This window comes from Stenotrophomonas sp. PD6 (genome assembly GCF_049199305.1).
Taxonomy (GTDB): Bacteria; Pseudomonadota; Gammaproteobacteria; order Xanthomonadales; family Xanthomonadaceae; genus Stenotrophomonas.
In genome coordinates, this window is sequence record NZ_JBLZQD010000001.1 from 581,459 (window position 1) to 695,181 (window position 113,723).

General features: G+C 66.6%; 102 protein-coding genes and 1 tRNA gene (2 of these 103 running past the window's edge). 24 read left to right on the forward strand and 79 right to left on the reverse strand.

From position 1 onward, the window contains the following. The 14 genes from ACOZHM_RS02415 to ppsR all read right to left on the reverse strand — a co-directional run. Positions 1-853 carry the 5' portion of a DUF1214 domain-containing protein gene (locus ACOZHM_RS02415; RefSeq protein ID WP_421567343.1) on the reverse strand. The gene continues 527 nt to the left of window position 1, outside the view, so only the first 853 of its 1,380 coding nucleotides appear in the window; the start codon lies at positions 851-853; its stop codon lies beyond the left edge, outside the window. Positions 854-1,070: 217 nt separating this feature from the next. Beyond that, positions 1,071-2,912 (reverse strand): methyl-accepting chemotaxis protein, encoded by a 1,842-nt coding sequence (locus ACOZHM_RS02420; RefSeq protein ID WP_421567344.1) that lies wholly within the window; start codon positions 2,910-2,912, stop codon positions 1,071-1,073. Between the two features lie 317 nt (positions 2,913-3,229). Further along, complete coding sequence (locus tag ACOZHM_RS02425) at positions 3,230-5,386, reverse strand: PAS domain S-box protein (protein WP_421567478.1); 2,157 nt, start codon at positions 5,384-5,386, stop codon at positions 3,230-3,232. A 276-nt stretch (positions 5,387-5,662) separates the two neighbouring features. Next, entirely contained in the window at positions 5,663-8,035 is a 2,373-nt protein-coding gene (locus ACOZHM_RS02430) for a Tex family protein (protein WP_421567345.1), read from the reverse strand. A 150-nt stretch (positions 8,036-8,185) separates the two neighbouring features. Then, positions 8,186-8,401 carry a hypothetical protein gene (locus tag ACOZHM_RS02435; RefSeq protein ID WP_421567346.1) on the reverse strand — a complete coding sequence of 72 codons (216 nt, stop codon included), beginning with the start codon at positions 8,399-8,401 and terminating at the stop codon, positions 8,186-8,188. A gap of 118 nt (positions 8,402-8,519) precedes the next feature. Next, complete coding sequence (locus ACOZHM_RS02440; RefSeq protein ID WP_421567347.1) at positions 8,520-8,960, reverse strand: hypothetical protein; 441 nt, start codon at positions 8,958-8,960, stop codon at positions 8,520-8,522. Then, positions 8,957-9,163, reverse strand: coding sequence for a PspC domain-containing protein (locus ACOZHM_RS02445; protein WP_421567348.1), 207 nt, complete (start codon positions 9,161-9,163; stop codon positions 8,957-8,959). Before ACOZHM_RS02445 ends, ACOZHM_RS02440 begins: the two co-directional genes overlap by 4 nt. Before the next feature lie 31 nt (positions 9,164-9,194). Next, positions 9,195-9,584 (reverse strand): YfeK family protein, encoded by a 390-nt coding sequence (locus ACOZHM_RS02450; protein WP_421567349.1) that lies wholly within the window; start codon positions 9,582-9,584, stop codon positions 9,195-9,197. Beyond that, positions 9,584-10,651: a class III poly(R)-hydroxyalkanoic acid synthase subunit PhaC gene (gene phaC, locus ACOZHM_RS02455; RefSeq protein ID WP_421567350.1), complete on the reverse strand. Its 1,068-nt coding sequence runs from the start codon at positions 10,649-10,651 to the stop codon at positions 9,584-9,586. The genes ACOZHM_RS02450 and phaC overlap by 1 nt, the downstream gene beginning before the upstream one ends. Continuing rightward, positions 10,648-11,709: a class III poly(R)-hydroxyalkanoic acid synthase subunit PhaE gene (gene phaE / locus ACOZHM_RS02460; RefSeq protein WP_421567351.1), complete on the reverse strand. Its 1,062-nt coding sequence runs from the start codon at positions 11,707-11,709 to the stop codon at positions 10,648-10,650. Before phaE ends, phaC begins: the two co-directional genes overlap by 4 nt. 52 nt (positions 11,710-11,761) lie before the next feature. Further along, positions 11,762-12,376, reverse strand: a complete 615-nt coding sequence (locus ACOZHM_RS02465; RefSeq protein ID WP_313340851.1) for a CDP-alcohol phosphatidyltransferase family protein — start codon at positions 12,374-12,376, stop codon at positions 11,762-11,764. Between the two features lie 245 nt (positions 12,377-12,621). Then, entirely contained in the window at positions 12,622-13,110 is a 489-nt protein-coding gene (locus ACOZHM_RS02470; protein WP_421567352.1) for an NUDIX hydrolase, read from the reverse strand. 60 nt (positions 13,111-13,170) lie between these two features. Then, entirely contained in the window at positions 13,171-13,683 is a 513-nt protein-coding gene (locus tag ACOZHM_RS02475) for a DUF1249 domain-containing protein (RefSeq protein WP_421567353.1), read from the reverse strand. 149 nt (positions 13,684-13,832) lie between these two features. Continuing rightward, the gene (ppsR, locus tag ACOZHM_RS02480; protein ID WP_421567354.1) at positions 13,833-14,654 is read right to left on the reverse strand and encodes a posphoenolpyruvate synthetase regulatory kinase/phosphorylase PpsR; all 822 of its coding nucleotides are present in this window, start codon (positions 14,652-14,654) and stop codon (positions 13,833-13,835) included. A gap of 144 nt (positions 14,655-14,798) precedes the next feature. Here ppsR and ppsA point away from each other — a divergent pair, with 144 nt between their 5' ends. Next, the gene (gene ppsA / locus ACOZHM_RS02485; protein ID WP_421567355.1) at positions 14,799-17,177 is read left to right on the forward strand and encodes a phosphoenolpyruvate synthase; all 2,379 of its coding nucleotides are present in this window, start codon (positions 14,799-14,801) and stop codon (positions 17,175-17,177) included. A 254-nt stretch (positions 17,178-17,431) separates the two neighbouring features. On the opposite strand, the gene ACOZHM_RS02490 is transcribed toward ppsA, so the two are convergent. The 9 genes from ACOZHM_RS02490 to ACOZHM_RS02530 form a co-directional block, all read right to left on the reverse strand. Further along, a complete protein-coding gene (locus ACOZHM_RS02490) occupies positions 17,432-18,544 on the reverse strand; it encodes an alkene reductase (protein WP_421567356.1) in 1,113 nt (370 codons plus the stop codon). A 146-nt stretch (positions 18,545-18,690) separates the two neighbouring features. Next, positions 18,691-19,560: an EcsC family protein gene (locus ACOZHM_RS02495; RefSeq protein WP_421567357.1), complete on the reverse strand. Its 870-nt coding sequence runs from the start codon at positions 19,558-19,560 to the stop codon at positions 18,691-18,693. 108 nt (positions 19,561-19,668) lie between these two features. Continuing rightward, complete coding sequence (gene orn / locus ACOZHM_RS02500; protein WP_421567358.1) at positions 19,669-20,241, reverse strand: oligoribonuclease; 573 nt, start codon at positions 20,239-20,241, stop codon at positions 19,669-19,671. Positions 20,242-20,353: 112 nt separating this feature from the next. Continuing rightward, positions 20,354-20,884 carry a tRNA adenosine(34) deaminase TadA gene (tadA, locus tag ACOZHM_RS02505; protein WP_421567359.1) on the reverse strand — a complete coding sequence of 177 codons (531 nt, stop codon included), beginning with the start codon at positions 20,882-20,884 and terminating at the stop codon, positions 20,354-20,356. Beyond that, entirely contained in the window at positions 20,877-21,335 is a 459-nt protein-coding gene (gene mntR, locus ACOZHM_RS02510; protein ID WP_421567360.1) for a manganese-binding transcriptional regulator MntR, read from the reverse strand. The genes tadA and mntR overlap by 8 nt, the downstream gene beginning before the upstream one ends. 127 nt (positions 21,336-21,462) lie before the next feature. Continuing rightward, positions 21,463-22,578, reverse strand: a complete 1,116-nt coding sequence (locus ACOZHM_RS02515) for a hybrid sensor histidine kinase/response regulator (protein ID WP_421567361.1) — start codon at positions 22,576-22,578, stop codon at positions 21,463-21,465. Next, positions 22,575-23,159, reverse strand: a complete 585-nt coding sequence (locus ACOZHM_RS02520) for a chemotaxis protein CheB (RefSeq protein ID WP_421567362.1) — start codon at positions 23,157-23,159, stop codon at positions 22,575-22,577. The genes ACOZHM_RS02515 and ACOZHM_RS02520 overlap by 4 nt, the downstream gene beginning before the upstream one ends. Then, positions 23,156-24,004, reverse strand: a complete 849-nt coding sequence (locus tag ACOZHM_RS02525; protein WP_421567363.1) for a CheR family methyltransferase — start codon at positions 24,002-24,004, stop codon at positions 23,156-23,158. The genes ACOZHM_RS02520 and ACOZHM_RS02525 overlap by 4 nt, the downstream gene beginning before the upstream one ends. After that, positions 23,977-27,090: a response regulator gene (locus ACOZHM_RS02530; RefSeq protein WP_421567364.1), complete on the reverse strand. Its 3,114-nt coding sequence runs from the start codon at positions 27,088-27,090 to the stop codon at positions 23,977-23,979. The genes ACOZHM_RS02525 and ACOZHM_RS02530 overlap by 28 nt, the downstream gene beginning before the upstream one ends. A 157-nt stretch (positions 27,091-27,247) precedes the next feature. Here ACOZHM_RS02530 and ACOZHM_RS02535 point away from each other — a divergent pair, with 157 nt between their 5' ends. From ACOZHM_RS02535 to ACOZHM_RS02560, 6 genes are all read left to right on the forward strand, one after another. Further along, complete coding sequence (locus tag ACOZHM_RS02535; protein ID WP_421567365.1) at positions 27,248-28,405, forward strand: two-component system sensor histidine kinase NtrB; 1,158 nt, start codon at positions 27,248-27,250, stop codon at positions 28,403-28,405. Beyond that, on the forward strand, positions 28,398-28,766 hold the full coding sequence (locus tag ACOZHM_RS02540; RefSeq protein ID WP_421567366.1) for a response regulator: 369 nt from the start codon (positions 28,398-28,400) through the stop codon (positions 28,764-28,766). Before ACOZHM_RS02535 ends, ACOZHM_RS02540 begins: the two co-directional genes overlap by 8 nt. A gap of 107 nt (positions 28,767-28,873) precedes the next feature. After that, positions 28,874-30,661 (forward strand): putative bifunctional diguanylate cyclase/phosphodiesterase, encoded by a 1,788-nt coding sequence (locus ACOZHM_RS02545; protein WP_421567367.1) that lies wholly within the window; start codon positions 28,874-28,876, stop codon positions 30,659-30,661. Positions 30,662-30,832: 171 nt separating this feature from the next. Beyond that, positions 30,833-31,447 carry a hypothetical protein gene (locus ACOZHM_RS02550; RefSeq protein ID WP_421567368.1) on the forward strand — a complete coding sequence of 205 codons (615 nt, stop codon included), beginning with the start codon at positions 30,833-30,835 and terminating at the stop codon, positions 31,445-31,447. Next, entirely contained in the window at positions 31,444-32,772 is a 1,329-nt protein-coding gene (locus tag ACOZHM_RS02555; protein WP_421567369.1) for an XVIPCD domain-containing protein, read from the forward strand. The genes ACOZHM_RS02550 and ACOZHM_RS02555 overlap by 4 nt, the downstream gene beginning before the upstream one ends. Positions 32,773-32,829: 57 nt before the next feature. After that, positions 32,830-33,066: a DUF1653 domain-containing protein gene (locus tag ACOZHM_RS02560; RefSeq protein WP_421567370.1), complete on the forward strand. Its 237-nt coding sequence runs from the start codon at positions 32,830-32,832 to the stop codon at positions 33,064-33,066. An 81-nt stretch (positions 33,067-33,147) separates the two neighbouring features. Here ACOZHM_RS02560 and ACOZHM_RS02565 read toward each other — a convergent pair whose 3' ends face one another. The 21 genes from ACOZHM_RS02565 to ACOZHM_RS02665 all read right to left on the reverse strand — a co-directional run bounded on the left by ACOZHM_RS02565 (position 33,148) and on the right by ACOZHM_RS02665 (position 53,541). Beyond that, a complete protein-coding gene (locus tag ACOZHM_RS02565; protein ID WP_421567371.1) occupies positions 33,148-34,509 on the reverse strand; it encodes a hypothetical protein in 1,362 nt (453 codons plus the stop codon). A 408-nt stretch (positions 34,510-34,917) separates the two neighbouring features. Continuing rightward, positions 34,918-35,700 carry a hypothetical protein gene (locus tag ACOZHM_RS02570; RefSeq protein WP_421567372.1) on the reverse strand — a complete coding sequence of 261 codons (783 nt, stop codon included), beginning with the start codon at positions 35,698-35,700 and terminating at the stop codon, positions 34,918-34,920. 421 nt (positions 35,701-36,121) lie between these two features. After that, a complete protein-coding gene (locus ACOZHM_RS02575; RefSeq protein WP_421567373.1) occupies positions 36,122-36,664 on the reverse strand; it encodes a DUF4189 domain-containing protein in 543 nt (180 codons plus the stop codon). Positions 36,665-36,802: 138 nt separating this feature from the next. Next, positions 36,803-37,336, reverse strand: coding sequence for a DUF4189 domain-containing protein (locus tag ACOZHM_RS02580; RefSeq protein ID WP_421567374.1), 534 nt, complete (start codon positions 37,334-37,336; stop codon positions 36,803-36,805). Positions 37,337-37,376: 40 nt separating this feature from the next. Next, the gene (locus ACOZHM_RS02585) at positions 37,377-37,916 is read right to left on the reverse strand and encodes a DUF4189 domain-containing protein (protein ID WP_421567375.1); all 540 of its coding nucleotides are present in this window, start codon (positions 37,914-37,916) and stop codon (positions 37,377-37,379) included. A 387-nt stretch (positions 37,917-38,303) separates the two neighbouring features. Further along, the gene (locus ACOZHM_RS02590; RefSeq protein WP_421567376.1) at positions 38,304-38,987 is read right to left on the reverse strand and encodes a DUF4189 domain-containing protein; all 684 of its coding nucleotides are present in this window, start codon (positions 38,985-38,987) and stop codon (positions 38,304-38,306) included. A gap of 36 nt (positions 38,988-39,023) precedes the next feature. After that, positions 39,024-39,557, reverse strand: a complete 534-nt coding sequence (locus tag ACOZHM_RS02595) for a DUF4189 domain-containing protein (protein ID WP_421567377.1) — start codon at positions 39,555-39,557, stop codon at positions 39,024-39,026. A 54-nt stretch (positions 39,558-39,611) separates the two neighbouring features. Continuing rightward, the gene (locus ACOZHM_RS02600; RefSeq protein WP_421567378.1) at positions 39,612-40,769 is read right to left on the reverse strand and encodes a type IV secretion system protein; all 1,158 of its coding nucleotides are present in this window, start codon (positions 40,767-40,769) and stop codon (positions 39,612-39,614) included. A gap of 69 nt (positions 40,770-40,838) precedes the next feature. After that, complete coding sequence (locus tag ACOZHM_RS02605; protein ID WP_421567379.1) at positions 40,839-41,642, reverse strand: hypothetical protein; 804 nt, start codon at positions 41,640-41,642, stop codon at positions 40,839-40,841. A 16-nt stretch (positions 41,643-41,658) separates the two neighbouring features. After that, on the reverse strand, positions 41,659-44,103 hold the full coding sequence (locus ACOZHM_RS02610) for a VirB4 family type IV secretion/conjugal transfer ATPase (protein ID WP_421567380.1): 2,445 nt from the start codon (positions 44,101-44,103) through the stop codon (positions 41,659-41,661). 75 nt (positions 44,104-44,178) lie between these two features. Further along, positions 44,179-44,487 carry a type IV secretion system protein VirB3 gene (locus ACOZHM_RS02615; RefSeq protein ID WP_421567381.1) on the reverse strand — a complete coding sequence of 103 codons (309 nt, stop codon included), beginning with the start codon at positions 44,485-44,487 and terminating at the stop codon, positions 44,179-44,181. Beyond that, entirely contained in the window at positions 44,480-44,866 is a 387-nt protein-coding gene (locus ACOZHM_RS02620) for a TrbC/VirB2 family protein (protein WP_421567382.1), read from the reverse strand. Before ACOZHM_RS02620 ends, ACOZHM_RS02615 begins: the two co-directional genes overlap by 8 nt. 72 nt (positions 44,867-44,938) lie before the next feature. After that, positions 44,939-45,883, reverse strand: a complete 945-nt coding sequence (locus ACOZHM_RS02625) for a lytic transglycosylase domain-containing protein (RefSeq protein WP_421567383.1) — start codon at positions 45,881-45,883, stop codon at positions 44,939-44,941. Next, positions 45,883-46,926, reverse strand: coding sequence for a P-type DNA transfer ATPase VirB11 (virB11, locus tag ACOZHM_RS02630; protein WP_421567384.1), 1,044 nt, complete (start codon positions 46,924-46,926; stop codon positions 45,883-45,885). The genes ACOZHM_RS02625 and virB11 overlap by 1 nt, the downstream gene beginning before the upstream one ends. 15 nt (positions 46,927-46,941) lie before the next feature. Then, positions 46,942-48,207: a TrbI/VirB10 family protein gene (locus tag ACOZHM_RS02635; protein WP_421567385.1), complete on the reverse strand. Its 1,266-nt coding sequence runs from the start codon at positions 48,205-48,207 to the stop codon at positions 46,942-46,944. After that, positions 48,204-48,983, reverse strand: a complete 780-nt coding sequence (locus tag ACOZHM_RS02640; protein WP_421567386.1) for a TrbG/VirB9 family P-type conjugative transfer protein — start codon at positions 48,981-48,983, stop codon at positions 48,204-48,206. The genes ACOZHM_RS02635 and ACOZHM_RS02640 overlap by 4 nt, the downstream gene beginning before the upstream one ends. Further along, positions 48,980-50,032 (reverse strand): virB8 family protein, encoded by a 1,053-nt coding sequence (locus ACOZHM_RS02645; RefSeq protein ID WP_421567387.1) that lies wholly within the window; start codon positions 50,030-50,032, stop codon positions 48,980-48,982. The genes ACOZHM_RS02640 and ACOZHM_RS02645 overlap by 4 nt, the downstream gene beginning before the upstream one ends. 89 nt (positions 50,033-50,121) lie before the next feature. Next, positions 50,122-50,571 carry a hypothetical protein gene (locus tag ACOZHM_RS02650; RefSeq protein WP_421567388.1) on the reverse strand — a complete coding sequence of 150 codons (450 nt, stop codon included), beginning with the start codon at positions 50,569-50,571 and terminating at the stop codon, positions 50,122-50,124. 421 nt (positions 50,572-50,992) lie between these two features. Further along, positions 50,993-52,666 (reverse strand): type IV secretory system conjugative DNA transfer family protein, encoded by a 1,674-nt coding sequence (locus tag ACOZHM_RS02655; RefSeq protein ID WP_421567389.1) that lies wholly within the window; start codon positions 52,664-52,666, stop codon positions 50,993-50,995. A 36-nt stretch (positions 52,667-52,702) separates the two neighbouring features. Beyond that, positions 52,703-52,957, reverse strand: a complete 255-nt coding sequence (locus ACOZHM_RS02660) for a hypothetical protein (RefSeq protein ID WP_421567390.1) — start codon at positions 52,955-52,957, stop codon at positions 52,703-52,705. 155 nt (positions 52,958-53,112) lie between these two features. Beyond that, on the reverse strand, positions 53,113-53,541 hold the full coding sequence (locus tag ACOZHM_RS02665; protein WP_421567391.1) for a D-Ala-D-Ala carboxypeptidase family metallohydrolase: 429 nt from the start codon (positions 53,539-53,541) through the stop codon (positions 53,113-53,115). A 183-nt stretch (positions 53,542-53,724) separates the two neighbouring features. On the opposite strand from ACOZHM_RS02665, the gene ACOZHM_RS02670 reads away from it, so the two are divergent. Together ACOZHM_RS02670 and ACOZHM_RS02675 are read left to right on the forward strand one after the other, a co-directional pair. Then, positions 53,725-54,945: an MFS transporter gene (locus ACOZHM_RS02670; RefSeq protein ID WP_421567392.1), complete on the forward strand. Its 1,221-nt coding sequence runs from the start codon at positions 53,725-53,727 to the stop codon at positions 54,943-54,945. 137 nt (positions 54,946-55,082) lie between these two features. Continuing rightward, positions 55,083-57,785: a UvrD-helicase domain-containing protein gene (locus ACOZHM_RS02675; protein ID WP_421567393.1), complete on the forward strand. Its 2,703-nt coding sequence runs from the start codon at positions 55,083-55,085 to the stop codon at positions 57,783-57,785. Here the strand turns inward: ACOZHM_RS02675 and ACOZHM_RS02680 are convergent. Then, positions 57,782-58,600 carry a helix-turn-helix domain-containing protein gene (locus ACOZHM_RS02680; RefSeq protein WP_421567479.1) on the reverse strand — a complete coding sequence of 273 codons (819 nt, stop codon included), beginning with the start codon at positions 58,598-58,600 and terminating at the stop codon, positions 57,782-57,784. The two genes, ACOZHM_RS02675 and ACOZHM_RS02680, sit on opposite strands and share 4 nt — an antisense overlap. A 136-nt stretch (positions 58,601-58,736) precedes the next feature. On the opposite strand from ACOZHM_RS02680, the gene ACOZHM_RS02685 reads away from it, so the two are divergent. Continuing rightward, the gene (locus tag ACOZHM_RS02685; RefSeq protein ID WP_421567394.1) at positions 58,737-60,158 is read left to right on the forward strand and encodes an MFS transporter; all 1,422 of its coding nucleotides are present in this window, start codon (positions 58,737-58,739) and stop codon (positions 60,156-60,158) included. Between the two features lie 5 nt (positions 60,159-60,163). Here ACOZHM_RS02685 and ACOZHM_RS02690 read toward each other — a convergent pair whose 3' ends face one another. From ACOZHM_RS02690 to ACOZHM_RS02720, 7 genes are read right to left on the reverse strand one after another with little or no spacing between them, the layout of a single operon-like run. Further along, the gene (locus ACOZHM_RS02690) at positions 60,164-60,499 is read right to left on the reverse strand and encodes a hypothetical protein (RefSeq protein WP_421567395.1); all 336 of its coding nucleotides are present in this window, start codon (positions 60,497-60,499) and stop codon (positions 60,164-60,166) included. A 37-nt stretch (positions 60,500-60,536) separates the two neighbouring features. Continuing rightward, positions 60,537-62,315 (reverse strand): putative porin, encoded by a 1,779-nt coding sequence (locus ACOZHM_RS02695; RefSeq protein WP_421567396.1) that lies wholly within the window; start codon positions 62,313-62,315, stop codon positions 60,537-60,539. A gap of 43 nt (positions 62,316-62,358) precedes the next feature. Next, entirely contained in the window at positions 62,359-63,057 is a 699-nt protein-coding gene (locus ACOZHM_RS02700) for a TonB family protein (protein WP_421567397.1), read from the reverse strand. Between the two features lie 5 nt (positions 63,058-63,062). Next, entirely contained in the window at positions 63,063-63,476 is a 414-nt protein-coding gene (locus tag ACOZHM_RS02705) for an ExbD/TolR family protein (protein ID WP_421567398.1), read from the reverse strand. Positions 63,477-63,486: 10 nt separating this feature from the next. Beyond that, positions 63,487-65,277 (reverse strand): DUF2341 domain-containing protein, encoded by a 1,791-nt coding sequence (locus ACOZHM_RS02710; protein ID WP_421567399.1) that lies wholly within the window; start codon positions 65,275-65,277, stop codon positions 63,487-63,489. 34 nt (positions 65,278-65,311) lie between these two features. After that, entirely contained in the window at positions 65,312-66,946 is a 1,635-nt protein-coding gene (locus tag ACOZHM_RS02715; RefSeq protein ID WP_421567400.1) for a ShlB/FhaC/HecB family hemolysin secretion/activation protein, read from the reverse strand. Positions 66,947-67,006: 60 nt separating this feature from the next. Then, positions 67,007-67,153: a hypothetical protein gene (locus ACOZHM_RS02720; protein WP_421567401.1), complete on the reverse strand. Its 147-nt coding sequence runs from the start codon at positions 67,151-67,153 to the stop codon at positions 67,007-67,009. Between ACOZHM_RS02720 and ACOZHM_RS02725 the strand changes: the two genes are divergently transcribed. Beyond that, positions 67,148-67,462, forward strand: coding sequence for a hypothetical protein (locus ACOZHM_RS02725; RefSeq protein ID WP_421567402.1), 315 nt, complete (start codon positions 67,148-67,150; stop codon positions 67,460-67,462). The two genes, ACOZHM_RS02720 and ACOZHM_RS02725, sit on opposite strands and share 6 nt — an antisense overlap. 7 nt (positions 67,463-67,469) lie before the next feature. Here ACOZHM_RS02725 and ACOZHM_RS02730 read toward each other — a convergent pair whose 3' ends face one another. After that, complete coding sequence (locus ACOZHM_RS02730) at positions 67,470-67,976, reverse strand: hypothetical protein (RefSeq protein WP_421567403.1); 507 nt, start codon at positions 67,974-67,976, stop codon at positions 67,470-67,472. A gap of 69 nt (positions 67,977-68,045) precedes the next feature. Between ACOZHM_RS02730 and gspH the strand changes: the two genes are divergently transcribed. Genes gspH through ACOZHM_RS02745 form a run of 3 tightly spaced genes read left to right on the forward strand, consistent with a single transcriptional unit; the run spans position 68,046 to position 69,465 of the window. Continuing rightward, positions 68,046-68,495, forward strand: a complete 450-nt coding sequence (gene gspH / locus ACOZHM_RS02735; RefSeq protein ID WP_421567404.1) for a type II secretion system minor pseudopilin GspH — start codon at positions 68,046-68,048, stop codon at positions 68,493-68,495. Next, positions 68,492-68,851 (forward strand): type II secretion system minor pseudopilin GspI, encoded by a 360-nt coding sequence (gene gspI, locus ACOZHM_RS02740; RefSeq protein WP_421567405.1) that lies wholly within the window; start codon positions 68,492-68,494, stop codon positions 68,849-68,851. Before gspH ends, gspI begins: the two co-directional genes overlap by 4 nt. Continuing rightward, entirely contained in the window at positions 68,851-69,465 is a 615-nt protein-coding gene (locus ACOZHM_RS02745; RefSeq protein WP_421567406.1) for a PulJ/GspJ family protein, read from the forward strand. The genes gspI and ACOZHM_RS02745 overlap by 1 nt, the downstream gene beginning before the upstream one ends. A 39-nt stretch (positions 69,466-69,504) precedes the next feature. Here ACOZHM_RS02745 and ACOZHM_RS02750 read toward each other — a convergent pair whose 3' ends face one another. From ACOZHM_RS02750 to ACOZHM_RS02815, 14 genes are all read right to left on the reverse strand, one after another. Continuing rightward, entirely contained in the window at positions 69,505-81,876 is a 12,372-nt protein-coding gene (locus ACOZHM_RS02750) for a filamentous haemagglutinin family protein (RefSeq protein ID WP_421567407.1), read from the reverse strand. A 194-nt stretch (positions 81,877-82,070) separates the two neighbouring features. Then, positions 82,071-83,282, reverse strand: a complete 1,212-nt coding sequence (locus ACOZHM_RS02755) for a substrate-binding domain-containing protein (protein WP_421567408.1) — start codon at positions 83,280-83,282, stop codon at positions 82,071-82,073. 189 nt (positions 83,283-83,471) lie between these two features. Next, positions 83,472-84,671: a type II secretion system inner membrane protein GspF gene (gspF, locus tag ACOZHM_RS02760; protein ID WP_421567409.1), complete on the reverse strand. Its 1,200-nt coding sequence runs from the start codon at positions 84,669-84,671 to the stop codon at positions 83,472-83,474. Between the two features lie 10 nt (positions 84,672-84,681). After that, on the reverse strand, positions 84,682-86,124 hold the full coding sequence (gene gspE / locus ACOZHM_RS02765) for a type II secretion system ATPase GspE (RefSeq protein WP_421567410.1): 1,443 nt from the start codon (positions 86,122-86,124) through the stop codon (positions 84,682-84,684). Beyond that, positions 86,121-88,472 (reverse strand): type II secretion system secretin GspD, encoded by a 2,352-nt coding sequence (gene gspD / locus ACOZHM_RS02770; protein WP_421567480.1) that lies wholly within the window; start codon positions 88,470-88,472, stop codon positions 86,121-86,123. Before gspD ends, gspE begins: the two co-directional genes overlap by 4 nt. Before the next feature lie 17 nt (positions 88,473-88,489). Continuing rightward, the gene (gene gspM, locus ACOZHM_RS02775) at positions 88,490-89,032 is read right to left on the reverse strand and encodes a type II secretion system protein GspM (RefSeq protein WP_421567411.1); all 543 of its coding nucleotides are present in this window, start codon (positions 89,030-89,032) and stop codon (positions 88,490-88,492) included. Continuing rightward, positions 89,032-90,198 (reverse strand): type II secretion system protein GspL, encoded by a 1,167-nt coding sequence (gene gspL / locus ACOZHM_RS02780; RefSeq protein WP_421567412.1) that lies wholly within the window; start codon positions 90,196-90,198, stop codon positions 89,032-89,034. Before gspL ends, gspM begins: the two co-directional genes overlap by 1 nt. Further along, positions 90,195-91,046 (reverse strand): type II secretion system minor pseudopilin GspK, encoded by an 852-nt coding sequence (gene gspK / locus ACOZHM_RS02785; RefSeq protein WP_421567413.1) that lies wholly within the window; start codon positions 91,044-91,046, stop codon positions 90,195-90,197. The genes gspL and gspK overlap by 4 nt, the downstream gene beginning before the upstream one ends. 62 nt (positions 91,047-91,108) lie before the next feature. Beyond that, positions 91,109-91,546, reverse strand: a complete 438-nt coding sequence (gene gspG, locus ACOZHM_RS02790) for a type II secretion system major pseudopilin GspG (RefSeq protein ID WP_421567414.1) — start codon at positions 91,544-91,546, stop codon at positions 91,109-91,111. A gap of 57 nt (positions 91,547-91,603) precedes the next feature. Beyond that, positions 91,604-92,194 (reverse strand): hypothetical protein, encoded by a 591-nt coding sequence (locus ACOZHM_RS02795; protein WP_421567415.1) that lies wholly within the window; start codon positions 92,192-92,194, stop codon positions 91,604-91,606. Between the two features lie 117 nt (positions 92,195-92,311). Further along, a complete protein-coding gene (locus ACOZHM_RS02800; RefSeq protein ID WP_421567416.1) occupies positions 92,312-92,860 on the reverse strand; it encodes a hypothetical protein in 549 nt (182 codons plus the stop codon). A gap of 55 nt (positions 92,861-92,915) precedes the next feature. Further along, on the reverse strand, positions 92,916-93,896 hold the full coding sequence (locus ACOZHM_RS02805; protein WP_421567417.1) for a FecR family protein: 981 nt from the start codon (positions 93,894-93,896) through the stop codon (positions 92,916-92,918). A 70-nt stretch (positions 93,897-93,966) separates the two neighbouring features. Continuing rightward, positions 93,967-94,497 carry an RNA polymerase sigma factor gene (locus tag ACOZHM_RS02810; protein WP_421567418.1) on the reverse strand — a complete coding sequence of 177 codons (531 nt, stop codon included), beginning with the start codon at positions 94,495-94,497 and terminating at the stop codon, positions 93,967-93,969. 13 nt (positions 94,498-94,510) lie between these two features. Further along, complete coding sequence (locus ACOZHM_RS02815) at positions 94,511-95,260, reverse strand: STN domain-containing protein (RefSeq protein WP_421567419.1); 750 nt, start codon at positions 95,258-95,260, stop codon at positions 94,511-94,513. A gap of 151 nt (positions 95,261-95,411) precedes the next feature. Here ACOZHM_RS02815 and ACOZHM_RS02820 point away from each other — a divergent pair, with 151 nt between their 5' ends. Then, positions 95,412-95,573, forward strand: coding sequence for a hypothetical protein (locus tag ACOZHM_RS02820; RefSeq protein ID WP_421567420.1), 162 nt, complete (start codon positions 95,412-95,414; stop codon positions 95,571-95,573). On the opposite strand, the gene ACOZHM_RS02825 is transcribed toward ACOZHM_RS02820, so the two are convergent. Then, entirely contained in the window at positions 95,574-95,735 is a 162-nt protein-coding gene (locus ACOZHM_RS02825) for a hypothetical protein (protein WP_421567421.1), read from the reverse strand. A gap of 426 nt (positions 95,736-96,161) precedes the next feature. Here ACOZHM_RS02825 and ACOZHM_RS02830 point away from each other — a divergent pair, with 426 nt between their 5' ends. Further along, entirely contained in the window at positions 96,162-96,656 is a 495-nt protein-coding gene (locus ACOZHM_RS02830) for a hypothetical protein (protein ID WP_421567422.1), read from the forward strand. A 47-nt stretch (positions 96,657-96,703) separates the two neighbouring features. Here the strand turns inward: ACOZHM_RS02830 and ACOZHM_RS02835 are convergent, their stop codons facing one another. After that, the gene (locus ACOZHM_RS02835; RefSeq protein ID WP_421567423.1) at positions 96,704-97,612 is read right to left on the reverse strand and encodes an NAD(P)/FAD-dependent oxidoreductase; all 909 of its coding nucleotides are present in this window, start codon (positions 97,610-97,612) and stop codon (positions 96,704-96,706) included. Between the two features lie 182 nt (positions 97,613-97,794). On the opposite strand from ACOZHM_RS02835, the gene ACOZHM_RS02840 reads away from it, so the two are divergent. Beyond that, positions 97,795-97,965 (forward strand): CsbD family protein, encoded by a 171-nt coding sequence (locus ACOZHM_RS02840; RefSeq protein WP_421567424.1) that lies wholly within the window; start codon positions 97,795-97,797, stop codon positions 97,963-97,965. A 183-nt stretch (positions 97,966-98,148) separates the two neighbouring features. Here the strand turns inward: ACOZHM_RS02840 and ACOZHM_RS02845 are convergent, their stop codons facing one another. Both ACOZHM_RS02845 and ACOZHM_RS02850 read right to left on the reverse strand, forming a co-directional pair. Next, positions 98,149-98,550 carry a tetratricopeptide repeat protein gene (locus ACOZHM_RS02845; RefSeq protein ID WP_421567425.1) on the reverse strand — a complete coding sequence of 134 codons (402 nt, stop codon included), beginning with the start codon at positions 98,548-98,550 and terminating at the stop codon, positions 98,149-98,151. Positions 98,551-98,931: 381 nt separating this feature from the next. Continuing rightward, the gene (locus ACOZHM_RS02850; RefSeq protein WP_421567426.1) at positions 98,932-99,750 is read right to left on the reverse strand and encodes a hypothetical protein; all 819 of its coding nucleotides are present in this window, start codon (positions 99,748-99,750) and stop codon (positions 98,932-98,934) included. Positions 99,751-100,492: 742 nt separating this feature from the next. On the opposite strand from ACOZHM_RS02850, the gene ACOZHM_RS02855 reads away from it, so the two are divergent. Continuing rightward, entirely contained in the window at positions 100,493-101,257 is a 765-nt protein-coding gene (locus ACOZHM_RS02855; RefSeq protein WP_421567427.1) for a CPBP family intramembrane glutamic endopeptidase, read from the forward strand. Between the two features lie 208 nt (positions 101,258-101,465). On the opposite strand, the gene ACOZHM_RS02860 is transcribed toward ACOZHM_RS02855, so the two are convergent. The 3 genes from ACOZHM_RS02860 to ACOZHM_RS02870 form a co-directional block, all read right to left on the reverse strand. Continuing rightward, entirely contained in the window at positions 101,466-101,984 is a 519-nt protein-coding gene (locus ACOZHM_RS02860; protein ID WP_421567428.1) for a DUF4760 domain-containing protein, read from the reverse strand. 247 nt (positions 101,985-102,231) lie between these two features. Beyond that, a tRNA-Ser gene (locus tag ACOZHM_RS02865) sits at positions 102,232-102,321 on the reverse strand. Positions 102,322-102,399: 78 nt separating this feature from the next. Further along, on the reverse strand, positions 102,400-103,392 hold the full coding sequence (locus ACOZHM_RS02870) for a LysR substrate-binding domain-containing protein (RefSeq protein ID WP_128097859.1): 993 nt from the start codon (positions 103,390-103,392) through the stop codon (positions 102,400-102,402). Between the two features lie 125 nt (positions 103,393-103,517). Between ACOZHM_RS02870 and ACOZHM_RS02875 the strand changes: the two genes are divergently transcribed. Then, positions 103,518-104,105: an FMN-dependent NADH-azoreductase gene (locus tag ACOZHM_RS02875; protein ID WP_421567429.1), complete on the forward strand. Its 588-nt coding sequence runs from the start codon at positions 103,518-103,520 to the stop codon at positions 104,103-104,105. 273 nt (positions 104,106-104,378) lie between these two features. On the opposite strand, the gene serS is transcribed toward ACOZHM_RS02875, so the two are convergent. Beyond that, positions 104,379-105,659: a serine--tRNA ligase gene (gene serS, locus ACOZHM_RS02880; protein ID WP_421567430.1), complete on the reverse strand. Its 1,281-nt coding sequence runs from the start codon at positions 105,657-105,659 to the stop codon at positions 104,379-104,381. A gap of 115 nt (positions 105,660-105,774) precedes the next feature. On the opposite strand from serS, the gene ACOZHM_RS02885 reads away from it, so the two are divergent. Both ACOZHM_RS02885 and ACOZHM_RS02890 read left to right on the forward strand, forming a co-directional pair. Next, entirely contained in the window at positions 105,775-106,413 is a 639-nt protein-coding gene (locus ACOZHM_RS02885) for a TonB family protein (RefSeq protein ID WP_421567431.1), read from the forward strand. A gap of 267 nt (positions 106,414-106,680) precedes the next feature. Next, complete coding sequence (locus ACOZHM_RS02890; protein ID WP_421567432.1) at positions 106,681-107,256, forward strand: TonB family protein; 576 nt, start codon at positions 106,681-106,683, stop codon at positions 107,254-107,256. Between the two features lie 153 nt (positions 107,257-107,409). Here the strand turns inward: ACOZHM_RS02890 and aroA are convergent, their stop codons facing one another. From aroA to ACOZHM_RS02910, 4 genes are all read right to left on the reverse strand, one after another. Then, positions 107,410-108,717, reverse strand: coding sequence for a 3-phosphoshikimate 1-carboxyvinyltransferase (gene aroA, locus ACOZHM_RS02895; RefSeq protein WP_421567433.1), 1,308 nt, complete (start codon positions 108,715-108,717; stop codon positions 107,410-107,412). Between the two features lie 91 nt (positions 108,718-108,808). Further along, entirely contained in the window at positions 108,809-110,005 is a 1,197-nt protein-coding gene (gene pheA, locus ACOZHM_RS02900; protein WP_421567434.1) for a prephenate dehydratase, read from the reverse strand. Between the two features lie 52 nt (positions 110,006-110,057). Beyond that, on the reverse strand, positions 110,058-111,143 hold the full coding sequence (serC, locus tag ACOZHM_RS02905; protein WP_421567435.1) for a 3-phosphoserine/phosphohydroxythreonine transaminase: 1,086 nt from the start codon (positions 111,141-111,143) through the stop codon (positions 110,058-110,060). 97 nt (positions 111,144-111,240) lie between these two features. After that, the gene (locus tag ACOZHM_RS02910) at positions 111,241-112,041 is read right to left on the reverse strand and encodes an FHA domain-containing protein (RefSeq protein ID WP_421567436.1); all 801 of its coding nucleotides are present in this window, start codon (positions 112,039-112,041) and stop codon (positions 111,241-111,243) included. A gap of 89 nt (positions 112,042-112,130) precedes the next feature. Between ACOZHM_RS02910 and ACOZHM_RS02915 the strand changes: the two genes are divergently transcribed. The 3 genes from ACOZHM_RS02915 to ACOZHM_RS02925 all read left to right on the forward strand — a co-directional run. Then, positions 112,131-112,406 carry a polyhydroxyalkanoic acid system family protein gene (locus ACOZHM_RS02915; protein ID WP_421567437.1) on the forward strand — a complete coding sequence of 92 codons (276 nt, stop codon included), beginning with the start codon at positions 112,131-112,133 and terminating at the stop codon, positions 112,404-112,406. 87 nt (positions 112,407-112,493) lie between these two features. Then, the gene (locus ACOZHM_RS02920; protein ID WP_421567438.1) at positions 112,494-112,988 is read left to right on the forward strand and encodes a phasin family protein; all 495 of its coding nucleotides are present in this window, start codon (positions 112,494-112,496) and stop codon (positions 112,986-112,988) included. A 249-nt stretch (positions 112,989-113,237) separates the two neighbouring features. After that, a protein-coding gene (locus ACOZHM_RS02925; protein ID WP_421567439.1) for a restriction endonuclease crosses the window boundary here: on the forward strand, positions 113,238-113,723 show its start. Its footprint extends 639 nt past the window's final position; only the first 486 of its 1,125 coding nucleotides appear in the window; its start codon is at positions 113,238-113,240; its stop codon lies off the right edge, out of view.

Genomic DNA, 113,723 nt, shown 5'->3' on the forward strand with positions numbered 1-113,723 from the left:
CCAGGTCGGCGTGCGCTTTGGTGCGCACTACCTGGTCTACCCGCGCGCGCTCGGCCGGGTCCTGGATGCCCGTTGCGATGGCGCGCACCTTGGCCGCGACGCCTTCCATGCCCGGATTGAGGTCGCGCTCGCTGTCCAGCACCGCGACGGCATTTTCGAATGCCTCCACGCCAGGCAGGTGCTGTTGATCGAACGCCGGGATCGCCGGCAACGTGGGCGGCGTCGGCGTACCGGTCGAGCGCAGGGCGAACTTCTTCTGCAATGCCACCGCGTCCTTCCAGTTGTCGCCCAGTTCCACCCGCGCCAGCACGCGCAGGAACCTGGCCGGAACGTCGACGCGCACGGTGTCGGCCGGAAGCGCGACGGTCGCGCCTTCCAGGCAGACGGCAAATTCACCCGACGGTCGTTGCGGCTGGGTGCGCGCATCGATATTGGCAAGCGTTTCGCCCCAGCCATTGAGGAACTGCACGGTGTAGTAGCGCCCCTTGATTTCAGGCACCGTCACCAGCGTGCAGCTGTTCTCATCCAGCGCTACCCACGCTTCGGAGTACGCCACGTCCAGATTCGGGTTGGGCCACTCCACGGCGCCGGGCTTGCGATGCACGAGCTCGTTCCACTTCATGCCGCCGTCCAGGTCGGCCTTCTGCTGGCGCAGCACTAGCAGGCGCCCCATCAGATAGATCCAGGCATCGCTGATGTCCTGGTCGGTGTAAGCACGGGTGGCGGCAGGCGGGGGCGTCGTTGCCGCCGGAGGTGCGGCTGCGGCAGGGGTGGCCTCCGGCGTGCTGCGGTTGCAGCCGGGTAAGGCGAGCGCGGCGAGAACAGCCAGGCAGGTGCAGGCGATGCGGTTCACGGGCGGCTCCTTGAGGGGCATACAGACCGCTCCATGCTGGGTGATTGCCCGGCCCACTACCTCGGGGCTTTTACTGGGAGACGGCCAGTAAAGATACGTGGCCGTCTCCCTTCTTGGAGCCGCCGGAGAGCAGCCGACTAACAGTCGGCTCTACCCCGTCGGTGTGCCCAGTTGAGTCTATCCGGGCGGGTTTGCCCAGGCGGCGTTATTCCGCCAGTTACACCAGTCGCAGCGTTGGCTGCCCGCCTTGGCGCAGTGCTTGCGCTACCGCTGCATCTACACGGAAACCCGCAACGGTCTGCAGCAGCTGGGTGGCCTGCTCTTCCATGCTGCGCGCGGCGGCCGAGGCCTCTTCCACCAGCGCGGCGTTCTGCTGGGTGCCCTGGTCGATCTGGTCGACCACCACGTTCATCTGGCCCAGGCTGTCGGCCTGCTGCTGGGCAGCGCCGCTGATCTCGCTGATCAGGTCACTGACCCGCTTCACGTTCAGCACGATGTCGTCCATGGTGCGGCCCGCGCTCTCGACCTGGCAGGTGCCGTTGTCGACCTTGTCCACCGAATCGCCGATCAGCTGCTTGATCTCCTTGGCGGCACTGGCCGAACGCTGCGACAGCGAACGGATTTCGCTGGCCACCACTGCGAAGCCGCGACCATGCTCGCCCGCACGCGCCGCTTCCACGGCCGCGTTCAAGGCCAGGATGTTGGTCTGGAACGCGATGCCGTCGATGACGCCGATGATGTCCACGATACGGCGCGAGGATTCGTTGATCAGCGCCATGGTCGACACCACTTCGTGCACCACGTGCCCGCCCTTCGCCGCCACGTCGACCGCACCACTGGCCAGCTGGCTGGCCTGCCTCGCGTTGTCGGCGGTGCGCCGGACCGTATCGGCCAGGTCCTTCATGGACACCGCCGTTTCTTCCAGCGACGCGGCCTGCTGCTCGGTGCGCACCGACAGGTCCGTGTTGCCCGTGGCAATTTCGCTGGCCCCCAGCGCGATGGTATCGGCGGCGGTCTTGATCTGGCCGATGATGGCGGCCATCGCCTCTACCAGCGCGTTGATGCCGCAGCACAGCTCGGCAATCGCGCCGGTCTTGTCATCGGTGGCAATGTGCATGGTAAGGTCGCCCCCCTGCGCGGCGGCCACCACTTCACGGGTCTGAGCTACGGCGCGCTGCAGCGCCTGGGTGTCGCGCACCTGCTCGGTGATGTCGGTGGCGTACTTCACCACTTTGATCGCACGGCCGTTCATGTCCAGAATCGGGTTGTACGAGGCCTGGATCCAGATTTCGCGACCGTCCTTGCCGATGCGCCGGTACTGCCCCGCATCGTACTCACCACGCCCAAGCTTCTGCCAGAACGCGCGGTATTCCTCGCTCTGCCGATACTCGGGCTCGACGAACATCGCGTGGTGCTGCCCGCGCACCTCATCAAGCGTGTAGCCGGTGGTGGCGAAGAAGTTTTCGTTGGCACCGAGAATACGACCGTCCAGGCTGAACTCAATGACCGCCTGCGACTTGTTGATGGCGGCCAACTGGCCGGCGAAATCGGCGGCCTGCATCATCTGCGCGGTGATGTCGGTGGCGAACTTGACCACCTTGTACGGCCGTCCGTTGCTGTCGAACACCGGGTTGTACGAGGCCTGGATCCAGATCTCGCGACCGCCCTTGCCGATGCGCCGGTACTGTCCGGCGTCGTACTCGCCACGGCCCAGCCGTGCCCAGAAGTCACGGTAATCCGCGCTGCCTGCATAGGCCGGGTCGACGAACATGCGGTGATGGTGACCGCGCACTTCGTCGAGCGAATAGCCCAGCGCCTGCAGGAAGTTGTCGTTGGCGGTCAGGATGGTGCCGTCCAGCGCGAACTCGATGACGGCCTGCACCCGATGCAGTGCGGCGACCTGCGCCTCGAGTTCGGCCTGGCGGCGCGAGGCCGCCTCGGCGTCGCCGCGCAGGTCTCGACGGGAAAGGAACAGCGCGCGCAGCGCGCGCCACGGGGAGTCCGACACCGGCACTCCGGCCGGCTCTGACAAGGGCATCTGCATGCCTGACGTAAGCATCGTTGTAATCCTCGATGTCCGAACAGCTGGTTGGGACGCCGCGGGCCAAGATGCCCGGCGGCGCAATCACGTTGGCTTCGGTTACGAAGACGCCAGTGGGGATGACGTCATTCCAGCGGCTTGCACGAACGGGTCCTGCCTGACGGCACTGCACTGCGTGAAGGCGCGTTCCGGTGGCCTGGAGCAGCCGCCGGAATGACGGTGCGGATCCGGGAAAGGAACCGCTGTAAAGGGTTATCGACCCTTCACAGGTGAGCTTGAGAAATCGAACGCCGACGGCTGAACGCTTTACGTTCTACGTCACATATCGCGGCGGCTCAGTCCAGCCCGCCCTCGCCGCCGTCGCCATCGGCGCTGTCCAGCGGGTCCGGCCCCCCATGCAGGGGCGCCTCGACCTGGACGTTGTTGCGGCCCATCGCCTTGGCCCGGTAGCACTGGGCGTCGGCCGCGGCGACCGCCTCGTCCACGCTCATGCTGCCGCCGATGGCCGCGATACCAATGCTCGCCCCTACCCCCAGGCGCTGCAGGTCCCAGGGAATGGTGAGGCCACGCACCGATTCCAGCAGGTCGCTGGCGATGCGGCGGGCACGCTTGAGCGAACAGCCGGCCAGGATGACCGCGAATTCGTCGCCACCGAGCCGGGCCACGATGTCCGAGTCGCGGACGCCGTGCCGGAGCAGGTTGGCCACCGCCCACAGCATCGCGTCACCAGCCAGATGGCCGTGGCTGTCGTTGATCGGCTTGAAGTTGTCCAGGTCGATGAACATCAACGACGCCGACTGGCCGGTGCGCGCCACCCGGGTGATGGCCGCCTGCAGATGGGCCTCGAAGCCGCGCCGGTTGCTCAGCTCGGTCAGCGGATCCACCTCGGCCAGGTGGCGTGCCTCACGCTGGCGCGCGCGCTGTTGGGTGACGTCACGGATCACCCAGACCGCGCCGCTCACCTGTCCGTCCTCGCCGTGCAGCCAGGCCCGTGTCACATCCACCGGCAGCAGCTGCGCGCCGACCGACAGCAGCAGGTCCGAATGCAGGTCGACCGCGTTGCTGTCCGGATCGAGCAGCACCGACACATCCAGCGGGGAGCGCGGCGCGTACTCGGTGGTCAGCTCCATCACGTCCTGCACCTGGCTGCCGGCCACGGGTGCGGCGCCCTCGCCGGCCAGCGCGCGGGTGGCGGCCGCGTTGGCATACTGGATCAGGCCATGCAGGTCCAGGTTGAGCACCATGTCGGCCACCGCGTCCAGGGTGACGCGGGTGCGCAGTTCGGACTCGCGCAACTGCAGGCTGCTCTGGCGCTGGGCGGTGACGTCCTGGATCTGCGACACGAAATGCAGCGGCTCGCCATGCGGCGCGCGCACCAGCGAGACCGACAACCGCCCCCAGACGATATTGCCGCCCTTGCCGAGGTAGCGCTTGTCCATGTGGTAATGATCGCGGCGACCGGCCAGCAGGTCGCCCACCATCGCCAGGTCGGTGTTGAGGTCGTCCGGGTGGGTGAGGGTCTGGAAATCGATCATCAGCAACTCGGCGCGGGTGTAGCCGAGGATGCCGCACAGCGCGTCGTTGACGTCCAGCCAGCGCCCTTCGAGCGACACCAGCGCCATGCCGAGCGCGGCCGACGAGAACGCACCGGTGAACTTCTCGGCGGCCACGTAGGCCTGCTCGCGCATCTCCAGCAGCGGGGTGATGTCCACCGCCATGCCGACATAGCCGATGCGGCCGCCGTTGCCGTTGTTCAACGGGCTGATCGACAGCTGCACCTGGCGGTGCCCGCCATCCTTGCGCACGAAGGTCCACTGGTGCGACCAGGTGCCCTGCGCGGCGCGTGCGGTCAATGCTTCGAAGATGGTCGGCACGCGGCCGTCGGCGTCGGCCTCCGGGCGCAGATAGTCCTCCATCTCGTGGATGTCATGGAACAGGCCCGGGTTGACCCGCCCGATCACCTCTTCGGGGGCGTAGCCGAGCAGCTTCTGCGCTCCGCTGTTGAACAGGTTGACCACGCCGTCGACATCGGTCGCGATCACCGCCACTTCGTCGGAGGCGTCCACCACCGACTGCAGGCGCTGGCGCATGTTCGCCGCATCCTGCAATGCATTCTGCAGGTCGCTGACGTCGGCGTGCGCGCCGGCCATCCACAAGGGGCGCCCCTGTTCGTCCCATTCGTAGACGCGGCCGCGGTCCTGCACCCAGATCCAGTGTCCCTGCTTGTGGCGCATGCGGCACAGGCTGTCGTAGTGCGCGGATCGCCCGTCCAGATGCTCCTGGAGCAGGGCATTGGAGCGCTCCAGGTCATCGGGATGGACCAGATGCTGGAAGGTCTTCGGTGTGATCGGTGCCAGCTCTTCGCGGGTGTAGCCAACGATCTGCGCCCAGCGCTCGTTCACTCGCATCTGGCCACTCTGGCAGTTCCATTCCCACGTGCCGGCGGCCGTGCCCTCGATGATCATTTCCAGGCGACGGCGCTGATCGGCCATCTCCTGCAGGGCAGCCTGGTCGGGGGGGAGCGTGCCAGGCGGGGTTGCGCGGGTCACAGGCTCGCCCCGGCGTGGCCGCTACCGGCCTCGTCGTGCAGTACCTGACCGCGCTGACCCGCCTGCTGATCTGTCATCTGGCCTCCCCGCCGTAGGTACAGCGTACCGGCATTCAACGGCAAGCGGGATCAAGCCCCTGTCAAGCTCATTCAGGCAGCGGAAGGCAAGAACGCCAAGGGCCGCCCGAAGGCGGCCCCCTGAGACACGGCGCTGGGTGGATCAGCCGCCGCGCTTGGCCCGGGCGAAGGCATCGGCCAACGCATTGTTGGCCGGCGCCGCACTGGTCCCCGGCCGCGCACCGGCCGGCGCACCGCGCCCGCCCTGGCGTGCGCCACCGCCACCACCGTCACGGCGCTGGCCGCCAGCCGGACGCGCATCGCGCTCGCCGGGGGCCTTGGCCGGGGCCGGGCTGTCGTCCAGGCGACGGGTCAGCGCAATGCGCTTGCGCGCCACGTCGACCTCCAGCACCTTCACCTTGACGATGTCGCCCGCCTTGACCACGTCGCGCGGGTCCTTGACGTAGGTGTCGGACAGGGCCGAGATGTGGATCAGGCCGTCCTGGTGCACGCCGATGTCCACGAAGGCACCGAACGCGGCCACGTTGCTGACCACCCCTTCCAGGATCATGCCCGGCTTGAGGTCCTTGATCTCTTCCACGCCATCGGCGAAGCGCGCGGCCTTGAACTCCGGTCGCGGGTCGCGGCCGGGCTTCTCCAGCTCCTTGAGGATGTCGCGCACGGTCGGCACGCCGAAAGTGGCATCGGTGAACTCCTCGGCCTTCAGCCCGCGCAGGAAGCTGCCGTCGCCGATCAGCGCCTTGATCGGGCGCGCGGTGGCGGCCACGATCCGCTCGACCACCGGGTAGGCTTCGGGGTGCACCGAGGACGCATCCAGCGGCTGGTCGCCGTCGGCGATGCGCAGGAACCCGGCGCACTGCTCGAAGGTCTTGTCGCCCAGGCGCGGCACCTTGAGCAGGTCCTTGCGGCGCTTGAACGGACCGTTGTCATCGCGGTGCCGCACGATGTTCTCGGCCACGGTGGACGACAGGCCCGACACCCGCGACAGCAGCGCGGCCGAGGCGGTGTTGACGTGCACGCCCACCGCGTTGACGCAGTCTTCCACACGCGCGTCCAGCGCGCGCGCCAGCCGGTACTGGTCCACATCGTGCTGGTACTGGCCCACGCCGATGGCCTTGGGCTCGATCTTGACCAGCTCGGCCAGCGGATCCTGCAGGCGGCGTGCGATCGACACGGCACCGCGGATCGACACGTCCAGGTCCGGGAATTCCTTCGCCGCGAATTCCGAGGCCGAATACACCGACGCGCCGGCCTCGCTGACCACGATCTTCTGCAGCTTGGTTTCGCCCAGTGCCTTGATCACGTCACCGGCCAGCTTGTCGGTCTCGCGGCTGGCGGTACCGTTGCCGATCGCGATCAGCTCCACGTTGTGCTTCATGCACAGCTGCTTGATCGTCTGCAGCGACTGCTCCCACTGCCGGCGCGGCTCGTGCGGATAGATGGTGTCGGTGGCGACCAGCTTGCCGGTGGCATCGACCACGGCGATCTTGCAGCCGGTGCGGATGCCCGGGTCGAGCCCGAGCACGGTCTTGGGGCCGGCCGGCGCGGCCAGCAGCAGGTCCTTGAGGTTGTCGCCGAACACGGCGATGGCCTCGGCCTCGGCCTTTTCGCGGGCCTGGTTGAACAGGTCCAGCAGCAGGTGCATGTGCAGCTTGGCGCGCCAGGTCAGGCGGCAGGCGTCGAGCAGCCAACGGTCGCCCGGGCGGCCGGCGTCGCGGATGCCCGCATTGAAGGCCACGCGGCCCTCGGCGTAGACGTGCCCGGCCTCGGCGTCGCTGCCCGGGTCGAGCTCCAGGAACAGGATCTCCTCGCGGCGCGCACGGAACAGCGCCAGCAGGCGGTGCGACGGAATCTTCGCCAGCGATTCGGCGTGTTCGAAATAATCGCGGTACTTGGCGCCCTGCTCTTCCTTGCCTTCGGCGACGCGGGCGCGGATCACGCCCTGTTCGCCCAGCCAGGAACGCAGCTCGCCGACCAGCGTGGCGTCTTCGCCCCAGCGCTCCATCAGGATCGCGCGGGCGCCCTCGAGGGCGGCCTTGGTGTCGGCAATGCCCTTTTCTGCGTCAACGAAGCCGGCCGCGAACTGCTGCGGGTCCTGGCTCGGATCGGCCAGCAGGCCATCGGCCAGCGGCTCCAACCCGGCTTCGCGGGCGATCTGCGCGCGGGTGCGGCGCTTGGGCTTGTACGGCAGGTACAGATCTTCCAGGCGCGACTTGGTGTCGGCGCCGAGAATCTCACCGCGCAATTCGTCGCTGAGCTTGCCCTGCTCGTCGATGCTGGCCAGCACCGCCGCGCGGCGCTCCTCCAGCTCGCGCAGGTAGGTCAGGCGCGTTTCCAGGTTGCGCAGCTGGGTGTCGTCCAGGCCCCCGGTGATTTCCTTGCGGTAGCGCGCGATGAACGGGACGCTGGCGCCTTCGTCGAGCAGCGCGATGGCGGCACGCGCCTGGGCAGCTTGGGCACCGATTTCGTCGGCGATGGTCTGGGCGATCTGCTGGGCGAGCTTGAGGTCTGGCATTGCGTCCGGCCGAAGCCACTATGCGGAAACCCCGATTGTGGCAACGCATCGCGGCGGGGGGAACCCGTTGACATTCCGGAATTCCCCGCATGCCGACCCACGGTGGGCATCTACCCGGGTTGGAGCGTCGTCAACAACGCTCGATACGCCTCAACGATAATGCCGCGCAGCGCGCTGCTGCACCAGGTCATCGCGCATCGATTCGAGCGCCATCACCCGCACCTTGCCGATGCCCTGCAGCTCCATGAACCGTTCGGTATAGATCTCCGGGCCCGATGCGGTATCGGCGCGGGACTTGCTGAATCCGTGGGGCACCAGGCCCTTGTCGCCATCCTTGCTACCACCGACATAAAGAACGATTGCCATGTGATGTGTTCCTCCAGTAAACGTCATGCATGTACAACAGGGTGCAGCTTACCGCGCTGAACCTGACTGAATTGTCATCCAGCCTAATAACCATTGTTTGCATGCAGATGACCTGGCGTTACGGCCACCAGCCATGTCCCGTCATGGCATAGACATCGGCCGCGCGTTCGAACGGATTGCGCGCGCTCACCCCGCCGCACAGCAGGTACACCGGCAGGTACAGCGGCCCGAGTACCAGGTACTGGTACACATGCGCGCGTTCATGATCGTGCAGGCCAATCACCGGCTCGGTGCAGTGCCCGGCCTGGTGGGCGTAGGTGCGACAGCCCACCTCCAGGGTGGGCCCGGTGTGCAGGATGACATTGCCCAGCGTGATCGCCCCGCCCGGACCCCACGGGAACTCGCGAAACACCAGCGCGCAGTCGCGGCCGCTCCAGTACGGGCGCGCGCCGGCCAGCATGCCGGCCACGCCACCCAGCACGCCGACCAGGGTGTTGGGCGCGGTCCACACCGCTCCCAGCCCCTGCAGCGCGCGCAGCGCCAGTGGCGGCAGGCTCAATCGGCCTCGTTGGGGATCAGCAGCCACAGCACCAGGTACACCAGGATGCCCGGGAACGCCGCCGATGCCAGCGACACCACCACGAACAGGATGCGCAGCAGGGTCACGTTCCAGCCGAACCGATGGGCAATGCCGCCCATCACCCCGGCAATCATGCGGTCGTTGATGGAACGCGACAGGGTGCGGGGGGCGGTGGTGTTCATGGCGGCTTCCTCCTACGGTGGAAGACTTACGTTAGCGCGGTGGATGTGTAGCGGGCGCGTTGATACGCAGCGTCTTCAGCCGCGCCCCGAACCACACCGCGGCGGTCTGCTCGGGCTGGCCCGGGCAGGCGATGCGGTAGGCCTTGCCACTCATGCTGCTCTGGCTGGCGGCCCGCTCGATGAACTGCTCGGCGGTGTCCACCTGGTCCTTCTTCAGCAGGTAGTCGTACTTGCGCTGCAGGTGGGCGCGCGCCTCGGCGGCGTCATGCCAGCTGCCATTGCGCTGGAAGCGGCAGTTGGAGCCGTCCAGCGCGCCGATCAGCCCCGCGATCTCGCGGCGGGCGACCTCGCTGGGCGCGGCGTGGGCGCTGCCGGCCAGTGCCAGCGCCAGGGTAGCGACGGTGACGGCGGTGCGTTTCATCAGGTGCGTTCCTTCAGCCAATCGGTGATGGTGGCCGGCACCTCGCGCTGCGCGCGGCCGGACACGTAGATGCCAATATGGCCGCCACGGAAACTGCTCTCGGTGTAGTCCTTGCTGCCGATCCGCCCGCGCAGCGCGCGCGAGGCGTCCGGCGGCACCAGGTGGTCCTGTTCGGCGTAGATGTTCAGCACCGGCAGCGTGACCTGCGACAGCTGCACGGTCTCGGCGCCGATGCGCACCCCGTCATGCATCAGCCCGTTGCCCTGGTAGAACTGCTTGATGAAGTCGCGGAACGCTTCGCCGGCCAGGTCGGGCGAATCGAAGATCCACTTCTCCATGCGCAGGAAATCCTGCAGCGCGGCCTTGTCGTCGAGGATGTCGAGCAGGCCCACGTACTTCTGCACATTGAGCCGGAACGGCTTGAGCATCAGGTAGCTGGCATTCATCAGGTCGGCCGGGATGTTGCCCAGCGTGTCGACCAGCAGGTCGACATCGACCTGCCTTGCCCAATGCGACAGCATGTTGTCCGGGGTCTGGAAATCGACCGGGGTCACCATCGTCACCAGGTTGGCCAGCTTGGGCTGGCGCAGGGCGGCATAGCAGAGCGCGAACACGCCGCCCTGGCAGATACCCAGCATGTTGATCGGCGTTCCGTCGTTGGCGGCGACCAGATGGTCGACCGCGCCATCGACGAAGCGCAGCAGGTAGTCTTCCAGCGTCTGGTAGCGCTCGGAGCGGTCCGGGTAGCCCCAGTCGAGCACGTACACGTCGTGACCCAGCGCCAGCAGGCGCTGCACCAGCGAACGGTCGGCCTGCAGATCCACCATGTAGGGACGGTTGACCAGCGCATACACGATCAGCAGCGGGGTGCGATGTACCGGCGCCTCTTCACCGACGAATCGATACAGCGCCACCTTGCCGTCGCGCCACACTTCTTCGCGGGCGGTGGCACCGTAATCCACGTCTTCCACCGACGGCAGCAGCTTCAAGCCGTCCATCAACTTGCGCTGCATGGACAGCGTTTCCTGCAGCAGGTCCTCGGCGTTGAACCCCAGCGGCCCCTTCATGGCGCCGCCTTGCGGGTGCGCGGACGGCTCGGCTTGAGCGGCGGCGCCGGCGAAGCGGCCTTCGCCTTGGTCGTCTTCGCGGGCTTGGCGGCCTTTGCAGGCTTGGCGTTCTTTGCAGGCGAAGCGGCCTTGGCCGGCTTGGTGTTCTTTGCCGGCTTGGTGGCGCTGGCGGCCCCGGCGGCCATGCGCCGGACCAGCCGCTCCAGGTCGGTGATGCGCCGGTGCGCGGCATCCATCTCGGTACGGGTGGGCATGCCGGCCGCTTCGCAGAAGCGCTCGACTTCCTGCTGGGCTGCCGCGCGCAGGCGCATCTGTGCGTTGCCCAGCGCGGCATACACCTGCTGGAACGGCTCGGACAGGGCGACCTTGGCGTAGGCCTCCTCGGCCGCCTCGATCCACAGGTCGAACATCGCGCGCGCACTGGTCAGCTGGTTGCCCGGTTGTTCGTGCTCGGCCAAGCGCTGCTCAAACAGGTTGAAAGCGTCATCCAGCGCCTGCTTGATCTGGTCGACGTAGTCGCGCGCATGGCCCTGGTACTCCTGCTGGGCACGCAGCAGCGCCTGCCAGCGCGCCTGGTGCTCGCGCGCCGGTCCGAACGCGGGACTCTGCAGCCAGGGGCCGAGATCGTGCTGCAGCCGCTCCAGCAGCGCCAGCAGGTCCGGGCCGCCGGCCTGGGTGTGGCCGCGGGCGCCCTGCAGCATCCACTGCAGCAGCCCATCGCCCTGCCCCTCCACCGCCTCGCGCCAGGCCTGGGCGATGTCGGCGCTGGTGCTGTCCTGGCCGGCAAAGCGTGCCGCCACCTTCTGCATCGTGCCGTACCAGCCACCGGCCTGGTCGCGGAAGCGGTTTACTGCCTCTTCGGACTGACGATTGCCCGGGTTGGACATCAGCTGCGCCCAGCCCTCGATGGTCTGCTGCCAGCTGCCGGGGCCCGCGCCGGCGGCGTCGCCCTGCGGCGGCACCGCGGCGTGCCGCAGGGCATCGCCCCAGGCACTGAAATACTGCCGCGCCAGCGCCTCGAAGTCGCCGGCGTCGTGGCCGCTTCCGGCGGTGCTCATCGCAGCGCTCCACGGTGGCAGGACAAGGACGGGAACATCAACGGGCTCCGGGTCACGGCTTGGGAATGCGCAGGGTCTTGCTGATCATCAGCGAGCCGGACAGCGCGAACAGCAGCACCAGCGGGTGCAGCTGCCACGGGCCCAGCTGCCAGCGGCCCAGCCACAGGTCGTGGCCGATGGCGCCCATGCTCGCTGCCACGGCCAGCACCACCACCAGCGCCAGGCTGGTGGGAATCGGGGTGCCCTCGAAATACGGCACCTTGTCGCCATCGCCGGCCAGCGATTCGGCCGTGACGTTGTAGCGGGCCAGGCGGCTGACGCCGCAGCACACGAAATAGCTCAGCACCAGCCAGTCCCAACCGCCCTGCATGCCACAGGCATAGGCCAGCGCGGCCGGGGCCACGCCGAAGGAGATCACGTCGGACAGCGAATCCAGCTCACGGCCCAGGGTGGAGCTGGACTTGCGCCAGCGCGCGATGCGGCCGTCGAGGGCATCGAAGATGAAGGCCAGCGGGATCAGCGCCATGCCGAACAGCAGGTAGCTGCGCTCCCCGTCCTGCAGGAAGCGCATCGCCGCGAACACCGCACCGGTACCGCAGAACGCGTTGGCCAGGGTGAACCAGTCGGCCAGCTGGAACTCGCGCAGCATCGTGAAGTGACGTTTCATGGAGGCTCTTTGGACGGCAATGGCAAGAGAGTACCGCGACGGCCCAAACCGGGACAGCCTTCACGAAAGCCGGGCCGTCGCGCCGCACTCACGCATCGACGACATGCGGTGAATTTTTCGCCACCCATCTTGACAGCCTAGGGGGGTGGTCGCTGCCATCGCTTATCCACAAACTTACGCACCGGTCATCCACACCCCCTGTGGATAAGCGGGGCCTATGGCAAACCGGCCCGGCCTCTCTGACCTCAAAGTCGGGTGTAGGACCAGGACTGCATCGCCCCGTCGCGATACGGCATGACGCCGTGGAACGGGCGCGGGTCGCCATCGAAGACCAGCGGCAGGAACTGGCGGTCGCCTTCCCACAGCGGCAGGTTCTCGATCTTGTCCACGTCCACCCATTCCAGGGTGCCTTCGGGGTTGGCGGTCAGCGGCGTGCCGGTGAAGTCGTCGATGACGAACACGAAACCGAACCAGTCCTCGCCGTGCTTGCCGAAGCCCGGCCAGCTGATGGTGCCGCGCATGCGCATGGTGCCGCAGACGATGCCGGCCTCCTCCAGGATCTCCCGGCGCATGCCGGCGGCCACGTCCTCATCGCGCTCGACCTTGCCGCCGAGGCCGTTGTACTTGCCCAGGTGAAGGTCACCGGGCCGTGCGTTGCGGTGGATCATCAGGGCCTGCCGGCCATCCGGCGACAGCACGTAGCCCAGGGTGGCCACGATGGGGGTATAGGGCATGACGCACGGGCTCGCGGAACACAAACGCCGATTATGCGCGATCCGCGCAGGCCGGGTCGCTCAGCCGGTCACGCGGGCGCGACGGGTGTCGGCCGGGGCCGGCAGCGCGTCGCCATCGCGGCGCAGGGTGGCCACGCCGTGGCCGCGCTCGGCCAGGTATTCCAGCCACTTGCCCAGGAAGGTGTTCATGCGCATGCGGTGGCTGATCAGCTCGGCCGGCGGCGGGTACATGCCCACCACGTCCTGCCAGCGGCGGCCCACGTAGCAGTGGGTGGTCTCGGCCTGGCGCGCATCGCGGTACAGCCGCACGTAGGCCGACGGGTCCGGCTGCCCGGTGACCGGGTCGGCGAAATCGTAGGTCAGGCGCAGCTCCACGGTGTAGCGGTGGCACTCGATGACGTCCAGGCGCACATCCAGCCCGTCGCCGACGGAGGACACGTAGCTGCCCGGCACCAGCTCGGCCGGCGCGAACAGCCGCACCAGGTGCTGGTAGTTCTCCGCGTACAGCCCCATCAGCCAGCTCAGGCGGCTGAGCCGGGGGATGCGTTCGATGCGGGGCGATGCCTGGGCCATGTCTCGATCCTACACCAGCGTCATCGCATGCGCGCTGACGCCCCACGCTTTGCTGCGCAAAACGCGGGCCCCGCTTACCAGCACCCACACCCCCGCCGCTTCGCGGCCGCCCCCTGACTCAGGGGGCTCTCCACCCGATCGCGTATCGGTCAATACAACTCGCGCTGCAGCCCCAAGGTGGTCAGCACCTTGCTCGAGATCTCCTCGATCGAGGTGTGCGTGGTGCTCAGGGTGGGAATGCGCTCCATCCGGAACATGGTCTCGGCGGCGGCGACCTCGCGCCGGCAGGTCTCCAGGTTGGCATAGCGCGAGTTGGGACGGCGCTCCTGGCGGATCTGCTGCAGGCGGTCCGGGTCGATGGTCAGCCCGAACAGCTTCTTGCGGTAGGGCCGCAGCCGGGCCGGCAGGCGGTCCTGCTCCAGGTCCTCGTCGGTCAACGGGTAATTGGCCGCCCGCACCCCGTAATGCAGGGCCAGGTAGATGCAGGTGGGGGTCTTGCCCGCGCGCGACACCGCCACCAGGATCACGTCGGCATCGTCGTAATTGATGGCGATTCCGTCATCGTGGGTCAGCGCAAAGTTCATCGCGTTGATGCGCCGGTGGTAGGTCTCGAAGTCGACCATGCCGTGCGCCTGGCCCACCCGGGAATGGCGGTTGACCTCCAGTTCGCGCTCCAGCGGCTCGATGAAGGGGGCGAACACGTCCAGCATCAGCCCGCCGCTCTCGGCCAGGATCATGCTCAGGCCGCTGTCCACGCAGGAACTGACCACAATCGGCCGGACCTGGTAGCGCTCCCCCGCCGCACGGATCCTTTCACAGGCTTCCCGGGCCTTTTCCGGGTCGTCGATGAACGACATTCGATCGGTAATGAAGCTGAACCCGGAGAACTGGGTCAGGAGGCTATGCCCAATGGTTTCAGCGGTGATACCGGTTCCATCGGACACGTAGAACACCGGACGGATCGTCGACATGCGTCTTTTAACCCCTCTGAAGCTTAAAAAGGCCGTCGATACAAGCTTGTGCCAACGGCGGTCTGCCCGGCATCATATCGGCTTCTTCCTACGGACGTGGCCATCCAAGCCCGCCTCGGGCGATGGCCAAACGGAGCATCGCGCTTGAACGAGAATATCCTGTGGTTGCACGAACTGCGCTTGGCCGACCTGGCCCGCGTAGGCGGCAAGAATTCGTCGCTGGGCGAAATGATCGGCAATCTTGCCGGGCTGGGGGTGTCCGTCCCCGGCGGTTACGCAACCACCGCTGAAGCCTTCAAGGACTTCATCGCGCACAACGGCCTGTCCAAGCGCATCTTCGACAAGCTGGCCACGCTGGACGTGGAAGACGTTGCCGCACTGACCGTTGCCGGCAAGGAAATCCGCGGCTGGGTGATCGACGCCCCGCTGCAGCCGCAGCTGGACCAGGACATCCGCAGCGCCTACAAGCAGCTGTGCGACGAGAACGGCGGCGGCGACGTGGCCGTGGCGGTGCGCTCCTCGGCCACCGCCGAAGACCTGCCCGACGCGTCCTTCGCCGGCCAGCAGGAGACCTTCCTCAATGTGACCGGTGCCGACGATGTCGTGCACAAGGTCAAGGAAGTGTTTGCCTCGCTGTACAACGACCGTGCCATCGCCTACCGCGTGCACCACGGCTTCAAGCACGAAGACGTGTTCCTGTCCTCGGGCGTGCAGCTGATGGTGCGTTCGGGCGTGGGTTCGTCGGGCGTGCTGTTCACGCTGGACACCGAATCCGGTTTCCGCGACGTGGTGTTCGTGACCTCCAGCTTCGGCCTGGGCGAAATGGTCGTGCAGGGCGCGGTCAACCCCGACGAGTTCTACGTCTACAAGCCCACGCTGAACGCCGGCAAGCCCGCGATCCTGCGCCGCTCGCTGGGCAGCAAGGCGATCCGCATGGTGTATTCGGACGTGCCCGGTGAGCGCGTGCGCATCGAAGACACCCCGGTCGAGATCCGCAACACGTTCTCGATCAGCGACGAGGACGTGCAGGAACTCTCGAAGCAGGCGCTGATCATCGAAAAGCATTACGGCCGCCCGATGGATATCGAGTGGGCCAAGGACGGGGTGAGCGGCAAGCTGTTCATCGTGCAGGCGCGTCCGGAAACGGTGAAGTCGCGTGGCCACGCCACCCAGATCGAACGCTTCGCGCTGAACCAGAAGGACGGCAAGGTGTTGGCCGAAGGCCGCGCGGTGGGTGCCAAGATCGGCGCCGGCGTGGCCCGCGTGGTCAAGTCGCTGGACGACATGGCCCGCGTGCAGCCCGGCGATGTGCTGATTGCGGACATGACCGATCCCGATTGGGAGCCGGTGATGAAGCGCGCCTCGGCCATCGTGACCAACCGCGGCGGCCGTACCTGCCACGCGGCGATCATCGCGCGTGAGCTGGGCGTGCCGGCGGTGGTCGGCTCGGGCAACGCCACGCAGGTGCTGAAGGACGGCCAGGAAGTGACCGTCAGCTGCGCCGAAGGCGATACCGGCTTCATCTACGAAGGCATTCTGGACTTCGAGCGCACTACGACGGATCTGGGCAATATGCCGCCGGCGCCGCTGAAGATCATGATGAACGTGGCCAACCCGGAACGTGCCTTCGATTTCGGCCAGCTGCCGAACGCCGGCATCGGCCTGGCGCGCCTGGAGATGATTATTGCCAGCCACATCGGCATCCATCCGAACGCGCTGCTGGAATACGACCGCCAGGATGCGGCGACGAAGAAGAAGATCGACGAGAAGATCGCCGGTTACGCCGATCCGGTCAGTTTCTACGTGAACCGCCTGGCCGAAGGCATCGCGACGCTGACGGCGTCGGTGGCGCCGAACCCGGTGATCGTGCGCCTGTCGGACTTCAAGTCCAACGAGTACGCGAACCTGATCGGCGGCAGCAACTACGAGCCGCACGAAGAGAACCCGATGATCGGCTTCCGCGGCGCCAGCCGTTATGTGGACCCGAGCTTCTCGGCCGCGTTCGCGCTGGAGTGCAAGGCGGTGCTCCGCGTGCGCAATGAGATGGGCCTGGACAATCTGTGGGTGATGATTCCGTTCGTGCGCACGCTGGAAGAAGGCCGCAAGGTCATCGAGGTGCTGGAACAGAATGGTCTGAAGCAGGGCGAGAACGGCCTGAAGATCATCATGATGTGCGAGGTGCCGTCCAATGCGCTGCTCGCCGATGAGTTCCTGGAGATCTTCGACGGCTTCTCGATCGGTTCGAACGATCTGACCCAGCTGACGCTGGGCCTGGACCGCGATTCGTCGATCGTGGCGCACCTGTTCGACGAGCGGAACCCGGCGGTGAAGAAGCTGCTCTCGATGGCGATCAAGTCGGCACGCGCGAAGGGCAAGTACGTCGGCATCTGCGGCCAGGGCCCGTCCGACCATCCGGATCTGGCCGAATGGCTGATGCAGGAAGGGATCGAGTCGGTGTCGCTGAACCCGGACACGGTGGTGGATACCTGGCTGCGGTTGGCCAAGTTGAAGGCCAAGGGCTGATAACGATAAAACCCCGCTTCGGCGGGGTTTTTTTTCGACTGCGAACGTATCGGGTTTGGGCCGGCGGCGGTGGGGTTGCGGGGGACGCCGTGAACCCGTCCTTGGGGGCTTGGTCGCGGCATCCATGCCGCTCACACCCCCGCAACCCCACCCCCGCCGACCCTTCGACGCGTTATCGGTGAGTCACCAAGAATCAACATCGTAGAGACACGCCATGCGTGTCCGCCTTCCGTTCCGGCACCAGAAGTACGTGATTACGCCTCGACTGCTTCTGCTGTCGGGTAATCGGTGAATCCGGCTTCTGCTCCGCCAAAGAACGTCGTTTTGTCCGGCGCGTTCAACTCAAGACCCTGCTGCAGGCGGGCCGGCAGGTCGGGGTTGGCGATGAAGGGGCGGCCGAAACCGATGAGGTCCGCCCAGCCCTTGGACAGCGCTTCCTCGGCGCGCTCGACGGTGTACTTGCCGGCATAGATCAGGGTGCCGCGATAGATGATGCGCAACGCTTCCTTGAACGCCACCGGCATGACGGGGGCATCGTCCCAGTCGGCTTCGGCGATGTGCAGGTAGGCCACGCCGATGCTGTCGAGGAGATGCGCCGCCGCGAGATAGGTGGCCTGCGGGGTGTCGTCGACGGCGCCCTGCAGGGTGGTCAGCGGCGCCAGGCGTACGCCGACGCGGTCGGCGCCGACTTCGGCGGCGACGGCTTCGGCCACTTCGCGCAGGAAGCGCAGCCGGTTCTGCAGGGCGCCGCCGTAGGCGTCGGTGCGCTGGTTGGCCTGCGAGTCGATGAACTGGTTGATGAGGTAGCCGTTGGCGCCGTGCAGTTCGACGCCGTCAAAACCGGCGTCGATGGCGCGGCGGGCGGCCTTGGCGTAGTCGCGCACGATCTGCGGGATTTCGGCGATGTCCAGGGCGCGTGGCATTGAGTGCTGGACCATCTCCCCTACCCCGCCCTGCGGGCCGGTGCCGGCCACGTCGACGAATACCTTTACGCCGTCGGCCTGCAGGGCCGAGGACGAGACCGGTGCTGCGCCGTTCGGCTGCAGGTCTACGTGGGAGACCCGGCCCACGTGCCAGAGCTGGGCGAAGATGCGGCCGCCGGCGGCGTGCACGGCGTCGGTCACGCGGCGCCAGCCGGCGACCTGGGCGTCGTCGTGGATGCCCGGGGTCCAGGCGTAGCCCTGGCCCTGCGGGCTGATCTGGGTGCCTTCACTGACGATGAGGCCGGCGCTTGCGCGCTGGGCGTAGTAGTCGGCCATGAGCGGGGTGGCGACGTTGCCGGCGGCGGCGCGCGAGCGGGTCATCGGCGGCATGACGATGCGGTTGGGCAGGGTCAGCGCGCCGAGGCGGTAGGGGGTGAAGAGCATGGGGAAATCCTTGCTGGAAGTCTGGGGCAAGGATGGGGATCGGGCGGGTGTTCAAACAGGCCTGTGAGAGCAAAACAGTTGTTCCGCGGCTGCAACGATGGGCGGCAACCCGCGGTTGGACCGCCAGGGACACGCGTGGCGTGTCGTTACGATTCCTGGCCGGCCAGCATGTTGTAGGCGGCTCGGACGGTTTCGTAGCCGTACTGGCGCTCCAGCCGGCGCACGATGAAGTGGCCACGCGCCATGTCCTGGTAGTAGTTGGTGAACATGGTGTTGAGCGTGGCGCCCGCGACCGCGCCGATGATCGGCACGGCCTGCGCGGCGAATTTCTCGGTCACGACCACGCCGAAGCGCGCGGCTACCTTCTCCACGATCTTGGCCAGCCATTTGCCGGCCTCCTTCGGGGTCAGGCCGATCATCACCCCGCCGCCGCCGACCGCGGCTCCCGCCAGTTCGGCCGACAGGTGCCGCATCACTTCGGCGGTGAAGCCTCGGGTGATGTAGTAGCCCGTCTCGCTGGCATCGTCCTCACCCGAGTTTCCGCCCAGGGCGAACACTTCCAGGCAGGCGTGGCGGGTGGCCATCTCGCGCAGGTCGAAGCCCTCGCTGCGCGCCACGTCGGCCACGGAGCGCATCATGATGGTGGTCGATACCGGCAGTTCCAGGAACAAGGCGGTGAAGCCGAAGGCGCCGCCGACCGCACCGGTGGTGGCCGCCGCCAGCTTGTGCCAGCGGGTGGACGCGGCCTTGCCGGGGGTGTTGTCCATGCTCCACAGCGCGGCCTGCGCCGACTTGAACAGCGCGCCCTCGACCGCGCCGTGGATCCGACGCGAGACCGACTGCGGAAGCTTCTTCACGGCAAACTCCAGCGGCGAACCGATGAGGTTGGCCATCCGCGCGGTCATCGTGGGCGATTCCAGCAGGCTCACCGCCCGCTGAAGGTCGGCCCAGTCCTGCGAGGTGGGCAGGATCTGCGATTCCAGTGGCGGCGGCACGATACGGACGATATGGCTCATGCCCGGATCATAACCGCCTCGTGTTGAACAGGTCGTTGTGTCGTTGCCGACTCGGGACCACGCGGATCTGAAAGGTTCATGAGGCCCGGCCAACGGCCGGCGCTACCGTCAGGCGACGGGCAGACCGGCCAGCTGGCCCATGAACTGCCGGTAATGGCGCAGTTCGGCAATCGAATCGTGCACATCGCTCAGCGCGGTGTGGCTGGCGGTCTTGCCGACGCCGGCCGCGACCGACGGCGCCCAGCGCTTGGCCAGTTCCTTCACGGTGGAGACGTCCAGGTTGCGGTAGTGGAAGTACTTCTCCAGCCGCGGCATTTCACGGTGCAGGAAGCGCCGGTCCTGGCAGATCGAGTTGCCGCACATCGGCGAGGCGCCCGCCTTGATCCACTGCGCCAGGAAATTCACGGTGGCGGCCTCGGCCTGGCCGAGGGTGACCTGGCTGTCGACCACGCGCTGCCACAGGCCCGAACGGCGATGCTGGTTGCGGTTCCACTCGTCCATGGCTTCCAGGCGCTCCACCGGGTGGTGGATGGCGAACTCCGGGCCTTCGGCCAGCACGTTCAACTGCGCGTCGGTGACGACGGTGGCGATCTCGATGATCGCGTCATTGTCGGTATCCAGACCGGTCATTTCCAGGTCGATCCAGATCAGTCGTTCGCCTTCTGCGCCGTTGTCCGCCATGTCTTGCCCTTGTGCAGGGGCCGGCGTCGCAACGCCGGCCTGGTGTGTAGGCCGCCATGATACCGCCTTGGCGGTGCGCGACCGTCGTAAAAAAGGCTGTCGCGTGGCGTGGCTATTCCGGCAGCAGCAGCGGCTTGCCGCGCTTGGCCCGGAAGTAGTTGGTCAGCCGCGTGCTGGCCTGTTTGGCCAGAACACCGCCGTGAACTTCCACGCGGTGGTTGTGGCGCGCATCGCCCAGCAGGTCGAACACGCTCCCACAGGCGCCGGTCTTGGGATCGCTGGCCGCATACACCAGCCGCGCGACCCGCGCATGCACCACCGCCATCGCGCACATCGCGCACGGTTCCAGGGTCACGTAAAGCGTGCTGCCCAGCAGCCGATGGTTGGCCAGTGCCCTGCCCGCCTGGCGCATCGCCACGATCTCGGCGTGCGCACTGGGGTCATGGTCGGCGATGTTGAGGTTCCAGCCCTCGCCCAGCACGCTGCCATCGGCGGCGACCAGCACCGCGCCGACCGGAATCTCGTTGAACTCGCGCTCGGCGCGTTCGGCCAGCTGCAGCGCGTGATGCATCCAGTGCTCGTCCTGGTCGTGGACCGGCACGCCCAGCGACGGCGGCAGCGGCGGCGGCAGGCGTTCAACCATGGCCATTGGCCTTGCGCACGAACGCCTCGAATGCGGCCAGGGTCGCCTCGCTGACGTGATGCTCGATGCCCTCGGCGTCGCGGCGGGCCGAATCGGCGTCCACGCCCAGCGCCAGCAGGAAGCGCTCCACGGTCTGGTGGCGCGCCCGCATCTCCACCGCCAGCTGTTCGCCGGCCGGGGTCAGGAACACGCCCCGGTAGGGCCGCTGCACCGCCCAGCCTTCCTTCACGAGACGTTTGAGCGCCTTGGCCACGGTCGGCTGCGCGACCCCAAGCCGGGTCGCGATGTCCACCTGCCGGGCCTCACGGCCGTCGGCGATAAGATCGGCGATCAGCTCGACATAATCTTCCACCAGCTCCGAACGGCGCGCCTCGCGCACCTGCACGAACCCCTCGACGTGCACCTGGGCATCGATCAGCGGGGTCGGCGTCTTGCGGCTGGCGGGGGTCATGAGGGCTCCGGCGTACAGCTGCCGATGGCGCGCACCGGCAGCAGGGCACCCAGTTTACCGTAGTGACGGGCCATGCCCGTCTCTCGGTTGGGCCATGCCCGTCTGCTGTCGGCGGGGCCAGCCCCGCTCAGCGCACCCGCCGCTGCAGCCGGGTCTCGAACACGACTTCCGCGTCCAGATTGCGTGCCGACAGGGTTCCACCATGCGCCCGCGCGAACTCGTGGGCAATGAACAGGCCCAGGCCCAGCCCACGGCTGTCGTGGAAGCTGGCCTTGAACGGCTCGAACAGGCGCGGCATCAGCGCGTCGGGAATCTGCCCGTCGTTGCGCACCTGCAGCGACAGCGATTCGGCGGACACGCCGTGCACCCACACCTTTACCGGCGCATTGCCACCATGCAGCACGGCATTGCCGACCAGGTTGGAGAGCAGCTGCGCGAGCCGGTCCGGATCGCCCTGCAGCCGCGTGTCGCCTTCCACGTGCAGCTCGATCCGTGCCTGCGGATGCGCGCGGCCGATCTCGGCCACCACCGCGCCGGCCACCTCGGCCAGGTCGCATTCGCCGGGCTGGATGCGCAGGCCGCCGCTGCGGATGCGCGAGAAGTCGAGCAGCTGCTCCACCATCCGCGCCATGCGCTGCGCGCTGTTCTCCAGGTGCACCAGGGTCTGCTGGACAGACGGCTCTTCCGGCAGGTCCAGCGACAGCTTGTCCGCACACAGCAGGATCGCCGACAGCGGCGTGCGCAGGTCGTGGGTCAGCACTGCCATCATCGTTTCATTGAGCGTCAGTGCCCGCTCCAGCGCCTGGTTGCGCGCCTTGAGCAACTGCTTCTGCTGGTAGAGCTCGATGAACACGTTGACCTTGCTCAGGATCACGTGCGGTTCGATCGGCTTGTGCAGGAAATCCACCGCCCCGCTCTCGTAGCCCTTGAAGGCGCGCACGGGATCGTTCGGCGAGGCGGTCAGGAAGATGATCGGCACATCGCGGCTGCGCTGCGAGCCGCGCATCAGCTCGGCCAGCGAGAAGCCGTCAATCTCCGGCATGTGCACGTCGAGCAGCGCCAGCGCCACTTCATGTTCAAGCAGCAGCTCCAGCGCCTCGGCGCCGGAGGCGGCGCACAGGATGTCCAGTCCGTCGCGGCGCAGCAGCGCTTCCATCGCCACCAGGTTCTGCGGCACGTCATCGACGATGAGCAGGTTCACGCGCTCGGTGACTGGCGTAGTGGTGGGCTCGATAAGGTTCATCGGGTAAGGCCTTTCATGCGCGAGCATAGGGAGGTAAGCGTCAGCACCGCATCGGCGCCGGCATGGGCCAGCGCAGCCGCTGGCATGATCGGGGAAAACGCATCATCGGGGCATTGGATCCAGGCCTGGCCGCCTGCAGTGCGCACGGCGGCCACGCCGGCGCTGCCATCGTTGCTGGCCCCGGTCAGCAGGATTGCCAGCACGCCACTGCCGAACGACTCCGCCGCGCTCTCGAACAAGGGATCGATCGCGGGGCGCGAATACAGGACCGGCGGGTCTACCGACAGCGCCAGGCTGTGGCGGTCCTCCACCAGCAGGTGGTAATCCGGCGGCGCGAAGGTGACCGTGCCAGGCACCAGCGGTTGCTTATCCTCGGCTTCGCGCACCGGCAACGGGCAGCGCACGTCCAGCAGGTCGACGATCCGGCTGGGGCGGTCGCGCGGCAGGTGCAGCACCACCAGCACCGGCATCGGCAGGTCGGCCGGCAGCGCGGCCAGCAGTTCCTGCAGCGCGCTCACGCCGCCGGCCGAGGCACCGACCACGATCAGCTCGAATGCGGGCTGCACGCTGGCCTCGCTCATGCCAGCTTCCGGTACACGCGCTGCTCGCGCGCGCAGGCTTCGAACGCGTCGGCATGCTCGCCGAACTGCAGCGATTCCTTGCTGCCCAGGCCCAGGAAGCCCCGGTGCACCAGCGCCTCATGGAACAGGCCGATGGCGCGGTCCTGCAGGGCGCGCTGGAAGTAGATCAGCACATTGCGGCACGACACCAGATGCACCTCGGAGAACACCGTGTCGGTGGCCAGGCTGTGGTCGGCGAACACGATGTTGCGCTTGAGCCGCCGGTCGAACACCACGCTGCCGTAGCCGGCGCTGTAGTAATCCGACAATGAGCCGCTGCCGCCGGCCTCCAGGTAGTTGCGGCTGAACTGGGCCATCCGCTCCAGAGCGAACGCGCCGGTCTCGGCCGCTTCCAGCGCCTCCGGATTGATGTCGGTGGCGTAGATGATGGCGCGGTCGAGCAGCCCCTCTTCCTGCAGCAGGATGGCCAGCGACCACACTTCCTCGCCCGTGCTGCAGCCGGCGATCCACAGTTTGATCGACGGATAGGTGCGCAGGACCGGAATCACGTGCTCGCGCAGCATGCGGAAGTACGCCGGGTCACGGAACATTTCCGAGACCTGCACGGTGAAGTACTGCATCGCCAGCGCGAACGTCTCCGGTTCATGCAGCAGCCGGTGCTGCAGCGCGCCCATGGTGTCGCAGTCGAAGCGGGCCATGGCATGGCGCATGCGCCGCCGCAGCGACGCCAGCGCGTAGTCGCGGAAGTCGTAGTGGTAACGCTGGTACACCGCCTCCAGCAGCAGGCGCAGCTCCAGGTCGAAGAGCTCGGCCTCGTTCATCGGCGCGAGCACCACACGCGGCACAGCGAGACCAGCTTGTCCACGTCGATCGGCTTGGCGATGTAGTCGTTGGCACCGGCCTGCAGGCAATGCTCGCGGTCATCGGGCATGGCCTTGGCGGTCAACGCAATGATCGGCAGGTCGCGCCAACGGTTGTCGCGGCGGATCTCGCGCATCGCGGTCAGCCCGTCCATCTCCGGCATCATGATGTCCATCAGCACCAGGTCGATGTCCGGGCGCAGCTTGTCCAGCGCCTCGCGGCCGTTGCGCGCGATCTCCAGCTTCACGCCCAGCGGCTCCAGCACGCTCGACAGCGCGAAGATGTTGCGCACGTCGTCCTCGGCCAGCAGCACCGTGCGCCCGTCCAGCACCGCGTCGCGACGCCGTGCTTCGCGCAGCAGGCGCTGCTGGTCGCTGGGCAGCGAGGCCTCTACGCTGTGCAGGAACAGCGTCACTTCGTCCAGCAGGCGCTCGGGCGAGCGCGCGCCCTTGATGATGATGCTCTTGGAATAGCGGCGCAGGCGCTGCTCTTCGTCGCGGGTCAAGGCGCGACCGGTGTAGACGATGACCGGCGGGAACGCCACGGCATCGTTGCCGGCCATGTGTTCGAGCAGGTCATAGCCGGTGCCGTCCGGCAGCGCCAGGTCGGTGACCATGCAGTCGAAGGTGGAACTGCCCAGTTCGGCCATCGCCTCGGCGATGGTGCCCACGCCGGTGATCTCCAGCTGGTCGCGGCCGAGCAGCAGTTGCAGGTTGGAGCGCAGCGCGCTGTCGTCCTCGACGATCAGCAGGCGGCGCACGTCGCGCTCGCTGGTGGCTTCCAGCTGCTGGATCGCCTCGACCAGCCGCTCGCGCGTGGCCGGCTTGATCACATACCCGATCGCGCCCAGCTCCATCGCCACCTGCGAGCGTTCCAGGCCGGACACCACGTGCACCGGAATATGCCGGGTAGCAGGATCGCGCTTCAGCCGCTCCAGCACGCTCAGGCCCGACACATCGGGCAGCCCGATGTCGAGCAGAATGCCGTTCGGGCGCAGCTCGGTGGCCAGCGACAGCGCTTCCTCGGCGGTCTGGGCCACCACGCAGTCGAAGTCCAGCTCGTGCGCCATGGTGACCAGTGCCTCGGCGAAGGTCACGTCGTCTTCCACGACCAGGATCATCCGGCCGGCGCGGCTGCGACGCCCACGATCATCGGCCACGCGCGTTGCCTGCAACGGCGCGGCGGCGGCATGCGCCGAACCGAACACCGCCGCCGGTGCCTGCGCCTGGGCCTGCGCCACGGCGGTGTTCGCCGCCGGTGCCGCACGCACATCCGGCGAAGCCGCCGGCGGTGCCGATGCCGCCACCAATGGGAGCTCCAGGGTGAAGCAGCTGCCGCGGCCCGGCTCGCTGCTCACCGAAATGCTGCCGCCCATGCGCGCGGCCAGGTCGCGCGAGATCGACAGCCCCAGGCCCGTGCCGCCGTAGCGCCGGCGCGTGCTTCCATCGGCCTGGCGGAAGGCCTCGAAGATCACCTCGGTCTGCGCGTGCGCGATCCCGATACCGGTATCGGTCACGGCGAAGCGGATCCGCCCTGCCCCCGCGCCACTGACCACCAGCGCCACGCTGCCGTGTTCGGTGAACTTGACCGCGTTGGCCAGCAGGTTCTTCAGGATCTGCTGCAGGCGCTGGCTGTCGGCCACCAGCTGGGTCGGCGCGTCGGCCTCGGCGTGGATGCGCAGGGCCAGGCCCTTCTGTGCGGCGAGCGGCTCGAAGGTATCCTTGAGGCGCTGCAGCACACTGGAGACCGCCAGGTTTTCCTCGGACAGTTCGACATGCCCCGCCTCGATCCGCGACAGGTCCAGGATGTCGTTGATCAGCGCCAGCAGATCGTTGTTGGACGAATGGATGGCCTGCGCGTACTTGACCTGTTCGGCGGTCAGCGTGCCGTCCTTGTTGTCCGACAGCAGCTTGGCCAGGATCAGCGAGCTGTTCAGCGGGGTGCGCAACTCGTGCGACATGTTGGCCAGGAACTCGGACTTGTACCGCGAGCTGGCCTCCAGCTCCTTGCTGTTCTGCACCAGCTGCCCTTGTGCCAGCAGCAGCGCCTGCTGGCGCGATTCCAGCTCATGGGTGCGCTCTTCAAGCTGCACGTTGGTCTGTTCCAGCTCGGCCTGCTGCTGCTCCAGGTTCGCCTGCGAATGCAGCAGGCTGCGGCTCTGCTCTTCCAGTTCCTCGTTGGCCACGCGCAGCTCTTCCTGCTGGGTCTGCAGCTCCTCGCTCTGGCGCTGGGTCTCCTCCAGCAGCTCCACCAGCTGGGCGCGCAGCAGCGCGGTGCGCATCGCCACGCCGAGTGGTTCGGCGCACTGCGTCAACAGCCCCAGTTCCAGCGCACGCGCGGGCGATGCGCCGGCACGGCCCAGCTCCACCAGGCCCACCACCACGCCATCGGCCGTCACCGGCCCGAGCAGGCGCTGGTGCACCGGGGTGCGGCCCAGCGCGGTCTCGATCTGCAGCACGCTGTCGCTTTCCTCCAACCGACGCGGCTCGCCCAGCCGGACCACCTCGCCCCACTGCCCGGCGGCCGTCGGCAGCGACTCGGGCAGGTTCGGTGGCAGCGCCGCGCCGCCCACCAGCACCAGGCGCTCGCCCTGCAGGCGGTACAGCGCGCCCACGTCGGCGTTCAGGCGCGCGCACAGGCTGCGCAGGGCTTCATTGGCCAGCGTGCGCGGCTCCGGGTCCCCGCGCAGGCTCACCGTCACTGCGTTCTCGCCTTCCTGCAGCCACAGCGCGTCGGCGGCGGTGCGGCGTGCCTGAATCGCCTTGATCACGGTCAGCGCCATCAGCAGGAAGCACACCCCGCCGATGCTGCGGTTGACGAAGGAGAAGGCAGAATTGGTGCTGGCCGGGGCCACGTTGTAGCCCACCGCCAGCAGGACGCATGACACGACCGCAACCAGCAGCGGCACCTCCAGCCGGCGCTGGAACAGGGTGATGCCCACCGCCATGAAGTAGGTCAGCCAGACCGCGTAGCCCAGCGGCACCACCAGCTCAAGGGCCAGGGTAAAGCCCATGAGCGCGGCCGAGGCAAGCCATATCCAGCGGTCGCGAGCAGTCGGCGCAGCATTCATGCACACAGTTCCAGCCTGAAAAGGGGTTCGATGGTAACCGAAGCGTGAATTGGGGCGTTATACGACAGATGGCGGCCCGTTCAGACCAATTCTTGACACTATCTTCACATCCTGACTCCTACGGTTCAGCCCCTTACAGGGGAGTACAACCGCCGCCGTGGTCCAGGCCGTCACCGACATCGCGCCGCTCGCTGATGATCGTCTGCAGTTGCAGCTGTTGATCGATCACGTTTCCGACCACGCGATTTACCTGCTCGACGCCGAAGGCTGTATCCGCAGTTGGAATCGCGGCTGTGAGCGGGTAAAGGGCTACACCGCCCTGGAAGTCCTTGGCCAGCACGTCGGGCTGTTCTATGCCCCCGAGGAGCGCGCCCACGGCGTGCCCGAGCGCACCCTGGCCCAAGCCACCGAGGACGGCCGTTACGTCGGCGAAGGCTGGCGGGTGCGGCGCAGCGGCGAGCGCTTCCGCGCCAGCGAGGTCATCGAGGCGGTGCGTGAGAACGGCGCCCTGCTCGGCTTCGTCAAGGTCACCCAGGACATCACCGAGCGGTATCACGCCCAGCGCCTGCTACAGGACGCCCAGCGCGCCCGCGAGCAGCTGCAGCAGTTCGAAGGCGTGGGCCGGCTCACCCGCGGCCTGGCGCACGAATTCAACAACCTGCTGACCACCATCGGCAACGCCCTGGACCTGATCGCGCTGCGCCCCGGCGCGGATGCGCGGACCCGTGAGCTGGCCGAGCTGGCCCAGGCCGCCGCCGACCGGGGCTCGCTGCTGACCCGGCAGCTGCTGGCCTTCTCCGCCGACCAGACCCTGGTGCGCGAACCGCTGCAGATCGCACGGCTGTTCCAGGAGGAGCTGCCGGTCCTGCAGCGGGCCTGCCCCGCCAACATTCTGCTGCGTCTGGAAGTGCCTTTCGACCTACCGCAGATCACCACCGATGGCGTACAGTTGCATACCGCCGTATTGAACCTGCTGCTCAACAGCTGCGAAGCGATGCCACGGGGCGGCACGATCACGATCACCGCCCGCGTCGAGCAGCGTCTCGCACCGGACCTGGCCCATCCCACGCAGCGCCGCTACGTCGCCATCGCGGTGACCGACGATGGCGAGGGCATGCCACCGGAAATCGCCGAGCGCGCCAGCGAACCGTTCTTCACCACCAAGGAAGTCGGCAAGGGCAGCGGTCTCGGCCTGAGCCAGGTGTTCGGCTTCGTGTCCCAGTGCGACGGTTTCGTCGATGTACAGACCGCGCCCGGGCGCGGCACCACCGTTCGTTTGTTGTTACCTGCCATTGAGGAAGTCGAGCATGTCTGAGCCCCTTCGCGTGTTGATGGTCGAAGACCAGCAGGACCTGCGCGAGTTGATCGGCCAGGCGTTGCAGGACTTCGGCATCGAGATCCATACCGCCGACGACGGCCCCACCGCGCTGCGCCTGATCCAGGAAGCCGGCGGTTTCGACGTCGTATTCAGTGACATCAGCATGCCCAACGGCATGAGTGGCGTGGAACTCAGCGAACACGTGGCCGCCGCACTGCCCAATGCACGCATGATCCTGGCTTCCGGCTATGCGCGCTCGCAGCTGCCGCCGTTGCCTGAACACGTGGAATTCCTGCCCAAGCCGTATCGGCTACGCCAGTTGGTGGCCCTGCTGCAGGCGCCGGCCCCGGCGCACTGACTCCCACTACGGGTGTGAACGCTTCACACCTGAACGAACGACTTCACATCGACTCCCCGGTACCGGGCAGATAGTGGTCGCGTACTCCGTATGACAGGACGCACGGAATGCTCGACCGAAGTCAGGAGCTGGAACGCATCGCGCTGATCGAAGCGCTCAACGTGATGGATCCGGCACTGGGACGTTCGCTGGACCCGGTGACCGAGCTCGCCGCATTTACCTTTGGCACGCCGATCGCGCTCATCTCCATTGTCGATGCGGATTCGCAGTGGTTGATTTCGCGCGTGGGACTGTCGCTGCAGCGCACCGATCGCCACCACTCCATCTGTTCCTGCGCGATCCAGTCGCCCGGCATCCTGCAGATCGAGGATCTGCGGGAAGACCCACGCTTCAGCGACAACCCGCTGGTCACCGGGCCCGAGGCCATGCGCTTCTATGCCGGCGCGCCGCTGGTGACCCGCAGTGGCATCGCGCTGGGCACGCTGTGCCTGATGGATCGCGCGCCGCGCGTCCTGTCGGAGAACGAGCAGCGCCAGTTGCAGACCTTGGCGCGGGTGGTGGTCAACCAGATGGAACTGAAGATGTCGCTGGGCCGCCGCGATCCGGTCAGCGGGCTGCCCAACCGCCAGCAGTTCCAGGCCGACCTCAGCCTGCTCAGCCGCAAGGACGGCGCCGGCCACTACACCGGCGTGCTGGTGGACGTGTTCGACCTGCAGAGCGCCAACGACGCCGGCCAGGCGCTGGGCATGAAGCCGGTGGAATCGCTGCTGCGCCAAGCCTCGCTGCGCGTGCAGGACATTCTCAAGGACGTGCAGGTCTACCACGTCGCCGCTACCCGCTTCGCCTTCATCCTGCAGGACCAGTCGCGCGAGGACGTCGAAGCACTGATGGGCAGAATGCGCGAACGCATGCGGCGCCCGTTGATGGTCGGCAGCATTCCCATGTCGCCGCAGTTCCATGCCGGCCTGTGCGACTTCCTGCCCACCCCGGAAGACACCGCCGATCTGGTCCGCAAGTGCCTGGTCGCCATGCACCATGCCTTGCAGATCGACGCCTGCCGGTGCTGGTATTCCGCCGACCGCGACGCGCATCTGCGCCGCCGCTACCGGCTCGCCTCCGACGCCGCGCGCGGCCTGGCCCAGGACCAGTTCAGCCTGGTGTTCCAGCCCCGCTACGACCTGAGCGACGGTCAGCCCGTGTCGGCCGAGGCGCTGCTGCGCTGGACCCACCCCATGCTCGGCCCGATCAGCCCCGGCGAGTTCATCCCGGTGCTGGAGTGCACCGCACTGATGCACACACTCAGCCAGTGGGTGATCGAGCATGCCTTCGAGCAGGCGGCGCGCTGGCAACGGCTGCTGCCCGGGTTCGCGCTATCGTTGAATCTGTCCCCGCGCGACTTCGACAACGAACAGCTGTGGACCGGCATGGCCAACCGCCTGCACGTCCACGGGCTGGCGCCGTCCCAGATTGAAGTGGAAATCACCGAGGGCCAATGGCTGCACAGCCACCCGGCGGCGTTGCCACAGCTGCGCGCGATGGCTGCCGCCGGCGTGCGCATCGCCATCGACGACTTCGGCAGCGGCTACAGCAACTTCGGTTACCTCAGCGAAGTGCCGATCAGCCACATCAAGGTCGACCAGAGCCTGGTTACCGGCCTGGCCCGTTCGCGTACCGCACGGCTGAAGGTGGAGGCCATCATCCGGCTCGCGCAGCAACTCGGTTACCGCACCGTGGCCGAAGGCGTGGAGCACGACAGCGAACTGTCGCTGCTGCGCCTGTGGGGCTGCGACGAGGCACAGGGCTACTACCTGGCCCGCCCGATGAGTGCCGATGCCGTCACCCAGCTGGTGCTGGCCTGCCGCGCCGGACCGCTGGCCGACGCCGCACGCGAGTAGGTTTCCGCACGTTCCGTGACCGCCGGCGCGCAGACCGCGCGAACGGCGCTGCTAGGATGTCGGCTGTGCCACCCATTGTGTTCTGCCGGCTGGAGTGCCCTCTTGAACCGACTGACCTTCTTCTGCCTCACCGCCCTATTGATGACCGCCTGCAACCCTTCGGAGCCTGCCATGAGCCGTGACCTGTCCAATGCCGAAGCCGATGTCGCCGCCGGCGGTCGTGGCCTGGCCACGCTCAACCCGGCCCCGGTGAAGGCCTATCAGGTCACGCTGCGCATCCAGGGTGCCCCGGGCACGTTCAAGCATGTGCGCGGCACGGCGCAGTACGACGTGGTCAACGAAGACCAGTGCGGCTACATCGAGCCCGCCACCGGCACCGCGTCGCGCATCACCAGCCAGGAACCGCTGGAGCTGACCCGCATTTCCGATGAGGAGTACCAGGGCACGCTGTACCTGGACCGGATGCAGGACCAGGACTACTACGGGCGCGGCATCTGCCGGTGGGAGTTCACCGGCGCTGGTGCGCTGCTCAAGGCGACCGGGGCGCAGGAGGAGACGCGGTTCCTGACGTTTGTGGATGCGCCGGAGCTGGTGGCTGGGAAGACGTATACGCGGTATTACCCGCTGCGGGACTATCCGCGGGCGGGTGCACTCAACAATGACCCGAACCTTCCCGCCATCGATGACTACGCCGCGCGAGGCCGTGAACAGCCTACCGAGTACGCACCCAACCTTCAGAATCAACTTTTCTCGATCACAGTGTCTGCTGCTGAAATCAAGTCATGACGATCACAAGTCAAGACTATGCGGCCCTGGCGGACGATGCCTACATTGATCGCAGAGTGGGGCGCAGGGAGCCTGGCCAGGAAGAAAAGGTCTATCTCAACGGGAATCAGTACAAGGTACTGGATCATGTCGATGACCGAAGGACGGGCTATCAGGGAACGGTCTACCAGCGCGTCAGCACCAACGAAATTGTCGTAGCCCACCGGGGCACTGAAGAACTCATCAAAGATGGCGTGTTGACGGACGCCGCAATGGTTCTTTCTCGCAGCAACATGCAGGCGGGACAAGCGTTGGAACTCACGCGCCGCACTCTGACCGAGGCACAACGCTTCGGGAATGAGTCAGGCATCGCGCCTCCCGAAGTCACCGTCACCGGCCACTCCCTTGGCGGGTCACTCGCGCAGATCACAGGCCACCACTACGGCCTGAAAGGCGAGACCTTCAATGCCTATGGCGCGGTGAGCCTCACCAGTTACCGGATTCCGGAAGGCGGCCACAGCATGATCAACCACGTCATGGCTGCAGATGCCGTCAGCGCGGCGTCGCCGCACTTCGGTGAGGTGCGGATATATGCCAGGCAGAAAGAGATCGACACGCTCTCCCAGGCGCACTACAGCAACAGCAACCTGAACTTCCTGATCCCCGACTACCCCATCTCCGCTGCCGCCGCATCGCTGGGCTCCCACAAGATGGCCAATTTCCTGGGCGACGAATCCGTACTGGCCACCAACACCGCCCGCGTGCAGGCCAAGACCAACGCCCGCATGATCGACGAGTACCGCAGCGACATCGACGGCCTGCGCACCGGCGCCACCGTCATCTCGCGCGGCGTTCCGGGCGGCGTGATCGACGCGTACGACAAACTGCGCGGCCCGCTCGAACCGGGCGAACCGGCACGCCGTGACGTTGAGCAGCGTCGCAACGAGCGCGACAGCGCACGCATGGACGAACCCGGCCACCCGGGCTATTCGCTGTTCAAGGACGCCCAGCGCGGCGTACACGAACAGGATGCCCGCGTCGGCCGCACGCCGGACCACGCCAGTGACCAGCTCGCGGGCAGCCTGGCCACGCAGATGCACGCGGCGGGCGGCAAGCGCATCGACGCCGTGCTGATGAGCAATGACGCGGCCAACACCTTCGCGGTCCAGGGCAAGGTAGACGACCCCGCACACCTGCGGGTCTCGGTAGCCACCGTCGCGGCCATGAACACCCCGTTGGAGCAGAGCAGCCGTCAGCTCGATGCCGCCGCCAGCAGCCAGCAGCTGGACCAGCAGAACCGGCAGCTGACTGAGACGCAGACCGCCGCGCGCAGCATGAGCGCCTGACGCCTCCGGCTGTCCGGGGCGCCATGAGACAATGCCGCACACTCAGGAATTGACCCCATGTCCAATCTGGCTCCCCTGCCCCCGCTGACGCCCGGCCGTTACCGCCACTTCAAGGGCGGCAACTATCAGGTGCTGGGCGTGGTACGCCACAGCGAAACCCTGGAGCCGCTTGTGCTGTACCGCCCGTTGGACGCGGATCTGGGCGTCTGGGTGCGGCCCTACGACATGTTCAGCGCGCAGGTCGAGGTGGACGGCGTCCTGCGTCCGCGCTTTGCACTGGTAAGCGCCGACTGACAGCGCTTCGCACAGGCCAAAGAATGCCCCAAAGAAAAAGCGCCCCGAAGGGCGCTTTTCTGATTTGGAGCTTGGCCCGCGTTACGGCGTGGCGCTTTGTCCTGCCACTGCCGTGCTGTTGACGATGTACGGGTCGCGCCCGGCATCGGCATAGCCTCTGCAGGCCACATCACCCGGCGCCACCGGGTCACAGGTCCACAGGCTGCGCGGCAGCGTGTCGCGCGTTTCAAAGCGCTCGCCGTTCCACACCAGGAAACCGAGGTGCAGGCGCCCCCACTCGCCGTACGTACGCGGCTCAGCCTTGCTCTCGGCCTTCACGTCGGCATACCAGCGCAGGGCTGGGCCGAACTGCAGCTTGCCCGCATCCAGCTGCGCGCTTGCCGCTTCCACGCCGTAGCGCTTGCGGTCGGCATCCGACACCAGCGGCTGGGCCGGCATCACCTGTTCGGTGATGTCCTGCGGCATGGCGCCCGCGGTGACCTGGAACACGCGCTGCTGCACCAATGCCTCGCGGCAACTGCCAGTGGACAGGCGCATCGTCTCGCCGCCGATGTTCTCCGGATGGCGACCGTCAACACAGGTAAACGGGCCAGAAACCAGATACACCGTGGTGGCCGGATCGGCACCCTCGAACGAGCGCACCCACAATCCGTCCTGTACCGCCAGGAAATCGGGACGCTGGCCGTAGCCCGGCACCGCCTTGAACCATGCCTTCTGGCTGAGCTGACGCTCGCGTGCGGCGCGCGGCAGCAGCAACTGCTGTTCCGGAATGGCCTTCAGTACGTTGGCCAGGTGCGCGGGCATGGTGCCCTGGCAGGCGCCGATCAGCAGGTCATCCTGCGTCGCAAGGCGCGCGGCCAGATCGTTCGGGCAGCGGGCGCCCAGCTGGCGCTCAATGGCGTTGTTCTCGTTGGCCAGCGTCGGCACCGGCAGCGAACGCGGCACTGGCGGCGCATCCGGAGCGGGCGCGGCGACGGGCTCAACCGGTGCGGCAGGTGCCGCGACGGCAACGGGCGTCGGGGTGCTGGGCGCCGGCGCAGGCGTGCTGACCGCCCCAGAGGGGGCGGCAGCTTCTGCGACCACGGGTGCGGCGGTGGCAGCGGCCGGTGCGGCGGGCGCGGCTTCCGGCTCCGATGCTTCAACGGGCGCTGGCGCAACTGCCGGCTGCGGTGTCTCGGGAGATTCAGCAACCGCCTCCGTCACTGCGTCCGCAGGCATATCGGGCGCGATCTCGGCAGGCGCGGGTTCCGATGCAGCCGCGTCCGACGAGGAGGCGACTACAGGTGCAGCGGCTGTCTCGGGCGTGGACACGGCCACCTGCTCAATGACCGCAGCGGCTGGCTCAGCCGCTTCGGCTTCGGCTTCGGCCGCGGACTGCGCGTACGCGCTACCCAGCGCAAATGGCAGCAGCAGCAACAGGGAGGCGGAATGACGAGCACTCACGTGCCTGGAGTAAAGCGAACCATTTCGCATATTTCGTCCTTGAATCTAGAGTGGAATTACGTGGATCACAGCGACGCTATTGGCAACGAACTAACGTTCGTCCAGACCGACAACCGTATGCTCGCAACCGTGCTGATCTCTGGCTGCACCCAAAACCCCTTCGGGTGCGCCCCCCCTATGTCGCCGGATTCCCAACCGCGACACCCTACACCAGTCGTGAAATCCGCGTCGCGACCAAGCTGGGAATATTTGAATTAGATCACAACTTTGGCGGGCAATCCCCTACATCGTTGGGAGCCCTACCAGCGTATGGAGCGCAGTACAGCCTACTGAGCCCACCTCATGCCGCACTGCAGCGCGTGACAACGTTCTGTCACAAAAGATGCCCATTTCCCGCGTCGGTATGAGTCATTCGTCCTGCAGCGCTCTCTTCAACGCGAGGGTCTGAACGACATCGGACACCGCCGTCGCACCCGGATCCCCTCGGAGCGCTGCCCTGGCAAGCACCCTTTGCCTGGCATGCATCGAGGAAATGTAAGCGTCGTAACCCTGCATCCGCGTCGACCACTGCTGGGACATCACATTGAGCTGGTTGGTGAGCCGGGCTGTGTCGCTCTGCGTCGACTGTACGCCGCCGGTCGTGTTGCCGCTGGACGTCCTGGCGTCGTACACCTGGCGCAACGCGTCCTCGGCCTGCTCCATCGTTCTGTCCAGAAACACCACGGTCTCGTTGAACCGTTGATTCTCCATCATCTGAATGTTCACGCAGATCTGCCGCATCTGCCCTTCGAACGCGTAACGGTCGCCAAGCTTCAGCGCGGGGAAGACGCTCTGCATGCCGAGCCCAGCTGCCTTGTTGCCGCAGGCCTCCTTGACGAGGTAATCCGGCTCCACGGGCTGCAACTTCACTCCGGCGGGCAAGCCCATGGAGAACCGGAGCGGATCGAGGATGGCGCGTGCGTCATCAATCTGGGCCTTCACTTCCTCCCAGCGTTTCGCCTCCTTGGCGAACACCATAGAGTCTGAGAAGAATTTTTGAATATCACCCACGATGGAAGTGATATCGATCACAGGCGCGCCCGCACTGACGCTCTGCGTTGCTGTCATCGATGCAATCGCGAGCACGCATGCGAGTGCACCACGCCGCTTCCGCTGCCCAGCCTTCTTAGTCGTCCGCATCCAATTGCGCATGGCACTCCTCCTTGTTGTCGGAAAGGAACCATGCATCGAACGAAAGCGACTGGCAATTCAACTGTTTCGTAGAACTTTCGAAAATCAATAGACACCAACTAATACTGCGTCGCAATCGACCGGCGATGTTTCGCCATGCCTGAGTACCGGAATCGATCCAGAGTACGCCTAAGGCTCCGTGCTCTCTGGGCTACGTCGCTCGGACGACATACCGCACCCGGGAAAATAGGCCGGGCTCAAGATGAGCATCCAAGCCACATCAGGCAAGAATATTGCGAATATTGACGCTGCATGGCACGTCGCAACTGACCAAAAGCAGCGGATGCCTGCGCGCCTGCACCTATCCACGACGGGCGGCGAGAGAAGCAAAAGAGGAGGATCATCACTGATCCTCCTCTTGGAGTCTTAAGCGCTATGGCTGCTAGAAAGCTTTGAATTCCGACATACTGCAAGCTGAGTACGTGACGCTGCAGCTTGCCCCTTTGCTGCCGGAGCGACACCCATCCAACGCCAAACTCTTGGCCTTATCAAGGGTCTCAGCCCCCACTGCGGAAGATGTCAGGCCGGCCGGAATTCTGCCATTGACCGGGTCTGGATCCGCCAGTGCGACGCACTGATTGTAGTAAGCGATCCTGACTTCACACTTGTTCCCGCCTTGCGTCTTGCACTGACTCGTCGCCGCGGATATCGCCGCTCGTTTTGACCGCTGCGAAACCGCGTAGCCTGTGGCCAGCGGGCGATTGGGGTCAGGCTTCATGTCCTCTACGACCGCACCCCAACGGTTTTCCCACTCGCCAGTAGGCCTGGCAGCGGGCGCCGCGCCGGTGGATCCGGCCCTTGGAATGGGCGCACATCCCTGGACGCCCTGCCCGCCTATCGGGTACTGACCGGGAGGACACCCTCCCTCTGCCAATGCGGGGAACGATGCAGAAGACAACATCAGGATTACCAGCCATCTGGCCATCTTCAATCTCCAAAACGTGGACCCTATTCGCACCACACGTCCCGATCCGGAATGTGACCGGGACGTCTCCACCCACAGCACAGGTCGATGTGTGAAGCGCCTGGACGTCGCCCTTCGGAACGTTGATCTTCGGTAGAACTAGAAAGCCTTGAACTCGGACATGCTGCAAGCTGAGTAGTAAACCTCACATCTCTGCCCTTTCACACTTTGACAAATCCTCAATGCGTCAGATTTTGCTTCATCAACGGTCACGGCCGTATTGGCAGTAGTGATTGCGCCCGGAACTCGCTCGCCAACTGGATCGGCCAACGCAACACATTGATTGTGATAGGACAAACGAACCTTGCAGGCTGTACCGCCTCCCTGCGTGCAACGCGACATGGCGAGCGACTCAGCTGCACGCTTAGTCTTCTGTGAGGCCGCTACTCCAGTAGCGATGTCTGCGCCCGGTGCTACAGTCGTTGTATCGTCTGCCACGGCGCCCCAACGGGTTTCCCATTTTCCCGTTGGCCTGGAAGCAGGAGCTGACCCGGACGCCCCTGCGCCGGGTATTGGCGCGCAACCGACAACGCCTTGTCCACCAATCGGGTACTGCCCAGGCGGACATGCGCCCTCCGCAAAAGCGGTCAGAGGCACCACAATCAACGCCAACAGAATGAAACAAATTCGCATCAGTCAACTCCACTACCGGGGAACATCCAAGGGCGAGCCGCTAGAAAGCCTTGAACTCGGACATACTGCACGCTGAATAGGTGATCGAGCACCCGCTATTCTCTGCTACCGAACACCCCTTCATCGCCAAGTCTTTGGCCTGCTCTGCGGTCCCGGCGCTGTATGTGCTCGACCTACCGCCTGGACCACCCTGGCTACGAGGCATCGGATCGGCAACGGCAATGCACTGATTGTTGTAGGTCGCAGTGACTTCGCACTTCAACCCACCACCGGCACGACACTGCTCTACGGCGACCTTTTCCGCCTCGCGCTTGCTGCGCTTTGACTCCGACACACCGGTTGCCAGCGGGACACCACGCACGTTCGCGCTGGAATCCTCAGCAATAGCCCCCCAGCGCGTTTCCCATTTGCCAGTGGCTCTAGGCGCGGACGGCGCTGCGCCAGCTCCGCCTCCCCCAGGAATGGGAGCACACCCTTGAACCCCTTGCCCGCCGACGGGGTACTGTCCGGGCGGACACGCGCCCTCTGCAAAGGCGTGGAAAGACGTGACCAGCAATCCGAATATCAACGCGATACGCATAGAGACCTCATCAACCCTGTCATCTTATCCACGCAGAATATCAGGCTCAGCGCGGCGCCTGAGTAAGTTTGACGACATGCTGCGCAGGTGCGAGCTGCGATCTGCGACGAACTGTCTGACCGCGCCACACGCCACCAACGACGCAGAATATCGCGCCCATGCTGCCGCATCAGCCCTTTCCAGAAAAGGAGAGATGTCGCTACTGACCAAGCAAACTGCGAAGCTGCGAAGCTGCGTAGCTGCGTAGCTGCAGATTGCTGAGCAAGCTCTTTCAATGATCATCGGATGAAAAGAGAACGCTCATTGCTGAACCTCCTCTCTATATTTTCATCCTAGACCGCTGCAGCCTGAAGCCGACACAGTCAATTTCACTGGACTCGCGAGAGATCAAAGGAAAGACTTGAACTCAGACATGCCACATGCGGAATACACGATGCTGCATTCCTGACCTGCTCCGAATGCCGTGCAGTCTTTCATCGCGCCAGCAGTTGCCAACTCCAGAGTCTCCGCCGCCACGTGGCGCGATTCAGCATTTCCTGTCGTGCGCTGACGACTCGCAATGGTCGGATCAGCGATTGCCACGCATTGGTTGTAGTAGGCCACTCGCAGCTTGCAACTGCGTCCGCCCGCCTGCTGACAGTCCTTCATCGCGGCCGCAGTCGCTTCGCGCTTCGACTTCCGTGAAACCGAGATTCCCGTAGCAAAGTAGACGAATCCTCTACGACCGCACCCCATCTCGTCTCCCAATTTCCCGTCGGCTTGGGGGCTGGCGCGGTTGCGCTCCCCAGATGCGCCAGGGATCGGCGCACAGCCCTGCACGCCTTGGCCACCTACGGGGACTGACCGGGAGGACAGCCGCCTTCTGCCAATGCAGGAAACGATGCTGCGACCAAGATAAGGTTTGCGAGCAATCTTGCCACCTTGAATCTCCAAACCTTCGACCAAATTCGCACCATGCGCCTCGACCAAGACTGAACATAGTCGAATCGTCACACGCGAATACGGTGCTGCTTGAATTGACCTGATTCGTCCCTGCCGACGAATCATGCGGCCATAAAAAAGGAGGCTCATTGCTGAACCTCCTAGGCACCAAGGTCTCCGCTAAGGCTAGAACGCCTTGAACTCAGACATGCTGCATGCGGAATAACTGATAGAGCACTGCCCAGAACCGTCCGGAGAACAGCGCTTGATGGCCTCCGATTTGGCAAGCTCGAGAGTTTCGGCCCCGTACGTCACGGATTTCCCGCCAAGACCACCTTGACTGCGTGGCTTCGGATCGGCCATTGCGACGCACTGATTGTGGTAGGCAATCACTACTTTGCACTTCTGGCCACCAGCCTTGGTGCATTGATCAATCGCAACCGCCACCGCATCCCGCTTTGACTTCCGTGACTCAGCTACGCCAGTCGCCGTAACTACGCCACGCTCGGATGCACTGTAATCCTCCGCCACGGCACCCCAGCGGGTTTCCCATTTGCCCGTTGGCTTGGGGGAAGCAGGCGCACTTGCACCACCCTGAGGAATCGGCGCACAACCCTGCACTCCCTGCCCTCCGATTGGATACTGGCCAGGAGGGCAAGCGCCCTCGGCAAACGCCGAGAATGATGAAAGACCAAGGAGGATGGCGACAAGCAATTTCATGGGAATCTCTCTCGCAACACTTCTCTGGATATGGGCACAACGACGATTCACTCTTTAGCCGGTAGGGGCGTTGCCATACTTGCCTGACGTTGTGTTTGCCGCGACAGACGTACCTTGCGAGCCCATGACAGAACGACCCTCGCTCAGATGCTGCGGAGCAGCGTTGGTGGGTGCGGGATTGTGCGTCTGCGGCGGCGTGTACGAACCCGGCGGCTGACCTTGCCCGCCCGGCTGTGCCGGAATCGGACTGCCACCGATCTGGGAATATGCCATGAAGTTGCCCAGCGTACCCTGGAAGAAGAACGCCGCCATTGGGGGCGCAGTCAGAATCAGGGTGGTGAGGATCAAGCCCATGCCGCCCTGCTGCATGGCCTGGCTGGTGAGGCCGTCCGAAGAGGCACCGGGCGTCAGGAATTGATCGAACGCAGCGCGGGCCCAGAACGCGACCGACACGCGGATGACCATGTCCAGCGCGATGGAGACCATCGCCGCCAGCACCGCCATGGAGAACATTGTGCCTATGCCGTAGAGCAACCACTTCTGGAACAGCGGCTTGGTCTGCTCGAACAAGAGACACAAGATAAACAACGGACCGAATCCAACGAACAGTGCCATGGCAATCTGATAGAGCAGCAGCATGGAGCCCGCCACTACGGCCGGGCCACCGGTGCCCATGCCAATGAACAGCTGTGCCTGGGTCTTTTCACTGCTGATGCTGGGGTCGCCGACCACCTTGATGGCATCCACGCTGGACAGCGCCACCTGCATCCAGCCCAGGGCCTGGTCGATCTGCTTCTCCGGCGGATCGTCCTTGCCAGTGACAACCGCCGAAATCACACCCTTGACGTCCTTGGTCAGGAACTCCTGGATGCTCGTGCCGAAGATCGCCATGCTGGTGGCGACACTGACGATGAGGGCCGCGCGTGCCATGTTGGTCACCAGCGCCATCATCGAGTCACGGCTCTGGCCGGTCACGATGCGGTAGCCCTGGATGAGCACCCACAAGGTCATCAGTACCAGGGCGATGCCGCCTACCCAGGTCATCATGTGGGTCAGCAACTCGATGCCGAACTTGTTGATGCGATCTTCCAGGTAGCTGAGGATCAGCCGGAAGAAGACGAAGTCGCCGATCGACTGGATACGCGTGGCGTACCCAAGCAGGTCCTGCAGGCCTCCCGAGATGTCAAAATTTGCGATCGATGCGAGCTTCATATCCATAGTCCTTTGGTCTTCCCACTTTCCAGGGCCCGGCGCGCCTGATGCGCGCGGGGCTCATGCCGCTCAATCAACGCTCAGGGCGCCCTTCAATGCCACCGTCTGGACGAGGTCGCCCAGCAGCTTGTTCTTCGGGTTGCCCTTCAGCGCGGCCCTGGCCAGCACGTTCTGGTTCTCCTGCTGCGCCGCGATGTAGGCGTCATACGCCTGCATGCGCGTACCCCACTGCTGGGCCATCATGTTCAACTCATTGCCCAGACGTAGCGTATCGCTGTCCGCTGCCTGCACCGCGCCGGTCTTGTTGCTGCCGATACGGCTCATGAAGTTCTTGTACATCTGCTCCTCGGCCTGCTTGACGGTCTTCTCGAGGAAGTCGACGGAGTCGTTGTACTTGCGGTTCTGCATCATGCGGATGTTCACGCAGATCTGCGCCTGCTGCGCGGCGATATCGCCATCGCTGATGCCCAGCACGCTGACCGCGGTCTTGAGGTCGAAGCCCAAGGCCTTCTTGCCGCAAGCCTCCTCCACCAGGTACTTGGGTGGAACCTTCTCGAGCTTTGCGCCATCCGGCAAGCCGACGATGTAGTTGAACGCATCGAAGATCGCACGCACCTCGTCGATCTGCTGCTTCATCTGATTCCAACGCACCGCTTCCTTGGCGTACTCGGTGGTGTCGGAGATCCAGGACCGGATTTCGCCGATGATCGAGGTGATGTCGATGACGGGCATGCCCGCGTAGGCGTTCTGCGTGCCCAGCAGCATCGCGATGCTCAGTACGACCGCACGCATGCGCGTGCGCTTGGCCGGACGAGTCGTGGTCGTGTTGTTGGTCGAGATGTTCATTGCACCCTCCAATGTCTTCTTGCTCATGGTCCGTATCCTTACGTCAGGCCGCGTCCGAGCTGGCCGCTGCCGGCTTGCCCGATCCCTTGCGATTCTTGTAGAACTCTTCCAGCCACTGCTCCGGGGTCAGTTCACTGACCGGCGTACGTGCACGGGCCGATGCGGTCTGCAGCACCCGGTGCATGATGTCGATGTTGTCGGTCGAGGCCGAGATCACCGACAGAATGTCGTCCATGCCGCGCAGGTTGAGCTGGCATACGCTGGAGGCGTGGCCCTGCTTGACCAGGAAGCAGCGCGAGCGTTCGTCCAGCGCGGTGACCACGCGGAACTCGGCTTCGGTGAGCTTCAGGCCGTCCATGTAGTCGGACTTGCTGGCATTCGGGTTCGGCAGCAGGATGAGCGTGGCGGTCTGCTCGATCAGGGCGGCGGAGATGTCGCTCTTCAGCGCGTCTTCCGGGCTCTGCGTGGCGAAGATGCCCAGACCGTTCTGCTTACGGATGGTCTTCTGCTTGTTCTTGGCGAACTCCTTCAGTCCACCCTCGCCGTCCAGGATCTTCCAGAATTCGTCCATCACGTAGATCAGCGGGCGTCCGTCGATCAGCGACTCCAGCTTGTGCAGCAGGTAGTTGATCACCGGCACGCGCACTTCGGGGTTGTCGATGATGTCGGTGTAGTCGAACCCGATGATGTTGGCCTTGCTCAGGTCGATGGTATCGACCGGGTTGTCGAACACCCAGCCCAGCGAGTTGCCCGACGTCCAGCGGCGCATGCGCGCGTACAGGCCGTCGTCGCCCATGTTGGGCAGGCTCTTCTGGAAGTTGGTCATGCTGCGCAGGTGCATCGGGGTGTCGAGCATGCTCTCCACACCGCGGTAGATGTCCTCTTCCTCGCGGGCGCTGTATTCCTTCTTGCCGGCCAGCACCTTGATCAGGTCGGCCAGGAACTGCACGTTGGCTTCGTTGTTCTCGCACTGGAACGGATTGAAGCCGGTCGCCGAGCCGTTCTCCAGCGCCAGGTAGTTGCCGCCGCAGGCGCGCACGAAGATCTCCGCGCCGCGGTCCTTGTCGAAGAAGAAGATCGTCGGCGACGGGTCGTACTTCTGCACCTGGCTGAGCAGGAAGTTGATCAGCGCGGTCTTGCCGGTACCGGACTTGCCGATCACCATGGTGTTGGCGATTGCCTTTTCACCCAGCGAATTTTCCGACGGGTGGGTGGCGTGGAAGTTGAAGTAGTACGGCTGGCCGTTGGTGGTCTGCAGGGTGGTGACGCAGTCGCCCCACGGGTTGTTGTGCTGCTTGCCGGTGGCGAAGTTGTGCAGCGGCGACAGGCCCAGGAAGTTCAGCGAGCTCAGGTTGGCCAGGCGGGTACGGTAGCGCCAGTTGCCCGGCAGCTGTGCGTAGAACGCGGAGGTGACGGCCAGGTCTTCCTTCACCGAGACGAAGCCGGCGTTGGACAGTTCGGCGCGGGTGCTGGCCACGTTCTGCGAGAGCTTGGCCTGGCTGTCGCCATACACCGCCAGGGTGTAGTGGTATTCGCCCAGCACAAAGTTGCCCGACGAGAGCTGGTCCATGGCCTGGTCCAGCTCGATGATCTGGCTCACGGCCTTGTCGCCGGAGGAGATCATCATGCCCTTGGTGCGGTCGAGCACCTTCAGCGCGTCCTGGCGGCCCATGGGGCTGAAGGAATGGGTGACCACGTACTCGAAGTCGAGGTACTTCAGGCCGTTGAGGATGCCCGGGTACGTGCCCTCGGCAAACTCCTTGATATTGAGGATCGCGCCGAAATGGTTGACGCCATTGGGCGTGGCGATCACGAAATCGCCGGTCTTGGCCGAAAACATGTGCTTGCTTACCGGCAGGAAGTCCTTGATCGGCGCGGACAGCACCGGCACGGGCTCATCGATGCGGTTGATCAGGTAGCCGAAGAACTCCAGCGTCTCGGAGAACACGATACCGTTCTTGGCTTCATACATGCCAAGGCGGTACGGGGCGTAGTCGCGGATCACCGCTTCCACGTTGCCGGCCAGTTCCATCAGCTTTTCGATGGCCTGGGACTGCTCGGCCTGCAGTTTGCCGACGTCGGCCGACTTCTCCACGAACCGCTTGCCGGTCACGACCGGGCGGTAAAGCATGGTGAGGTACAGCTCGTTCTGCATGATGCGCTGCGAGGACAGCATGCCCATGTACTGGTCGGACACGTCCTGGTTGAACTTCTGCTTGAAGCTGCTCTTGCCCTTCAGGGTGCGGCGGCGACGGATGTCATGGGCCCAGAAGGCCACGTTGACGAAGTCGGGCGCGCGCAGCGTCTGCAGCAGGCGGTTGAAGGTGTTGTGCTTGTGCTCAAGCTCCCACTCCTCGCGACCCACGAACGGCAGCCCCTCCAGATGCCAGGTCAGCAGATAGTCGCCGCCGGTCGTCTTGACCACGTTGGTGGAAACGTGCGACGACAGCGGGATGAATTCGGCAATGGAGGTGTCTGGGCTGAACATGCTGCGGATTCCGATGAGGGGTCTTCGGTAAGTCGGAATGGCCCGGGCAGAAGCTGCCAGGGCCATTCCGGCACCTCAATCCTTGGGTGCCGGTTTGGTGCGGTAGTGATTCGGGCTGAACACCCACATGCCGTCATGATCCTTCACGTTGCGGACCCTCAACTTGAACTGCAGTCGGAGGCCCATCAACCGGAAGATCATTTCGTCGCGCTTGGCCATGTGTCGCATCACGAACACGGCCACCGGAATGGAGGCCAGGTACCAGAAGTTCGTGTAGACACTCAGCAGGAACAGGCCACCCACGACGAAGAAGAACGGCACGTAGGGAACGCCCATGAACATTGCCGGGCGCGTACAGCCACGAAAAACGACGTTCTTATGCACTGTAGTGCTGCAGGGCGTTGGTCAGCATCGCGCTGCAGGCGCTGTTGTCCGAGCTGTCGCCCAGCAGCATGCTGGCGATCTGGCCGGCCGCACCGATCAGCAGGCCACCGATCAGGATCGGCGCCACGTCGGCAATGCGCTTGTGCGCGAAGGCGATCTGGTAGCCGGCGAAGATGACCGCGATGGTGACGACGGCGATGGAGGCGATGCTCAGCAGGCCATTGATGCTGCTGAAGAAGCCGCACACCTTGGTGTCGGTACCACCGAACTCCTGGGCAAAGGCCTGCGGGACGAACATGGCGCCGACGAAAGCGGTGGCCATCAGCACGGTCTTCAGCGTGCGCTGGGCGTTGACGAGATCGAGGTTGAATCGCTTCATGGGTGGATATCCTTGTTGATGGGCTTGCATTACTGAGTGGCCAATCGGGGGCTTGACCGTGCCGCGCCTGCGTCAGAAGACGAAGGCTGCATCCCCTGCGGGAACCGGTGGTGCCACCGGCACGGGGGCCGGCGGGGTGTATTGCGCGGTTGACGATGCCGTGGGTACGGGCGCATTGCGCTCGCTCCACGGCCTGAGCATGACGGGGCCTTCGGCGCTGCCACCCTGTGGCGGCGCGGCGATCGGGGCCTGCATCCGCACCTGCTGCTGCGGCGGCGCGGGCGCGGCCTGCGGCATGGCGCGATCCACGGCGCCCAGCACGACCCGCGACAGCGCGGCGTCGGCGAGGTTGACCAGGCTGCCGCGCGCCATGGCGGAGGTGGACGGATAGACGACGTAGGCACGTGCCGGGTCATCCGGCAGCGCCTGGATCTGCGCCTGCGCGGCGGCCACGCTCTGGGCGACCACACGGCCCTGCGCGGCCGACTCGAACTGCGGGTGGTGCTCGATCTTCACTTCGCGGCGGGTGCTGCGCGGCAGGACGTTGATCGGCGCAACGCCGTCGGCCGCGGCCACGCGCTGGCTGCGCTGGATGGAGTCGTAGATCTTCTGCACGTAGCCGTGGCGGAAGCCGGTGGTGAAGTTGCCCGAGTAGTAGCAGCTGAACGACTTGCCCCAGTCGCCGCCCGAGCGCTTGTAGCACTCGGCGAGAATGCGCGAGCCGGCCACCAGGTTGTCGCACTGGCGGAAGGCCTTTTCGTACGAATCCAGGCCGTACTTGGGCAGGTTGTAGCGGTTGACCTGGGCCAGGCCGACCGAGAAGTTGTAGCCCTTCTCTTCCAGCATGCGCACCGTGGCCAGCGCCTCGTCCAGCTGCTTGGGCTGGCGCGCCAGCGCACCGCCCACCACGCCGATGGCGTAGGGGTTGCGCGAGGATTCCACGTTGATCACATGCTGCATGACGTCCATGGGCACCGCCATGTCCTGGCAGGCCAGCATTTCGAATCCTGGAAGCATCAGTGCTGCCCTCCCTGTGCACGGCCGGGATTGAAGTCGATACCGGTGATGTAGCGCGAGCCGGCATGCGCCTTGATGTGGACCACGATGTCGATGGTCATCATCAGCAGGCGCTTGATCACCTCGAACTCCAGGCCGGAGCCTTCGGTGGATGCCTTCACCATCAGGGCCAGCTGGTCCCAGGTCTGCTCGGGGCTGCCGGCGTGGCAGCTGGTGATCGAACCGGGGTGGCCAGAGGCGCAGTTGCGGATGAAGTAGAACGCCTCATCGCCACGCAGCTCGGCGAGGATGATGCGCTCGGGCTTCATGCGCAGGCACGCCTCCATGCAGCTCTTGGCGGTCACGTTGCTGGTGCTCTGCCCGCCCTTGGAGTACAGCAGGTGCACCACATTGGGCTGGGTGAGGAACAGCTCGCGGGCGTCCTCGATGGTGACCAGGCGCTCGCTGTCCGGAATGTGGTTGACCAGCGCCTTCATGAAGGTGGTCTTGCCGCTACCGGTGGCGCCGGACACCACGATGTTCTTGCGGTACTTCACCGCACGCCGGAAGAATTCGGCGTACTCGCGCGAGGCACGCAGTTCCACCAGCTCGCGGTCCTGCTCGCTGAGGCTGCCGTCCTGCTCGAGGATCTGGTTGAAGAACCCATCTTCGTGGTACTGGCTGAGCGTCTTGGTGTGCTTGGACGGCAGACGGATCGTGATCGACACCTTGCCGGCGTCGCAGGCCGGCGGGATCACGAACTGGGCGCGCTGCCCGGTCGGGAAGGTGAGCGACACCACCGGGTCAGCGTCGGTAATACGCTGGCCGGTGTTGCTCTCGTTCACCACCGCCGTGCAGAACTGCCGGGCCCGTTCGAAGGTCAGGCCCGGCACGTCCACGCGCTCCCACCCCGCCCGGGTTTCCAGGTACAGCTCGCCGGGACGGTTGATGCAGATTTCCGTCACTTCCGGCGAGCTCATGTACTCGGCAATTCCCAGCACTTCGTACTGATAGCGCAGGAAATCACTGGAGACTTGGGCGATGGGGGCCACTTCTGCGTCCATGGTCAGGTCACTTCGTTACCGGCTACGCAGCACTTGGCTGAAGTCGACATCCTTGGCGACATACACGTTGATGCGCGTACCCTGGTTGATCGTTACGGTCGGCGGACGACGCTGGCTCAGCGCCTCACCGGCCAGGCGTTCCATCTGGCGCGCGGTCGCGCTTTCATACGGCGACTGCACCGCCATGCCGCTGTTGGTGATGGTCGTGCTCTCCGGGCCGTGTTCGGCCGCGGCGTACTTGAAGGCGTCGGCCAGCAGGCTGATCATCAGCGCCGAGGCGATGCGGCTGCCCCAGTGCGCGGAGTACTGGCCCGGCATGCCGGCGCCACCCAGACCATCGATACCCGGGCTGGACATGGCCACGTCGATGCCGTTGGGCGTGGTGACACGGTCCCAGATCACTTCGACGCGGTCGCCGATCGGGCCGCCACCGTAGGAACCGTAGATCTTGGAACCCTTGGGCAGCAGCAGCGTGCGGCCGTTGATGGAGTACACCGGCTCGGTCAGCAGGCACGAGGTGTAGCCGGCGAAGTCGCTGATGATGCGGGTTTCCAGGATGCAGCGCAGGTAGGTGCCACGCACCAGCAGCGCATCCGGCGAACGAATGAACGACGCGTTGGACACATCGTCCACGTCCGGACCACGACGCACGCGCTCCGGCGCCGCCGGCTGACCGCCGTTGCTGGCCTGGAGGGCGGCCATCATCATCTTGCTGTATTCGTCGTTCGCACCCGGCCCGCCTGCGCCGTCGCCATCGCCGTTGCCTACGCCTGCACCACCGCCGATACGGCGGTCCATCAGGGTCGGACCGCGGTCGATCTCGCGTTCCTGCATCGGCGGCGTCATCGCCGCCATGCGGCTGGCGCGGGTGTCTTCTTCCGGCAGCGGCGGCAGCATCGGGATCGGCTGCACGTCACTCGGGAGCGGCGGCGTACTCGTGTCCGGCCCCAGGCGCGGCATTTCAGGCGCCGACGCGCGGGTGGTTTCGGCCTGCTTCTTGGCCGGCTCGTCGCCGCTGTTCTTGCGGAACAGCAGGAAGCCCATGGCCACCAGCAACACCAGGATGCCGCCCATGAAGGCGAGCGCCTTGCGGTTCAGGCGCTGTTCTTCGGCAGAGCGCAGCTGCGGGGCGCCGGCATCCAGATCCGGTGCCTGCGCGGCATGGGCATTGCCGAAGTACGGGTTGGAGGGGTCTACCCCGCCCTGGCCGACGCCATACTCGCGCTGGCCGTCGTCTCGAATGTCGTTCGGGTCATTGCCCGGAGTGTTGTGCTGGCTCATTTCTTCACGTTCCTTCGCAGGCCGACAACGTTGTCGCCGTGGCGCACCACCAGATACGGGTAGGTCCCATGGACGATGAGGGTGTTGCCTTCCACGGTGGTGTTGACCACGTATTCCTCACCGTACTCCTCATCGCGACCGAATACGGCCGGGAAGATACCGGTCTTGTACTCGGGGGAGTTCGGCAGCTTCACGTAGGTAAAGCGGCTGTCGTCATACACGTTGACCGGGATCAACCAGCCCATCTTCTTGGCGCGACGGGTGGAGTAGGAGTAATCGAAGTTGTACTGGCGGTCCTTTGCCAGCTCCGTGCTGAGCAGCGGCTTGGCCTCTTCCTGCACCGCCGTCTGGGCGACGCCGAATTCGGTATCGCTGGGGTAGGTGAAGGCGATCTTGTACTGCACGCCGGCGCGGCGGGCCTGTTCCAGCTGACGCCAATCCGTGGCGACCACCTTCAGTTCGAAGATGTACGAATGGGTCTCGGTGCGCACCATCATGTTGGTGTCGACGTCGACGTTCTTCGGCTTGAGATAGAACACGTTCTCGCGACGGGTCAGCTCCCAGCCGGTGCTGAAGCCGGTGCTGTAGTCGAGGATCTTCTCGTTCGGGCTCAATTCGATCTGGGTGGTCAGACCCAGGCCGGTGCGCACCGGATAGATGCGGTCCTGCTCGTATTCGTAGTGGTCCACTGCCTGTGCAGACGCACCTGCGGAGAACATCAACGACAGCATCGACACGACGGCCAATGCTCCTCCTTGTACCTTTCGACTACTCATCGGGTGCTTGCTCCATCAGCAGTTCCGGTGGAATTTCCTTGAGCCGGCCTCATGGCCGGTTGCCCGGGCATCGGCTGCCCTTGCATCTGTTGTCCCTGGCCCGGCTGTGCCGGATAGGCGCCCTGTGGCACCTGCTGCCCTGGGTAGGGTTGTCCCTGCATCGGCTGCCCCTGCGGGTAGCCCTGCGGCGCCGCGACCGGCTGGCCGGTGACCGGGTCGATCGCAGGTGCGGCGGCAGCAGCCTGGGCGGCGGCGTATGCGGCGTCCTGGGCCTGGTCGGACTGCTGCTGCAGGGCAGCGTCGTCCGGGCCCGGGATGCCACGGGAGTAATCATTGTCCACGCGGTACTCGAACACTTCCATGCCCAGCGGGTTGAGGATGCGCTCCTGCTCGGACAAGGCCAGCTTGCCGTCGTAGCGGAAACGCAGCGTCACCAGCTGGTTGTCCAGGTAATTGGTGGTGCTCTTGATCTTGTCGTAGATGCTGCGCTGGATGCGCACCGACGCGCCGCGGAAGCCACCGTTGGGCTGGGCTTCGAGCGGGGTGATGCTGAGAATCTTCACCCGGATGGCGCGCTCCTTGCCGTACAGCACGATCGGGCTCTGCGGGTTGTTGCCCGCGTAGCGTGCGCGCACCGCGTCACTGACCGGCTTGCTGGACATCACGTGCACCAGCTGCCAGTCGCGCAGGCCCATCACGGCGAAGTCGTACGACTCGCGCGCCATGACGTACTGCGCCACGTTGCTGCGGTTGATCGCATCGCTGGCGGTGATGGTCTGCCCTTCGAAGTTGCCGGTCAGCCTGGCCACCGTGGCCGTACCGCTGTAGGCATCGGCCATCACCAGGAACGGAACCTTCTCCTTCAGCGGCAGCATGTAGTAGTAGCCACCGGCCAGGGCCAGCGACATCACCAGCGATGAACCCGCCACCCACCAGGCACGGCGCTCGCTGCGGCGTGCGAGGTCGGCCACCGTGACCTCGTAGCTCACCGCTTTCGCGACGGCCTGGTCCACTTTCGGGCTGTTGCCTGCGTCCTTCTTTCGGAACATGGAATTCATCCGTACTGCTGGAATATCAATGGGCGCGATACCCCGGCGCCGCGCGCCGGGAACACCGCGGTTGCCTGATGCCTACCCGCTCAGCTTCCGCTGGAGGCGTCGGCGCTACCGGACGAGGCGGTGGACGGAGCGGCCACTTGCACCACGATCTGGTTGCCGACGATGGAGATCGACACGCCCTGCCCTGCATACGCGGAGCTGAGGTCGATCACCGCCTGCTGCGGATTGGTCGTGACGATCTTGGCCACCGCGCCGTACAGCGTGTAATCCGAGGTGATGCGGTAATCCAGCGTCATCCCGGAATCCTTGGCCCAGCGTTCGAGCATGGACTTCAAGGTGCCGTCCATGGGCGAGGCCTGGTACACGTAGCTGGAGTACAGCGGAATTTCCATGGTGGTGCTGGCGAAACGATTCACCGGCTTCCAGCGGCCACCGAAATCCGGTGCGGGCTTGGTTGCGCAACCGGCCAGCAGCACCACGGCGGCGATGATGGCAACGGTGCAACCCTTTGACAGAAACGCTTGCTTCATACGGACTTCCCTATGACGTACGGAATAGCGGCTTTTACCCCGGAAATGACGGCAACGCATCGACCCGTCGCAGCCTGTTGTCAGGCACGACGAACCAACGTTGGATGCAAGCTGCAACACCTTTCACTGGTGCAACCGGGCCCCCGCCCCGTCTGGTGTGTAGACGCCCCGAACGCGTGTTCGGCCCCTGCGCCTCCACCCCTCAACCCGAGAAAAGCCATCCATGTTCCTCTTGGTGTACTTCAGTGCATGTCTTCCAGCACTGTACTCAACAACAAATTCATGACGTATGGAACGTCCATCACAAATACGATGACACATCTTCGCGTCAAATCAACGTCAAACCTGACAAATTTTTAACGTTCACACACACTCATCTGCATTTTTTTTGACGCACGTCACACGTTTTCACGCGAGACGCTTACAGGTCCAGCATCGGCACTGCGGTCTTCGGCAGCAGCCGAGACGTGAAATAACGGTCCTGGTAATACTTGATCTTGTCGCATTTCACCGGGTGCGGAATGCCTTCGTACAGGAACACCTCATGGTCGTTGCCCATGGCCTTGAGCTCCTGCGGCAGCATCAGCGCACGCCGTTCCTCGGTGAAGCTGTGGGTCTTCTCACGCGCATGGGTCACGTTCTTCTTGCGCACGGTGGTGTAGCCGAGCATTTCCGAATAGTCGTTGGCGTCCTGCTGTTCGCGCGGCGCGTACAGGATCTGCAGGGCGTGGTTGGTGATGATGGTGCGCGACACATCCTTGCCGTAGGTGGCATCGAGCTGGGCCATGCTCTGGATGATCGGCAGCAGGCGCACGTTGTAACCGGCCATGTAGGACACGGCCGAGGCGATGATGTCGACCTTGCCGATGGCGGTGAATTCGTCCATCAACAGCAGGCACTGGTACTTCAGGTCCGGGTTGGACTTGGGCAGTTCCTTGGTGTTGAGGTTGATGATCTGGCTGAAGAACAGGTTGATGATCAGGCGGCTCTCGGCCAGCTTGTTGGGCTGGATGCCGATGTAGATCGTCATCTTCTTCTTGCGCAGGTCGGTGAGCAGGAAGTCGTTGGCGCTGGTGGCCTTGTCCAGCACCGGGTTGATCCAGGCGTTCAGCGGCTCCTTGAACGTGCCCATGATCGAGGCGAACGTTTCATCGGCCTGCGACAACATGTTGGCGAACGCCGAACGCGCGTTGCCGCTGAGGAACTTCTGCTCCGACAACGCCTTGAGGTACTTCTTGAGGTCGCTGCCGTCGCCGGTGGACAGCCGGTAGATGGCGCCCAGCGTCGGCGTGCCCTGCCCGCCAGGGAAGCCCATGCGGCGCTCGTCGTCCCAGTTCTCGAACAGGTACAGCGCGAAGGCCATGAACGCATTGCGGGCTTGGCTGATCCAGAATTTCTGGTCGTCCGAGCCGTCCGGATACAGCATCGCGGCGATGCTCATCAGCTCCGAGACGCGGAACGCCTGGTCGTCGGAGACGTAGCTGAGCGGATTCCAGCGATGGGTGCGGCGGTCTTCGGCGAACGGATTGAACAGGAACACCTCATGGCCCTGACCGGCGCGCCAGCCACTGGTGAGGTCGAAGTTTTCCTGCTTGATGTCCAGCACCACGACGGATTCGCCGTACTCGAGCAGGTTGGGAATCACCACGCCCACGCCCTTGCCCGAACGGGTCGGCGCAGCCAGGATCACGAACTGCTGGCCACTGAGCCGCACCAGCTTGCCACCGAAGCTGCCGACCACGATGCCGTTGTCGGACTTCTTGAACAGCCCATGCTTGGCCAGGTCCGAGGCGGCCGCGAAGCGCGCATCACCGTGCAGCGACTTCTTCTTGGGCTTGAACATGAGAAACAGCACCACCAGGCAGAGCAATGCCGGCAGCCCGAAGCCTACGGCACCTGCGGCCTTGATCTTGGTCAGGTACGGTGCGACCGCCGGCTGATCCATGGCCTGGATGTACTGGTAATAGGTGTTCCAGCTGAACAACCCGGTGTCCAGACGCAGGAACAGCAGGGTGAGATACCCGGCGAGGCAGTAGCCGACAAGCGCGGTCAACAGGACGACGACAGCGGTGACAACAATCTTCTGCGTGGACAAACCCAATCCTCCATGACGCGCCCCAAGGCGCTACGTCTAGCGTCTGCGCCTTCGTGGCAGCGGACGCGTTTCTGTCGTTTCATCGCTCAAGCGAACCGCTTTTTCCTCTTCGAGCAGCTCCAACCAGTACGCGTGCGCCTGTTCAAGCGACAGTACATCGGTCAGCCGCGTTCCGTCAGAGTCAAAAACGGCGTAGCCAACCACATCGGCCGGGTTGTAGACCGGCGAAGTGGTAAGAGCAACCAGTTGAAACCTGCCTTCCACCCGCAATGCATGAGGGTACTCGACCATCACGCACGCTCCCCGGATGACGTCAGTGGCCCGCATGCTAATGCACCATGCGTAATCTGCCAATAAGAAATTCCTGACAATACAAGTGTGTAGACGCATGTATCGTGTGAATGGTGCGCGTGGTGGGACAATGGAACGGGATCGCGATCAATGCGTCACGTCACGCCCTGCAGATAGCGCGTACGCCCCTCACGACGCACGGCGATGAGTTGTTGACGACGCTGCAGCGGTCCGTAGGACACATGGACCCACTGGCCAAATTCCTCGATGAGCTGATCGAACGGCAGGCCGAGCGCGACAATGCGTCGCGCCAACGCCATCGCCGTCATGCCGCTGACGTGGATGTCGGCGGCCTGCCCCGATCGATGCTGGCTGCTGGGCACGCCGCCCACCGCGCGGTTGACCGCCGTCGAGCGAAAGCCCGATGTCACAAGCACCGGTTGACCGAGCGCATCACGCAATGGCTGCAGCACATGTTCGGCCAATGCCAGCAGCGCGGCACGCTCACTGCGGTTGGGCACGTTCGGCAGCCCGGTGGTCGTGCGGGTCAATTCGTCGAGGGTGAAGTTGGCCGTGAGCTGCATCTTCGGGCACGCGTGCGAGGGGGAGCTCCAGCGTGCCTCCCGGTCCGCTGCGCCGCGTGAAATGCCGGCGGCCCGGCAGTTCCCCCTGCGGACCACAGCATTCCAGACGGAATTGGGCCTGATTAAGCTGAATGGTGCACCGCAGCAGTACAATTGCCGCCCGTTATCCGATCCATTGCCCCGATGAGCCCCACCACCCTTCCCCTGGCCGCCCGCCTGACCGCGCGCGAGCGCACGCTGATCATCCTGGCCTTGTCGCTGGGCGGCTTCGCCATTGGCACCAGCGAATTCGCCAGCATGGGGCTGATGCTGGAGATCAGCCGCGGGCTGTCGATCAGCGAAACCCAGGTGGGTCACCTGATCAGCGCCTACGCCGTCGGCGTGGTGGTCGGCGCCCCGGTGCTGGCCTTCGCCGGCGCCGGCTATGCCCGCCGCACCCTGCTGCTGGGCCTGATGGGCTTCTACGCGGTGGGCAACCTGGCCAGCGCGCTGGCGCCGGACTACACCACCATGCTGATTGCCCGCTTCGTGGCCGGCCTGCCGCATGGCGCCTACTTCGGCGTGGCGATGCTGGTGGCCGCGGCCATCAGCCCGCCCGCCCAGCGCGGCGCGGCGATGTCCAAGGTGCTGCTGGGCCTGTCGGTGGCCATTCTGGTGGGCAACCCGCTCACCACCTGGCTGGGCCAGCAGCTGAGCTGGCGGACCGCCTTCGCGCTGGTCAGCGTGCTGGCCATTGCCACGGTGCTGATGATCGCGCGCTTCCTGCTGCCCGATCCGGACGAGGTGCGCACCTCGCCGATGCGCGAACTGCGTGCCTTCAACCGCCCGCAGGTGTGGCTGGCGCTGGCGATCGGCTCGATCGGTTTTGCCGGCATGTTCTGTGTGTTCACCTACCTCGCGCCGACGCTGGTGCAGGTGACCGGCCTGGCCGAATCGTGGATGCCGGTGGCCGTGGGCATCTTCGGTGTCGGCGCGATCATCGGCAACGTTGCCGGCGGTTGGCTGGTGGACCGCTTCCAGTTCCGCGCCGCCGGCCTGGTGCTGGTGTGGTCGATCGCGGTGCTGCTGGCCTACCCGCTGGCGGCCACCTCGGCGTGGAGCATCTTTCCGATGATCGTCGCGGTCGGCACCATGGGCGCACTGGCCGCCGTGCTGCAGACCCGCCTGATGGACGTGGCCGGCGAGGCGCAGACGCTGGCCGCCGCCTCCAACCATGCCGCCTTCAATACGGCCAATGCGCTGGGCCCGTGGTTCGGCGGCATGGCCATCGGCGCCGGCTTCAGCCCGGCCGTGACCGGCTATGTCGGCGCGGCCACCGCACTGGGCGGCCTGCTGCTGTGGGGCGTGGCCGTACTGGTGGAACGGCAGTCGCGCACGAATGCCGCGGTGGCCTGCGATCGCTGAGCGACGCCGATAGCCACAACCTGAAGAGACCCCGCCGCGGCGGGGTTTTTTCGTTTGGTTTTTCCTATCATGACGCCCTGATCGTTTCACCGGCGCGCGACCCGCGCCGCCGCCCTGCCCGCATTCTGGATGTAGTGATGACGCACGACTGGTCCCCTTCCCCCTGGGGCCGCCGCCTCTCGCGTTCGCCGGACTGGCGCCTGCGTCGCCTGGATGATCGCTTCGAGCTGACCGTCGACGACCAGGTCTACACGCTGGCCATTGCCGCGTCAGACGCGTGGCGCCTGCAGCGCGGCCCGGTGTGGAGCACGCTTCGCATTGCCACTGAAGACGGCGATCTTCAGCTGGGCGGCCTGCCGAATGCGCAGGCAGACGCGCTGCACGCGCTATGGTCTGTCAGCGCCCAGGCGCGTCAACAGGACCGCCGGCTGGCCGATGCCAATGAAGCACTGGCACAGCTCCGCGACTGGCTGGGCCAGGCCGACACCGTGCTGGAGCGCGCCGACGCACAGCGGCGCTGGCTCACCCTTGAGCAGCAGCAGACCCTGCTGCAGCAGCGCCCCGCCCTGCCGCTGGACGACGAAGCCCTGTGGGCGGTGTTCGACGACCCGGCACTGCGCCCGCAGCTCGACGGAGCGGCCTCGGAGATCGAGAACGACCTGCTGCGCTGGTCGGGCGACTGGCCCGCGCTGTGGACGGCGCGCAACGACGCGCACCTGCAGCGCGAACAACGCGACGCCGCCGACCTGCTCGACCACGTCGAGCGCCAGCCGCTGACGGCGGAGCAGGCCCGCGCGGTGATCTGCTTCGACAGCCGCATGCTGGTGGTGGCTGCCGCGGGCTCGGGCAAGACCTCCACGATGGTGGCCAAGGCCGCCTACGCCATCGATCGCGGCCTGGCGGCTGCCGACCAGATCGTCATGCTCGCCTTCAACAAGGAAGCGGCCACCGAGCTGCAGCAGCGCACCGACGCCGCGTTCCAGCGCCTGGGCATGGCCGCCGAGGGCGTGCAGGCGCGCACCTTCCATGCGCTGGGGCGGCAGATCATCGGCAAGGTGACCGGCCGCATGCCCGAGGTACCCGGCTGGGCCGTGGATGCGGCGCAGGGCTTCCATCAGCTGGCCGACATCATCGACCGGCTCAAGGACCGCTCCCTGCACTTCCGCACGCAGTGGGACCTGTTCCGGCTGGTGTTCGGCCGCGACCTGCCGATGCAGGGCGAAGCGCCGGTCGCCGATGGCTGGGACACCGAGGGCAACCGCTACGTGCGCACGCTGCGCGGCGAGCGCGTGCGCAACATCGAAGAGTGCGTGATTGCCGACTGGCTGTTCTACAACGGCGTGGACTACACCTATGAAGCCCACCCCACGCTGGATACAGCGACCGACACATTCAACCCGGGCGGCGCCGACTTCTTCTATCCCGGCACCGCGCTGTACCACAGGCACCGGTTGGACGCGGAGGCCGATGGCACCGCCTCCGTTCGGGACCACTCCGCCACCCACCTCGACACCTATTCGCAGCAGCTGCGCAGCGGCGCGCTGTTTGAGGTGCTGGGCGAAGCGCTGTCGCGTCACGGGCTGACGCTGGACCCGCACCCCGACCGCGAGTTGCCCGACGACGGCGCAAAGCCGATGCCGGACACCGAGCTGATCGGCCTGGTGCGCACCTTCATCAGCCACGCCAAGAGCAACGGCCTGGGCGTGGCCGACATGGCCGAGCGCCTGCGGCTGTTTCCCGAAGACCGCTTCAAGCACCGCTACCGCCTGTTCCTGGAACTGGCCACGCCGATCCTGCACGCCTGGGACGACGCGCTGGCCGCCGAAAACGCGATCGATTTCGAGGACATGCTCAACCAGGCGGCGGAGTACCTCGAAAGCGGTCGCTATGCCTCGCCCTACCTGCTGGTGATGGCCGACGAGTTCCAGGACGCCTCACGCGCCCGCGCGCGGCTGTGCCGGGCACTGGTGCAGGCACCCGGCCGCCACCTGTTCGCGGTGGGCGACGACTGGCAGTCGATCAACCGCTTCGCCGGCGCCGATGTAAGCGTGATGACCGCGTTCAACGAGACCTTTGGCCCGGCCCAGGTGATGCACCTGGAGCAGACGTTCCGTTGCCCGCAGGCCTTGTGCGATGCCTCCAGCCGCTTCGTGTCGAAGAACCCGGCGCAGATCGCCAAGCAGGTGCGTTCACTCGCCCCTGCGCACGGGCCGGTGCTGCAGGCGTTCCAGGTGGCCACCCGCGACCGCCTGCAGGACGCGATCTACCAGTATCTGCAGCGGCTGCAGCAGCAACTGCAGAGCGGCGCGATCCCGGCGGGCAGGAACGGAAAGTTGTCGGTGTTCGTGCTGGGTCGCTACAACGCCGACCGCGCGTACCTGCCCGCGCATTGGGCGTCACGCTTCGGCGCGCACCTGGAGCTGAGCTTCCACACCGCGCACCGTTCCAAGGGCGCCGAGGCGGACATCGTCATCCTGCCGGCGATGCTGGAGCGCAGCTTCCCCAGCGCCCGCGCCGATGATCCGGTACTGGGTCTGGCCATGCCACACGCCGACACCTACCCGCTGGGCGAGGAGCGCCGGCTGTTCTATGTGGCGTTGACCCGCGCGCGACGCTCGGTGGCGATGTTCACCGTGCAGGGCAAGCGCTCGTCGTTCCTCAGCGAGCTGGTCCACGACGGCGCGCTCAGCGTGACGGCGATCAACGGCGAGCCGATCCGCGAGCAGGCCTGCCCCGCCTGCGATGGCGGGGTGATCGTGCAGCGCAGCGGGCCTTACGGTGAGTTTTCGTCGTGCTCGGGGTATCCGCGCTGCCAGTACAAGCCCAAGAGCGGCGGTTAGCGTTGGCGCCCCAGCACCTTGCTGGGTGGCAGCCCAAGCATCTGCGTGACCATGTAAGAGAATGAACTGACACTGCTGTAGCCCAGATCCATGGCAATCTGGCTGACGGAGGATCCCTCCGCCGCCAAGGCAAACGCGCGCGCCAGCAAGACCTGCTTGCGCCATCCTGCAAAGCTGCACCCCAGCTCTGACTGGAACAGACGATGGATCGTGCTGACACTGGCACCCGCGCCGCTCGCAACCTCAGCGAGAGCGCGATCCTGCCTGGCGTCGGCCAGGAAGGCGTCGCACACAGAACGCAGCCGTTTGTCCTCAGGCATTGAAACGCCAAGTGCGACACGCGGCGCCGTGCGCAACTCGATCATCACCAGCTCGACTACGCTTGCATACCGCTCCGACGGCAGCGCGCCACGTTCGTCCTCGCAGATCGCCTTCACCAGCTCACGTAGAAGCGGTCGTACCTGGAGCACCTGGCAGACCCTCCAGCCGTCCTGATCACGCCTGCCACCGGGATCGCAGAGCAGATGCACTGCGATCAGCGTTGCCTCCTGCGCCACAACCGCCAGGTGCAACGTTCCGGCAGGAATCCAGACCGCGCTCCAAGGGGGAACGGTGAACATCTTGCGGTCGGCCTGCACCCGAACGGTCCCGTGCTCCGAGAAGACCATCTGAGCCCAGGGGTGGCTGTGAACCTGGACTTCCGTCTGCGCCGAATGCGCTCGTACCACGCACCGAATCGGGAATTCCCTACTGGGAGAAAATGGATCTCCTGATTGCGGCTCGATTCTGCGTCTTGTCGATCCTCTGCTTGACATGATTTCGACAACAAACGCGACGTTCTGGATAGCGGACGGTACCACGCCCCCCTATTCTCCTCCCGCGCTCTGCACCACGTTTTCAGCACTACGCGATGGAAATGCAGATGTCTTTTCGCCATCAGGAAGACCATCAATGCAATCCGTCGCACCCGTAAAAACCACCGAAGGCACGCCAGACGAACTGCTCGCACCGGTGGATCGCCCCCTTGTCTATGCGCTGATGTTTGGCGCGGTGCTTCCGTTGCTGGACGCCACCCTGCTCAACATTGCGCTGCAGGACATTGGGCACGCACTGGGCGCTCCGCTGTCGCAGATGCAATGGGTGATCACCGCGTATACCCTCGCTGCCGCTACCGCCGTGCCGCTTTCCGCGTGGCTCTGCGGTCGCATGGGCGCCAGGTCGGTGTGGCTGGCCGGACTCTGGTTGTTTCTTGCCGGCGCCTGCCTCTGTGCGGTCGCCTGGACAGCCGAGATGCTCATCCTCTCCAGAGCACTGCAGGGCATCGCAACCGGCATCATGCTTCCGACGATGCAGACTATCGTGGTCACAGCCCTGGGCCAGCGCAAGACCCGTGGTGCCTTGTCCGCCATGTCCATTCCTTCCGTGCTTGTACCTATCCTGGGCCCATTGGTGGGCGGCGCCTCGCTGCTGCTGGTCGACTGGAGAGTGATCTTCTGGGCGCATGTTCCCATTGGGCTTCTGGCCTTGCACCTGACCTGCCGAGCGATCCCGGACATCCGCGACGGCCATCGCACCGATCTTGATATGACAGGGTTCGTGCTACTCGGGCTGGGCTTGGTTGGCTGTATCTACAGCCTGTCGACAGTGGCTTCCACTACAGGATCGCCCTGGGTCTCCGGACTGCTGGGATCCGCCGCACTGCTAGCCTTTCCAGTGCATGCCTGGCGAACGCCTGGCAATGCGATTCTGGACATTCGGTTATACGCGCACGCTCCGTTCCGGCGTTCCTGTGGTCTGCTGTTTCTCTCCAGCGTCGGGTACTACGGCGGGTTGTTCCTGTTCCCCCTGTATCTGACCCAGCTCGGTCACCACGGGTTGGGCATGACCGGCCTGCTGTTGGCGCTGCACGGCGTCGGCATGCTCGTCGCACGCCAGCTGCTTCCCATGGCCGCGCGCCACTGCGGCGACCTGCGCGTTGCACAGAGCTGCGTGCTGCTGGCAGTGGTGGGCTCCCTCCTGCTGCTCCCACCCTGGGTCGACGATCTGCCGATCATGGCGGTGGGCATGGTGTTACGGGGCGCGGGTATTGGCGTCCTGACCATCCTGGCCATGTCCAGTGCTTACGGAGGCCTGGCAGGCCCTCAAGTCGCGCAGGCAAGCTCACTGACGCGCGTGGTTACCTTGCTGGGTGCCGCGATAGGCGCGGCGCTGGTCGCCATGCTATGCGGATCTTCCAGCAGCGGTTCCCCCGGCTCCACGGCGGGCTACGCAAGCGCGCATGTGCTGCTGACGGTGACGCTGTTGCTGTGCGGTGCCGCCTGCCCCGTGCCTCAGCGCTGCCGCGTGACCAAGGCCGACGACACGACGCAGTGACCACGTCAACGCGGATGCCTCGGATGGATGATGGTGCGCTCGCGCATCCGCGCGTACTCGCGCTCGGAACGGTCGACGTCTTCGGGCTGGTAACCCGCAGCGGCCAGCATCTCCCGCGTGGCCGCCGCAGCCGCCGGGTCTTCCTCGCGCTGGCGCCAGCAGCGGGCCGGCAGGAAATAGCCGACCTCGCTGCGCCCGCGCATGATCACCACCGGGCGACCGGCGTACAGCAGGAACTCGGCCAGGTGCTGGCGCAGGTTCTGTACCGACACATACGCCGGCCCCTCGCCTGGCGACGGGTCCTGTGCCACCACGCTCTCGAACAGTTTTCGGCGATTCATCCTTCCCTCCCGTGGTGCGATGGTGGCCACTGCCGGCTCAGAAGCCGGTGTTGAACTCCAGCTGGAACACGTCGATGGCCAGCGGCGGCCCGAACACTTCCTTGGCCGCCATCCACTTGCCGCTGATCCAGCTGCGCTGGTCGAACGCGTACGCGCCGCCGACGTAGTAGCCGCGCGCGTTGGTGCCGCCCAGATGGAAATTGGGGTCGTTGTACGCATCGGGCAGCGCATCCGGGTCGATCCGCTTGTAGCCCAGCAGTGCCTGCCATTGGCCCTTCTGCTTCAGCTCGACGGCGCCGAAGGTCGCCTGCAGCATCCAGGCGGTGTCGCCACTGCGGAACGTGTCCGCCGTGGTCGCGCCGCCATTGCCGAAGTTGTTGACGATGCCGCCGTTGGCGCGGGCGAACATGGCGTTGCGGTCGTAGGCCAGGTTGCGGATGTAGTCGGCCTCCAGGCGCATGTTGAGCGTGTAGCTCAACGCCGTGTCCCAGCGCAGGTTCACGTCGGCCAGCCGGAACGGCGACGCCAAGCCCACATACTGCGGCGTGGGCGTGTTGGCCGGGTCCAGCGGATTCAGGGCGATGTCACGGATGAGCATCAGGGTGTTGCCCTTCTGCATGAACGCCGGGCGCGACCAGTCGGTGTCGCAGCCGGCGGCGCCCGCGTACAGCAGGCACGGCGAGGAGACCTTGCCGCTGACGTTCTTGTAGTCGTAGTAGGCCACGGCCGCGCGCAGCGTGTTCTGCTCGTTGAAGCGCCAGTCCGCGCCGACCTGTGCGCCGCTCAGCCACTTGTTCTCGTTGGGGGTCTTCACCTGGCTCTGGCTCGGCGAGTTGTCGGAGGTGTACTCCAGCGGCACCACCGCCAGGGTGCCGAACACCGACAGCGCACCCGAATTCAACCAGGGCGTGACGAAATTCGCTGCCAGTCCGTCGACATTGAGGTCCGCGGAGAACAGCGTGTCGCTGGACCAGAACGGATTGCCGAAGCGGCCGCCCCTGATCGTGGCCCAGTACGTGGGGGCATACGAGAGCCACGCCTGGTCCAGCCAGAGGTCCTTCTTCTCCAGGCCGCCGCCGAGCTGTTCGGTGGTGGACACCGGGCCGCTGTTGCTGCCACTGGCCAGGCGTACGCCGGCGCGGGTGCTTTCACTGATGTCGGCCTCCACTCCCAACCGGGCGCGGATGCGCCACAGGTTGCGGCGGTCCTGGCGGGTGTTGCGCAGCGGCGGCAACCCCAGGTTGGTGTTCGGGTTGGTGTCGTAGCCGCTGCCGTCGTTGATTGCTGCCCAGTCGATCTCGATGTCGCTGTTGCTGTCCGAATAGAAACGCGATTCGCTGCGGACGCGCATGTCGCCGCTCACCTTGATCCGCTTGGTCCAGTCGGCCACCTCGTGGGGTGCGGCCCACCCCTCCTGCTGCGCCTGGGTCAACACTTCGGTGCGGACTTCGTCGCGGATGCCATCGCGCACGTGCTGCGGGATGTAGGGAACGCGCACGTCGCCCGGCTCCAGCGCTACACCGCCGGTGCTGGCAGCGGCGGGCGCGGCACTGGCAGCGGCGCGTGCCGAGCTCGCTTCCGCCGCTTCAGCCTGCGCCTGCAGCAGCAGGGCCTGGCCATCTTCGGGACGCAGCGCGCCGCTGGCGATCAGGCCACGGATCAGCTTGACCATGGTGGTTTCCTCGGCGGCCATGGCCCCCGCCGGTGCACCCATCGCCAGCAGTACGGCACAGCACAGCAGCGCCCGTCGCAGCGGGCGCAGGGGGCGCAGGGGGCGCGTGGGGATCGCGTTCGGAGTGCGGTTGCGGATGTTCATCACGGATCTCGCTGCAAAGGGAAAACAGGGAAGTCGACGGAAGTCAGGCACCGGGGCGGCGCCCCTGGACCAGCACGCGCGCCGGGAAGGTCAGCGATGCCGGTGGTCGTTGGTCCACCTGGCCCAGCCGGCGCAGCGCTTCCACGACGGCCTCATCGGCCTGGTCGTTGCCGCTGCCACGGTTGAGTTCGACCCGGGTGATGCGGCCATCCGGCGACATCCACACGTCGACCTGCAGCCGGAAGGCCAGCTTCTTCAACCGGTCATCGCGCGCGATGGCCTGCTGCATCACGTAACCCAGGTAGCGGCCGTAGGTCGCGTTGCCTGCACCACCGGCACCGGTGCCGCTCATGCCACCGCCGCTGCCGGTGCGGATGCCGAAGTTGTCGGTGCCGGCCTGCGCGTCGGTATCCATGCTGACCGGGTCGGCCGTATCCGGCGTCGGTTGCGGCTCCTCCGCAGGGACTGGCTCGACCGTATCGGGCTCAGGGACGGTCTCTTCCGGCGGCGTCTCCGGCTCCGGTGGAGGTTCCGGCGGCGGTGGCGGCGGTGGGGGTGGCGGCGGCAGGGCGAGCATCTGCGGCGGCGTCACCGGTCGGCGGGTGCTGGCGGTGTCCTTGGTCAGCAGCCACCCGAGCAGCCCGGCCAGCAACAGGAACGCAAGGACGCACAGCACGGCGGTGACCAGCCACGGCTTGCGCCCGGGTGGTCGGCCAGTCTCGGGGGAGCGGGTGCCGGGCATCGGGGTTATCCCTGCACCTTGCCGGTCACCAGGCCCACCTGGCTCAGCTCGATCCGGCGCAGCAGGTCGAGTACCTCGACCACGCGTGCGTACTGCACCTGGGCATCGCCGCGCACGATCACCGGGAAGTCGGGGTTGGTCGCCTTCTCGGTGCGCAGGCGGTCTTCCAGCTCGGCCAGGCTGACCGGATAGGCGTCAAGGAACACCTGTCCAGTGGTGTCGATCGTGATCGCCTTGGTCTTGGGCTTCTCCAGCGCGGTGCTGTTGCTCGCCTTGGGCAGGTTGACCTCGATCCCGGGGATGCTGGCGTTGCTGGTGAGAATGAAGATCACCAGCACCACCAACAGCACGTCGACGAACGGGGTGACGTTGATCCCCTTCTCGCGCTTCTTGATTCCGAACCGTTTTGCCCTGGCCATGACGCGGGCCTCAGGCCGTGACCGGGCGCGCGGCGGCGTCCGGTGCACTGCGGTCGAATTCTTCGGCCAGGCGCGCGGTGAACTCGTCGACGAATACCGACATGTCCGCGGCAATGGCGTCGGCACGCGCCGCCAACCAGTTGTAGCCGAACAGCGCGGGGATGGCGACGCCGAGCCCCGCGGCCGTGCACAGCAGTGCGGCGGCCATGCCGGGCGCCACCGAATTGATGTCCACCGCCCCTGCCATCGCGGCCACCACGAACACCAGCATGATGCCGATGACCGTGCCGAACAGGCCGATGTAGGGCGCGCCTTCGATGGTGGTGGACAGCCAGTTCATGCGCCGCGACATGCGTTCGGATTCGCGGGTGACCTCGGCATCCATCGAGGCGCGGATCGAGGTGATTGCCGCTGCGGTGAGGCCGTGGTGGTGCGAGCCGCGGCCGTCCATCTCCTCCATCGCGATGCGATACAGCCGCCACAGTGAGGAGTGTTCGCGGATGCGCGGCGGCAGGGTGCCGGTGCGCTCCAGTTCCTGCAGCGAGGCGACCGGCGCACCGGCGACCTTGCGGTACTGCACGGTGAAGGCGTCGTTGGCGGTAGCGACCGTGCCGAAGTAGCGGCTCTTGGCGATCATGATCGTCCACGACAGCAGCAGCATCAGGCCCAGCAGGAACACCACCACCCAGGCATCCACCGGCATCGCCTTGAGGATGAAACCGAAATGGCTCTGGCCGGTGGTCTGTTCATCGGCACCGTAGCTGGCCAGGCGGGCGTCGCCCCCCTGGCTTGCCGCGTCGGCCTGCAGCAGCGCCGGCGAGCGCGCCACCCGTGACAGCCGCACTTCGTCGATGGCACCGTCGAAATTCGCCAGCGGCGCCGCGGCGCCCGCGGCGTCTGCGCCGATCACCGGTGCGCTGTTGAGCGCCGGCAGGCTGCCAGCCAGCTGCGCCACCTCGCGGCCGTTGAGGTACAGGCGCAGCGTTCCCTCGGCGGCCGTCACGGCAAGGTGCGCCCATTGGCCTTCGGGAATCGGCTGGCCCAGCGTGCTGCGCTGGCCATTGAGCTGCACGAACGGGGCGCGGTCGGCAATGCCGATCAGCAGCTCGCCCTCGCCCTCACGACGGCTGTAGATGGCCTGGGCGCCGGTCGCGGCCGCCGGCTTGATCCAGCTGGAGAAGGTAAACGGCGCGCCTGCCGCCTGCGCCAGCGATGCGCTGGCCGGCAGCGGCAGCGCCGCCGCGCCCAGCTGCGCACCGCGCCCGATCACGGCACCCTCGGCCGCCGGCACCACGGCGCCTGCGCTGTTGCCGTAGGCGGTGGTGTCGCGGGCCGGGGCGTTGGCATCGGCGAAGTGGTAGACGAGCGTGTAGTCCGGGTCGAAGACCTGCTGGCCGTTGCTGCTGGCCGGTGCATTCTTGTTGCCGTAGTACATCCAGATCGTCTGCGGCGCGCCGGCCGCCAGCGCGGGCACATCGACCCATACCAGCGCCATGCCCAGCTTCGGGTCGAACTGCTCGACCTGGTGGTTCAGCACGGTGCGCCCGTCGGCGGACAGGAAGCGCAGGTCCTTGCCGCCTTCGCCAACACCATCGAAGGCGAAGTTGCCGGTATGCAGGCGCAGCAGCACCGGGGTGCGGCCCGGATCGGCGGCCAGGCCGGCGCCCTGCGGGCCGGCATCGAGCGTGATCGGCTTGCGGTAGGGCCACTCGGCCTGCCACCAGTCGGCGTCGGCGGCGGTGGCCGGAAGCGCAACCAGCGCGGCCAGCAACAGCAGCAGTCGAGGAAGTAAACGGGCCATGCGCAATCTCCGGTTCGACGCGCGCACGCGTCGGTCAATAGCTGGTGCTGAGGTTGAAGTTGAAACGCGGGTCGTCCTTGGACGTGGTCGGCCCATCGCTGTAGGGGTAGCCGTAATCCAGGCGCAGTTGCAGGTGGTCGCCGAAGCGCAGCGACGCGCCGACGCCGAACGAGGCCAGGTTGTACTTGTCTTCCTGCTCGGGCAGCGGCTTTCGAAGGCGCAGGTAAGCTGCGTCGGCGAACGCGTACAGGCGCGCGTCCAGCCAGGTGCCGGCGCGCAGTGCCGGGGTGCGCCATTCCAGGTTGGCCAGCGCGCCGTAGTCGCCGATGGCCTCGGCCGACAGGTAGCCGCGCACCGTGTACATGCCACCTGCCGCGTACTGTTCGGCCGACACCAGTGGCGCATCGGTCATCTGCAGGGACGCGCGCGCATACCACTGCCAGTCGCTGGCGAAGGTGTGGGTGTTGGCGGCCTCACCCTTGAGCACCACGAAACTCGGATCGGCGCGGTAGCGCTTCTGGTCGAAATCGGCGGTGTCGCTGCCGTAGCCGAACAGGCGGCGCGTGCCGACCACCAGCTGCGCGTTGAAGCTGGTCACGTCCGTGTCGCCCTGGCGCACGCCGGTGATGCCCAGCGTGATTGGCGCGTACTTCAGCGGCGTGACCATGCTTTCGTCGCCCAGCCGGGTATCTTCCTTCGTGTCCTTGAAATCCACGCCGACACTGAGCTGGCGCCACCAGGCCGCACTGCCCTCCAGCAGGTAGGTCAGCTTCAGGCCCAGCGAATGACCATCGCCGAGCACGCTGGTACCGCCGCCCGCCGCACCCTGCCCGCCCACGTTCAGCACCTGGCTGTCGGAGGTGTAGCCGTTGAACTCCAGGCCCCACGGGGTGCCCTCGAACGGCGCCACGTAGCTGGCAGAGATCACCTTCGCCTGGTCGGTATCCTGCGGCGCGGTATACACGCTCAGCGTGGCACTGTGGCCGATACCCCAGAGGTTGTCGTGGCCAATGGATGCGCTCAGGCGCAGGTCTTCGGTGTCGGCGCTGTGGTCGTTGTTCAACGCGGCGCTGGCACGCCACGGTGAGCGCTCCTCCACCTGCAGATCCACGTCCATCGTGCCCGCCACCGCGCCCTCCTTCACCACCGGCATCACCTGCCGGCGCCCACTGCGGTTGAGCGCGGACAACTCGGTCTGTGCGGCGTTGAAGTCCGGCACCTGGCCTTCGGCGAGCGCGGGGACCTGGTCGCGGATGCGCTCGGGCGATTTACCGGTCGCGCCAACCACACGCAGCTGGCCGATCGGGGTCTGGTTGACCTTGAGCAGCACCACGCCGCCGCTGACCTGCTGTTCGGGCAGTTCCACGAACACCGACTGGTAGCCGGCCTTCTGGTACAGCTCGGACAGCGCATCGCGTGCGCGCTCCACGTCCTCCATGGTCTTTTCCGGACCGAGGAACGGGGTCACCGCCGCTTCGATCTGGCGCATGTCCAACACGGTGTTGCCGCGCACGACATACTCGTTGATGGTGACCTTGGCCGGCACCGGTGCGTCCTGCCCGGCCTGCTGCGCGACAGCCAGCAGCGGCGACAGCAGCAACGCCACAGCCGCCGACAGGCGTCCGCTGGGCGGTAGAACGAGGGCGGAACGGCGCAGTCGGGAAGTCATCAGAGGGCATCGCGTCGCAACAGGGGAGCGGAAAGCGCGGTGAAGCACGCCGGTTCCTCTTCAGGACGTGTACGGCACGTCAAAGCCGCCATCGAATTTTCCAGAGGTGCGGAGAACGGCTGCGGCATCGAACGACGGAATGGCGCTTTCGCTGCGCGGCATCCGTCCTTGAGGAAGAGAGCGGAAATCCCGGAGTTCGCCGTGCACACCCTGCTTCTTCTCACCGCGCTGGCCGCCGCTGCAGGCGATGCGCCGCGCGCACCCGCCAAGGCGACACCCGCTCCGGCCCAGGCCTGCATCGAGGTGGAAGTGAATGGCGAAACGGTGCGCCCGTGGGCCTGCCTGCAGGAGCGGCTCACGCCCGCCGCCGCGAAGCGACCGGCATCGGTGTCAGAGGCTGAGCGGCTGTCGCGTGAGCCGGGCAACCGGATGCTGCAGTACAACCTGGAAGGCACCCGGCAGCGCATGGGCAATGCCCTGGGCACGTCCGTGGTTCCGCAGCGGCCGGCGCGATGAGTGCCGATCAGCGCGTTGTCGCGGCGTCGGCACGCACGATGCCCTGCCCGGCCAGCGGTGGCAGCGCCGGGACCGGCAGCGCGAGTGGTTGCCCCGCCCGCTCGAGGGTGACCACCTCCGCCCCGATCTCGGCCACCCGCGTGGACGGCCCCAGACGCTGTCCGGTGGCGTACGCCTGCGCCGGTGCGCCATCCACGGACAACAACGCGAGCGGCGCGTGGCTGCCCGCCAGCACGCCCAGCACCTGCACGTCTGTCGCGACCGCGCCCGGTGACAGCACGCGCACCAGCGGGGCAACCAGCGCCGGGTCCACCGGCTGCGCGCGGGTCGCGCGCAGCCGCACGCCAACGCCCTCACGGTCATCGCCCGGAGCGTTGAACTGCCAGATCCAGTATCCCGAAACAGCCACCAGCAACGCGGCGGCGAGCGCGGTCAACAGGCGATTGCGATCCCAATGGCGCACGTCCATGCGGCTTCCCTTGCGTAGCGGGCTGGGCACGACGCTAGCAGGCATAGCTGACGCTTTTGTTTCATCAAGCCCGGCTACGCTCGGCCGGACAGGTCATCGCAGGATGCCAGGCTGATGCACCACCGCCGCGCACAAGGTTTCACCCTGATGGAACTGATGGTGGTGCTGGTGATCATCGGCATCTGCACGGCCGGGATTGGCCTGGGCATGGGCACCCTGCTCGATCCGCAGCGCAAGTTGCGGCAGGACGCCCTGCAGCTCGCGCAGCGTCTCCAGGTCGCGCGCGATGAGGCCCGCATTGATGGCCGCACGCTCCGCTGGCAGGCCGATACACACGGCTATTCCTTCAGCCGCCGCGACGGTGGGCGCTGGGTGGTGCTGCAACGCGACGACGAGTTGCGCCCGCGCCAGTGGCAGGCCAGCGAGGTCGCCGTACGACCGCGCGACGGCATCGAACTGAGTCCGGAATGGATCGGCACGCCGTGGGAGCTCGAGCTCAGCGCCGGCGCACAGCACCTGCGCATCACCGACGATGGCAACGGCCAGATCCAGGTGCAGCCATGAGGCGGCGCGCAGGCGGTTTCACCCTGATTGAAGTGTTGATCGCACTGGCGATCGTCGCCGTGGCGCTGGCCGCCGTGATGCGTGCGGTCTCCGTGGCTACCGACGACCAGGCACGCATCCGCGACCGTCGCCTCGCCTTGATCTGTGTGCAGAACCGCTGGGAAGAGCTGCGATTGAATGCGTATCCCCTGCAGGACGCACGCTGGACATGCGAACAGGGCCGCAGCCGGTTCCTCGGCGTGCAGCGGATCGAGCAGCGCAACGGTGAGCGCCTGGTGGAGTTGGCGGTCTACATGGAGCAACAACGCGACAAACGGTTGATCGTGGTACGCAACCCGTGGAGCACAACACAATGATGCGCCGGCAACGGGGCTTCACCCTGATCGAGGTGATGATCGCCATCACGGTCATGGCACTGCTGAGCGTCATCTGCTGGCGGGCGCTGGACAGCGTGGCCGACAGCGACCGGCGGCTGCGCGCCAGCGATGCGGAGACCACTGCGTCGCTGCGTATCCTGCAGCAGCTGCGACGCGATATCGAGATGCGGGCCGATGCCGAACTGCAGCGCGGCGCCCTGCTGCCGGCCGACACACCGCAGCGGTTGCTGCCACCGTCGATGATCAGCGCACGCGATCCGGGCGGCAATGTCTCATTGGAGATCACGCGCAGCGTGGGCAGTGACGGCGCACGCTGGCAGCGCGTGCGCTGGTTCCAGCAGGGACGTACGCTGCGCCGGGCCAGTGGCGCCCCCGGCACGGGATTTCCGCTGCCGGCGCCGTCGGCAGCGGGCGCGGTGGTGGTCGCCAGTGACCTGAAGCGCTTCGATGTGCAGGCGTGGGAGCCCGGCAAGGGCTGGCGTACGTTGCCGGTGCCGGGCGACACCCTGCCCGCACAGGGTGTGCGGGTGACGGTGGAAGTGGAGGATGGACGCGGCCCGCGGCGTTATGTGCGGGTACTCGGGTTGCAGTGAGGGACGCCGAGCGGGTAGCAGGCCACGCAGGGCGTGGCGCTACCTGCGTTCGGTGCGGGGAGCCGCGTCTGCCTGCGGGAACCGGAAGGCGCTGTTGGGGTCATAGGCACTTACCGGCTCGGACACCCGCGGCTTCGGGTCGGCACTGCTGCTGGCGCCAAAGCCCAGCACCTGCACGCTGATTTCCGAAGGCCGATTGCGGCGTGCGTCGTCCTGGGTCTTGCGCATCACGTCCTGCGCCGCCTGGCTGGCGCTGCTGGCGGCGGCGCTGGCCGAGGTCAGCGCATTGACGTTCACCGTGGCCAGTACCGGCAGGCCGGCGCTCTCGCCCTGCACCTGCACGTTGGCCGCGTTGAGTACCTGCAGTGCGGCCAGGTTGACGTTGCCCGAGACGCGGATGCCCGCCTCGCCCGCATCGATGGTGCCCAGCGGCGCAATCAGGTCCACGTCGCCGGCCGGTACTTCGGCAATCGCCGCCAGCGTGGCAATGCCCGCACCGGTGGCCGGCGCCTGCGGCGACAGGTTCACGTTGCCCCACTGGTCGTAGACGCGCAGCGCCGGGGTGTATTGCACCGAGGTCAGGGCGCCACGGCCGGCATTGATGTCGCCGCGCGCGGACCACGCCTGGATGTCACCGCCGAAGGTGGTCATCACCCGCGACAAGCCAAGCAGCAGGCTGCCATCGCTGAACAGCCGGATGTCGCCCTGCCCCTGCGTGACCAGGCCCGCCGACGCTGGCGGTACGACGCCCTGCACGCCGACCACGATCTGGCCGCCGGGAGCCAGCATGTCGATGGTGCCGCCGGCCTGGGTGCGTACCCCGGACCCGCCGAACATCACGATATCGCCGCGGCGGTCGATCGTTTTGCCTGCGTCATCCTTCTCCGGCAGCAGCGTGGCAATCGCCTCGCGACCGCGCAGGTAGGAGCCGAAGCGCGGGCTGTCCGGATCGTTGTACTCGCGGCCGGCCGCACGCAGTTCCGCGTGGTAGACCTGGCGCAGGAAGAGGCGTTGCTGGGCGGGCGGCAGTGCATCGAACAGCGCTACTGCCGCATCGCCCTTGGCCGGTACGCCGAAGCGTTCCTGCAGCCAGGTCTCCAGCTCGGTGCCATACAGCTTGGCCGCCTTGCCGGGCTGTTCGGCGAGCGTCAGCGCGGGGTCGGCCAGGTTGTCCGGGTCGAGGTAACGCGCACGCAGCGCGGCGTAGTCCAGCTGTTCGTTGCCGGCGGTGACCGCGATGCTGGCGCCGGGGCGGGTATCGCCCTGCACCAGTCCACCCGTGGTGGTGATGCTGGCCTTGTCCTCCTGGCGGATCTGCCGGCCGGCGCTGACGTCGAGGTCACCCGGGCCGGCAATGCGGATCGGAGTGTGCACGATGTCGCGACCCGCTTCCACGATGCTGATGTCGGTGCCGGTGTTGTTCAGGCCGCCGATGTCGCTGAGCAGAATGTCGCGGCCCGCCCGCACATGCACCGGCGCGGCGACGTCGTCGAAGGTGAACACCGTTCGCGTGTCGCCCACCTGGCGCTCCAGCTCCCAGTGCTGGCCGGTGCGCAGGCCGATGATGTCGCCCTCCACCGCATAGAAGCGGTTGGGGACGCTGCCGGCCGCACGCAGGTCGTTGAACTGCAGCGTGGGCGCACCGAAGGCGAACAGCGGCAGGCCGTTCTGCGGCTCCGCCGCTGGCGCATCGACCGAAAGATTGTCGCGGACCCGGGCCACCCCCTGATAGGCCACGTAGGCGGGGTCGAACGGGGTCGGCAGGCGGGCGTCGGAACCGCCGCTGCTGATGCCCACCGCCCCGGGCGTGGCCACGATGGATTCCTTCGCCAGCACCTCGAGCACACCGCTGCTGGACGGCCGCGTCAGCAGTACATCGCTGCCCGTGCCGGACGCCTGGTCCAGCTTGATGGTGCCGCTGGCCGCGAGCAGGCGGACCGTCGAGGGCAGCAGCCAGTAGCGGAGCGAGGAGCCGAAGCCTTCGCCGTTGACGTCGCGCCCCATCGTGTGTCGATCGCCCACCAGGCTGGGTGCCAGATCACCGCCGGCCGCCACCATGTCCAGCGCGGTGCGGTCGGTCCACAGCGAGAACCAGCTGGCGCCGGCCGCAACCGTGCCGTCGGCCAGTGTCACGGCGTTGTAGTTGAGGACCGCCGCGCGGCCCGGGTCGGTGACCGCACCCAGCACCGCGTCGCCACGCGCCTGCAGCAGTGCGGTGGCATCACCGAGCACCAGCACCGGCCCGCCCATCGCCTCACCGCGCTGGGCGGTGAATGGGTCTGCGGCCGGCAGCGCATTGTCCAGTCGCTGGTAGCTGGCCGACGACGTGGCGATGCCGCCAATGCGGGAGGCCTGCAGGCTGAGATCACCGCGCAAATTCACCAGCGCGCCGTTGAGCTCAAGGCTCTGGGTATTGCCGACCGGCTGCTGGGTGGTCGCGTCGAGACCGGGATTGAATGCACCCGCCGTGCGTACCGAAAGATCGCCGCCGCCGGTCAGGAACAGCTCGCCCTCGCTCACCCGCCCGGTGGATCCCACCACCGCGACAAGGGCGGTGGAGTGTCCGGCGCCGCTGGCGCCCCGTATTGCGCCGCCCATGGCCGATTGCACACCGGCGTGCCCGCCCGCTTCAAGGCGGAGATTGCCGCCGCCCAAGGTGCCGAAGCCGGTGAAGCCGCTCATGCGCGGGGTGGACGTACTTGCGTTGCGTACCAACGTGTAGGTGCCGAAGTTGATCCACCAGCTGGCGTCGGTCGCGCTCGTGCCGGCGGCGCCGCCCTGGCGCCACAGCCAGTTGCCCACCGCAGCGCTCGCCGCATCGGCCGCATCCGGGGAACTGGTCTGGCCCAGGAGGGAGCGTTCCGCCCACACATCGCCGCGAATGTCACCGCCCGCCGCGACACGCAGGTTGCCACCGGCATCGGGATACCACGCCTGATAGGACGCCAGGGCCGCATCGTAGGCACCACCGGCCTGCACGGCGCCCAGCAGCTGGGTGTTTCCCGGTGCCGGTGCACGCTCGGGATTGAAGGTGGCATCGCGCTCGTCGCCGAAGGAGGTCGGCGTGCCTGCGGTGTAGACGCCGTAGCCCGAGCGCATCTCCACATCACCCGCCGCCAACAACGTGAGATCGCCTGCGCCGGTGCGCAGCACGCTCCAGGCCGGGCTGCCGACCCGGCTGTTGTAGTGGGTTTCGTCGATCCAGGTTCCGCCGCCGTAGCAGACGTTCGCAGCCTGGGCGCACAACTCCTCCTCCGTCCAACCGTACAACGCGGCCAGTTCGCTCGCCGGGCGCCCGAAGTAGCTCTCGTCGCCGTTCCATTCCAGCGACCCCTCCCGCGTCACCAGTCGCGGCGCATTCCCACAGGCGCCGTCGAAGGTCGCGCAGAAGTCGTCCTCGGTCATGCCGAACATGTCGGCCAACTCCACAACCGGCTTGCCGGCAAAGCTGTCGTCGCCCCAGGTGTCCAGTGAGCCCTGCAGCGTGATCACGCGTTCGCCCTCGAAGCGGCTGGTCGTTTCCACGGTGCGGATGGTCGAATAGTGCGTATCGGCCAGGACGAGATTGCCATCGGCGCCGAAGCGGCGCGCACGCAGGTCGGCCGCGCCGGTGTCGGCACCCGCCACGGCGGTGATGTCCCACGACGCGGTGCCCTCGGGCAGCATGGGCGCCAGCGCCCAGTTGCGTCCCTGGCTGCCACTGGCATCGGCAGGACGCAGGTTCACCGGCTGGCCACCGGCCAGCTGTATTTCAGTCATGGACGGAATGAGCGAACCGGCCTTCAGGTCCACGGCAGCGCTCAGGCGCATCTCGGCAGGCAGCGCAACGCCCGCCGGCCAGACCTGCGCCTGGATCGCCAGCGTGCTGTCCAGCCGGAAGCCGGCGCCCAGCACCGCACCCGGGCCCAGGTTCAACGGCGCTGAGAGCACGGTGCCGGCGGCCAGCGTCTGCCCGTCGGCGGTGGTCACCGGCGCACGCAGTACCGTGCCCGCCGTCAGCAGCAGGTTGCCGGCGATGCGCGTGGCCATCGGCACCTCCGTGCCCGCCGGCAAGGTCATGGCGCGGAACGGAATGGCGTAGTTCAAGGTGGCGCCGGCAACGAACCGGGTGCCCGACTGCAGCTGCACGCCGCCGTTGGGCACGATGATGTCCGCGCCGTACGGGGTACGCGCGTCGCCGGCCGGGCTGGGGATCAGCATCCAGCCCGACTCGTCCGGATTGGTCGGCGGCGGCGCGAAGCCGTCGTTGATGCTGCCATACAGCCGGATATCGCCCTCGGCGCGCAGGGCCAGCGCCGCCGATTCGCCGAACCCGCGCCGTGCCGGATCCAACCGGTCTGCCTGCGGCCCGTAGCGATAGCCGGAGAGGTCGATGTCGCCGGACACCACCAGATCGCCGCGGCTATTCTCCGCGCCGGCATTCGCAACGATTTCCACGCCGGGCCGCAGCCGGTACGTGCCCAGTGCCGCGACACGCTGCTGCAGATCGGCATTGCCCAACGCTGCGTCGAACCACGCGCGGTTGTCCGGATCCACCACCTGGTCGAACCAGGCCTGGGTCACCACCTGCGGGCGGTTGCCATGCACATCCTCCGCGCCGGCCAGCGGTGCGTCGGTATAGCGGCGGAAGCCATTGACCTGGAGGTCGCGGACGCCGTCGATGCGAACACCGCCGGCAACATCGATCCCGGCATCGTCCAGGCCAACGCGCGGCACGTTGATGCGCAGCGATCCGCGCGGCGCGCCATCGTTCTGGCCCGCCGCCGTTCCTGTGGCGACCCCCGTTCCACTGCGCAGGTCCAGCTGCGCGGTGCCGCCCAGCTCAACGCGTCCCTGACCGCTGGTCAGTTCGATATCGGCCCGGTTCGGGCTGTCGATGATCTTCCCGTAACTGTCCACGCGCAGCCCGGTGCCATGTGCGTCCAGCGTGCCGTCCACCCGCAGCGCTTCGCGCGACGCCAGGCGGATGCCGCCCACCTGCACGCCACTGGCGTCGATGCGGCCCACCACGTCGAGACGGCCACCGTCCACGCTGATGTCGACATAGCGCGCCTTGACCTCGTCGCCGACGACCAGGTCGCCCTCCGCAAGCTGGAAGCTGCGCGCGCCGGTCACGCCGCCGGCGTTGAGGCGTTGGTTGAGGCCCTGGAAATCCTGCAGCTGGTGCGCACGCAGCACCAGTTCGCCCGCGTCCCACGGCACCACGCTGCCGCCGGCGTCGGTCTGGCCGCTCGCGCCGCCGAGAATGCTGCCGGCCAGGTCGACCCGGCCGCCCTGTTCGCCCATCGCATCGACGGTCAAGCGGCCACCACGGTTGTTGCGCGCCGACAGGTCGATGCGCGATGCGGCGTCAGTACGGATGTCGCCCTCGGTGGTGCCGAGTTCCACATCGCCGCCCCAGCTGTACTTGTCCACGTCCAGCAGGCTGACCTTGCGCCCGGCGAGATCGAGGTCCGCTGCCGCGCCCAGCGTGATGTCACCCGTGGCCTTGGCGGTCAGTCGGCCCGAGGCCAGCAGCACCGTGCTGTCCAGCGTGATGTCGCTGGCCTGCAACGAAAGCTCGGCACCCAGCGCGGCGTTGTCGCCCGCTGTCGCCGTGGCGCCGTGCAGCATCAGCGCGCCGCCGGTGCGCACCGCCAGTTGCGCGGCCGCGGCACCGGTCAGTAGCGGGGTGGCGATGTCCAGCGCGCCGCCGCTGTACTGCCAGCCCTGCCCGGCCACGTAGTCGCCCTGTTGCTGGTACACGTCCAGGCTGCCCTTGCCCGAGAACACCACGCGGTCACTGGCCTGCAGGTTGACCGACGAGAACCCGAGCAGCTGGCGGTTGGCGCTCGACGCCGACGGGCGACGGGTGAACCCCGCAGAGCCGAATTCGATGGTGGACGCAATGATGTCGAGCTGCCCGCTGCCCAGTCGGTCCACCATGGCCGCCGCCTGCGGCGCGCTCGCCTCGCTGCCGATGCGCTGCCCACTGGCGAGCGCGCCGTCCCAGAGCAGCGTGTCCGCCACGATCCGCGCACGGTCGTCGGCATTGCCATAGCCGTGGATGGCCGGTGCACCCAGCACCAGCTGCTTCAGCCGGCTGACGCCGGTGGCGGCATCGCGGGTATCCAGGTCCACGCTGCCGATCACGTTGATCGCATCGCGTGCGCTCAGGCTGAGCGTTTCCAGTGCGGGTGCCTGGGTGGCGGTGTTGCCCTGCAGGAGCTGCTGCAGCACCTGTTGATTGAGCGCCAGGCCGGGTGGCAGGCCGCCATTGGCGGCGAAGTCACGCAGCGCGTCGGTCTGGCCAAGGTTGATCGCCGACACCGCCAGCCCGAGGCGGCGGGTGCCATAACTGGCGTTGTCATCAATCTCCAGTCGACCGTCCGTGGCGGACATGATGCTGCCCTCGGAGACCACCAGCGCCTGCCCGCTGCAGGAGACGCTCAGGCAGGTGCCCAGGCGGATGTCCACAGTGGCCTGGCCCGACGTCGGCAGCAGGTTGACCTCACCGTTGGACACGGCGAACACGGCCGAATTCATGCCTTGATAGAAGTAGCCGTCGGTGGCATCGAAGGACGCCGCGCCTTCCCCCAGGGTGCTCAAGGTCGCCCCCTGCTCCACGACGATGCCCTCGCCCCCGGGCCGCGCGGTCAGCACCAGTTCCGGCGCGCGCAGTGCGGCGCCGTCACGCACACGAAGCGTATCGGTGGTCGCCGTGATGTTGAAGGCAGGATCGAGCAGCGCGCCCATAGTGACGTCGCCGCCCAGCACCATGCGCGCCGGGTTCAGGGCATTCAATGCCTCCGCCTCCAGCACGGCGCCGGCTGCGCCTTCTGCCGCGTTCTTTCCCGCGCCGACAATGTCGAGCGTTCCGCCCGTCGTGGTCACCACCACGCTGCCCGCGTAGCCGGTGCTTGCCCCTGCGCCGAACCGGGTTTCGCCTGCCACCTGCAGCGCGCTGACGCCGTTGCGGCCGGCATCGGCGCTGAGCGCCAATTTCAGCTGCCCCGCATCCACGGTCTGCATGCCACGCGGCACGCCCACGCGCGCCGCGTCGCTGGCCACGAAGCTGTTGTAGCTGGTTTCGTTGTAGCCCGAATGGCGGCGCACCACGTCGGCGGGCGTGATCAGAATATCCGTCAGCAGGGGCGAAATCGCGCCGCCCAGGCCGCTCCCCTGCTGCCCCGCCACCCGCCAGGAACCGGTGCCCGTCGCCACCGCACCGGCAACGCCGGTGACCCCGGAACTGCCCAGCTCCACCCGGAAGGCACCGGGCTGTAGCGCGTACACCGCCGGCAACAACGTATAGGTGCCTGCGGCAAGGCCGGGGACGCCGGCCGGAACGACGATGCGCTGACCGATCGCCGGGTCGGCGCTTCCCTGCGCCATCCCCGCCGGCGCGCTGCTGCCGCTGTAGCTCGGCACGATCGCGTACACCGGATTGCCTGACGCACTGAAGGCATACGCCGGGTTGGCGTCCGCCAGCGCGTGGCGCAGGATGTCCACCGAACCACCGCGCCCGCTCACGTGCGCCGCACCGGTCAGTTCGCCGCCGCCGGAGAGGTCCAGCAATGCACCGGCGTCGATCGACGTCTGCGCCGCCTCGAACGTGATGCCGATGGGCTCCGCAGTGGAGCCTAGCCGGCCGCCGATCACCTGCGGTGAAACGAGGCCGCCATCGACGTACCACTGCAACCCATCGACGGTGCCGCCGTAGGGCAGCGACAGGCCCGCCGCACTGGTGGAGGTAATGCTGCCGTCGAGCAGGTGTACCTGTGCCCCTTCCGCCTGGGCGCTGGTGCCACCCAGGCGCAGCGCGCCGAGCGGCGCGCGCACGATGCCGCCCTGCTCGATGGTGGGCCCGACCAGGCTGAGGGTGCCGAACACCGAATGCGGCAGCGGTGCCGTGCTGCCTTCGGACCGCGCGATGCGCAGCACCGCCTCCGGATTCGCCCAGGTCCAGAAGCCATCGCTACCCACCCGGTTGGGGTCCAGTCCCACGGCAATGCCCGCACGCGCACCGGTGGTGGGATAGATCTGCGCGGCAGTGATCTCCAGTGCCTGCGGCGCTGCCAGCTGTGTGAACCCACTGCCGCCACTCGTGCTTCCGGCCAGCAGGCGCAGGTCGCCGCTGCTGTGCAGATTGACCTGGTCGAAGCCGGCCACGTTGACCACGTCGCGCACATCGATCAACGCGGCATTGGCCTGCAGGTGATGATCGTTCTTCGTGTCCAGCGGCGCGGCCACGGAACGTTTCAGGTTCTCACCGCCGATGAGCCGCCAGTTCGCCTGTGCGAGGCGAAGATACGGCGCCGACAGCGTCAGCGTTCGCTGCGCCTCGGCGCCCGGTGCCAACCCGATGCTCCCGTGCAGGCGCAGGCTTCCGCCCATCGCGAGGTCGAGGCCGTCATCCGCACGCACGTCGCCGAACAGCGACAGGTGGTCGAAGCCGCCCCGTTCGATCTGTTCCACGCTCACATAGCCATGTCCATAGCGGGGAACCGCCGTATCGGACGCGGCCTCCCGCGCCTGCCCCAATCCCAGGATTCGCGCCACCAGCACCGCGTCCACCGCCGTGCTGGCGTACGTGCCACCACCGAATGCGATGCCGAGCGTGCCGCCCTCGGCACCTTTGCCGCCCGCGGCGGCCTCCAGGGTGCCGTTGAGGTACAGCGCATCCGCCGAACGCAGCACGATGCTGCCGCCGTTGGTATCCACCTGCTGCTCGCCGCGCCCCTGCACCTGCAGCCGCTCGGTCGTGCCCGAGGCAAGCAGGCGTGCGCCGGTGTCCACGACCACGAACGCTTCCACCGGATCGACCACCGCATTGCGCGCTTCCCAGTCGAGCTCGCCGCCAATGCTGATGCTGCCGCCGGCATGCACGATGCCCTGCCGCCGCCCGCTGGCGTCGGTGGCCACGAAGCTGTCCGCGCTGGCATCGAGCACGGCCCCGTCACCGATCCGCCAGGTGCGCGTGCCCGGCACGCCGTCGAACAGCGTGGACGGATTGCGGGTGCCGTTGATGGAAATCTGCCCGCTGCGTGCCTGCAGCGTGCCGTCCACGGTGATGTTGCCGCCCGCACGCAGCGCGATGGACTGACCGCTGTCCACGCCGACCAGCGCGCCATTGCCAATGCGCAGGTCGCCGCCCTGGAACGCGCGCTCCGAGCGCAGCGTCAGGCTCGCGCCATCGCGCTGGATCACCGTGCCCTTGGCCGGGTCGATCTGGTACTGCGGCGCCAGCCACGCTTCGAGCGCTGCATCGCGGTCGGTGGCGGACAGCACTCCGGCGGTTGGCCGCAGTGTCGGCCGCACCACCTGCAGCTGCGCGTCATCGGCAACGTCCAGTGCGCCATGGCCGTTGATGTCGTAGGAGCCGAAGCCACTGGCGAACACGGCGGTGTCCACAGCCAGGCCATCCGTCGTGGGCTCGCCCCCGATGCGTACCTTGCCGCCGGTCTCCAGTGTGAAGCGGCCGCTGTCGGTGACGCCGAGCGCACTGACGGTGGCGCCTTCGCCAAGCGTGACACGGCCCGAACCATCACTGGTCACACGCGCGTCGTCGGCGCGCAACAGCACGCTGCCGCCCTTGCCGCCGCGCATGTCGCCAGTCACCGTCACCCGCCCACCCGCGTCCACCCGCAGCTGGCTGCCCGCGCCCAGTTGCACGTCGTGGCTGCTTTCCAGCTGCACCGTGCCGCCGTCGATCCAGGCGGCACGGGCGGTCGCCTCGGGCTGCATCAGCGCATTGGTCCAGGTGCCGCTCAGGTCGATGCGGGCGTTGTCGCCCACGACCACGCCGCCGCGACCGTCGCGCAACAGCGCCTGCGGCGTGCCCAGCACATTCAGCAGATTGCCGGCCTGCAGCGAACCGCCGTGGGCCGTGATATCGCCTTGGATCTCCACGCGGGCCGCAGTAAAGGCCAGGGCCGCGCCATCCTGCAGTTGCAGGCCGCCCTCGGTGCGCAGGGTGCCACTGGTGGTCAGGTCCAGCCGCCCCCACTGCTGTGCACTGAGGGTATCGGCGTCCATCCAGAAGGTATTGCGGCGGCTGCCGTCCAGCGGGGACTGCAGGCCAGACGCGGCCGGTGTGGCGGCCGTGTCGCCCAACCGCACCTCGGTGGCGAAGGCACCGTCGCGGCCGCGGGCGCTGTAGCTGCCCAGCAGCAGCGCGGCGTTGCGGGCCACCGCCGTCTGCGCCTGCCCATAACCGTCCCGGCCGACATCCGGGCCACGGTCCTGGCGGACGCCCTGGAACGTGCCGGTGTCGATATCGCCTTCCAGCACGACCGTCGGCGCGGACAGGGTCAGGCTGCCGGCGTCGCGGCCGACGGTATAGCCGTTCTCGACCCGCGTTTCGCTGGCGATCAGCGGGTTGCGGAAGCTCTCGGTGACGCCCCAGCGTTCGTGTGCGCTTTCAAAGCCGCGGTACAGCCCGGCGAACACCACCGCCGCCGGTGCGTCGTCCAGTCGGTACAGTTGGCCATCGTTGCCGCGCAGCCAGGTCTGGTGGATGGTGCCAGTGGCCACGTCCAGGCTGCCACCGGCAAGGTTGATCCGCGAGCCGGCCTGGGTGATGACCTCGCTGCCGCCCAGCAGCACGCTGCCGCCCTGCGCCGCCCACTCGCCAATGGAATGGCCGCCGGTGCCGAGGTAGCCGCCCACTTCCAGCAGCCCGCCTGCGGCGTACCAGCGATCCGCCTCGTAGCCACCGGTTCCGGCGGGTACGTGCACGAGCGTGCGGCGATCGATCCACGCGCTGTTGTTGTTGAGGTTGTTGAGGTTGCCGCTGTCGCGGTTGTCCGGCGAGTCGCGCAGTTCATTGCCCTGCACGTTGATCTTGACGTTGTTGCTCTCCATCGAGACCTTGACGCCGGTCGCGCCGGCCACGTCCACGCGCGCGCCATCGGCCAGGAAGCTGCGCCCTGCGGCGTCCACCACCACCTGGCCGCCCGTGGCCAGGGTCAGGGACTGCCCTTCAAAGGCGACCGTGCCACCCGAAACGATCTCGATGCGCGACTGGTCGCGCCGATCCTGCATGCGCGAGAGGTTGTCGAACGTGCCGCTGTTGCTGGTGGCGCGCAGCGGATCCTGCGCCGTCGACTCGGCGATGAGTGCATCGCGCTGGCTGTCCAGCGCGGTAGTCTTGCCGTCGTCCTCGATCAGCACCGCCGTGGTCGACCCTTCCGCCAACGTGACCGAACCGTCGCGGTCGCTGAGGGCATTGAGCAGGTGCACGCTGCCCCGCTGGTTCACGGTGGTGGTGGCCACTGCCACGCCGGCCTGCTCCACCGTGCGCCCCGCCAGGGTGATGTCGCCTTCGCGCGCGCGGATCAGGCCCGTATTGCTGACCTCACCGGCCGTGCTGCCCGCGACGAACTGCGGCGCGATCTCATTGCCGCGGGTCGTGGACGCGATGTTCTGCGCGGTGCCGACGCCACGACGGATCACGAATGCATCGCCGGCGGCAAGCTGGGTCTGGCCCTGGCGCGTCTCGATCTGCCCGGCGTTCTCCACCGCATGGCCCGCCAGCAGCACATAGCCGCCGCTGCGGGTGGCCGTGGACGGCTCGTGGGTCGTGATGCGGGCGCCGCGCTCGACCACCACACCGCCGAGTGCATCGGTCAGCGTGGCATGGGTGTTGTCCGCGCTGTACAGCCCGTTGTCCTTGAACTGCGCATCGCTGATCCGGGCGGCGGCGGCCACCAGGTTGCGCACGTTGACCTGGCTGTTGTTGCCGAACACCACGCCGTTGCGGTTGGTGACGAACACGCTGCCCGGCGCCTTGATCTGGCCCAGGATCTGACTGGGCCGGGCATTCGGGTCGTTGACCCGGTTCAACACCGCCCAGTCCGCGTTCTGCCCGAAGCTCAGCGTGGTGTTGCTGCCTACGTTGAAGGTTGCCCAGTTCAGGATGGCCTTGTCGGCGGTCTGCTCGATGCTCACCTCGACCTTGCCGTCGGCGCCGGTGCGCTGGATCGCCTCGCGTGCGTTGAGCCAGCCGCGGGTCAGCGGATTCTCATCCACCTTCAGGCCACCCTCGCCCAACCCATCAACCACTATGTAACCGGCGTTGCGCAGATTCTGGCGGGCCTGCTCCTGCATGCGCTGCTGCAGCGCAATCGCCTGTGCCGCGCTGCCCAGGTTGTCGATGGACTGCTGCAGCTTCTGCCGCGCCGCGTCCTGCTGCTGGGTAGGCTGGCCGAAGTTGACCGGCACCCCGTTGGGCATGCGCCCGCTCTGCGCCGCCGCGCCCTGTGCAGCCCCCTTCTCGGCGAACCATGCCGGGCTGAAGGCCTGCTGGGCCGCCGCCGGCACCGTGAGGGAACTCAAGGCCACGGCGATGGCCCACGCCATCGGGTGGTTGCCGAGCGTACGCTGGGAAGCGGCGGTACCGCGCAGGGCGGTCGAATGCAGGTGCGACATCGAAACCTCGTCAACCGGAAGGCCCGCTCGACACGAGCGGTTGCTGAATGGATGTGGCCCCCCAAGGATCTGGCCACGCACCTCTTAGACGGGGGCGGCGGCGCAAAGCCGACAGGGAGTTGGCTTGCCCACCAACGAAAAGAGCGCCGGCATTGCTGCTGGCGCCCTGGGTATCGTTCCTTGATACCTACCGCTTACGGGCGGCCGATGGTGTTCGGCGAGACGCCGCAGGTGGTGGTGTTGCCCAGGCCGTTGACCGTGCTGGCCAGGACCAGGTTGTTGCGGATCGATTCGCGCCACGCCTGGTTCAGCGGGATGAAGCCATGCGCGCGGACCTTGGTGTCGTTGGTGCCGGTCACGCCCGCGTTGTAGTGGGTGGACAGGAAGGCACGCAGCTGCGCGGTCACCGGGGCGCTCTTGTAGCACTGGCCGATCACGAAGTTGGTGTAGCCCGCGATCGGATAGCCGTCGGACGGGTTGGTGAAGACCGGCGCCCAACGCGACGGGTTGGCCAGCTCATCGGCGGTGCTCGGCGGGGCGATGGTGTCCAGGGTGAGCGACACGTTCACTTCGCTCGGCGAGAAGCCGCGCAGCTTGGCAACCTTGGTGGCGTCGACCAGGTCCGGGATCACGTCCGGGCCAACGTAACCAATGCGGCCTTCAGCGGCATACACGGTGTTGTACAGCGAGGTGCCGCCGGTGGCCGGCGCGGCGTCGAAGGTGACCGGCGCCGCGTTGCCGACGAACAGGTTCTTGAAGGTGGACTGCACCGAGAACTTGCCGTCCTTCAGCGTGCTGGCCGACAGGTTTTCGTTCGCGCAGACCGTGGTGAGGAAGCGGGTCAGCAGCTCGCTGGTGCCGCTGCTTTCGTTACGGTACACAACGCGCAGGGCGCCGGTACGGCCGCTGCCTGCAACCTGCTGCCAGGTGGTGAACTGGCCGGAGAAGATGCGGCACAGGTCGGCGTCGGCGATGTTCAGCGCGGCACCGGCCTTGTTGAACGGAATGGTGACCGAGGTCGCCACCGACGGGAACTGCAGCAGCGGGCCGTAACGGTTCGCGTCACCGGCGACGTTGTAGGTGCTGTTGTAGATCGCGCGCTCGCTGCCCGCGGTCGGGATCAGGGCGGGGCCGCCGCTGAGGACCGAGTCGCTGCCGATGAAATGCACGGTGCCGGTGGTGCTGAACAGTGCCGAATTGTTGGTCAGGAACGCGCTCTTGCCGGTGCCCGAGCCGGTCACGGCGTAGCTGAAGTTGGCCGGCAGAATGCTGTCCGACGAACCCTTGTACAGGTCGGCCGGCAGCGACGCGCCGCCGCCGGTCACGGCGACCTGGGCCGAGGCAACGCCGGCGACGGACATCAGAGCGGTGGCAACCACCGCGGCGAGGATCTTGTACTTGCTCATGGTCTTCTCCAGAAGGGTTCTACTACGAAGTTGAAACACCGAGGGAGGAACGATCACTGCACCTGCTGCCGCCGGGGACCTCCCAGTCCTCGCTGCGACGACGTAGGTGATGCTCGGCGCGTGCGATGACAGCGCGCTTAAGAAAGGTGTGGAACTCGCTGTAATACTCTGGAGAACGGTGTGGAGAACTCAGTTGACCAGCTGGTTCATTTCCATGATCGGCATCAGCACGGCGAGCACGATGGTGAGCACCACGCCGCCCATCACCAGGATCATCGCCGGTTCGAGCAATGCGGTGAGCGCCATCGCGCGACGCTCGATCTCGCGCGAGATGGTCTGCGCCGCGCGCTCCAGCAACGGTGCAAGCGCACCGGTCTTCTCGCCACTCGCAACCAGATGCACGAGGATCGGCGGGTATACCTTCTGCACCTTCAATGCCGCGCCCAAGCCCACACCCTCGCGTACACGCGCCGCCACGTCGTCCGCACAGCGCGCAAGCAGTGCATTGCCCAGCGTCTGCCGCGCCGCGTCTAGCGCGCGCAGCAGCGGCACGCCGGCGTCGATCAGAATCGCGAGCGTGGAGGCGAAGCGGGCACTGTTTACACCGATCACGAAACGGCCGAGCATCGGCACGCGCAGCAGGCCGGTATCCCAGCGCAGGCGGAATGCGGGGCGGCGCAGCGCCAGCCGCCACCCCACCACGGCAGCCGCAACACCCAGCCCCAGCCAGATGCCCCACTCGCGCACGAACGCGCTCGCGTCGAGCATCACCCGTGTGAGCAGCGGCAGCGTCTGCCGCGCCTGCACGAACGCGGTGACCACCTGCGGCACCACATAGCTGAGCAGGAAGATCACGATCGCCACCGACACCAGGCTGATCGCACCGGGATAGATGAAGGCGGTGATGACCTTGGCCTGCAGCGCATTGCGGTCTTCGATGTAGTCGGCCAAGCGCTCCATCACCTGGCCCAGGTCGCCGGAGTCCTCGCCCGCACCGACCAACGCGCGATAGATGGCCGGGAAATCCCGCGGGCGGCTGGCCAGCGCCGTGGTCAGCCGCTGGCCGCTGCGTACGTCCGCACGTACCGCCGTCAACGCCTGCACCACGTGCGCCTGCTCGGCCTGTTCGATCACCGCGCTGAGCGCGGCCTCCAGCGGCAGGCGCGCGGCCAGCAGGCTGGACAGCTGCCGGGTCGCCCATGCCAGCTCCGTGGCACTGAGCGCGCGGCGCCGCCACTGCCCTGCGCCTGCGCTCACCGCGCGCAAGTCCACCGGGGTCAGGCCACGGCCGCGCAGCAGTTGCCGCGCCCCGCGCGGACTGTCCGCCTCCAGCCGTCCCTTCTCGGTGGTACCGCTGGCGCTGACCGCCTGATATTCGAACTGGGGCATGGGCGCGGCCTCAGTCTTCGCCGGTCACGCGCAGGATCTCCTCGCGCGTGGTCACACCCTGCGCCACCCAGCGCATGCCGTCCTCGCGCAGGGCGCGCATGCCGGCCAGGCGCGCGGCCTCGCGCAATGCAGGCTCGCCCTGCCCTTCGTGGATGAGCGTCCGTACCCGGTCGTCCACCACGAACAGCTCATGGATGCCGGTACGGCCCCGGTAGCCGCTGTTGCCGCACGCCGGGCAGCCCACCGCGCGCCATTCGGGCCTGCCCTCGCTGTCGTGCTCCAGCCGCCGGCACTGCAGGCACAGCCGCCGCACCAGCCGCTGCGCCAGCACACCGCGCAGGGACGAGGCCAGCAGGAACGGCTCCACGCCCATATCGGCCAGGCGGGTCACCGCCGAAATGGCGTCGTTGGTGTGCAGCGACGCCAGCACACCGTGGCCGGTGAGCGAGGACTGCACGGCGATCTGCGCGGTTTCCAGGTCACGGATCTCGCCGATCATGATCGTGTCGGGGTCCTGGCGCAGGATCGCGCGCAGCGCCGTGGCGAAGGTCATGCCGATGCGGGCGTTGACCTGGATCTGGCCGATGCCGGCGAAGTCGTACTCCACCGGATCTTCCACCGTGAGGATGTTGCTGGTGCTGCTGTCCAGCTGCCCGAGCGCCGCATACATGGACGTGGTCTTGCCACTGCCGGTCGGGCCGGTGACCAGCACGATGCCATGCGGCTGGCGGATCAGGCCGGTGAACGTGGCCAGCGTGTCGTCGGCCATGCCCAGGCGCTGCAGCTGCAGCCGGCCGGCATCCTTCTCCAGCAGGCGCAGCACCGCGCGCTCGCCGTGGCCGGTGGGCACGGTGGACACGCGCACATCGAGCGGCCGCCCGCCCACCCGGATGGCGATGCGCCCGTCCTGTGGCAGGCGTTTCTCTGCGATGTCCAGGTGCGCCATGATCTTGATGCGTGAGACCAGGGCGGCATGCAGCGCACGGCGCGGCTGCACCATGTCGCGCAGCGTACCGTCGACCCGGTAGCGCACCACCGAATGGGTCTCGAACGGTTCAATATGCAGATCGCTGGCGCCGTCGCGCGCGGCCTGGGCCAGCAACGCGTTGATCATGCGGATCACCGGCGCGTCGTCCTGTGCGTCCAGCAGATCGGTGACCTCCGGCATGTCCTGCATCAACCGGTCCAGGTCCACGTCACTCTCGGCCGCCCCCACCAGTGCCGCCGCGTCGCCACCGTCACGGTACTGCTCGCCCAACCGCTGCTGCCACGCCGCCTCTTCGATCACCTCAAAGCGCAGCGCGCCGTAGCGGCGGCGCAGCTCCGCCACCGCCCAGGGCGCCGTCGCGGCCGTGCCGACCAGCAGCGGTTGTTCACCGTCGCTGCCCAGCAGCAGCTGCTGCGCGCGGGCCCAGGCGAACGGCAGCGGTGGCAGCACACCGGTGGCGCTCACGGCTCGATCACCAGTTCCGGGGTGTAGCCCAGCGTGCGCAGCTGCTGCAGCGCCGGGTCGAGGGTGGCCGGTTCGCGCGGCACCCGCACGCGCAGCCGCTGGCCGCTGCCGCCGGGCACGGCTTCGGCATAGGCCGGCAGGCCGAGCGCCCGCACCTGCGCCACCGCCTGCGCGGCGCGGGCGGCATCGAGGTTCTGCGCGAACTGCAGCAGCTGCACCGGGCTGTCGGACTGCGCATTCAAGGTGGCCACCGAACTCTGCACCGTTGCACCTGGCTGGAGCGGCCGCGTTCCACCCTCGCCCAGCACCGGCAGGTCCTGCGGCGGCAGCTGCGGGGCCTGCATGTCCGGCAGCGCCCAGCTCGACAGCGGCTGCACGCTGGCCTGCGCATTGCGCATGAAGTCGTAGCGGTCGCGGGTGAGGCGCTGCCCGGCGGCGGGGTCGCGAACCACGTGCGGGCGCAGGAACACCATCAGGTTGGTCTTGGCGCGGCTGCGCGTGTCGCTGCGGAACAGCGCGCCCAGCAGCGGTATGCGGCCCAGTCCGGGCACGGCGTCACGGCCGTGGCTCACGCTGTCTTCGAGCAGGCCGCCCAGCACCATGATCTGGCCGTCGTCAAGCAGCACGCTGGTGTCGAGCGCGCGCTTGTTGGTGATGATGCCGATGGTCTCGTTGGAGCGCTGCGGGTCGATGCTGCTGACTTCCTGGTAGATGTCCAGCTTGACGGTGCCGCCCTCGGAGATCTGCGGTCGCACCTGCAGCTTCAGGCCGATGTCTTCGCGTTCGATGGTCTGGAAGGGGTTGTTGCTGCTGCCACCGCCATCGGTGACGTAGCGCCCGCTGACGAACGGCACCGTCTGGCCGACCATGATGCTGGCCTTCTCGTTGTCCAGCGTCATCAGGTTGGGCGTGGAGAGAATGTTCGCCCCGCCCCTGCTCTGCAGCGCGTTGGCCAGCGCCTTCAGGTTGAGGATCTCGCCGATCCCCGGCAGGTTGATCGTGCCGTCGATCACGCCCAGGTTCAGTCCGTCCTTGGCCAGCACGTCCAGCGTGGTCTTCGCGCCCGTAGTGATGCCACTGCCGCCGAAGTGGGTGCCGCCGAACGTGCGGCCGTTGCCGAGCATCCATTGCACGCCCAGTTCGGCGGCGTCGGACGCGGTGACTTCCACGATCAGGCTTTCCACCAGCACCTGGGCGCGGCGCTGGTCGAGCTGGTCGATCACCCGGCGCAGGTTGCGGTACACCGGCTCGGGCGCCGAGATCAGCAGCGTGTTGGTGGTGGGATCGGGTTGCACCGACACGCCGTTGTGGCTGAAGCCGCTGCTGTCGTCATCCTTGTTGCCGTTGGCGCCGAGGCGCTCGGAGCTGGGCATGCCGCCGGTGCCGCTGTTGGCACCGGTCTGTTGCGTCCCCGGCGTCTGCGCCACCGGGGCGCCCGCGGCGGGTGCGCTGGTGGCCAGCGGGTCGCTTGCGCGCGGCGCGTCGGATTGCCCGGCGACCACGCCACGCAGCACCTTGGCCAGCTGCGTGGCCTGTGCGTTGCGCAGGTACACCACGTGCAGGTTGCCCGATTCGTCCTGCGCACGGTCCAGCTTCTCCACCAGCTGCCGCGCCAGGCGGGTCCGCGCCGGGCTGCTGGAGCGCAGCAACACGCTGTTGCTGCGCGGGTCGGCCATCACCACCACCTTCTGGTTGGGCTCGTTGCCCTGCGCGTCCAGCAACGGGCTGACCATGGCCGCCACGTCCACGGCGATGCCCTGCTGCAGCTTGACCACGTCGGTGTCCATGTTGGCCGGCGTGTCCAGGCTGGCAATGATCCGCGCGATGCGCTCCAGGTTGTCGGCGTAATCGGTGATGACCAAGCTGTTGCTTGCGGCCGAGGCGGCGATCGGGTTGTCGGCGGCGATCATCGGCCGCAACACCGGCACCAGCGCGGTGGCGTTCTCGAAGCGCAGCGTGAAGGTGCGGGTGACCACCTCGCCGCCCGCGCCGCCGCTGCCCACCGCACCGCCCAGCAGCTTGGCGTCGGCCTGCGGCACCACACGGGTCAGGCCGCCGCTCTCCACCACGGCATACCCGCGCATGCGCAGGGCGCCGACCAGCAACTGGTAGGCCTGCGCGCGGTCGACCGGGCCGTCGGAGACCACGGTCATCTTGCCGGTCACCTTCGGGTCGATCAGGAACTGGCGGCCGGTGAAGCGCGCGGCCATGCGCAGCACGCCGCCGACATCGGTGTCCACCAGATTCAGCTGCACACGCTCGTCGGCCGCGGTGGCAGCGGCCTGTGCGTGCGCGACCCCGCTGCCCTGCCCGACGCCCACCGCCAGCACCAGCGCGGCGGCCCACATCCCTGCGCGCAACCGGCTCATCGTGCGCCACCGCTACCATTGCGCTTCATCACGATCGTGCCTGACACCCGTGCCGCCGCCATGTTGGGATTCCCTGTTCGTTCCAGTGTCAGTTCCTGCACCTGCACGGCCGGGTTGGCCAGTACCGGCAGCAGCGCGTTCCAAAGCGTGTCAGCCGGTGCCTCGCGCACCGCCAACTGCCACTGCGCGGGCGACTCGGACAGCGTTGCCTGCTGCTGCAGCCCCGCCTCCTTCAACCGCGTGCGCAGCGAAGCGGCCGTGATGACGGCAGCCGTGCGCTGGCGGTGCAGCGTGCCCAGCAGGTCATGCAGTTGCCGCTGCTGTGCACGCAGGCGCGGCAGCTCGGCCTGCAGCTGCACGCGCTGCTTCTGCAGCGGTTCCCACCAGCCCACCCACAGCGCGGCACCGCCGATGGCCAGCACCATCAGCAGCAACATGCCCCGCTCCCGCGCGGCCAGCCCCTGCCAACGGCGCAGCAGGTCCTGGCCGACACGCGGCCGGCCTGCGGAGGCAGGCATGGCGGTCAGGGTGCGGGTCATCAGCCGGGTCCGGCAGCGCTGACCAGCAGGCGGCCGTTGCCGCGATCCTCCAGGCTCAGGCCATGCGCCTGCAGCGCCTGTTGCCAGCGCTCCAGGTCTGCGCTGTCCACGCCGGGCCCGAGCACGGGATCCAGCTGCAGCAGCAGCTCGCCCGGCCGGTAGTGCATGCGTGTCGCCGCGCCCGCCCATTCCGGCACCGCCTGCAGCGCCGTGGCGCTCAAGCGCTGCACCTCCGGCGCCACGAGCGGCTGCGCGGCGGCGGCGTGAACCGCACGCTGCGCCTGCAGTACCGGATCCACCACGTCGCCGACCTCGGGCAACGCCTGCCGTACCTGCTGCTGCATGTCCTGCTCGAGGGCGTGGGCCTGCGCCGTCATTCGCCACGTCTGCAACTGCAGGCCGAGCGCGGCGACCAGCGCGGCGGCCACACCCAGTGCGACCGCCTTCCACGGCATGCGCCGCCCTGTGCCGGGCAGCGGCAGCGACCAGCTGGGCAACGCACCGCTCCACTGCTGTTCGGGCGGAAGCCCCGCCGTATCCACCGGCAACGGCCAGCCCGGCGGCGCGTCGCCGATCCACTGTGGCGCACATTCACCGTCGGCGCCAAACCGCGCGCGAAGCTGGTTGGCCACCGCGTCGGCGTTCCCGCCACCCAGCCACTGCACCCACCCGTGGTCACGCGCCGTGCGCACCAGCAGGTGCTCGCCACAGCGCTGCAACGTGGGCTGCCCGTCCTTCATCGGCAACAGCAACGGGGTGGGATACACCCCCTGCAGCCGCAGGCCGACCGCGGCAAACGTCGCCACCACCTGCTGCACCGCATCGCGGCCCAGCCAGGCCACGGCCACCCGCCCATCCGGGCCTTGCGGCCCGTGCGCGAAGGCAACTTCGGCCACGTCCTCCAGCAGCAATGCTTCGATCTCGGCCTGCATCGCCACCTCCAACCGACGCCCGGCCAGCGGTGGCAGCAGCAGGTCGAGCAGGATCAGGTCCTGCACATCCACGCAGGCCACTGCGGTGGCGCCGGGATGACGCTCGCCCAGCGCACGCAGCGAATCGGTTCCGTGGCCCGTCACCTGGCCGCGCTGCAGCCACGCCCACGCAACGGCAGCGTCCGGGCCCAGCGCAGCCAACGGCGGCAGGCGCAGACGAAGCTCACCCTTCATGCGCCGATCCTCGTCCAGACACGCTGTACCCGCACGCCGAGATCGCGATGCTCGCGCCAGATCAATGCCTGGAACGGAACCCGTGCCTCATCGGCCTGGACCATGCCGTCGACCAGGAACCATTCGCTGTGTATGCCCACCTGCAGGGTGAGCGCCTGAGCGTCGGTCAGCTTCAACCGGAAGGCGATGTCGCCCCCGTTGAGCAGGGTGCGGCCAGCGTCGCGCTCGGCCAGCAGCGCGTTCAGGCCCGCCTCGTCGCTGTCCGGCAATTCTGCAGCCAACAGCTTCGCCGAGCTGGTATTGGCATTGAGCAGCGTAGGCAGCGGCAGCAGGGTAAGCACCTGCGCCAGCGCCTGACGTTGCACCGGGTCGCCGTCGGGCAGCGCCAGTGCCAGCACGCCCTGTGCGTCGCGGGGCAATGGCCCGGCGCCACCGATGCGCGCCACCACGAACGTGTGCACCTGCGCGCAGGCCGGCGGCGCAACGCCCTGCATGGCGCACAGGCGATCAAACACGGCCTGCGCGCGCGCGTCCGGCTTGCCGTCGCGCACCAGGTTGCGCAAGTTGAACAGCGCCTGCGCATCATGCAGCTGCACCTGCGTGGGCAGCGGCGACTGCAACGCGATCGGCTGCGCCCAGCCGCCCGCAGCGGTGGGGCCGCGCGGGTTGCCGACGTCATCGCGAAGTTGCCTGGCGGCCTGCTCCACTGCCGCATCCACCGCCATGCCGATCTGCGCGCGCAACTGCTCACCGCGCAGCGTGCGCAGCGCGGTGGACTGGCGCAGCACCAACCCGGTGGCGATCACCGCCACGATCGCCACCACCAGCATGGCCACGATTACCGCCATGCCACGCTGCTGCCGACCCGAACACTTTGTACGCTGTCGCGCTGCACGCATCGGCGGTGTCCTCAAAGCTGCCACGAGCCGATGTCGCTGTTGCCCGCTTCGCCACCGGCCTTGCCGTCGGCCCCGAACGAGAACACATCGATCTCACCGTGCCGGCCCGGGTTCGCGTACTGGTACGGCGCCCCCCAGGGATCGTTGGGCAGACGATCCAGGTACGGCCCGGCCGGCATGCCGCCACCGCTTGCCGGCGGCTTCATCAGCGCCTGCAACCCCTGTTCGCCCACGGGATAGCGGCCATTGTCGAGCCGGTACAGCTTGAGCGCCTGCATCAGTGCGGCGATGTCCTGGCGTGCCGCCACCACGCGTGCCTGGTCGGGCCGGTCCATCAGCCGTGGCACGATCAATGCGGCAAGAATGCCGATGATCACCACCACCACCATGATTTCCAGCAGGCTGAAGCCCTGCTGGCGTGTGCTGCGGATACGAACGTTGCTGCCCATCATTTCGTCCTCGTCATCCTGGAAGAGACCGCCCCGACATGGTCGGTCCTGCATGTGTCAGTTCGATACACATCGGCCGTCGTCATGCGGCTGATCGTCCGCGGCCACTGCCATCGCCTGTCGCATCGCGCTGCGCCGGCAGCGCGCCGCATGCACCAGCACCGGCGGCACCGCGCCCAGTACCGCGTGCAGGCAGCGTTGCAGCGCGGCGTTGCGCAGGGCATCGAGCAGCGAACGGCATTCGGCCATCGTCCACGCACTGGCCTCGTCCATGCCGACGAAGTCGCGGTAGAGCACGTTGAAGCGCAGGCCGTCGTGCAGGCGCTGCAGGTCATCGAGCGCGCGCAGGTGCACCAGCAGCGCCGTGCGCTGCCAGCGGCGCAGCGTCGCATCCGTGGTGGACAGCGTCGGCCAGGGCCAGGTGGCCAACAGGGGGTCGACCGCGTCGCGCAGGCGCATCAGCGGGTGGTCGCGGGTTTCCAGCGCGGCCCAGCGCGTGGCCTGGAACCAGCGGTCCGATGACAACAGCCACACCCACGGCTGGCCATAGCGCTGCACGCAGACAGGCGCATCGCGCGCCTGTTCAAGAACCTGGCTCAGATGACGGTCCAGATCCAGCATGCTCACCCGGCGTGCATCAGGCAACATCGCGCGTCTCCGCCACCGGCATGCCACCATGCCGTACCTCTACAAGACGAGCATCAGCGCAGAATCACGACAGGCAAGATGCCAATCCGTGATGGCGGCCAGCAAGCCGCGCGCGCGTCACCTTCCGGTCATTGCCTTGAAAGCTACGGCGGTTTCGCGGCGCTGACCGCCGCACGCCGCCGCCAGCGCCACCACGTCCTCACGGCCGAGGAAGCGGAACAGCGCCGCCATGGCCGGGGTGTCTTCCATGAAATCGGCGATCGCTGCGCGCAGTTCGGCGACGTGCCAGGGCTCGGCGCCACTACCGCCGGCATCGACGAACCAGTGCAGCAGGCGGTCGAAACAGATGCTCTCATGCAGTTCGCCGATGTCCTCGAACGCGTAGATCGCCTGCAGGATCAACGCACGCGCGCAGGCCGCCGACGACAGCCCGCCCTGCGCGGGCAGCGGCAGGATGTCGCGCTGCAGCTGCTGCAGGTGCGCCAGCGGGTGGCTTCCAGGATCGAACTCCAGCTGCACGCGGTGCTGCCGCCATTGCGCGTCCGACACCACATAGGCCCACGGCGTGCCGTAGCGGTGCACCATCAGCGGTTGCACACGGGTGGTGTCCAGCAACGCAGACAGATTGCGTCGCAGATCGACCAACCCGACGGACTCGTTTCGCATCAAACACTCCATCCCTGCTGGTCCATGCCGCACGTCCAGCGTCCACGGCGGCGACTCACCCCAATACTGCGATTCCACCCGGATAGCGGCGCAGCCCCAGCGACAGGCTCAAGCGAAGCTGTTCCAGTGCCGCTTCCGGATCGTCGATGCCGAAGCGGCCACTCACCGGCTCAAGCGCAAGCCGCTCGCCGCGCAGCACAACCCGGCCGCGGCGATAACGGTTGATCTCACTCACCACATCGGCCAGCGGCGCACGGCGGAACACCAGCATGCCGTCGGTCCACGCCGACACTTCCGCGGCCACCGCGTCGGAGACCACGCCGCTCATCTGTTCATCGAAGCGTGTCTGTTGCCCCGCCTGCAGTTGCATGCGCCCCTGCGGATGTTCGATGCGCGCACCGCCGCGCAGGCAGGTCACCCGCACCTGGCCGTCGATGCAGCGCACATCCAGCTGACTGTTGCCGGCGTCGGCCACCACCTTGCCGGGCCCGGCGAACAGCATCAGCCGCGCCGGCGCAGTGGTATCGATCACCACCTGGCCTTCCAGCAGTTCCAGCGCGGCATCGCCGGCCTCGCTGCGGCGGCGCAGGCTGGTGCGGGTATCCATCTGGACCTGCATGTAGGGAACCGGTTCAACACGCCGGCGCTCACCGGTACCGGTGTGGAAGTCGGCGGCGATCGCCGGCAGCGACGACCACAGGCCCAGCGGCGGATGCAGCGCCGCGACCACGGCCAGGCTGGCGGGGGCGGCAATGGCCGCGCCGAGGAACGCGCGCCGGGTCCAGCCGCGGCGCTGGTCGGCTGCCGTGCGCTGCAGGGGCGCCGGGTCCATCACGCGGCCCGCCTGGGCGATCCGCTCCCACTGCCGGCGCGCGCGTGCGAAGGCCTGCGCATGCGCAGGGTCTTCCGCGCACCAGCGGGTGAACTGCTCGCCCTCTGCGGCCGTGGCTTCGCCGGAAGTCAGGCGTACCAGCCACGCCTGGGCCTGGCGCTCCACGGCGTCGCGGTGTGGGTGTGGCGTGTCGTCTGCGTCCATCGGGGTCCGACTGTCCCCGCGGCAGGCGGGGTTCTCAGGGGGGCGTCAAAGTGTAGACGGACGCCGCCGCTCAGAACCGCACATGCCCTTCGTCGGCGGTACGCGCGGCCAGGTATTCCTGGGCGGCCTTCAACTCGCGTTGCACCAGCCGCAGCGACACATCCATGCGCTCGGCAACGTCGCGCTGCTGCAGCCCTTCCACCCGGATGGCCAGCAGAATCCGCCGGCGGCGTTCGGGCATGCGCTGCAGCAGGTCCAGCATCTGGGCCAGCGCCATTTCGGTTTCGGCGTTCTGCGACGGGTCCGGGCCCGGGTCGGCCATGTCCATCAGCGCCCCGACCTCCTCCATGCTCATCAGCCGGTGGTCGGCACGCTGCCGGTCCACCACGATGTTGGTGGCCATGCGCAGCAGGTAGGCGCCCGGGTTCTGGACCGGGTCCAGCCGGTCGCGGCGCGCATCCAGCCGCATCCAGGTGTCCTGCAGCGCGTCGCCGGCCAGCTCTTCCGAGCCCAACCGCCGGCTCAGGCGTCGCTTCAGCTCGTCATAGGCGCCGAGCAGATAGTCCCTGAGATCCACACCGGTAGCGGCACTGTCGTTCATGATCGGGTCCTTGTCATGGGGCGGCCGGCCGCCGACCACAGTCGTGGCTGGCCGGCACCGGGTGGATGTCCAGCGTGACCGGCTGCGGCAAAGCCGCCGCGGCCACCGGAAGCTGCAGCGCTCGCAGCGCCTGCAGCAGCGCCTGGTCGCGTGCGCCCATGCCGCTGCCGGCGAGCAGCTCGGGCTGGTGGACGCGGCCGTCCGCATCCACCCCGAAAGCAATGCGGGCGCTGTAGTCACCCGGCGCCAGCAGCGCGTCGTCACAGAAGGCCTGGCGCAGGGCGCCCTGCATCCCCGCGAAGGTCTGGCGCGCCCTTGCCGGGTCCAAAGCAGTGGTGAGCGCGGCCGTTGACTGCGCGTCGCCGGGTTCGCGCTCACGCAGCACCACGCGCCCCTCGCCTGCCGCCTGGGCGACCAGGCCGGTACCCTCAAGCAACGCATCAAGGGCGGCCGCGGGCGGCATCGCGCCATGCACTGCGCCGCTGGTGCGGCCCTCGGCGAGCGCGGCCGGGTACATCACGGACCAGCCACTGACGATACTGAAGCGCTCAAGGGCCTGCTCAAGCGGCTGCGCGGGCAGCGCATAGGCGACGGCATCGCCCCGCGCGAACGCCAGGCACGGCACGAGCAAGACCCAGAGCAATACGATGCGCAGGACTGCATGGCGTCCATCAAGCCCCCTGAACGTGAGCACATGACCCTCGACTGGCCTAACACCGGGCAGGGACCAGCGGCGCCGTCCCCGCCTGTCATCGGCAGGCATCGCTGGATTCTGGGAGCCGGAGATTTCAGGTTGATGACCGGGCGTGCCCCTGGGGCCTGCTAGCCGGACACCACTCGGTCGACAGACTGCGCGGAGGGTGCTTGAGGGGACGCTGAGGGTCGCCTAGAGGGAGGCATAGGGTTGGAAGTGAATGACTGCCCTCACCACCGCCGCGATGGGCAGTGCAATCGATACGGCACGTAAAATTCTGTTCACCCTGGCCGGCACGGAACGCACCCAGACCGTTTCATCGCCCACTTCCCATTGGTTCTACACCACCGGAAATGCGTTGGCATGGGGGGGATTCGACTAATCAGGGAAACTGCTCAGCTTCGTACGCCTCAATGAGCGTTGCCATCACGTCAAGGAATTCGCCTTCCGGACTATCGGGAGCAGGATCCGCCTCAACAAGCTCGGAAACCGACTTCAATGCCAGCTTGTAGTCAGCGGGGGTACGGATGGGGGAAATATTCATATCAGTCAACCTCTATCGTTGCGGCGTCTATCTGATCGTATCCGGAGTGCATGGTGGCACAGGATCACCAACGTCGTTCGCTGGCTATTGGACGTGAGCGACTTCAATGCGCAATCCAGCAGAGTTGGCGCTAGTTTCGTCAAGGGATGACGACTCTATGTCGCGATGCGCCCCTCTTCCTTGAATGCCTCACTCGCCACGGAATAGACGAGAAATGATGGCGTTCGCGACGAACTGGCACAGGTAACCGATCCCAGTGCACAATTCCACACAGGCATCGTTGACAGCTGTTGAGTCCAGCAATCAGGATCGTCCCGTCGCCGCACAATCGGTGACCGGGATTGGCGTCCCGAGCCAGAGGCGCACCAGCGCCCGTTAATGCTTTATCGCAGGGCGATGGATCTCTACTCCTTGAGGAATCCCGCCATGTCGATCGACACCCTAGCAGCACCCTCGCCCTTTGCAGTCGATATCGCCAATAGCTTTGGTGTCTTGGCAGAAGCTCTCGATTGGAACACTGCCGACTGGGCAGCGCTCAACGAATACATCAAGGCCCGCGTCGCCGCGACCGGAAAGCGCTTGGACGACATGACACTCTACGAGCTGCAAAGCGCTGTTTGGGCGTCAGGTCCAAAGGGGGCATACGTTTCGCACGTTCATTGCTTGATTGGCCAAGATGACACGGTCAGGCACGACCTGTTCCGGGTAGCCCGAAAGCTGCTGCGCATCTACGACCTCCGGATGATCGAGATGGTGAAGCTGTTCGGTCTGCTCGAGCGTTGCCCCGGCACGATTGAGGATCTGACTGTCAGGAACCTGATGGCGTTGATTTCCATCGTGGACTGGTCAGAGAAGCCCGAGCAGCCGTCGCGATCTTCAATGTTGGAGGAACCGATTCCCGCCGCACAAAGCGAATACTGACAGCCGAAGTGGCACGGATGCCACTCCGCGCCCTGGCGATTGACCGCTCAGTCGAGCAGACCCAGCAAAGAACGGTGCACGGCAACACCCACCAGTGCGCCCTCGCCCACTGCCAACGCGATGCTGCCGGCCATGCGCCCGGCATCGCCACAAGCGAACACGCCGGGCACCGTGGTCTGCTTGGCGGAATCGGCGGTGATGCAGCCTGCGTCCATCAGCTCGCAGCCGAGCTGTTCGGCGATATCCGACGAGAGCGTTGAACGCGGGAGCAGAAACAGCGCGTCGAGGGTGATGCGGCGGCCACCCTCCAATGCGACCGTGGCCGCATCCTCCACATGCAGGATGCGGTCGGATTCAATCACTACATTGCATTCTTCCAGACGCTTGCGCTGCTCCGGGTCGATGCTGTCGGGATTGCTGCAGAACAATGTGATTCGACCCCAGTCGCACAGCAGCAGCGCCTGACCTGCACCACCGTCTTCGGAGCAACCGATCACGCCGATGTTGCCTTCGTAGAGTTCGTAGCCGTGGCAGTACGGGCAATGGAACACGCTGCGACCCCAGCGTTCGGCCAGACCGTCGATGGGTGGCAGCGTGTCGGTGACGCCATACGCAAGCACGAGGCGATCGGCGGAGAACGTGCGACCGTCTTCGCAGTCGACCTCGAAAGACGTGCCCTCCTCAAGTACGCGAGCCTTCTCGGCCTTGCTCTCCACCCAGGTGAGCGTGGGATAGCGCTGCAGTTCCGTGCGCGCCTGCGAGGCGATCTCCGCCGGATGCAGACCCTCCTGGCCGATGAAACCATGGGCAGCCAAGGAGTTTCGATTGCGAGGCTGTCCGGTGTCTAGGACCAGCACACTACGGCGTGCCCGCACCAACTGCAGCGCGGCGGACATGCCGGCGTAGCTGCCGCCGATGATGATCACGTCGAAACGATCTGACGAAGATGTGTTCATGCGCCGGGCTGTTGTGGGTAAGTTGGCGCAGGATACGGCGCGAGTGTGAAGCAACCCTCACGACATGTGCGCTGCGTGACGGCGCAGTTCACCGTCCCGCTACCTGGGGGTCACCGTCTCGCTACCTGCTTTCACGCAGGATGGTTCCACCCACAACGGGTTCAACTTCGAGGCATCCGAACATGGACAAGAACCGTACTGAAGGCGCAAAGAATCAGGTCAAGGGCACCGTGAAGGAAGTTGCCGGCAAGGTGACGGGCGACAAGTCGCAGGAACTTGAGGGCAAGGTGCAGAAGGAAGTTGGCAAGGTGCAGAGCGAAGTTGGCAAGGCCAAGGATGATGCACGGCATTGAGGGTTGTTCAGCCACGCATGGCGTGGCTCTACGTTGCTGAGACAGCACACGTAATGAAGATTGAGCCCCGCATCGCGGGGCTCATCTATTTTCAACGGCACCTCGATACTGGTGCAGGCGTTGGGACGTCCAATACGGCTGGGGCGATTGAAGACCTCCTCGTCCCGCAACTCGAATCATCTTTCAAGGAGCCGACGCGTCGCCCTGGTCGCTTTCGCTTAACCTGCCACGGATGAACTCAAGTGCTCTGCGGTGCTCTTCCAACACAGTGTCGTGGAAGGGAAGTCCAGGCTCAGCAACCTCCGAGAAGCGCTGGATCTCCTGCTTGGCTTCTTCGTACCGCTCCAACTGGATCAGGCAGTCCACCAAACCTGAAGCAACATACGCATCGCGCGATCGAGTCTTCTTTAGCTCACGAAAAGCGCGCAACGACAAGGTCGCGTCGTTGGTTCCATAGCCAATCCCGACCAGTAGCAGCCACGCCCCCTCAGACGAAGGGTCAATGTCAACAAGCTCCAAGAGCTCCTGGCGCGCGCCATCCACGTCGCCAGCCTCCATAAGAATCTTGGCACGCTTAATACCCATTGACGTCGCTTTCCTTGAGCAAATATTGCTATCGCAGCGGGGCTAAGAGGCCTTGCAGGCGATGACACTGCCAACTCAGCCACCATTAAGAGCGTGGTCACTGGCCAACTATGGTACGGGCGCAACTTCACGCAGTGAACGCTCTCGGCGACTCCCGGCGTCTTTCATGGCGGTCATCTACCATCATCGCTGCCCTTTTCCATCCTTTCATGGATGAAGTCTATCGAGTCGAGCTGCGGCGAGGCGTAGAACTGATCGTCGCTGCGACCACCGCGCTGGCGCTCGAAGCGCCTTCCCACGAGTCAGCCCCATACGCTGCGCTGCTGAAGCTGCCACCCAAACCGGGGAGCGCTCATCGGTCAAGCCTTCCAGGACTCATAGCTACTCTGGCGGTACACAGGGCCACAACTCTACCCCTCTCAGCCCAGCCGCCTTGATCGCCCTTACCACCTCAGCGCTCACAATCATTGCATTGGCGGCTTGGTGCGGAACCCCGAAGCGTTGCACGCTATGGAACAAAGGCACGTCCGGCGGACCAATGGGAGAGGGAAAGAAGCCGCGATCGTGCCATGGATAGAGCTCTCTCCCACATTTCTCACAGCTGATTCCTCGCGCGCCATCCATTGAGAGCGGCACTGCCGGCCCCAGACCCAACTGGACGATATCGTCAAGCCGATGCCCTTTTGGGTCTTCCACAGGGAGCACTCCAACACCAAGGCCTGAAAGATGCCCGTTCCAGACAGAGGTCTGCATAAAGCAGGCCTCTTCAATCCAGTTGAGCTTCAAGAAAGCATTGCGGCCCCATTTCAGGCTCTTCTTGACCCTGAAAGGCGCTGCTTTCACCGCACCCTCTCCGCACTTTGAGCAGCGCCTGCTCAGGTCGTAAGTCACCTCGCGAAAAGAGAAGTCGCGCTCTGGCTGCGGATATCCGCTCGCGTGGACGACAACCAGAGCGCAGTGAGAGGCGGCCTTTACCTCGGACGGCGTGAACTCCGTGGTCACTGTGGCCCAGCCATCCCACGAGCGGACCAGGCTGCACGCCTCACTCCAGCCCGGCGCACCTTCCACCACATGGCCAACTCCGATACCACCTGTTTGCGGCCGAGGTTCATCCGGGGGCTCAACTTTCAGCCCCAGGGCGGAAAGTTGGGAGCCTCGGATCTCAGTCCATGCGAAGGTGAAACGGTAGTTGATCTTCATGGGGCAATGCTTTCAGGGGCCAAAGGCGTGAAGAATGGCGGGGTGCACTTGGCTCTATAGAACGTCCCGTTGAGCTCGGGGCGTTTTGAGCATCGAGGACCCCGGATTGCCAATTGTCCTGCCAAGGCGTAGAAGCCTGATTGCAGTGACCGATCCTTGCCAGTTCACCCATTGCCAGGAGAACCGCCATGCTCCGCCAGCTCTCACTCTGCACTGCTTTGCTTTTTGGCGCCACCGCTTGCCAACCGCAACAGACCGCCGAGCCAGAAGCCTCAATCGGGGGCAGCGGAGGGGCGCATCCGACGTCCAAATATCGTTGTGGAGATACCGATCTTGGAGTTCAACTCCTCGGCGAGAGCGCAACGGTCTCCGTCAACGGTGGCGCTCCCGTCAGCCTGGCCGAGCGGACAACTTCCGACGGTCGGACTGTCTTCTCGGACGGCCAACACACGATCACCATCGAGGCCGGTCAGCTGAGCTGGACGCCGCCGCAGGGCACATCTGTCGGATGCACTGGCGGATAGATCCTATGTGTGAATCCACGGCTCGTCGTATATAGCCAACAGCGCTACTTGCGGCGTAACGGTTTCAGCGATGCATTGGGTAGAGCCCACGGCACTCCAGCCGGTCCCAGCTGACCGTGGTGCAACGCGGCCATGACCAATGGCCCCCTGACCAACGCCCCGTGCTGCCGGGCCTGTCGTCGCCAAAAATCCACGCATCTCTGGATATGGAACGTCCCATGCCGTCTCTCCGTCTGCCCACCTGGCTGGCCGCGTGCGTGGTCGTGCTCACCCTGGCTGCATCGATCAACCTGCGCGACCTCGCCGCGTGGCTGGGCACCCCGATCCCGAAACTGCCGATTCCCTATGGCGGCGCCATCCTCGACAACGGCCTGGGCGTGCTGCTGGTGCTGCTCGTGGCCGCGCTGCTGGTGCGGCCGGGCCAGCGCCTGCATGCGCTGCTCGGGTTGCGCTGGAATGGCTGGCAGGGTCCGGCCCTGGCGCTGCTGGCGACGCTGCCGTGCTGGCTGGGTCTGTGGTGGCTGGGTGGATTCAATCCGACCCAGGATCTGCTCGCCCTGATGATGCTCGGCGTGCTGTTTCCACTCGCCGAGGAGATCATCTTCCGCAGTTTCGGTTTCATCTTCGCGCACCGCCAGCAGCGTTGGCCGTGGCTGGCCGCCGCACTGGTCCAGGCAGTGATATTCGGTGCGATCCACTGGTGGTCGTTCGGCGGTGGCGGCGGCATGGCCCTGCAGGTGTTCGCCATCACCGGCATCGGTGGGCTGGTGTTCGCCTGGCTCAACACCTTGGACGATTACACCCTGTGGAGCGGGCTGGCCCTGCACATATCGCTCAACTTGGCCTGGAATGTATTCGTGATCACCGAGGCCACGGCCGTTGGTTGGCCGGCTACCGTGCTGCGCCTGTCGGCGGCGGGACTGGCGGTGGCACTGGTCTGGGCCTGGCACCGCCGTAGAACCCGGTCCCTGGCATTGGCATGAGCCAGTCGAAGGCAGACGGCGCGGGCGGTTCACTCCGGACTGGGCTCCTGCGCAGGGCACATCTGTCGGATGTACTGGCGGACTTAGCTGCCGCCAATGATCACGTCAAATTGCCCAAACGATGGGAGGATGCTCATGTACTCATCTGGTCATCGGGGGATCGCGCCAGCGGCATACAAATGCAGCGTGAATCAAGATTTACGCACGACTACCGCTCTGATCGGACCAACGGCAGCCTCACTTTCCATCGGGGCTTCGCCGGGCTACCCCAACGCTCTGCCATGCGCTGGAGATTCTTGTAAATGGCGTGGTTGTCCTGAACCTTGCGCAGCTCCAGAACATAGTCGGATGCGTAAGCCCAAATCTTGACGACCGTGCCGCAGTAGTTCTCTTTCAGGATGGATTCGTCGTAGATCTTTTGGGACACACCTACACTTACAGCCTCGAAGTAATTGAGTATGTAGGAGACACTTACTGCATCTGGCTGCCCGTAGTTCCTCGCAAAAGCGAGCTCCCGAATGCTGCCCGCTTCGCGCCTCCTCTTCAAAGCGCTGATTCCGCCAGCGAAGTCCTTATCATTCCTTCCGGCGAAGACGAGGTCCGAGCTCTGCTTTTTCTTCGCGAGCTCTACCGTGTTTTTCAAGGAAAGCAGTGCAATGACCACGCCGCCCATGACGAATGCATTCCTGACGTCGTCAGAGGCAAACGTCGACCAGAGCGAACCCATGAACTCCATTCTCTCCCCCAAAAAAAAGACCACCCATCTGGCGATGAGCAGTCCTTTTTGTCTGTGACGAATTAGATGCCGTCAAATCCTTCGCGCATACAATCCTCCTGATCGGACGCCTCCCGGGCGGAAGCGGCTTACGGCCATTCTCACATAGCCCAGCGGCGTGCGCCGCCGTTGATGCTGAATCAGGCGGCAATCCTTTCGATGGAACCCGCTAGTTCAATCGACGCCGCAGATCCGAGATTGGCGGAGAGAGTGGGATTCGAACCCACGGAAGGTTTGACCCTTCGCCGGTTTTCAAGACCGGTGCCTTAAACCGCTCGGCCATCTCTCCGGATGTCGTGCGCCGGCCTCGGCCGGGCGCGTATTCTCGCATGGGCGACCCGGTTTTCCCAAGGCCGCCCGCGTCAACTCAGCCCGCATCCACCGCCAACGCGCCCAGGGCGCTGGCGCGGATCTTCTCCTTGGCCCGCTCGCACGCGCCACCGCAGTCCAGGCGCGAGGCCTCGAGCTGGGGCGGCAGGTGTTCGGCCAGGAAGTCGATGAACACGCGCACCGCCGGCAGCAGGCCGCGGCGGGAGGCGAATACGGCATGGCAGACGCCCTGCGGCAGCGACCATTCCGGCAGCACCACTTCCAGCTCGCCGCTGCGCACGGCGTCGGCGCAGACGGTTTCGGGCAGCATGGTGATGCCGAAGCCGTCCTTGACCATGCTCTGCAGCAGCGGGAAGTCGAACCCCGCCACACGCGGCTGCAGGTCGACACGGCGTACCGCGCCATCCGGGCCGTGCAGTTCCCAGCGCTGGCGGGCTTCGTCTTCGCTGATGCTCAGGGTGACGTGGTTCGCCAGCTCGTCCGGATCCTTGGGGCGACCGGCGCGATCGAGGTATTTCGGGCTGGCCACCAGCAGTTCCTGCACCTGGCCGAAGCTGCGCATGACCAGGCTGCCGTCGTCGTCGAGGCGGGAGCGCACACGCAGGGCGACGTCGTAGCCTTCGTTGATGATGTCCACGCGGCGGTTGCTGATGTTCAGCTGCAGGCGCACCTTGGGGTACTGGGCCAGGAACTTGGGCAGCAGCTTGGGCAGTTGCATCTGCGCCAGCGAGACCGGCACGCTGGCGCGGACCAGGCCGCGTGGCTCGGCGCTGAGGCGGTCCACCACTTCGCGCGCGGCCTGGGCCTCGGCAAGCATGGTCTGGGCGTGGCGGTGCACGCTGGTGCCCACATCGGTGACCGCGAAGCGGCGCGTGGAGCGCTGCAGCAGGCGGACGCCCAGGTCGGTCTCGAGCTGGCTGATGCGGCGGCTCAGACGGGATTTGGGGATGCCCAGGGCACGTTCGGCCGCGGCAAAACCGCCGTGGTCGACCACCATGGCGAAGTAGTACAGATCATTGAGGTCGTGCATACCGAAGTTCCAGATATAGAACAATACGTGGTATTCAACCACCTTTATCCCAGCGGCGCAACAACCTAACCTGCTTTCCGTCGGCGGCGCCTTGACCGCCCTTCCCCGGATAACAGGTGATTGCCATGAAGCTTCTTCACATTGATGCCAGCGTGCTGGGCGACAACTCGGTGTCCCGCCAACTGTCGGCGGCTGTGGTCGCACGCTTTGATGAGACCGTCGAGAACCTCGACGTGACCTACCGCGACCTTGATCGTAACCCCATTCCGCATCTGACCAGCAATTCGCTGGCCCAGGCCGACGCGGCCGAAGCGACCGATGCGGAAGCGGTGATGCAGCAGTTCCTGGCGGCAGACGTAGTGGTTATCGGCGCGCCGATGTACAACTTCAGCATTCCTTCCACGCTGAAGGCCTGGATCGACCGCGTGGCGGTGGCCGGGCGCACCTTCAAGTACACCGAGAACGGCCCGGTGGGCCTGGCCGGTGGCAAGCGGGTGATCATCGCCAGTGCGCGTGGCGGCATCTATACCGATTCGCCGGCCGACTTCCAGGAGCCGTTCCTGCGCCAAGTGTTCGCCTTCATGGGCATCACCGATGTGGAATTCGTGCGCGCCGAGGGCATTGCCTATTCGCCGCAGCACCGCACCGACGCCATCGCGGCGGCGCTGGCCAGCCTGCCGGCGGCCGAGTTTGAGGAAGTGACGGCGGCCTGAGTGTTCCAGGGCAGGCGTTGAGTCCTCGTCGGACGCCCTGCCCGGGCCGGGGTCCCCTCCCCCTTCCGGCCCACCCCACGGCCCCGCTTTGGCGGGGCCGTTTTTTTTGGAGAAGCGCCGCAGCGCCGGTGACCGTGACCCGAGGTAGAGCCAGGCCATGCCTGGCTGTGCGCGGTACCGGAACGAGGAGCAGCCACGCATGGCGTGGCTCTACGTGGGTCGAGGCGGCCAGCGTAACGATAAAAAACCCGCCTTTCGGCGGGTTTCTTTCGGTTACGCGATGGTGTCCAGGCCACCCATGTAGGGCTTGAGCGCGTCGGGGATGGTGATGCTGCCGTCGGCGTTCTGGTAGTTCTCCATCACCGCGATCATGGCGCGGCCTACCGCTACGCCCGAGCCGTTGAGGGTGTGCACCAGCTCCGGCTTGCCGGTTTCCGGGTTGCGCCAGCGGGCCTGCATGCGGCGGGCCTGGAAATCACCGGTGTTGGAGCACGAGGAGATCTCGCGGTAGGTGTCCTGCGAAGGCAGCCACACTTCGAGGTCGTAGGTCTTCACCGCCGAGAAGCCCATGTCGCCGGTGCACAGCAGCACCTTGCGGTACGGCAGGCCCAGCTTTTCCAGCACCACTTCGGCGGCGCGGGTCATGCGCTGGTGCTCGGCCTCGCTGTCGGCCGGGGCGCAGACGGTGACCAGCTCCACCTTCTCGAACTGGTGCTGGCGGATCATGCCGCGCACGTCGCGGCCACCGCTGCCGGCTTCGGCGCGGAAGCACAGCGAATGGGCGGTCATGCACAGCGGCAGGCGCTCGGCGTCGACGATCTCGTCGCGCACGATATTGGTCAGCGACACTTCCGAGGTCGGGATCAGGTAGCGGGTGGATTCGCCCACGGCCGTCTTGAACAGGTCGTCCTCAAACTTGGGCAGCTGGCCGGTGCCGCGCAGCGACTCGGCATTGACCAGCACCGGCACGTTGGTTTCCTCGTAGCCGTGCTCGCCGGTGTGCAGGTCCAGCATGAACTGGGCCAGGGCACGGTGCAGGCGCGCGATCGGGCCGCGCAGGACGGTGAAGCGCGAACCGGACAGCTTGGCGCCGCCCTCGCCGTCAAGGCGATGCAGGCGCGCGCCCAGCTCGACATGGTCCAGCACGGGGAAATCGAAGCTGCGCGGGGTGCCCCAGCGCTTCTGTTCAACGTTCTCGGACTCGTCCTTGCCCGCCGGAACATCATCCGCCGGCAGGTTCGGAATGCCCATGGCGATAATTTCGATCTTGTCGCGCAGCTCGTCCAGGGCCACTTCCGAGGCCTTGAGCTCATCGGCGAAGGCGGCGACCTCGGCCATGATGGCCGAGACGTCTTCGCCCTTGGCCTTGGCCTGGCCGATCGCCTTGGAGCGGCTGTTGCGCAGGCTCTGCAGCTCCTGGGTGCGCACCTGGATGCGCTTGCGGTCGGCTTCCAGCGACTCCAGTCCAGAGACGTCCAGCTCGAAACCACGCGAGGTGCGCAGGCGTTCGGCAAGGTCGGCGGGCTGTTGGCGGAGCAGGGCTGGATCAAGCATGGCGTTTGGGCGGCATTGGCGGGTCTGGAGGGGGATTATCGCCTGTAATCCGATTTTCTGCCGCCCGGTTCATTCCGGGCGTGGCAGAATCGGGGTGTTCACTCTGGTATGGCTCATGTCCGCTTCCCGCTCCTCGTCTGGCAAGAACATCACCTTCCACCTGCCCCGCCGCAGCCTGAAGATCGCCGGGATCGCCTTCGGCGTCGGCGTGCTGCTGTTCCTGGTGGTGTGGCTGAGCAACCGCAACAGCGATTTCTACAAGGCCGGCCCGGCCCAGACGCCGCAACAGGTGGCCGAGGTCGAGCCGCTGCCCGAGCCCTTGGCCGCGGCCGCCGGTTCCAGCGACATGCCGGACGCGAAGGCCCCGCCGGCCGACGAAGAGAAGCCGCAGCTGGTGGAAACCGCCCCGCCGCCGCCCCCGGCGCCGACGGCACCGGCAGCCCCGACGACGGCGCCGCCCCAGAGCGCGATGGCCGCCGGCGATCGCCCGCAGCCGATCGCCGACCAGTCGCCGCCGCCCACCTACCCGCCCGCCGCACTGCGCAGGGGCGAGACCGGCAGCGTGGTGGTCCGCGTGGATGTGGATGCCACCGGCGTGCCGATGAACGTGACCATCGTGCAGCGCAGTGGTTCGCGCGACCTGGACCGCGCCGCCACCGACGCCGTACGCCGCTGGCGCTTCCTGCCGGCGCAGAACAACGGCGTGGCCGTGACCGGCAGCATCGAAGTCCCGTTTGATTTCAAGGCGCAGTGAAACTGCGCCGGTAGGTGTGCATTGGTATGTACGCACTGTTAGTGCGAACACCGTTTCATGATGTACCGACCGACGGTTTCATGATGTACCGACCAACGGTCGGTACCTACCGGGGTGCGATCACGATCGCGTCAAACCCGCGTATAGGCCGGACTCATCATGCTGAACCTCAACAGGAATGCAGTCGCCGCGTTGACGTTCCAGTGACACACCTTCAACTCGCAACAGGCAAGACTGGCGTCGTCAACTCGACACCAGGAGTCCGCCATGAGTGTTACTCACGCACACGAGATGCCCACTTCGCCGCAGCATCAGCGCGACGTTACCGATGATCCGGCTCGCCGCCGCACCTCTCCCTGGTTGTGGATGGCGCTGATTGTCGCGATGTTCGCCGCTGCGCTGGTCTGGCTGCGCTATGCCAACCCCACGGACGACGTCAGTGCACCGATCGGCGAGCGCATGCTGCCGGCCACTGAAACGCCGGTTGCCACCACGCCTGTCCCGGCCAATCGCGAGGCCGCGCCGGCGACCGCACCGCGTAAAGCTGTGGTTGCCGTGCGTGATCGTGATGCCCGCCCGCTGACGAGCAATGCCAAGCCGGTCTATCCGCGCACGGCGCTGCGTAGCGGTGTGGAAGGCAGCGTGATTGCCAGCCTCAATGTGGATACGCGTGGTCAGGTGACCGAGGCCAATATCGTGGAGCGCAACGGTACGCGCGACCGCGACTTGGATCGCGCGGTGCTGACCACGGTGCGTGACTGGAAGTTTGAGCCGGCGATGCACAACGGCCGTGCGGTGGCCAGTGTGGTGCGCGTGCCGGTGGATTTCCGCACCGAGCGCTAATCCAATTCGACGAATAACGGCGGGGGAGCCGGGGGCCGATCGTTTGATCGGCCCTTTTTTTTGTGGGGCAGCGTAGAGCCACCCCATGGGTGGCTGCGCATCGTTCTGGTTCCGCGAAGCCACCCATGGGGTGGCTCTACGGCGGTCGACTTATTACGCCAGGTTGAAACCCGCGCCGCGGGCGATGCCGTCGAAGTTCGGGAACGAGGTGGCGACATTGGCGATGTCGTTGATGCGCACCTCGCCCGTGCTGAGCTGGCCGGCGATGGCGAACGCCATGGCAATGCGATGGTCGCCGTGGCTTTCGATGGTGCCACTGCCCATCGGATGGCCGCCGTGGATGGTCGCGCCATCCTCGGTTTCGTCCACCTGCACGCCCAGGCTGCGCAGGCCGGTGGCCATGGCCGCCAGGCGGTCCGATTCCTTGACCCGTAGTTCGGCGGCGCCGCGCACGACGGTGTTGCCCTGGGCGGCCGCTGCCGCGACGAATAACGCCGGGAACTCATCGATCATGTCCGGCACCAGCGCTTCGGGGATCTCCGCGCCGTGCAGCGGTGCGTAGCGCACCACCAGGTCGGCCACAGCCTCCCCGCCCTGCTCGGTATGGTTCTCTTCCACGATGTCCGCGCCCATCAGCCGCAGCGCGGCCAGCAGACCGGTACGGCGCGGGTTGAGGCCCACCTGGCGCAGGCGCAGTTCCGAGCCCGGAATGATGCTGGCGGCCACCAGGAAGAACGCGGCAGACGAGAAATCGGCCGGCACCGCGATGTCGGTCGCGCGCAGGCGCTGGCCGCCCTGCAGGCGCGCCTTGCCCGGCGAGAACTCGATGTCCACGCCGAACGCGCGCAGCATGCGCTCGCTGTAATCGCGGGTCGGGTGCGGCTCGGTCACGGCGGTGACGCCCTCGGCGTACAGCCCGGCCAGCAGCACGGCGGACTTGACCTGGGCACTGGCCACCGGCGAGGCGAAGTCGATGCCGTGCAGCGTCTGGCCGCCGTGCACGCGCAGCGGCGGGGTGCCGTCGGACTCGGTGTCGATCTTCGCGCCCATCTGCGCCAGCGGGCCGGTCACGCGGCGCATCGGGCGGCGCGACAACGATTCGTCGCCCACCATCACCGAGTCGAACGGCTGCGCGGCCAGCAGGCCGGCCAGCAGGCGCATGCCGGTGCCGGCATTGCCGCAATCCAGCGGCGCGCTGGGCGCCTGCAGGCCATCCACGCCGACGCCATGCACGATGCGCTGCGACGGCGACGGGGTCTCGATGCGTACGCCCATCTGCGAGAAGATCGCGGCGGTGGCGCGGGTGTCTTCGCCTTCCAGGAAACCGTCGATATGCGAGACGCCGTCGGCCAGCGCGGCGAACATCACGGCGCGATGCGAGACGGACTTGTCGCCGGGAATGGTCAGGCTGCCCTGCAGGGGCTGGCCCTTGCGGGCGGTCCAGGAAGCGGAAGCGGTCATCGATGAATCCTGTCGGGCCACCCATGCGGGCGGCGGTAATGCGGAAAGTCGGTGGAGCGGCGCAGCGCGCGGTGCGGCTGCGCCGGCAGGCTCAAGGCACGGCCACCGGATACGAGCCCAGCACCTTGATCTGCGCCGAGTGCGCCTTCAGTTCGGCCAGCGCCGCCTGCATGGCCGCATCGTCGATGTGGCCGGCCAGGTCGATGAAGAAGCCGTATTCCCACTTGGCGTTGTGCGAGGGCCGCGATTCGATGCGGTTCATGCTGATGCCGTGGCGGGCGAACGGGCTGAGCACGTCGAACAGGGCACCGGGCTTGTCGTGGATGAACACCAGCACCGAGGTGCGGTCGTGGCCGGAGGTCGGGAAGAACTGGCGGCCCACCACCAGGAAGCGGGTGGTGTTGTCGGCGTCGTTCTGGATCGGCTTGGTGACCACCTTCTTCAGGCCGTACACGTGCCCTGCACTCTCGCCGCCAATGGCGGCGGCATCGTCGGCGTTGCGGGCGCGGCGCGCGCCTTCGGCATTGCTGGAGACCGGCACCTTCTCGGCCTTGGGAAGGTTGGCGCGCAGCCACGAGGAGGTCTGCATGAACGATTGCGGGTGGCCGTAAACGCGCTCGACATCCTCCAGCCGACCACTGCGCGACATCAGGTACTGCTGCACGCGCAGCTCGACCTCACCGCAGATCTTGAGGTTGGAGGTGAGGAACATGTCCAGAGTGATCTGGATGGTGCCCTGCCCCGAGTTTTCCACCGGCACCACGCCGAAATCGGCGTTGCCCGCTTCCACTTCCTGGAACACTTCTTCGATGCTGGCCAGCGGCAGGCCCAGTGCCGAGCGGCCGAAGTGTTTGAGCACGGCCTGCTGGCTGAAGGTGCCCTCCGGGCCCAGGTAGCCGATCTTCAGCGGCTCCTGCTGGGCCAGGCAGGCCGACATGATTTCGCGGAACACGTGCACCAGCACTTCGTCGCTGAGCGGACCTTCGTTGCGGTCCACCACCATGCGCAGCACCTGGGCCTCGCGTTCGGGGCGGTAATAGTCCACGGCGGCGGCGAGCTTGCCCTTGGCCTTGCCGACCTGGTGGGCGAACTGCGCGCGTTCGGCGATCAGCGCCTGGATGCTGCGGTCGATGTGGTCGATCTTGGCGCGCACATCGGACAGGACCGGCGCGGCGGTAGCAGGCAGGGCGTCAGCCTTGGCCTTGGCCGGCTTCGGCGCGGCCTTGGACGCGGCGGCCGGTGCAGGCTTGGCGGCGGATGCCTTGGGCTTGGCGGGTTTGGTGGCCATCAGGGGTTCCAGTTGCAGTGGGGCGGCGGGCGCCCCGGTAAAGTCGAGAGCGTCAGCCGTTGCGCTGCTGGAAATCGCGCATGAAGGCGACCAGCGCCTGCGCGCCTTCCACCGGCAGGGCGTTGTACAGCGAGGCACGGATGCCACCGACCGCCTTGTGGCCCTTCAGCGCCAGCAACCCGGCGGCCTTGGATTCACTGACGAAGCGCGTGGTGAGCGTTTCATCGGGCAGGAAGAACGGAATGTTCATGCGCGATCGCGCCGCCGGCACCACGTCGTTGCGGTAGAAACCGCCGGAGGCATCGATGGCGCCGTAGACCAGGGCGGACTTGGCGGCATTGCGGCGCGCGAATTCTTCCACGCCGCCTTCGGCCAGCATCCACTGGAATACCAGGCCGGCCAGGTACCAGTTCCAGGTCGGCGGGGTGTTGAGCATGGAGTCGCGCGCGACGTGCGAGCGGTAATCGAAGATGTCCGCGCGCGGCTGGCCGCTGCGTTCGAGCAGGTCGCGGCGCACGATCACCACCGACACGCCGACCGGGCCGAGGTTCTTCTGCGCGCCGGCATAGATCAGCCCATAGCGCGACACGTCGAGCGGTTCGCTGGCGATGGAGGAGCTGAAATCGGCGAACAGCGGCACGTTGCCCACGTCCGGGGTGTCACGGAACTCGACGCCGTGGATGGTCTCGTTGGCGGTGATGTGGACGTAGGCCGCATCGTCGGAAAGCTGCCACTGGGCGCGCGGCGGAATGTCGTGGTAGCCGTTGGCCTCACTGCTGGCGGCGACGTTGACCGTGACGTAGGGACTGACCTGCTTGATCGCGGTCTTGCCCCAGTGGCCGGTGACCACGTAGTCCACGGTCTGCCCGGGCGTGGCGAAGTTGAGCGCGAGCAGCGCCTGCTGGGTGGTGGCCCCGCCGGCGAGGAACATCACCGCGTAGTCGTCCGGAATGCCGATCAGGCGGCGCAGGTCGGCCTCGGCCTGGGCGGCGACGGCCATGAACTCCGGGCCGCGATGGCTCATTTCGACAATGGAGGCGCCAGCGCCGTTCCATTCCAACATCTCTTCCTGCGCCTGGCGCAGGACCGATTCCGGCAGGGTTGCAGGGCCGGCACTGAAATTGAACGCGCGCGTCATGTCACACCTATGGGGCAAGACCCCTAGTATGCCGCAGCGCACCAGCCTTTAGGCCTTGCCGCACAAGGCCAATTTGGTTGCGTTTGAATCTATTGGTTCAGCGCGCGCCGAACCAGAGCAGCAGGCTGAGGATGGCCGCCAGCAGCAGCGCGCTGCCCAGCAGCCATGGCCAGCGGCTGACCCGCTTGGGCTTGGCGGGAACATCCGCTGCCGTGGGCAGATCGAGCAGCTCGTCCTCTTCGTCGCTGACCACGCGCTTGCGGCCGTCGTGCGGCACTTCGAGCACGAAGCGGTGCTGGGCGTCGAACACGAGCTGGTCGCCCGGCTGCAGCCAGCAGTGACGCACGCTGATGCCATTGACCCGGGTCGATTCGCCCGCGCCAAGATCGCGCAGCAGCAACCGCTCGCCGTGGCGCTCCAGGCGCGCGTGCTGTTCGGCAAACGCCGGGTCGTCGATGACGATGTCCGCCTCCGCCCCGCGCCCGATCACGCGCGGGCGGTCGAGGGTGAAGCTGCGTCCGTGGTGCTGGCCGCCGACACCGCGCAGCAGGCGCGGGTCCTCGCCGCCGTCATCGCTGCGCGACGGGGCGTGGTTGAGGGCCTCGCACTCGCCTTGGATCAGCATCTCCACGCCGTCGGCGTAGACCGCGTCACCCGGACGCAGCAGCGCCATGCGCCGCACCGGCCGTCCGTTGACGTGAATACCCCGGATGCCGTTGGCCACCTGCAGCCACAGGCCGCGGTCGTCCAGACAGAACTGGGCCAGCAGCAGGGTGCCGGCCGCGTCGCCGCCGAGGCGGACGCTGCCCGAGGCATGGCGCACGATGCGCTGCACCCCCGGCCGCAGTGGCTGGTCGGGGTGTTGGCGATGAGTGAAGTGAACAAGCAGGTTCTGCACGCGGCGCAGCCTAGCAGGTTGGGTGTGCGGGAGGATAGAAGTGTGCACAATGCACGCCCTTTTCTCTTATTCGCCCGCCAGGAGCCTGTATGTCCAGCATTGATATCCGCCACGCCCACGCCCTGCCCGACGAAGGCGCGCGCAAGGCGATCGAAGAAGTGGCGGCCAAGCTGTCGGAGCGCTTCGGGCTTCAGAGCAATTGGGTCGGGGACGTACTGAACTTCAGCGGCTCCGGTGCGGACGGGGCCATCGAACTGCAGCCCGGCGCGGTTCGCGTGACCGCCAAGCTGGGCTTCCTGCTGTCGGCGATGAAGAGCATGGTGGAAAGCGAAATCCAGCGCGTCCTGAAAGAAAAGCTGGGCTGAACCCACGCTGCCACCGGGCGCGGCCATCACGCCGCGCACCTCCGGGGCTGGGTAGGATCGGCGGGTGGCCACTCACAGGATCGCCCCATGAACGCACACGATGACTTCGATGACCGCACCCCGGGCGAAAAGCCCTCGCTGCAGGACCAGGCCGAGCGCTTCTCGCGCAAGCTGACCGATTCGGCCCAACAGATCTGGCTGGCCGGGCTGGGCGCGTTTGGTCGCGCGCAAGCCGAAGGCAGCCGGGTCTTCGACAACCTGGTCAAGGAAGGCGAGTCCATCGACGCGCGCAACCGCGAGCAGGCCGGTGATGCCCCGCGCTGGCGCGACAACGTCGAGGAACACCTGGGCGAGGCGCGCGAGAAGGCGGCCGGCACCTGGGACAAGGTCGAGAAGGCCTTCGACGACCGGGTCCAGGGCGTGCTCAAGCGCCTGCACATCCCCACCGCCGAAGACGTGGCCGCGCTCAATGCCCGTATCGATGCGCTGACTGCGCGCGTCAACCGCGCCGAGGCCCGCAACGCCTCGCCGAATGCGGACCCCCGCCCGGGCACCCACCAGTCACCCGGCGCCGATCCCTGATTGTTGCAAAGCAGCACGCGGTTGTTGACAATCAGACACGACCCGCCAATCGCTTCTGCGCCGTTTGTTCCCTCCCCTCACGGCTTAGGATTGGCGGGTTTTTCGTGTCTGCGGCAGATTGGAGTGAAGTGAGACTTCCGTCACCGGCAGGGAAACGGATCGTGCGTCGAAGGTGAAAACGACACCCCGCAGACAGGGCCGAGCGCATATAAACTGTCTACGCACATCCGTGTTCATCCTCTAGGTCTCATGTTCTCCTGGATTCTCGCGCTCCTGCTGGCCCTCGTTGTCTGGTCCCTTGCCGCCGCCTACTTCTGGCTGGTGAAACGCCGCCGCAAGGAGACCCGGCTGGGCCTCAATGCCTTGGCCGGCATGCACTGGCGGGACTTTTCCGAGATGGTCCGGCGCGCGCTCCACGAGCAGCGCGGGCTGCAGGATGTAACCGGCGAGGTCGATGACAGCCGCGAGCCGCGCAGCGATTTCCTCATGCAGGACGCCCAACAGCAGCGCTGGCTGGTGTCGTGCAAGCACGGGCGCGCCTACCGTATCGGCACGGCGGCGGTGAACGAACTGGGCGCCGCGGCCCGTCTGGCCGGTGCGCGTGGCGGCATCCTGATCACCGAAGGCCAGATCGAGCGCGACGGCCGCGCGGCGGCGGAGAAGCAGCATGTGGAGGTGCTCGACGGGCCCCTGCTGTGGCCGCTGCTGCAGCCCTACCTGCCCGGCGACGTGGAG

Bases quoted from the DNA above. Each gene is read 5' to 3' on its own strand.
- ACOZHM_RS02665 (WP_421567391.1), bottom strand. From the start codon at position 53,541: ATGCAGCTCACGGCCAACTTCACCCTCGACGAATTGACCCGCACGACC.
- pheA (WP_421567434.1), bottom strand. From the start codon at position 110,005: ATGGCCACCAAACCCGCCAAGCCCAAGGCATCCGCCGCCAAGCCTGCA.
- ACOZHM_RS02890 (WP_421567432.1), top strand. From the start codon at position 106,681: ATGAGTGTTACTCACGCACACGAGATGCCCACTTCGCCGCAGCATCAG.
- gspM (WP_421567411.1), bottom strand. From the start codon at position 89,032: ATGACCCGCACCCTGACCGCCATGCCTGCCTCCGCAGGCCGGCCGCGT.
- ACOZHM_RS02820 (WP_421567420.1), top strand. From the start codon at position 95,412: ATGACTGCCCTCACCACCGCCGCGATGGGCAGTGCAATCGATACGGCA.
- ACOZHM_RS02805 (WP_421567417.1), bottom strand. From the start codon at position 93,896: ATGGACGCAGACGACACGCCACACCCACACCGCGACGCCGTGGAGCGC.
- ACOZHM_RS02595 (WP_421567377.1), bottom strand. From the start codon at position 39,557: ATGAAATTGCTTGTCGCCATCCTCCTTGGTCTTTCATCATTCTCGGCG.
- ACOZHM_RS02675 (WP_421567393.1), top strand. From the start codon at position 55,083: ATGACGCACGACTGGTCCCCTTCCCCCTGGGGCCGCCGCCTCTCGCGT.
- ACOZHM_RS02600 (WP_421567378.1), bottom strand. From the start codon at position 40,769: ATGAAGCTCGCATCGATCGCAAATTTTGACATCTCGGGAGGCCTGCAG.
- ACOZHM_RS02685 (WP_421567394.1), top strand. From the start codon at position 58,737: ATGCAATCCGTCGCACCCGTAAAAACCACCGAAGGCACGCCAGACGAA.
- ACOZHM_RS02730 (WP_421567403.1), bottom strand. From the start codon at position 67,976: ATGCCTGCTAGCGTCGTGCCCAGCCCGCTACGCAAGGGAAGCCGCATG.
- ACOZHM_RS02845 (WP_421567425.1), bottom strand. From the start codon at position 98,550: ATGGGTATTAAGCGTGCCAAGATTCTTATGGAGGCTGGCGACGTGGAT.
- ACOZHM_RS02515 (WP_421567361.1), bottom strand. From the start codon at position 22,578: ATGAACCTTATCGAGCCCACCACTACGCCAGTCACCGAGCGCGTGAAC.
- phaE (WP_421567351.1), bottom strand. From the start codon at position 11,709: ATGAGCACCGCCGGAAGCGGCCACGACGCCGGCGACTTCGAGGCGCTG.
- ACOZHM_RS02800 (WP_421567416.1), bottom strand. From the start codon at position 92,860: ATGCGAAACGAGTCCGTCGGGTTGGTCGATCTGCGACGCAATCTGTCT.
- ACOZHM_RS02700 (WP_421567397.1), bottom strand. From the start codon at position 63,057: ATGCCCGGCACCCGCTCCCCCGAGACTGGCCGACCACCCGGGCGCAAG.
- ACOZHM_RS02915 (WP_421567437.1), top strand. From the start codon at position 112,131: ATGTCCAGCATTGATATCCGCCACGCCCACGCCCTGCCCGACGAAGGC.
- ACOZHM_RS02690 (WP_421567395.1), bottom strand. From the start codon at position 60,499: ATGAATCGCCGAAAACTGTTCGAGAGCGTGGTGGCACAGGACCCGTCG.
- phaC (WP_421567350.1), bottom strand. From the start codon at position 10,651: ATGAAGGGGCCGCTGGGGTTCAACGCCGAGGACCTGCTGCAGGAAACG.
- ACOZHM_RS02590 (WP_421567376.1), bottom strand. From the start codon at position 38,987: ATGAGCCTCCTTTTTTATGGCCGCATGATTCGTCGGCAGGGACGAATC.
- ACOZHM_RS02530 (WP_421567364.1), bottom strand. From the start codon at position 27,090: ATGAATGCTGCGCCGACTGCTCGCGACCGCTGGATATGGCTTGCCTCG.
- ACOZHM_RS02870 (WP_128097859.1), bottom strand. From the start codon at position 103,392: ATGCACGACCTCAATGATCTGTACTACTTCGCCATGGTGGTCGACCAC.
- ACOZHM_RS02550 (WP_421567368.1), top strand. From the start codon at position 30,833: ATGAGCCGTGACCTGTCCAATGCCGAAGCCGATGTCGCCGCCGGCGGT.
- ACOZHM_RS02640 (WP_421567386.1), bottom strand. From the start codon at position 48,983: ATGAGTAGTCGAAAGGTACAAGGAGGAGCATTGGCCGTCGTGTCGATG.
- gspL (WP_421567412.1), bottom strand. From the start codon at position 90,198: ATGAAGGGTGAGCTTCGTCTGCGCCTGCCGCCGTTGGCTGCGCTGGGC.
- ACOZHM_RS02875 (WP_421567429.1), top strand. From the start codon at position 103,518: ATGAAGCTTCTTCACATTGATGCCAGCGTGCTGGGCGACAACTCGGTG.
- ACOZHM_RS02620 (WP_421567382.1), bottom strand. From the start codon at position 44,866: ATGAAGCGATTCAACCTCGATCTCGTCAACGCCCAGCGCACGCTGAAG.
- ppsR (WP_421567354.1), bottom strand. From the start codon at position 14,654: ATGTCGACGATCCGTCCGGTGTTCTACGTGTCCGATGGAACCGGTATC.
- ACOZHM_RS02825 (WP_421567421.1), bottom strand. From the start codon at position 95,735: ATGAATATTTCCCCCATCCGTACCCCCGCTGACTACAAGCTGGCATTG.
- ACOZHM_RS02810 (WP_421567418.1), bottom strand. From the start codon at position 94,497: ATGAACGACAGTGCCGCTACCGGTGTGGATCTCAGGGACTATCTGCTC.
- ACOZHM_RS02580 (WP_421567374.1), bottom strand. From the start codon at position 37,336: ATGCGAATTTGTTTCATTCTGTTGGCGTTGATTGTGGTGCCTCTGACC.
- ACOZHM_RS02855 (WP_421567427.1), top strand. From the start codon at position 100,493: ATGCCGTCTCTCCGTCTGCCCACCTGGCTGGCCGCGTGCGTGGTCGTG.
- ACOZHM_RS02815 (WP_421567419.1), bottom strand. From the start codon at position 95,260: ATGCCTGCCGATGACAGGCGGGGACGGCGCCGCTGGTCCCTGCCCGGT.
- ACOZHM_RS02625 (WP_421567383.1), bottom strand. From the start codon at position 45,883: ATGCTTCCAGGATTCGAAATGCTGGCCTGCCAGGACATGGCGGTGCCC.
- ACOZHM_RS02920 (WP_421567438.1), top strand. From the start codon at position 112,494: ATGAACGCACACGATGACTTCGATGACCGCACCCCGGGCGAAAAGCCC.
- ACOZHM_RS02680 (WP_421567479.1), bottom strand. From the start codon at position 58,600: ATGTCAAGCAGAGGATCGACAAGACGCAGAATCGAGCCGCAATCAGGA.
- aroA (WP_421567433.1), bottom strand. From the start codon at position 108,717: ATGACCGCTTCCGCTTCCTGGACCGCCCGCAAGGGCCAGCCCCTGCAG.
- ACOZHM_RS02840 (WP_421567424.1), top strand. From the start codon at position 97,795: ATGGACAAGAACCGTACTGAAGGCGCAAAGAATCAGGTCAAGGGCACC.
- ACOZHM_RS02695 (WP_421567396.1), bottom strand. From the start codon at position 62,315: ATGAACATCCGCAACCGCACTCCGAACGCGATCCCCACGCGCCCCCTG.
- gspF (WP_421567409.1), bottom strand. From the start codon at position 84,671: ATGCCCCAGTTCGAATATCAGGCGGTCAGCGCCAGCGGTACCACCGAG.
- ACOZHM_RS02435 (WP_421567346.1), bottom strand. From the start codon at position 8,401: ATGGCAATCGTTCTTTATGTCGGTGGTAGCAAGGATGGCGACAAGGGC.
- orn (WP_421567358.1), bottom strand. From the start codon at position 20,241: ATGGCGGACAACGGCGCAGAAGGCGAACGACTGATCTGGATCGACCTG.
- ACOZHM_RS02470 (WP_421567352.1), bottom strand. From the start codon at position 13,110: ATGCCCTATACCCCCATCGTGGCCACCCTGGGCTACGTGCTGTCGCCG.
- ACOZHM_RS02715 (WP_421567400.1), bottom strand. From the start codon at position 66,946: ATGACTTCCCGACTGCGCCGTTCCGCCCTCGTTCTACCGCCCAGCGGA.
- ACOZHM_RS02745 (WP_421567406.1), top strand. From the start codon at position 68,851: ATGCGCCGGCAACGGGGCTTCACCCTGATCGAGGTGATGATCGCCATC.
- ACOZHM_RS02795 (WP_421567415.1), bottom strand. From the start codon at position 92,194: ATGTTGCCTGATGCACGCCGGGTGAGCATGCTGGATCTGGACCGTCAT.
- ACOZHM_RS02860 (WP_421567428.1), bottom strand. From the start codon at position 101,984: ATGGGTTCGCTCTGGTCGACGTTTGCCTCTGACGACGTCAGGAATGCA.
- ACOZHM_RS02540 (WP_421567366.1), top strand. From the start codon at position 28,398: ATGTCTGAGCCCCTTCGCGTGTTGATGGTCGAAGACCAGCAGGACCTG.
- ACOZHM_RS02850 (WP_421567426.1), bottom strand. From the start codon at position 99,750: ATGAAGATCAACTACCGTTTCACCTTCGCATGGACTGAGATCCGAGGC.
- serS (WP_421567430.1), bottom strand. From the start codon at position 105,659: ATGCTTGATCCAGCCCTGCTCCGCCAACAGCCCGCCGACCTTGCCGAA.
- ACOZHM_RS02520 (WP_421567362.1), bottom strand. From the start codon at position 23,159: ATGAGCGAGGCCAGCGTGCAGCCCGCATTCGAGCTGATCGTGGTCGGT.
- ACOZHM_RS02710 (WP_421567399.1), bottom strand. From the start codon at position 65,277: ATGGCCCGTTTACTTCCTCGACTGCTGCTGTTGCTGGCCGCGCTGGTT.
- ACOZHM_RS02475 (WP_421567353.1), bottom strand. From the start codon at position 13,683: ATGGCCCAGGCATCGCCCCGCATCGAACGCATCCCCCGGCTCAGCCGC.
- ACOZHM_RS02585 (WP_421567375.1), bottom strand. From the start codon at position 37,916: ATGCGTATCGCGTTGATATTCGGATTGCTGGTCACGTCTTTCCACGCC.
- ACOZHM_RS02570 (WP_421567372.1), bottom strand. From the start codon at position 35,700: ATGCGCAATTGGATGCGGACGACTAAGAAGGCTGGGCAGCGGAAGCGG.
- mntR (WP_421567360.1), bottom strand. From the start codon at position 21,335: ATGACCCCCGCCAGCCGCAAGACGCCGACCCCGCTGATCGATGCCCAG.
- ACOZHM_RS02750 (WP_421567407.1), bottom strand. From the start codon at position 81,876: ATGTCGCACCTGCATTCGACCGCCCTGCGCGGTACCGCCGCTTCCCAG.
- ACOZHM_RS02635 (WP_421567385.1), bottom strand. From the start codon at position 48,207: ATGAGCCAGCACAACACTCCGGGCAATGACCCGAACGACATTCGAGAC.
- ACOZHM_RS02555 (WP_421567369.1), top strand. From the start codon at position 31,444: ATGACGATCACAAGTCAAGACTATGCGGCCCTGGCGGACGATGCCTAC.
- ACOZHM_RS02465 (WP_313340851.1), bottom strand. From the start codon at position 12,376: ATGAAACGTCACTTCACGATGCTGCGCGAGTTCCAGCTGGCCGACTGG.
- ACOZHM_RS02575 (WP_421567373.1), bottom strand. From the start codon at position 36,664: ATGGCCAGATGGCTGGTAATCCTGATGTTGTCTTCTGCATCGTTCCCC.
- ACOZHM_RS02885 (WP_421567431.1), top strand. From the start codon at position 105,775: ATGTCCGCTTCCCGCTCCTCGTCTGGCAAGAACATCACCTTCCACCTG.
- ACOZHM_RS02545 (WP_421567367.1), top strand. From the start codon at position 28,874: ATGCTCGACCGAAGTCAGGAGCTGGAACGCATCGCGCTGATCGAAGCG.
- ACOZHM_RS02560 (WP_421567370.1), top strand. From the start codon at position 32,830: ATGTCCAATCTGGCTCCCCTGCCCCCGCTGACGCCCGGCCGTTACCGC.
- gspI (WP_421567405.1), top strand. From the start codon at position 68,492: ATGAGGCGGCGCGCAGGCGGTTTCACCCTGATTGAAGTGTTGATCGCA.
- ACOZHM_RS02645 (WP_421567387.1), bottom strand. From the start codon at position 50,032: ATGTTCCGAAAGAAGGACGCAGGCAACAGCCCGAAAGTGGACCAGGCC.
- ACOZHM_RS02445 (WP_421567348.1), bottom strand. From the start codon at position 9,163: ATGAACACCACCGCCCCCCGCACCCTGTCGCGTTCCATCAACGACCGC.
- ACOZHM_RS02705 (WP_421567398.1), bottom strand. From the start codon at position 63,476: ATGGCCAGGGCAAAACGGTTCGGAATCAAGAAGCGCGAGAAGGGGATC.
- ACOZHM_RS02430 (WP_421567345.1), bottom strand. From the start codon at position 8,035: ATGCCAGACCTCAAGCTCGCCCAGCAGATCGCCCAGACCATCGCCGAC.
- ACOZHM_RS02670 (WP_421567392.1), top strand. From the start codon at position 53,725: ATGAGCCCCACCACCCTTCCCCTGGCCGCCCGCCTGACCGCGCGCGAG.
- ACOZHM_RS02495 (WP_421567357.1), bottom strand. From the start codon at position 19,560: ATGAGCCATATCGTCCGTATCGTGCCGCCGCCACTGGAATCGCAGATC.
- ACOZHM_RS02650 (WP_421567388.1), bottom strand. From the start codon at position 50,571: ATGAAGCAAGCGTTTCTGTCAAAGGGTTGCACCGTTGCCATCATCGCC.
- gspK (WP_421567413.1), bottom strand. From the start codon at position 91,046: ATGGCGGTAATCGTGGCCATGCTGGTGGTGGCGATCGTGGCGGTGATC.
- ACOZHM_RS02450 (WP_421567349.1), bottom strand. From the start codon at position 9,584: ATGAAACGCACCGCCGTCACCGTCGCTACCCTGGCGCTGGCACTGGCC.
- ACOZHM_RS02605 (WP_421567379.1), bottom strand. From the start codon at position 41,642: ATGAGCAAGAAGACATTGGAGGGTGCAATGAACATCTCGACCAACAAC.
- ACOZHM_RS02420 (WP_421567344.1), bottom strand. From the start codon at position 2,912: ATGCTTACGTCAGGCATGCAGATGCCCTTGTCAGAGCCGGCCGGAGTG.
- virB11 (WP_421567384.1), bottom strand. From the start codon at position 46,926: ATGGACGCAGAAGTGGCCCCCATCGCCCAAGTCTCCAGTGATTTCCTG.
- serC (WP_421567435.1), bottom strand. From the start codon at position 111,143: ATGACGCGCGCGTTCAATTTCAGTGCCGGCCCTGCAACCCTGCCGGAA.
- gspH (WP_421567404.1), top strand. From the start codon at position 68,046: ATGCACCACCGCCGCGCACAAGGTTTCACCCTGATGGAACTGATGGTG.
- ACOZHM_RS02490 (WP_421567356.1), bottom strand. From the start codon at position 18,544: ATGCTCTTCACCCCCTACCGCCTCGGCGCGCTGACCCTGCCCAACCGC.
- ACOZHM_RS02425 (WP_421567478.1), bottom strand. From the start codon at position 5,386: ATGGCCGATCAGCGCCGTCGCCTGGAAATGATCATCGAGGGCACGGCC.
- ACOZHM_RS02610 (WP_421567380.1), bottom strand. From the start codon at position 44,103: ATGTTCAGCCCAGACACCTCCATTGCCGAATTCATCCCGCTGTCGTCG.
- ACOZHM_RS02660 (WP_421567390.1), bottom strand. From the start codon at position 52,957: ATGGTCGAGTACCCTCATGCATTGCGGGTGGAAGGCAGGTTTCAACTG.
- gspG (WP_421567414.1), bottom strand. From the start codon at position 91,546: ATGGGCAGCAACGTTCGTATCCGCAGCACACGCCAGCAGGGCTTCAGC.
- ACOZHM_RS02830 (WP_421567422.1), top strand. From the start codon at position 96,162: ATGTCGATCGACACCCTAGCAGCACCCTCGCCCTTTGCAGTCGATATC.
- ACOZHM_RS02755 (WP_421567408.1), bottom strand. From the start codon at position 83,282: ATGAGCAAGTACAAGATCCTCGCCGCGGTGGTTGCCACCGCTCTGATG.
- ACOZHM_RS02835 (WP_421567423.1), bottom strand. From the start codon at position 97,612: ATGAACACATCTTCGTCAGATCGTTTCGACGTGATCATCATCGGCGGC.
- tadA (WP_421567359.1), bottom strand. From the start codon at position 20,884: ATGGTTGAACGCCTGCCGCCGCCGCTGCCGCCGTCGCTGGGCGTGCCG.
- gspD (WP_421567480.1), bottom strand. From the start codon at position 88,472: ATGTGGGCCGCCGCGCTGGTGCTGGCGGTGGGCGTCGGGCAGGGCAGC.